Genomic DNA, 111,608 nt, shown 5'->3' with positions numbered 1-111,608 from the left:
TTCACGTTCACCTTCTCGTGCGGGAAGCCGAGTTCGTCCATGAAGCGCAGCGCCACGGCGGCGAAGGCCTCGTTGATCTCGACCAGGTCGATGTCCTGCGCCCGCAGGCCGGCCTTGGCCAGCGCCTTGCGGGTGGCGGGGGCCGGGCCGGTCAGCATGATGGTCGGCTCGGAGCCGGAGACGGCCGCGGAGACGATCCGGGCGCGCGGGCGCAGGCCGTAGCGCTCGCCGACCTCGCGCGAGCCGATCGCCACCAGCGAGGCGCCGTCCACGATGCCGGAGGAGTTGCCTGCGGTGTGCACGTGGTCGATCTGCTCGACCCAGTGGTACTTCTGCAGCGCGACGGCGTCGAAGCCGCCCTGGTCGCCGATCGTGGCGAAGGCGGGCTTGAGGCCGGCCAGCGTCTCCACCGTGGTGCTCGGGCGCAGGTACTCGTCGCGGCCCAGCACCACCAGGCCGTTGCGGTCCAGCACGGGGACGACCGAGCGGTCGAACAGCCCGTCGGCCTGCGCCTTGGCGGCGCGGGCCTGCGACTCGGCGGCGAAGCCGTCGACGTCGGCGCGGGAGTAGCCGCCGAGGGTGGCGATCAGGTCGGCGCCGATGCCCTGCGGCACGAAGTTCACCGCGTAGGAGGTCATCGGGTCCATCGCCCAGGCGCCGCCGTCGGAGCCCATCGGCACCCGGGACATCGACTCGACGCCGCCGGCCAGCACCAGGTCCTCCCAGCCCGAACGCACCTTGGCGGCGGCCAGGTTGACGGCCTCCAGGCCGGAGGCGCAGAAGCGGTTCTCCTGCACGCCGGCCACCGTGTCGGGCAGGCCGGCGGCGATCGCGGCGATCCGGGCGATGTCCGAGCCCTGGTCACCGTGCGGGCTGACCACGCCGAGCACGATGTCGTCGATCGCGGCCGGGTCCAGGCCGGGCAGCCGGGTCTGGATCTCCTTGATCAGGCCGACCACCAGGTCGATCGGCTTGGTGCCGTGCAGGGAGCCGCCTGCCTTGCCGCGTCCGCGCGGGGTGCGGATCGCCTCGTAGACGTACGCTTCGGTGCTCACGATGACCTCTCTGGATGGTCGGGTTGGTGCCGCGGTGCGAGCTGTGGGACTGCGAGCTGTGGGACTGCGAGCCGGGGGACGCCCCAGTCGCGGGCCACCTCGGCGGTGTCGGCGCCCGGGCGGGCCGGCGGGCGGCGCAGGGCTCCGGGCGTGGCGGAGAACCGCGGGGCGGGGGCGGGCTGGGTGACGCCGTGCCAGGTCGGGTAGGTGCCACGGGCCGTCAGGTGCGGGTCGGCCGCGGCCTGGCGCAGCGTCAGGACCTCGGTGACGCAGGCGTCGGTGCCGGCGAAGACGGCGCGCCACTCGGCGGTCGTGCGAGCAGCGAACCGTGTTGCGATCAGTGCTCGCAGTTCGGGCCACCGCTCCGCGTCGTACTGGGCGGGCGCGTCCGGCCCGAGCTCCAGCAGCCGGGCGAACTCGGCGTAGAACTGCGGCTCCAGCGCGCCGACCGCGAACTGGCCGCCGTCGCGCGCCGGGTAGACGGCGTAGCAGGGGGCGCCGCCGTCCAGCAGGTTGACGCCGCGCTGGTCCTGCCAGCTGCCCTGGGCGAGCAGGCCCCAGAACATGGTGGCCAGGTGGGCGGTGCCGTCGACGATCGCGGCGTCCACCACCTGCCCGGCGCCGGTGGCCCGGGCGTGGTGCAGGGCGGCGAGCAGGCCGACCACCAGGTAGAGCGAGCCGCCGGCGTAGTCGCCGAGCAGGTTGACCGGGATCGAGGGCGGGCCGTCGGCGGGACCGATCATGCCGAGCACGCCGGTCAGCGCGGTGTAGCCGATGTCGTGGCCGGCGGTGGCGGCCAGCGGGCCGCTCTGGCCCCAGCCGGTCATCCGGCCGTAGACCAGCGCGGGGTTGCGGGCCAGGCAGGCCCCGGGTCCGACGCCGAGCCGCTCGGCGACGCCCGGGCGGTAGCCCTCGATCAGCAGGTCGGCCCGCTCGACCAGGGCGAGCACCCGCTCGGGGCCGTCCGGCGCCTTGAGGTCGACCAGCACGGAGCGCTTGTTGCGGTTGGCCAGGTCGTGCACCGGCTCCTGCGCGAGCGGCGAGCCGGACGGCCGGTCCACCCGCACCACGTCGGCGCCGAGGTCGCCGAGCAGCATCCCGGCGAACGGTCCCGGCCCGATCCCGGCGAGCTCGACCACCCGCACGCCGGCCAGCGGGCCGCCCTCGGCTCGGGCACCCGCTCCGGCTCGGGCTCCGGCTCGGGCTCCGCCTCCGGTGGGGGCCGCACCGGCGCTGGCCTCGACCACGCGATCGCCTCCTCGCGAGCGTGACAGTAAAGCTGTAACACCCGGGATGGTATGCCGGTGACCCGCCAGTAACAAGGGCCGACGCCACGATCCACCAGCCCGATCGGGACGTCGGTCCCGGCGACTTCCGACGAACGTCCCTGGAACCGAACTCGTTTTCGGCGAACCGGAGTTTCCCCCGCACGGGCGTGCCACCATGAAGGGTCCACACGAGCCCACACCGGCAGCTCACCATCTCTCCACACCGTACGGATCCGATGTCTTCCTACCGCTTCAACCCGCCGCCCGGCTGGCCGCCGCCGCCCGCCGACTGGACCCCGCCCCCGGGCTGGCAGCCGGACCCGAGCTGGCCGCCCCCGCCGCCGGGGTGGCAGCTCTGGACGGCGGCCCCGGAGACCGCGCCGCGCCCGCAACAGCCGCTCTGGGCGCCGCTGCCGGTGCCCCCGCAGTGGAACCTGGAGGGGAAGGAAGGCAAGGACGCCAAGCGCTCCGGGCTGTTCGGCCGGGGCCGCGGCAAGGAGAACGAGGAACTCGCCCAGCTGCGCGCCTGGGTGACCGAGACCCAGGGGCTGGACGCGGCGCAGACCCTGGACGCCCTCGCCCGGGCCCGCGCCGAGGCCGCCGCGATCCGCGAGGAGGCCGGGGCGGACGCCCGCGAGACCCTCGCCGCCGCCGAGGCGGACGCCCGCGAGGCCCTCGCCGCCGCCGAGGCGCAGGCCCGCGAGACCCGGACGGCGGCCGAGGCGCAGGCCCGGGAGCTGCTGCGCGAGGCCAAGCAGGGCGCCAAGCGCGAGCAGGACGCCGCCAAGGAGGCCGAGCGGGCCGCCGATCGGGCGCGCAAGGGCCTGGAGGCCTGCCTGCGCGACACGGCCGCGGCACAGCTGCGGCTGACCGAGATCCAGGCGCGGACCGTCGTCACCGAGGAAGCCGTGATGCTCCAGGAGGTGGGCGTCTACCGCTACCACCACCCGCTCGACGACGCGATCGCCTACCGCACCCGCCTGGAGACCATCCAGGCCGACATCAAGCGGCTCGCGGGCAACGGCCAGGCGGTGCTGTCCATCACCAACTGGACCGTCAACGGCTCCTCCCGCCAGGGCACCAAGATGGTCAAGGACTTCTCGAAGCTGATGCTCCGGGCGTACAACGCGGAGGCGGACCAGGCCGTCCGGACCATGCGCCCGCACCGGATAGGCCCGCTGGTGGACCGGCTGTACAAGACCCGGGAGACGATCGCCAAGCTCGGCGCCACCATGCAGATCCGGATATCCGACGAGTACCACGACGCCCGCGTCCGGGAGCTGCACCTGACCGCCGACCACCTCCAGAAGAAGGAGGAGGAGAAGGAGCTGCAGCGCGAGCTGCGCGCCCGGCAGCGCGAGGAGGAGAAGGCCCAGCGGGAGTTCGAGCGCGAGCAGGCCAAGCTGGAGAAGGAGCGCGACCACGTGCAGTCGGCGATCGCGCGGCTGCGGGAGCGCGGCGACCTCCCGGCGGCCGACCGGATGCGGGCCAAGCTCGACGAGATCGAGGAGGCGCTGCGGGCCGTCGAGGCGCGGGCGGCGAACATCCGCACCGGCTACGTGTACGTGATCTCCAACGTCGGCGCGTTCGGCGACCGGATGGTGAAGATCGGGCTGACCCGGCGCCTCGAACCGCTGGACCGGATCAGCGAGCTGAGCGGCGCCTCGGTGCCGTTCCGCTACGACGTGCACGCACTGATCTTCAGCGAGGACGCGGTCAGCCTGGAGACCCGGCTGCACCAGCACTTCGCCGACCGGCGGGTCAACCGGGTCAACAGCCGGCGGGAGTTCTTCTACGTCACGCCGGGCGAAGTGCGCGACGCGCTGGCGGAGTTCGCCGGGCAGCACCTGGTGGAGTTCACCGACCAGGCGGAGGCGCTGGAGTGGCGGGCCAGCACCGGCGGGGCGGCGGCCTGACCCGGAGCCGCTGACGGGCCCTATGGTGTTCGCCCATGGGTGACCTGTTTGCGGGTGTGGGTGCGCTGTGGCGCGGGCAGCTGTGGGTGGCGCGGCGGCCGCGCCGCTGGTTCTTCGGGGTGGTGCCCGCGCTGATCGCCGCCGTGCTGGTCGGCGCGGCGCTCGGCGCGCTGGTGTGGTGGGCGGGCGACCTGGTGAACGCGGCGACGCCGTTCGCCGCGCACTGGAGCCAGGGCTGGCGGACGGCGTTCCGCGACCTGGCGACGGCGCTGCTGATCGGCCTCGGGGTGCTGGTCTCGGTGGTGGCGTTCACCGGGTTGACGCTGACGATCGGTCAGCCGTTCTACGAGCGGCTGGTGCGCGAGGTGGCGCCGCCGCCGCAGGGGGCGCCGGAGGTCGGCCTGCTCGACTCCCTGCTCGCGGGCCTGCGGATCGGGCTGCGCACGGCCGCCTGCGGCGTGGCGCTCTTCCTGCTCGGCTGCGTCCCGCTGCTCGGGCAGCTCGCGGCGCCGGTGCTCGGGGTCTGCGTGACCGGGTACTTCCTCACCGTCGAGCTCACCGGGCTCGCCTTCGACCTGCACGGGGTGCCGCCGACCGAGCGGCTGCGCGGGCGACGGATGCTGGCGGTCGGCTTCGGCGCGCCGCTGGTGCTGGCCTTCCTGGTGCCGCTGGCCACCGTGCTGCTGATGCCCGGCGCGGTGGTGGGGGCGGCGCTGCTGGTGGCGGACCAGCTGGCGGCCCGTCAGAAGCCGTTCCCCAGGAGTCCGTACTCCGGGAATCCGTACCAAGAGAACCCGTACCAGCAGCCGCCGGGCGTACAGTCGTACCGGTGAGCGACTCAGCGTTACTAGACCTCTACGACCGGCAGCTGCGCGGCTCGTTGGACAACCCGGGCACCGTGACCGAGCGGGACGGGCCGCTGCTCCGGGTCACCGGCGGGCGCCGGGGCTTCGTCTCCGGCCCGCCCGACCTCGGGGTGCGCGGCGCCGAGCTGGACCGGCTGATCCGGCGCCAGATCGACCACTTCGCGGCCCGCGGCGAGGCGCTGGAGTGGAAGGTCCGCGGGCACGACCGGCCGACCGAACTGCCCGAGCGGCTGCGGGCGGCCGGGTTGGCGGCGCAGCCCGGCAGCACCGTCCTGGTCCGGGAGGCGGCCGGCCTCGCCGACCACGGCGGGCCGCCGCCGGGGTTCGCCCTGCGCCGGACCGAGGACCCGGCGGACGCCGACCGGATCGCCGAGCTGTACTGCACCGTCTGGGACCAGGACCTCTCCTTCCTCGCCGGGGTGCTGCGGGCCCGGCTGGCGCACCGGCCGGAACGGACCGCGATCACCCTCGCCGAGGCGGCCGACGGCACCCTGGTCTGCGCCGGCTGGCTGGTGCTGCGGGACGGGGCCGACTTCGCCACCCTGCTCGGCGGCTCCACACACCCGCAGTGGCAGGGGCGGGGCGCCTACCGAGCGCTGGTCGCCCAGCGGGCCCGGATCGCCGCCGAGCACGGCCACCGCTACCTGCACGTGGACGCCTCGGCGCGGAGCGCGCCGATCCTGCGCCGGCTCGGCTTCCGGGCGCTCACCAGCTGCACGATCCACCTCTGGACCCCTCCCCCCAACGGGTGATGGGGGTATCAGCCGAACGTCTGACGCGCCGTCACGGCACGCCCCGTAGATTCGCCGTATGCGAAAGCTGACGGCTTCTCTGCTGGGGCGCACGGCCCGGGTGCGGTGGGTGCACCTGGTGCTGGGCGGCGCTCTGCTGATGCCGTTCTGGTTGCTGGGGTCGGTGCTGGCGGCCTTCATGCTCTCGCCGGGCGGGCAGCGGACCGATCCGGTGCGCTCGGTGCTGATCCAGCTGGTGGCGCTGGCCCTCGCCCTGCCGATGGCCTGGGTGGCGGCGCTGCTGCCGGTGGCCCGGGTGCTGCTGGTGGCGGCGGCGCGGGCCCTGGCCGGCGTGCGGGAGGGCGAGTTGGCGCACGGCCCGCCGGCCGGCTGGGCGGCCCAGCGGCGCACGGCGCACTGGTTCGCGCTGTACCTGCTGGTGGGCGGCGTGGTCAGCGGGCTCTCGCTGGCCACCCCGCCGGCCGCCGTGCTGCTGTGGGCGGTGGCGCTCCGGCTGACCGGCCCGACCACGCACCGGCAGGTGAGCGACCTGGTCGGCCGGTCCGCCCCGGTCACGGCGCTGGTGGGCCTCGGGCTGCTGGTCGCGCTGGTGCTGGTGGTCGCGGCGGCGGGGGCGCTGCTCGCCCGCTGTGCGCCGGCCCTGCTGGGGCCGACGGCCGAGGAGCGGCTGGCCGCCGCCGAGCGGCGCACCCTGGTGCTGGCCCAGCGCAACCGGCTGGCCCGGGAGTTGCACGATTCGGTGGGGCACGCGCTCAGCGCGGTGGCGATCCAGGCGAGCGCCGCCCGCCGGGTGTTGGAGCGGGATCCGGCCTTCGCGGCCGAGGCGCTGCGGGCGATCGAGGAGGTCGCCCGGGATGCGGTGGGCGAGCTGGACACGGTGCTCGGGGTGCTGCGCGAGGAGGTCGAGCCGGCGGAGGCCAACGGCCCCACTCTGGCGGCGCTCGACCTGCTGGTCCGTCAGCTCGCGCTGGCGGGGGTGGAGGTGACGGCCCGGGCCGCGCCGGAGGTGGCCGGGCTGTCCGAGCCGCTCTCCCGGGAGGCGTACCGGATCGTCCAGGAGGGCCTGACCAATGTGCTGCGGCACGCCGGGCCGGTGCCGGCGGAGCTGCGGCTCGACATCGAGGGAGGACGGCTGATGGTGGAACTGACCAACCCGATCGGGGCCGACCGGCCGAGCCGCCCCGGCGGCGGGCGGGGGCTGCGCGGGGTGGCCGAGCGGGCGGCCGCGCGCGGCGGCGGCTGCGAGAGCGGGCGCACGGCCGACGGCGGCCGGTGGCGGCTGGCGGTCTGGCTCCCGGTGGGGGCGGCATGAGCCGGGTCGAAGGGAGCGGCGCACCGGTCCGGGTGGTGATCGCGGACGACGAGCGGCTGGTCCGCCTCGGCCTGCGGGTGGTGCTGGAGAGCGAGCCCGACCTGACCGTGGTCGGCGAGGCGTCAGACGGCAGCGAGGTGCTGCCGCTGGTCCGCGAGACGGCGCCCGACGTGGTGCTGATGGACGTCCGCATGCGCCCCCAGCCTGGCGGCCGGGAGGTACCCCCACCACTGGACGGCATCCGTGCCACCGAGCTGATCCTGGCCGCCCTGCCCGAGCCGCCCCGGATCCTGGTGATCACCACCTTCGAGCACGACGACTACGTCTACCAGGCGCTGCGCGCCGGGGCCGCCGGGTTCATGCTGAAGCGCAGCAGCGCCGAGGAACTGCTGCAGGCGGTGCGGCTGGTGGCGCGCGGCGATTCGCTGCTCTACCCGGCGGCCATCCGCGAGCTGGCCGCCGGCCGGGCCCCGGGCACCGCCGGAGCGGCCGGGGACGCGGCGGCCGCCCGCTCGGTCGCCCGCCTCACCGACCGCGAGCAGCAGGTGCTGCGGCTGGTCGCCACCGGCCTGAGCAACAGTGAGATCGCCGGCGAGCTGGTGGTCAGCCCCGAGACGGTGAAGTCGCACGTCGCGGCGGTGCTGTCGAAGCTGGGTGCGCGCGACCGGACGCAGGCGGTGATCACGGCCTACGAGGCGGGCTTCGTCCTCCCGAAATCCGCTGCCCGGCGGTAGAGTACGGCCTCGCCCGCAGCCCACCCCCACCGCCGAACTGGTGATCACGATGCGCCCCTGGATCAGACCCGCATTCTGGTGGCGCCTGGCCATCGTCCTGTCGGCCGGGCTGGGGCTGGTCACCGGTGACGGCTCGTTGGTCTACTTCACCGTCGAGTCCAACGTGATGGTCCTCGGCTACTTCGCCGGGGCGCTGTACTGGATGGCCGCGCGCGACACGGCCGAGGGGCCGGCGCCCCGGCTGCGCGGGGCGGTCACGCTCTACATCCTGATCACCGGCCTGGTCGCGCACTTCCTGCTCAACCACGGGGCCGATCCGCTGCCGGGCCTGGTCTCCGGTCCGGACCGGCTGCAGAACTGGTCCACCTTCTTCCTGCACTACACCACGCCCGTCATGGTGCTGGCGGACTGGCTCTGCCTCGGGCCGCGCAACGCCTCCCGCTGGAAGGACCTGCCGCTCTGGCTGAGCTTCCCGCTCGGCTACGCGGCCGTGGTGATGGTCCGGGCGGCGCTCTTCCCCGGCTTCCCGAACAAGTACCCGTACTTCTTCTTCGACCCGAGCGGCCACGGCTACGGCTACGTCTGGCTGCAGATCGCCCAACTGACCGTGGAGTTCATCGTGCTGGCGAGCGCCGTGGTGGGCCTGGACCGCCTCGGCACCGCGGTGCGCGGGCGCCTGCGCCCCGCCACCGGCTGAGCACCCGTCAGCGACAGGCACACCGTCAGATCCGCCAGGCCCGGATCCGCTCCGCCGCCCCGAAGATGTCCGCCTTCGCCGCCGCCACGTCCCGGGCCAGCTCCACCAGCGCGCCGTACGGAGGGTCGATCCCCTCCTCGGCGGCGTGCATGTAGGCGGCCGTCGCCATGCAGGCGTAGAGGTTGTTGCGCACCGGCAGCGGCCGCAGCAGCACGATGGTGTGCATCAACGCCGCGGCGCACCAGGAGGGATCGGCGTCGTGCCCGAGCTGCGCGGTGTTCACCCGGTGCCGGGCCACCGCCGCCTGCAGCGCGGAGTAGTCCCGCACGCTCAGGTCTTCGGGCGAGGCCTGCTCCTGGACGTCGAGCAGCCAGCGGATGTCGACGTGCAGCATCATCAGGCCACGCTGCGCCGCGCCGTCGGCGCGTCCTCCGGGAAGGCGGCGTCGAACTCCTCCAGGTGCGCGTTCCAGAACGCCACCGCGTGGTTGACGAAGGTGCGGCGCTGCTGCTCGCGCACGCTCAGATCGTGCACGTACGCCTTGACGCTCTTGCCGTCGGCCGCCGCCGCCTCACGAATCGCGGCCAGTTCCGCCTCGGTGTACTCGATGTTGAGAGCTGGCATGCGGCTCAGGGTACCGGAGCGGTACCGGCCCTGACAGGCCGCCGGAACTTTCCGCATCCGCCCTGCAACAGGATCGCGGACCCACCGCGTTAGGCAGGCATGGACCACTCACCGACGACCGAACCGGCTGCTCCGGGGGCTCCGCCGACCTTCCTGGAGTTCGCCGCTGCGCGGAGCAGGCCGCTCTACCGGACGGCCTACCTGCTCACCGGCGGCGACGTCCATCTCGCCGAGGACCTCGTGCAGGAGGCCCTCAGCCGGATGTTCGTCCGATGGCGGCGGGTGTCCCGGCTGGAGAACCCGGCCGGGTACGCGCAGACCGTCCTGGTCAACACCTTCCTCTCGCTGCGGCGCCGCCGCAGCAGCACCGAGAAGGTCACCGGTGAGTTCCCCGAACTCGCCGTCACCGACGGCGACCCGGCCCTTCGCGTGACGCTGCTCCAGGCGTTGCAGCAGGTGTCGCGGCAGGACCGTGCGGTGCTGGTACTGCGGTTCTGGGAGGACCGCAGTGTCGAGGAGACCGCCGCCGCCCTGCAGTTGACCACCTCCGCTGTCCGCTCGCGCAGCCACCGCGCCCTGGGCCGGTTGCGGGCCCAGCTCGGCGACTCGTTCGCCGAGCGCTTCCCGCGCTGACCATCCTTCACCCAGTCCAGAAAGTGGTGCACCGAGTCATGTCCCACGAGCACGAGTACGAGGAGGAGTTCGGCGCCGCACTGCGCGCTGCCGTCGCCGGCTCCCCCGAACCGGCGGTCGAGCTGCTCGCCGCCGGCGCGCAGCGCCGCGGCCGCCGCAAGAAGCTGCGCCGCAACCTGGTGGCCGGCACCGCCGCGGCGGCGGTGGTGGCCGGTGCGGGCCTGGCCACCGCCCAGTTGCAGGGCGGTGCCCACGGCACCGCCCAGGCCGACAAGCACGCCACCGCCGTGGTGAGCACCCCGGGCTCCGCCGCCAGCGCCAGTGCGAGCGCCGGCGCCAGTGCCGGCCCCGCCCCGGCCCCGGTCACCGGCGAGCAGATGCTCGCCCTGCTCAAGCAGCGGGTGCCGGCCGGCTTCCAGCCGGGCACCTCGATCGTCCAGGGCGCCGTCAACAACCCCAACGTCAAGGCGGACGGGCCGTTCGCCCTGCTCAACGTGACCGACGGTCAGGGCCAGGGCGCCGTGTCGATCAACGTCCGGGTCTTCCCGAACCCGCTCGACCTCTCGCTGTCCGGCCTGACCTGCTCGACCACCCCGGACCCGAACACCGCCTGCACCAGGGTCCAGCTGGCCGACAACAGCTACCTGCGCACGATCAAGCGCACCAACGTCTTCGCCGGCGACACGATGCTGAACTGGTCGGCGGACCTGGAGCGTCCGGACGGCCTGGTGGTGACCGCCGCCTCGTCCAACGAGACCCCGAACGGTGCGAAGGCCGGCCGCCCCACCCCGCCGCTGAGCACCGACCAGCTCGCCGCGCTGGCCCAGGACCAGGTCTGGCAATCCGTCACCACGGGTGTGAAGTCGGGCCTGTCCGACATCGACCCGACGGCGGGCAGCTCCCGGCCCGTGCCGTTGCAGCAGATCCTGGGCACCGCCGCCGCGCTGCTGCCGAACGGCCTGACCGAGCTGACGCCCGGCGGCGAGGACTCCTTCGCCAGCTTCCAGGTGAACGACGGGCACGGGAAGAGCCTGGTGCGGGTCACCGTCGAGGACTGGAGCAGCTTCCAGCCGGGCCGGTTCAGCGGCGGGGACATCACCACCGAGTTCACCGGCGCCACCACCGAGCCCGACGGGACCAAGGTGCTGACCTCCCACGACGACCCGTTCGCCAACTACCGGGGCGTGGTCCGCAACGAGGCGAGGATCCTCACCCCGAACAAGCTGCTGATCGGCATCGAGTCCTTCAACAGCACCGACTTCAAGGGCGGCGTCACCCGCCCCCAGCCGCCCCTGACGGTGGACCAGCTGACGGCGATGGCCCTCAGCCCGAGCTGGCGCACCCCGGCCGGGTGAGCCCGCGCCGCGGTGCCGGTCCGCAGGGGGCGGACCAGCGCCGCGGCGTCGCCGGCTGACGAAGCGTCACATCAGGTGCCGCGCCCGTCACATCGGCCCGGCGTCCCGCACACCCGTCTCCGGGTCCACCCGCAGCCAGCGGGTGATGCCGAGCCGGCGCAGGAACTCCAGGTCGTGGCTGACCACGACGAAGGCACCCCGGTACGACTCCATCGCCTCGGTGAGCTGGCGCATGCTGGCCAGGTCGAGGTTGTTGGTCGGCTCGTCGAGCAGCAGCAACTGCGGGGCCGGGTCGGCCAGCAGCAGCGCGGCCAGCGTCGCGCGGAACCGCTCGCCGCCGGAGAGCGTGCCGGCCTGCTGGTCGGCCCGCCGCCCGCGGAACAGGAACCGGGCCAGCCGGGCCCGCACCAGGTTGTCGCCGATCCCGGGCGCCAGCGCCTTCACGTTGTCCACCACGCTGAGCGAGTCGTCCAGCAGGTCGAGCCGCTGCGGCAGGTGGCGGATCTCCCCGCGGGTGGTGATCTCCCCCTCCAGAGGCTTGATCTCACCGGCGATGGTGCGCAGCAGGGTGGTCTTGCCGGAGCCGTTGTCGCCGACCAGCGCGACCCGCTCTGGGCCGCGCAGCTCCAGCCGCTCGACCCGCCCGCCGTGCGGCAGGCGCACCCGCTCCATCGTCAGCACCGTGCGCCCGGGAGGCACTTCGGTGCGCGGCAGGTCGATCCGGATCTCCGCGTCCTCGCGGAACGCCTCCTCCGCGGCGACCAGCCGCTCCTTGGCCTCGGTGAGGCGCTCGGTGTGCATGCCGCGCACCCGGCCCGCGGTGTTCTCCGCCTTGCGCTTGAAGGCGCCGGCCAGGATCTTCGGGTCGTTGCGCTGCGCCGACTTCTTCTTGCCGTAGCTGGCGCTGCGGGCGAGCCGGACGTTGGCCTCGGCCAAGTCCCGCTGCTGGCGCTGGACATCGGCCTCGGCCACCCGGACCAGCCGCTCGGCCGCCTCCTGCTCGGCGGCCAGCGCCTTCTCGTAGTCGGCGTAGTTGCCGCCGTAGAAGGTGACCTCGCCGTCCCGCAGGTCGGCGATCTGGTCCACCAGGTTCAGCAGTTCGCGGTCGTGACTGACGATCACCAGCACACCGCCCCAGCCGGCCACGGTCTCGTAGAGCCGCTCGCGGGCGGTCCGGTCGAGGTTGTTGGTCGGCTCGTCGAGCAGCAGCACGTCCGGCCGCTCCAGCAGCAGCGCGGCCAGCCGAAGCAGCACCGCCTCGCCCCCGGAGAGCTCGCCGGTGGTGCGGTCCAGCCCGAGCGCACCGAGGCCGAGCCGGTCCAGGGTGGCCCGGGCCCGCTCCTCGACGTCCCAGTCGTCGCCGAGCACGGCGAAGTGCTCCTCGGCGACGTCGCCGGACTCGATCGCGTGCAGCGCCTCCCGGCGGGCCCGGATGCCGAGCGCCTCGTCGACCCGCAGCGAGGTGTCCAGGGTGAGGTCCTGCGGCAGGTAGCCGACCTCGCCGGCGATCCGCACGGTGCCGGCGGTCGGGGTGAGCTGCCCCGCGAGCAGCTTGAGCAGGGTGGACTTGCCGGCCCCGTTGAGGCCGATCAGACCGGTGCGGCCGGGGCCGACGGCGAGGTGGAACCCGTCCAGGACGGGCTTGCCGTCCGGCCACTCGAAGCCGAGGTCGGTGCAGAGGATCGCGGTGGTGGGTGTTGCCATGGGGGCCTCCTGGGGCTCACCTGGATGTGGACTGGCAGCACGGGAGACACCGCGAAGAGGGAGTGCACGGGGGAACGGAAGGCTCCACACCGAGATCACTGGCACGCTCAGGGAAACCGCGCGACGGAACCAGCGCGGTGAGCGGTGTCTCAGGACCTCAGTAGAGCAACGGCCTTCTCCAGTTCAGGATTTCCGGCGAACGAACGAGCACTACGGTACAAAGCCGGGCCGGGACGTGCAAAGGGTTTTCCCGGCGCGTCGGGCTGGCCGTTTAGGATCGGGGCATCATGAGCGCGACACTCGTCACCAAGGACCTCGCCGCCGGCCACGGCGAGCGCACCCTCTTCAGCGGCCTCGACCTGGTGGTCTCCCCCGGCGAGGTGACCGGCCTGGTCGGGGTGAACGGCGCCGGCAAGTCCACCCTGCTGCGCCTGCTGGCCGGCCTGGACCGGCCGGAGCACGGCAGCATCGCGCTCAGCCCGCCGAGCGCGACCGTCGGCCACCTGCCGCAGGAGCCGGAGCGCCGCCCGGGCGAGTCGGTGCGCGACTTCCTGGAGCGCCGCACCGGCGTGGCCGCCGCCCAGGCCGCGCTGGACGCGGCCACCGAGGGCCTGGTGGCCGGCACCCCGGGCGCCGACGACGAGTACGCCACCGCACTGGACCGCTGGCTGAACCTCGGCGGCGCCGACCTGGCCGAGCGGTCCGAGCAGGTGGCCGACTCGCTCGGCCTCACCATCAGCCTGGACCAGCCGATGACCTCGCTCTCCGGCGGCCAGGCCGCCCGGGCCGGCCTGGCCTCGCTGCTGCTCTCCCGCTACGACGTCTTCCTGCTCGACGAGCCCACCAACGACCTCGACCTGGACGGCCTGGACCGGCTGGAGGCCTTCGTCAAGGGCCTGCGCGCCGGCACCGTGCTGATCAGCCACGACCGCGAGTTCCTGGCCCGCACGGTCACCCGGGTGCTGGAGCTCGACCTGCACCAGCAGCAGGTCAACCTCTACGGCGGCGGCTACGAGTCCTACCTGGAGGAGCGCGCCCGGTCCCGCCGGCACGCCCGCGAGGAGTACGAGGAGTACGCCGACACCAAGGCCTCGCTGGAGGCCCGGTCCCGGATGCAGAAGGGCTGGGCGGACAAGGGCGTGCGCAACGCGCTGAAGAAGAGCCCGGACAGCGACAAGATGCGCAAGGCCGCGCAGACCTCCTCCTCGGAGAAGCAGGCCGCCAAGGCCAAGCAGACCCAGCGGATGATCGAGCGCCTGGAGGTGGTCGAGGAGCCCCGCAAGGAGTGGGAGCTGAAGATGGAGATCGCCGTCGCCCCGCGCTCCGGCTCGGTGGTGGCGACGCTGCGTCAGGCCGCCGTCCAGCGCGGCGAGTTCGCCTTCGGCCCGGTGGACCTGCAGATCGACTGGGCCGACCGGGTGGCGATCACCGGGGCGAACGGCGCCGGCAAGTCCACCCTGCTGGCCGCCCTGCTCGGCCGGCTGGAGCTGGACGCCGGGCAGGCCTCGCTCGGCTCCGGCGTGGTGGTCGGCGAGGTGGACCAGGCCCGCGGCCTGTTCTTCGGCCCGGAGCACCTGATGACCGCGTTCGGCGCGGCGGTGCCGGAGCTGTCCGACGCCGATGTCCGCACCCTGCTGGCCAAGTTCGGCCTGAAGGCGGTGCACGTGCTGCGCCCCGCCGAGACCCTCTCCCCCGGCGAGCGGACCCGGGCGGCGCTGGCCCTGCTGCAGGCCCGCGGCGTCAACCTGCTGGTGCTGGACGAGCCCACCAACCACCTGGACCTGCCGGCCATCGAGCAGCTGGAGCAGGCGCTCGCCTCCTACACCGGCACCCTGCTGCTGGTCACCCACGACCGGCGGATGCTGGAGTCGGTCGCGGTGAACCGCCGGATCACGGTGGCCGACGGGAAGCTGACGGAGCTCTAGGGCAGAGGTTTAGACCACCCCGGGGGCTCTCATACTCCGTCGTATGACGACGTCTCACCCCACCGTCCCGCTGCACCCGATGGCGGTCCCGGCCCACGAGGCCGCGGACCGCGCCCGGAGCTTCCACGAGGTGATGGCCCGGCGCCGCACCGTCCGCGACTACTCCCCCCGGCCGCTGCCCGAGGGCGTGCTGGAGTGGGCGGTGCGCACCGCCGCCACCGCGCCCAGCGGCGCCCACGTGCAGCCCTGGCGGTTCGTGGTGATCACCGACCCGGAGCGCAAGCGCCGGCTGCGCGAGGCGGCGGAGGCCGAGGAGCGGGAGTTCTACGACCACCGCGCCTCCGCCGAGTGGCTGGCCGCGCTGGAGCCGATCGGCACCGACTGGCACAAGCCCTTCCTGGAGGACGCGCCCGCGGTGATCGTGGTCTTCGAGGTGCACAAGGGGCCCGAGTCGCCGCGCCCCTACTACACCAAGGAGTCGGTCGGCATCGCGGTCGGCCTGCTGCTCGCCACCCTGCACCAGGCCGGGCTGGCCACCCTGACCCACACGCCGAGCCCGATGAAGTTCCTCAACGAGGTCTGCGAGCGCCCGGCCGAGGAGCGCGCCGCCTACGTGATCCCGGTCGGCTACCCGGCCGAGGACGCCCGGGTGCCGGATCTGCACCGCAAGGAGCTGGACCAGGTGCTGGTCCGCCTTTGACCGGGTACGTCTCTGACCGGGTACGCCTCTGACACCGAGGTATCGCCTGGTCGGGGGCACCGTGCTGCTGTCATCATGCTGAGCGTGAACCACACCGAGGACGTCACCGCCGGCTGCACCCGCCCCCCTGAGCTGCTGGACCTGCCCGACGGGTTCCTGTTGCGCCGCCGCACCCTGGCGGACGCGGACCCGGTGAACGCCGCCATCGTGCGCAACATCGACCACCTGCGGCCCTGGATGGTCTGGGCGGACACCGCGCCGACCCTGGCGCACACCCAGGAGATGACCCGGGTCGGCTGGCAGCTCTGGGAGGAGGGCTCGGACTACATGTACGTGCTGGGGCGGGCCGACCGGCCGGACAGCGTGCTCGGCATGTTCGGCCTGCACCGGCGGATCGGCCCGGGCGCCCTGGAGATCGGCTACTGGGTGGACCTGGGGCACACCGGTCGCTCGCTGGCCACCAACGGCGCCGCCGCGCTGACCGTCGCCGCGCTCGCCCTGCCCGACGTCGAGCGGGTCGAGATCCACTGCGACGAGGCCAACGCGGCCAGCGCGGCGGTGCCGCGCAAGCTCGGCTACCGGCTGGACCGGGTGGCCGAGCGGCCGGCCAGCGCCCCGGCCGAGACCGGCCGGAAGCTGATCTGGATCAAGGAGCGCTGACGTCCCGTCACCCCTGGGCGGGCACCGGGGCCGCGCGGGAGATCAGCGCCTCGGTGTCCACCCCGGTCGGCAGGGTGCCGAAGGCGGCGCCGTGGTCGCCGCCGAGCCGGGAGGCGCAGAACGCGTCGGCCACCGCCGGCTCGGCGTGCTTGACCAGCAGCGCGCCCTGCAGGGTGACCGCCATCGCCTCGACCACCCGGCGGGTGCGGTACTCGATCTCGGCCTGGTCGCCGAGCTGCTTCTGCAGCTCGGCGACGGCCGCGTCCAGCCGGCGGTCGGCGCCGGCCGCCCCGGACAGCTCGGCGAAGAAGGCCTCCACCGACTCGGGGCTGCGGGCCATCGCGCGCAGCGCGTCCAGCGCGGCGACGTTGCCCGAGCCCTCCCAGATCGAGACCAGCGGGGCCTCCCGGTAGAGCCGGGGCATGCCGGACTCCTCCACGTAGCCGTTGCCGCCCAGGCACTCCAGCGCCTCGGCCGCGTGCGCCGGGCCGCGCTTGCACACCCAGTACTTGGTCACGGCCAGCGCCAGGCGGCGGAACGCGCTCTCCTGCGCGTCCCCGCCCAGCGAGCGGTCGGTGGACTCGGCCAGCCGCAGCGCGACCGTGGTCGCCGCCTCCGACTCCAGCGCCAGGTCGGCGAGCACGTTGCGCATCAGCGGCTGGTGGATCAACTCGGTGCCGAAGGCCCGGCGGTGCTGGGCGTGCTGGATCGCCCGCTGGGCACCGAGCCGCATCCCGGCGGCGGCGCCCAGGGTGCAGTCCAGCCGGGTCATGTTGACCATCTCGATGATGGTCCGCACGCCCCGGCCCTCCTCGCCGACCAGCCAGCCGACCGCCTCCTCGTACTCCAGCTCGGCCGAGGCGTTGGAGCGGTTGCCCAGCTTGTCCTTGAGCCGCTGGATCCGCAGCGCGTTGCGGGTGCCGTCGGGCAGCACCCGGGGCAGCAGGAAGCAGCTCAGCCCGCCGGGCGCCTGAGCCAGCGTCAGGAAGACGTCGGACATCGGGGCCGAGGTGAACCACTTGTGGCCGGTCAGGTGGTAGGTGCCGTCGCCGGCCGGCAGCGCCACCGTGCTGTTGGCCCGCACGTCCGAGCCGCCCTGCTTCTCGGTCATCGACATGCCGGCGATCAGGCCGCGCTTGCCGTGCGGCTCGCGCAGGCCGAAGTCGTAGACCGGCGCGGCCAGCAGCGGCTCCAGCCGGTCGGCCAGTTCGGGGGTGGCGCGCAGCGCCGGCACGGCGGCGTAGGTCATCGAGATCGGGCAGCCGTGGCCGGCCTCCACCTGGCTCCACAGGTAGAACTTGGCGGCCCGGGCGGTGTGCGCGCCGGGCCGGGCGTCCTGCCAGGGCGCGGCGTGCAGGCCGTGCTCGACGGCGACGGTCATCAGCTGGTGCCAGGCCGGGTGGAACTCGACCTCGTCGATCCGGTGGCCGAACCGGTCGTGGGTGCGCAGCACCGGCTCGTTCTCGTTGGCCAGCCGGCCCCACTCGGCGGCCTGCTCGGTGCCGGCCAGCCGCCCGAGCCCGTGCAGCTCGGGCAGCACCCAGGCCGCCCCGGCGCGCCGCACCGCGGCGAGCATCGCCGGGTCCTCGGCGACGTCGTGCCCGTACGGCGGCGGAACCTGGTTGACGACCTCGTGGGTGTGCGGCACGGCCTGCTCCCTACTCGCGAGTAAGTATCAGGTCCAGGGTGCCGCATCACCCGGCGGTTGGGGAGTCCCGACGGGCCGTCATTCGGCGGACAGCACCAACCGGCGCTGCCCGTCCCGGTAGCCGGCCCGGCGGAAGGCGGCGGCCATCGGCAGGTTGCCCAGGTCGGTGTCGGCGCGGATCTCGGTGGCGCCGGCCTCGGCGACCAGGATCCGGGTGATCTCCCCCAGGAACTGCTCGGCATAGCCGTGGCCCCGGTGCTCCGGCAGCACGCCGAGGTAACCGACCACGTGCGCCCCGGGGTTGCGGGACGGAATCGCGAACCCGACCGTCTCCCCGGCCCCGTTGCGCGCCACCCGCCACCACGAGCGCTCGCCGAGCATCGTGTCGCGGTAGAACTCCAGATCCTCCCGGGCCTGCGCCTCGGCCCCCTGCCGCGCGGCCCCTGCCGTCGACCCGTGGTCCAGGCTCCCGGCGAGCACCCGGGCGAACAGCTCGGCGATCACGGCATCGTCCGGCTCGGCCGCGTAGCGCAGCCTGCGATCCGCCTCCGGCACCGCATCCCGCCCGGCCCGCCAGTCGAACCGCAGCCGCTCCAACTCGGCGGTCAGCCCGGCCGCCCGGGCCGCCCGCAGCCGCCAGTCCAGCGCGGCCCGGACCTCGGCCCGCTCGCGCCAGTCGGCGGGCAGGAAGACATGGAACTCGGGCGCCGTCCCGAACGCCGCGTGCGCGGTGCGCAGCAACTCGGCGGCCACCTCTTCGTCCCCTCCGAACACCCCGTCCAACGCCCGGGGTTCGCCGCTCCCCCACCAGACGGCGGCGGCCGCTACGCGGTCGTCCCGGTCAACGGCCAGCCAGGTGTGCTCCAGCCGGTACTGCCCGTCGGCGAGCTTGGCCCGGTAGTTCTCGGGCGTGACCGTCCCACTGCCCGGATCGGCGGCGAGCACGGGCAGGAGGGAGTCGAGGTCGTCCTCGGTGGCGGTACGAAAGATCATCCCGCTTGCATACTTCCCAGGACGGCCGACGCACAACGGCTTTTCGGCCGGCTGAACCGCCAGGCGCTACTCGCCGCAGAATCCCTTGTACTCATCGTTCATGAGGTCCCAGAAGGACCGGTAACGGGTCGCCCCGGGAAGCCAGTGGGCGAGGTACCACGCTTCCCACTCCCCGTCAGGCGTGACGACGTGCGGGTTGAGCAGGTAGACGTCGGTCGCGTCGTGGGTGTGGCTGATCTTCAGCGTGTCAGGAAGGTACTCGGCCCGCATCAGGCAGGGGTCCTGCTCGTCGCCGTAGACGAAGTACTCCTCGTCGGGCACCTCGAACGAGCCGGCGGACCCGACCCACGAGCTGACCAACTCCGGATCGATGTCCCCGGTCCAGCCGACCTCCCGAGTCGGCAGCAAGCGCTTGATCCCGCCGGTCGTGTCGAGCCATCCGTTGCTGGTCCGCAGGAACTGCCGGTAGCTGGGCGGGAGACGGACACCGAGCCGCTCTTCCAACTCGGCGATCTCGTCGCTGCCCGCACCCGCAGTGCCCAGCCAGCGGGCAGCACGGATGTCGGCAGGGAAAGGCTCAGGCCGCTCCTGCTCGCGCAGGACCGGGTCCAGCCACTCATCGCTCCACCGTTGCAACAACCCACGCCATGCGTAGGCGGGTGCGGGCATCGGATCAGTCGGGTTCGGCATGGCGGAAGACTAGGCGAACGGCCCGACAGCTCCGGTGGGCGAGGTCCACCATCACCCCAGCCAACGCATGAGCGTCAGTTCACGGAATCGGAGCGGCCGTGCTTCTACCTCACCCACGACAGGGTTGCTCTCGCGCCATGATGGTATCCAGTAGACAGGTGGACCTTGACGCCTTCTTCGTCAGGGTCCACCCGTCCACGTCCGTCACCCGTTACAGCTCGATCGGGAACTCGCCGCCCTTGACGGCACCGATGAATCCGCGCCAGGCCGCAGGCTCGATCCGGAGGACGGCACCGCGGCCGTTCTCCTTGCTGTCCCGAACGGCGATCAGGCCGTCGTACGAGACGCCCTGCTCGACGCAGTTCTCCTGCGGCGTGCCGCTGTAGCTGGACTTGTGCCAGCCGTCAGCCCCCTGCCGGGGGGTGTGACTGGTGGTGCGGTCGTGCATGGTCACCCTTCCTGCGATCACCCAACTCGCCTGTTACGAGCGGGCTTGCAGCAAGTATGACCGGGCGTCCTCCAGGCTTGTGGCACTGGCTTGGAGCTGCCGAAAAGCTGCGTCGTGACGGGCGATCAGAGCAATACTGTCCCCGAAACTGCGCGGGCCCTCGTGATACACCACCGAGTGATCCGCCGCCTTGCTGAACACGTAGTGCGTGAAGGCCCCGGACACGCCGAGGTGGTAGCCGACGTCGTCCCGCAAGATCTGGATCACAATGTTGCGGCGAGTGGAGAGTTCCAAGAGGTGGTCAATCTGCTTCCGCATCACCTCCGGTCCACCGACCCGCATACGGAAGGCACCTTCGCCGATGATGGCCCAGATCCTCGGCGGCTGATCACCCTCCAGGATCTGCGTCCGCCGCTGGCGACTCGCGACCTGGTCATCCAGCGGAAGCCCACCCGGTCCTCCGAGCGGCTCGCCCGTGCTCTTCGAGAGCAGCTCCAGGCGCTCGAACAGAGCCCTGGTGTACTCCGGTGTTTGGAACAACCCAGGGATGATCAACGGCTCCCACGTTCGAATCTCACCCGTGGGTGACGCGGCCACCAGGTTCTCCACAGCCACGATCTTCGCGTAGGGCCCGCCGAGCTGGTCGTACTCCGACCACCATCCCCGCTGCTTCGCCCGCCGGGCCAGCTGCTCCATGTACGCGGCGGTCTCGGCCGGCACCTTGAAGTGCGAGCACAGCAGGTGGACCTGCGGCACGGTGGCCTTGTTCTCCGCCGTCTCCAGTCGCGCTATCGCGTGGACGGAGACGTCCAGGACCTCCGCGACCTGCTCCCGGCTCGCGCCGTTCTCCTCGCGGATGTCGCGGAACTTCCTGCCGAGCAGGGTCCCGAGGAAGGTCGGGCCCGAGCCGTCGACAGGTGCGGTCGCACGTGTTCGTGACCTCTGTGCTGGTGCCATGTCGCCAACCCCTATCGGCTCAACTGACTATGCGTCAAGTCCCTTCATCCCCATCGTCCAGTCAACCAGAACGCGAGTTCTGACCTTCCGCGAATTCACGGATCTGGTCGGCTTGCATTTCTCTCCGGGCTACGAGAACGTGTTGCAGCACTCACTGACGGTGGCTGGGTCCGCACCTTCGGTGATCATCGCCGTGCTCTGGGGGTACCTTCATGCCCGAGTCACTGCGGCCTGCCCATGCAAGCGCCGCCCCGCCAACCCGCCTTCCGCACCGGCTCGTTCTGCACATCGAGCCCGACCTGCTGGACGCGCGGACCACCCGGCACCAGCTGCACACCTGTCTCAAGAGCTGGCCCATGGCCCTGCCCGAGGACCGGATCGCCGACGCGCTGCTGTGCGCGGCCGAGCTGCTGGCGAACGCAGTCGTCCACACCGCGAAGCCGGCGGTGCTCACCGCCACCTGGACCGGATCCGCCCTACAGCTCGCGGTCCACGACCAGAGTCATCAACTTCCGCTCAGACGGCCGCAGTTCGGATCGGCTGCCACCTCGGGCCAGGGCCTGAACCTGGTCCAGCACCTGGCCAACCGCTGGGGCGTCATCCCGCCGACCGGGCCCACCGGCAGCGGCAAGACGATCTGGTGCGAAATCGGCCCGGCCGCCCCGCCGGAGCCCAGTCAGACCGACTCACCAGGCCGGCCGTCCCGGCAGATCAACCCTCGCCATTCATGAGACGGAGGACTCCGTGCGCCCCCTCAACACCACTTCACCACGGCTCAACCCACCGCCCGGGAGCGCGATCCACCGGCACGTCCGCCGGAGCCGCCTCGTCGTCGCCACCCTGGGGCCGACCGGCACCGACGCCCACGCGGAGGCATCGCGGCGGTTCCGCGCCGTCCGACTCACCGACAGCTTCGAACAGGCCATGCAGGCGGCCGTGCGGGACGGCACACCCGCCGTGGTCGCCGCAGGCTTCGTGGAGCGCGACCACCCCACCGGCGAGGTCTCCGACCTGTGGGTGAACCTGCACTTCCGATACACCGGCAAGGCCGAGTTGGTGGAGGTCTGGCAGGCCCCGACCAAGCCGATCTGCCTGGCCACCGCGCCGACGGTCCGTCACCCCCGCACGATCGCGCTCCACCCTGCCACGGCCACCTTCGCCGATCGCACGGCTCCGGACGCCGAGCGCCGCTGGACGAACGCCAAGCCGCTCGCCGTCCGCGAAGTGATCGAGGGCCGGGCCGACGGCTGCGTCGCCTCGACCGACCTCGCCCGTCGAGCCGGCCTCACGGTCCTGGAGGAGTTCAGGCCGACCATGGTCTGGTGCCTCTACCAGGCCGTCAACGCGGATGGGCCGGTCAGCTCGGGCATTTCCGGATGAACGCCGCAATCCGCTGCTACGCTGCCCGCCGCATTCTCCAACTCAGCTGGAATCCAACCGACTTCGGAGGACATCCATGAAGGTCCTGATCACCGGCGGCGCCGGGTTCATCGGTTCCACCCTCGCCTCGGCCTGCCTCGACGAGGGCATCGAGCCGATCGTCGTGGACGACCTCTCGACCGGTCGGCCCGAGTTCGTCACCGGCCGTACCTTCTACCTGGGCGACATCGCCGACGGCCACCTGATCGACCGGGTGTTCGCGGACCACCCGGACATCCACGCCGCGATCGGGTGCGCGGCCAAGATCGTCGTCCCGGAATCGGTCGCCGACCCGCTCGGCTACTACGACACCAACGTCACCAAGAGCCTCGCGGTCGTTCGCCACCTGCTCCGCAACGGGTGCCACCGCCTGGTGTTCTCCGGTTCGGCGGCGATCTACGACTCCGGCGAGAACATCACCGAGGACGCGCCGCTGCGTCCGCTCTCCCCGTACGCCCGCACCAAGGCCGTCTTCGAGGGTGCCCTGGAGGACATCACCGGCGGCACGCCCCTGCGCGTCATCACCCTGCGCTACTTCAACCCGATCGGTGCCGACCCCAAGCAGCGCACCGGCCTGCAGACCACCACGCCCACCCACGCCCTCGGCGTGATGATCGACCGCTACCGGGCCGGTGAGCCCTACCCGGTGACCGGTGCCGACTGGCCGACGCGCGACGGCAGCGGTGTGCGCGACTACGTCCACGTCTGGGACCTGGCTGCCGCCCACCTCGCCGCCGTGCGCCGCTTCGACGAGGTCACGGCCGAGCCGGGTCCGCGCTACCTGCCCATCAACCTCGGCTCGGGCACCGGCAGCACGGTGTTCGAGCTCATCGCCGCCTTCGAGGAGGTCACCGGCGAGCCTCTGGCCCACCACATCACCGACGCCCGGCCCGGCGACGTGGCCGGTGCCTACCCGAACATCGACCGCGCCCGCACGCTGCTGGGCTGGTCCCCCACCCGCACGCTCCAGGACGGCATCGCCGACGCGCTGGCCTGGAACGCGAACCGCGCCACCGTACTGAGGGACGAGTGACCCGATGACACCTGCCGCACGGCGGGCACCACTTCCGGCGACGACCGTCGTCGTCGCCGGGTACGGGGTGATCACCGCAGGCATCCTGCCCCACCTGGCGGCGCTGCCCAGCCTCCGCGTCGCACTCACCAGCCGCCACCTCGACCGGGCCCCGCACGGGCAGGTCCCGTTGATCAGCCCCGACGACATTCCCGCTGGGCGCCCCCGAGTGATCGTCGGCTGCTTCGAGGACGACACGCGCAGCCGTGGGTTCTGGGGACACCCGAAGGTGGTCGCGGCCATCCGCGCCGAGCGGCCCGCGTGCATCGAACTCTCCACGATCACCCCCGACCAGGCGGTCCGGTGGCACCACGAGGTCACCGCGCTGGGCGGGGCGGCGTGGGAGTGCCCCGTCACGGGTTCCCGTCCTGCCGCCGAGGCCGGCACTCTGTCCGCCTTCCTGCACGCCTCGGGCCCGAGCACCGCTGCCGACGAAGTGTTGGCCGCGTTCACCCGCAACCGCTACGAGTTCGGGCGGCCCGGGAATCCGGCCCGTTTCAAGCTGGTCTTCAATGCCTGGGGCGCCTCGCTCCTGCACGCGGCCGCCGTCTTCGCCCGCTGCCTGCCCGACCTGCTCGGCCCCGACTACCCGACGGCCGCGAAGGTGGTCACTTCGGACGGCTGGATGGCCGCGCTCGCCGACCAGAAGCTCCACCGGATCGTCTCCCGCGCCTACGAGGACCCCGACTTCGCCGTCCACCACATGGTCAAGGACCTGCGGTACGCGCGAGCCCTGCTCGGCGACCTCCCGCCGCTGGCGGCAGCGCTCGACGCCTTCGTGGCCGCCGAGGAACTACACGGCCCCTACGCCGACTTCACCGCCGTAGCCGACCCCGGAAGGTGAACGTGAACTCGCTCGACCTGCCCCGCCTCCTCGCCCTGCTGCGCCTCGAACTCGCCGACGTCCCGGGCATGTCCGTGGCGCTGTCCGGCTCGCTCGCCCGGGGCGATCACCGCACCGGGGCGAACGGACGGATCGTCTCCGACCTCGACCTGATCCCGGTCGTCCCCACGGCCGCGCACGCCCCGACAGCACGCGCCGTCCTGCAGCCGGTCCTGAGCCGCCTCGCGCAGGCCCTGCGGATCGAGGCAACCGCCGCCATCACCACCCTGGACGCGTTCCACCGCGCCGCTCGCGCCCGCTACCGCACCAGCATGTGGCCGGAATGGCTCATCGACGGCCTGGGCCTGGGGCCCAACGCCTTCAACCAGCCCGCCCCGGACCACACGGCCGAGCTCCCGTGGGCGATCCAGCCGATCACCTACTACCTGGCCAAGGCCACCGACCGGGATCCGCGGACGAACCTCGCGAAGGCTAGGCGCGCCGCAAACCTGCTACTGGCAAAGGGTGTTGGCGAGGATCTACTCGGGGCCTCGGATGATTTGCCCCGGAGCCTGCGCAACCTCATCCACGAGCACCACCTCGACCCGCTCGCCTCGACCGCCGCGTTCCTCGACGCGCCGACCCGGCCCGACATCTCCAGGGCCGTACGCGACGCGGTCTTCCGGGAGAACCAGGGCCTGCCCTGCGCCGAGTCCGTCCTGGTCGTCCCCGCTCCCACCCTCCCGCACTGATCGGCGGAGAACCCGTGCCCACCCGTCACCATCTGGCGATCCTGCCCACCCATCCCCTGCGCGCCGGCTACGACCGCACGGTGGAGCCCGGATCGGTCGCCGACCGCTTCCAGCGCCGCCTGGAGCCCGACCGCTTCCACCCGGCCTACCTCCGCGACCTCACCAGTCGCATCGAGCGAGCCCTGGCCGCAGCACCCGACGACGAACTCAGCCGCTACCGGCTGGCGTTCGTCCTGCTCCAGAACAACGCGACGGCCGCCGACGTCGACCGCGCCGCCCGGCTGCTGACGGGAACCTCCCTGCCGCAGGGCAGACGGCTCACCCGGCTCATCGACGCCATCAGCCTCCGCACCGAGCAGCCCCGGGTCGGACGCCGCGTCACCCGGGTCAACTGGTCCATCACCAACCGCTGCCCGATGTCCTGCCAGGGGTGCTACAACCCGTTCGCCGCGGAGCAGATCAGCCTGGATCAGGCGAAGGGCATCGTCGACAAGCTCGCCGAACACGGCACCACCGACCTGGTGCTGGCCGGCGGCGACCCGCTGCTGTGGCCACCGATCCACCAGGTCGTCGATCACGCGACCGCTGCCGGGATCCGGGTCGCACTCGACACCACCGGCTACACGCTGACCGCCGACAAGCTCGCGCGGCTCTCGGCGCTGTCCTCGCTCCGGTTGCCGCTGGACGGCGTGACCGCCGAGGCCCAGCGCGCCTTCCGCCGCAGTCCCGACCGGAACCTGCACGCCGCACTCCTGGAATCCCTGAGGCTGTGCGACCAGGTGGGTTTCACACGCGTGCGCGTCCACACCGTGGCGAACGCCAAGAACCTCCATCAGCTCGACGCCATCGCCGAGGAGGTGTTCAGCCACCCCTCGGTCGCCCAGTGGGTGGTCTTCCAATGGTGGGGCCGACGCGCCTCACCGGCCACGGTGCGTGCGCTCGCCGTCGACCCGGCAGAGCTCCGCTCAGCGGTCCGGTCGATCCGGCAACGCCACCCGGATCGGGAGATCATCCTCGCCGAGGCCGCCGAACGGGAGCTGCTGAACTGGATGATCCAGTCCAGCGGACAGGTCGTCACCTTCGGCTCAGGCCCCGAGGAGGAGTTCATCCTCGGCAACCTGCTGACCGACAGCATCGAGACGATCCTGACCCGTCCGATCCTGGACTTCGACGCGATGGCGCGCGGGGTGCCGGTGACACCCCGATCGGCGCGGTCCGGTCCGCCTTCGACCTGATGGTTTCACTCGGCCGGCAGCGGCACCCCCGGCCGCAGCGGCGTCAGCTGCTCGATGTCCCAGCGGCGGCGCAGCTCGTCGACGGCGCCGGCCGGGGGCTCGCCGTCGGCCAGCAGCTCCAGCAGTTCCTCGAAGTAGCGCTCGTGGTCGGGGGGCGGGGCGGCCTGGAAGAGCATCCGGGCCGGGGTGTCGCCGGCGTTGGCGAAGCCGTGCGGCACGCCCGGCGGGATGTGGATCAGCGAGCCGGGGGTGCCCCGGCGCACCGTGTCGCCCTCCGCCGAGCGCCAGTGCTGCCAGCCGCCGGCCGTGCGCACCTCGGGCTCGAAGGCGAACATGTCGACCTCGCCCTCCAGCACGTAGAAGAACTCCTCGCTGCGGGTGTGCCGGTGGGCGCCGACGTCGAAGCCGACCGGCACCACCACCTCGAAGACCGAGCCGACCGTCGACCGTTCTCCGGTGATCTTGAAGGTGACGTGCTGGGCCGGCCCGACCAGCTTGCGCCCGCCGCCCGGCGGCAGTACCAGCCCGCTCACCAGCGCACCGGCAGGGCCCGTGGCCCCCGGATCAACTCGCCCTTGCGCCACTCCACTTCGGAGGGCGCGACGGCGAGCTCCAGGCCCGGCAGCCGGTCCAGCAGGCTGCGCAGCATCACCTGGGTCTCCATCCGGGCGAAGTTCGCGCCCACGCAGTAGTGCGGGCCGTGGCCGAAGGCCAGGTGCGGGTTGGGCTGCCGGTCGAAGTCCAGCTCGTGCGGGCGCTCGAAGACCGCCGGGTCGCGGTTGGCGGCCAGGTAGGAGGAGTGCACCGCCTCGCCGGCCTTGACCACCGCGCCGCCCAACTCCACCTCCTCGGTGGCGATCCGGGCCTGGCCGACAGCGTTGCGGTGCGGCAGCCAGCGCAGCAGCTCCTCGACGGCCTGCGGCAACAGCTCCGGCTCGGCCACCAGCCGCTGCCACAACTCCGGGCGGCTGAGCAGGATGTAGCCCATGGTGCCGCTGTTCAGCCGCACCGAGTTGACGCCGCTGATCTGCATCAGCACCGCGAAGGCGACCAGTTGGTCGCGGGTCAGCTCGCCCGCGCGCTCGCCCTCCAGCAGGTGGCTGATCAGGTCGTCGCGCGGCTCGACGAGCCGCTGCTCGGCCAACCCGTCGACGTAGGCGCCGATCTCGTGCTTGGCCCGCTCGCTGACCGCCGGGTCGTGCCGGGCGCTGATGATCTGCTTGGTCCACTCGGCGAACTGCTCGCGGTCCGCCTCCGGGATGCCCATCAGCTCGCTCATCCCGTGCAGCGCGAACCGGTCGTAGTAGTCGGCCATCAGCTCGCCGGGGGCGCCGCGCTCGACCATCGCGGTGATCAGCCGGTCGGCCAACTCCTCGGCGCGCGGGCGCCGTTCGTCGATCTTCTTGCCGGTGAAGGCGCGCGAGGCGGCCCGCCGCAGCCGGGTGTGCTCGGGCGGGTCGGCGAAGCCCACCGCGTCCGGCAGCGGGATCGGGTTGGGCGCCATCCGGGTGACGTCGTGCTCCAGCAGCAGCGCCCGGCTGAACCGCGGGTCCGAGGTGACCTTGGTGACGTCGGCGTACTTGCCGGCCAGCCAGGCCTCCCCCTCCCCGTGCGGCAGCCGGACCCGGCCGAGCGACTCGCGCCCCACCGCGTCCGCCATCACCGGGTCGAAGGCGAGCTCGTCCAGCTCGCCGACCGTCCAGAACACCGTTTCCCGATCAGTCATCTGACGAATCCTCAGCTGAGCCGCTCGCGGCGGCGGTCGGTCCAGGTGCCGAGCGCGACCTCGGCGGTGATGCCGGGGCCGAAGCCGGCCAGGATGCCCCGGTGCTCGTTGATCGCGGCGCCCTCCTCGAAGAGCCGGCCGAGCGCGTCCAGCACCACGGCGCTGGCGATGTTGCCGTACTCGGTGAGCGTGGCCCGGCTGTGCCGGAAGGCGTCGGCCGGCACCTGGAGGAACCGGCCGAGGTCGTCCAGGATCCGCGGCCCGCCGGCGTGGATCACGTAGAAGTCCAGGTTGGCGGCCTTCCAGTGGTGCTCCTCGGCCAGCGCCTCCAGCACCGGGGCGAGCGGCTCCATGGTGCCGGGCACCCGCTTGTCCAGCTGGAAGTGGAAGCCGGTGGAGCGCACCGCGTAGGAGATCCAGTCCTCGGTGTGCGGGATCAGGTAGGAGCCGTTGCGCTCCAGCCGCACCCCGTAGGCGTCGTCGTCGCCGCGCACCACGGCGGCCGCCACCGCGTCGCCGAACAGGCCGTTGGAGAGCAGCTGGCCGACCCCGAGGTCGGTCGGCTGGTAGCAGAGCGAGCAGAACTCGCAGGCCACCACCAGGGCGTTGCCCTGCGGGTAGGCGGTGCAGAAGTCGTGCGCCCGGTTGATCGCCGAGCCGCCGGCCGCGCAGCCGAGCTGGGCGATCGGCAGCTGCCGGGTCTGCGACTTGAAGCCCATCTCGTTGATCAGCCAGGCGGTCGGCGAGGGCATGCTGAAGCCGGTGCAGGAGACGAAGACGATCAGGTCGATCTGCTGCGCCGTCAGGCCGGCGTGGTCCAGCGCCTGCTGGACCACCTTCGGCACCCGCTTCTGGGCCTCCGTGAAGAACAGCTTGTTGCGGGTCTCGAAGCCCGGGTGCGCCAGGGTGCGCTCGATCGGCTGGACCAGGTGCCGCTTGCGCACGCCGGTGTGGCCGATCAGCCGCAGCACCAGCTCCAGGTCCGGGTGGTCGCGGTGCAGGTCGCGGGCGATCGCCAGGGTGTCGTCCATGGTGATGACGTGTTCCGGGACCTCGGTCGCCGGCCTGCAGAGCACTGCCACCTGTTCAGCCTCCTGGGACGCTCTCGGCCGGCCGTTGTTGACCTTCCGTTTACTGACGCATCATCAGTACCATACGCTGTGCATACGGTCCGTAGTCGTCCCGGCGCGCGGGACCGGCGTGCGAAACCGCCCGACTATGATCACGCGATGACCAGTAGCCCTGAGCTCGCCAGCCCGCCCGAGGACCGCTACCCGGCGCTGTTCGCGCCCCAGCGGTGGGAGTGGGGCGGCATGGACGCCCGGTTCGCGCTCGCCCTGCCGCCGGACGAGCTGATCACCAACATTCACCTGATCGGGTTCGCCGGGGACCGGGTGGTGCTCTGCGAGGACGACCGCGGCTTCTGGTTCCTGCCCGGCGGCACCCGCGAGCAGGACGAGCCGGTGCTCGACTGCCTGGTCCGCGAACTGGCCGAGGAGGCCGGCGCCCGGCTGGCCGGCGAGCCGGTCTGGATCGGCGCGCACCGCGCGGTGACCGACCGGGCCGAGCCCTACCGCCCGTGGCAGCCGCACCCCGAGAAGGCCTGGCTCTGGGGCTGGGCCGAGGTGGTGGTGGACGGCGCGCCGCTCAACCCGGTGGACGGGGAGCAGGTGGTGCAGGTGCGCGCGATGCCGGTCGAGGAGGCCGCCGAGCGGCTCGGCTACGAGCCCTGGCGGGCCGAACTGGTCCGGCTGGCCGCCGAACTGCGGGAGACCGCGGGGCCGCGGGGGGCGTGACCGGCACGCGCCCCCGCGGCCGCGGCCGCTACTTGCCGGTCAGGCCGGCCCGGCGCAGCGCGTCCGCCATCGCGCTGTTCACCACCGGCGCCGGGGCCGCGCCGCGGCGGTCCTGCCGGGGCGGGCGCGGCCCGCGGTCACGCTGACCGCCGCCGCCACCGCCGTTGCCTCCGCCGTTGCCACCGCTGTTGCCGCCGCCCCGCTGGCCGCCGCCGCGCTGGCCGCCGCCCCGGCCCTCGGCGGCGGGCTGCACCTCGTCGTCCAGCCGCAGCGTCAGGCCGATCCGCTTGCGCTGCACGTCCACCGAGACGACCTTGCAGGTCACCACGTCACCCGGCTTCACCACCTCGCGCGGGTCCTTGACGAACTTCGCGGACAGCGCCGACACGTGCACCAGGCCGTCCTGGTGCACGCCCACGTCGACGAAGGCGCCGAACGCGGCCACGTTGGTCACCACGCCCTCCAGCACCATGCCGACCTCCAGGTCGCCGATCTTGTCGACGCCCTCCTTGAAGGTCGCGGTGCGGAAGGCCGGGCGCGGGTCGCGGCCGGGCTTGTCCAGCTCGCCCAGGATGTCGGTGACGGTCGGGACGCCGAAGGTGTCGTCGGCGAACTCGCCCGGCCGCAGGCCGCGCAGCAGCTGCCCGTTGCCGATCAGCTCGCCCATCGTGCCGCCGGTCTTCGCCAGGATCCGGCGCACCACCGGGTAGGCCTCCGGGTGCACCGCCGAGGCGTCCAGCGGGTCGTCGCCGCCCGGGATCCGCAGGAAGCCCGCGCACTGCTCGAAGGCCTTCGGGCCCAGCCGGGCCACGTCCTTGAGCGACTTGCGGGTGCGGAACGGGCCGTTGGCGTCGCGGTGCGCCACGATGTTGTCGGCCAGCGTGGCGGTTACCCCGGAGACCCGGGTGAGCAGCGGGGCGGAGGCGGTGTTGACGTCCACGCCGACCGCGTTCACGCAGTCCTCGACCACCGCGTCCAGCGAGCGGGAGAGCTTCACCTCGCTCAGGTCGTGCTGGTACTGGCCGACGCCGATCGACTTGGGGTCGATCTTCACCAGCTCGGCCAGCGGGTCCTGGAGCCGGCGGGCGATCGAGACCGCGCCGCGGATCGAGACGTTGAGCTCCGGCAGCTCCTGGGAGGCGAAGGCGGAGGCCGAGTAGACCGAGGCGCCGGCCTCGGAGACCATCGCCTTGGTCAGCTTCAGCTCCGGGTGACGCCCGATCAGGTCCTCGGCGAGCTTGTCGGTCTCCCGGGAGGCGGTGCCGTTGCCGATCGCCACCAGCTCCACGTCGTGGGCCTGGGCCAACTTGGCCAGGGTGGCCAGCGCCGCGTCCCACTTGTTGGCGGGCTGGTGCGGGTAGATGGTGTCGTGCGCGACCACCTTTCCGGTGGCGTCCACCACCGCGACCTTGACGCCGGTGCGGAAGCCCGGGTCCAGGCCCATGGTGGCGCGGGTGCCGGCGGGGGCGGCGAGCAGCAGGTCGCGCAGGTTGGCGGCGAACACCTTGACGGCCTCGTCCTCGGCGTCCTGGCGCAGCCGGCCGCGCAGGTCCAGGCCGAGCCGGACCAGGATCCGGGTCCGCCAGGCCCAACGGACGGTGTCGCCGAGCCACTTGTCGGCCGGGCGGCCGTGGTCGGCCACGCCGAACCGGGCGGCGATCCGCTGCTCGTAGTCGCGCTCGTCCGGCAGGTCGCCCTCCTCGCCCTCGTACGGGGAGAGGTCGAGGTCGAGCACCTCCTCCTTCTCGCCGCGCAGCATCGCCAGGATCCGGTGCGAGGGGAGCTTGGTGTAGGGCTCGGCGAACTCGAAGTAGTCGGCGAACTTGGTGCCGTCCTGCTCCTTGCCGTCGCGGACCTTGGCGACCAGCCGGCCCCGGGTCCACATCCGCTCGCGCAGCGAGCCGATCAGGTCGGCGTCCTCGGCGAACCGCTCGACCAGGATCGAGCGGGCGCCGTCCAGCGCGGCGGCGGTGTCGGCCACCTGCTCGTTGGTGAAGGTCGCGGCCAGCGCGGCCGGGTCCTGCGAGGGGTCGGCCAGCAGGGTGTCGGCCAGCGGCTCCAGGCCGGCCTCCCGGGCCGCCTGCGCCTTGGTCCGCCGCTTGGGCTTGAAGGGCAGGTAGATGTCCTCCAGCCGGGCCTTGGAGTCGGCGCCCAGGATCTGGGCGCGCAGCGCGTCGTCCAGCTTGCCCTGCGTCTCGATCGACTCCAGCACCGCGGCCCGGCGCTCCTCCAGCTCGCGCAGGTAGCGCAGCCGCTCCTCCAGGGTGCGCAGCTGGGCGTCGTCCAGCTCCCCGGTGACCTCCTTGCGGTAGCGGGCGATGAACGGGACGGTCGAGCCGCCGTCCAGCAGCTCGACCGCCGCCCTCACCTGGCCCTCCCGGACCCCGAGTTCCTCGGCGATCCGTCGCCCGACTGCTTGTTCGGCTGGCGTGGTCACGAAGCCGGTCACCTTCTCCAGAGTTGCGCTGCGCGTACGCAGTGCATTCTGACAGCTGTACAGTCCGGCCATGCATGACGCGCTGCTGGAGCAGCTGGGCAACGGCAAGTACCTGCTGGTCACCTCGTACAAGAAGGACGGCACGCCGGTGCCGACCCCGGTCTGGGTGGTGCGCGACGGCGCCTCGCTCGGCGTCTGGACGGTGGCCGACAGCTGGAAGGCCAAGCGGATCCGCCGCCGGCCCGACGTCCTGGTCGGGCCGTGCGACGTCCGCGGGCAGGCCACCGGCGACCCGGTGCCGGCCACCGCCGAACTGGTGGACCCCGCGCCCTACCGCCGCCTGCTGGCCCGCAAGTACGGGCTGGTCGGCCGCCTGGTCATGCTGGGCAGCCGGCTGCGGCGCGGCGCCGACGGCATGGTCGGCATCCGCATCACGCTGACGGACTGACTACCCCTTCAACTCCGGGAACTGGTCGTCGCGCCACTCCTCGGTCAGCTCCGCGCCCTGCTGCTCGCGGGTGCGCAGCTCGACCCGGCGGATCTTGCCGGAGATGGTCTTCGGCAGCTCGTAGAACTCCAGTCGGCGCACCCGCAGGTAGGGGGCGAGGTTCTCCCGGGCGTGCCGCAGGATCGCCAGCGCGGTCTCCCGGTCCGGCGCCCAGCCCGCGGCCAGCGCCACGTAGGCCTTGGGCACCGCGAGCCGGGTCGGGTCGGGCGCGGGCACCACGGCCGCCTCGGCCACCGCCGGGTGCTCGATCAGCACGCTCTCCAGCTCGAACGGCGAGATCTTGTAGTCGGAGGCCTTGAACACGTCGTCGGTGCGGCCGATGTAGGTGATGTCGCCGTCGGCGTCCCGGCTGGCCACGTCGCCCGTGTGGTAGTAACCGCCGGCCATCGCCTCGGCGTTGCGTTGCTCGTCGTCGAGGTAACCGGTCATCAGGTTGAGCGGGCGGCGGGCGAGGTCGAGGCAGATCTCGCCCTCCTCGGCCGGCTCGCCGCTGACCGGGTCGACCAGTACCACCGGCACGCCGGGCAGCGGGCGGCCCATCGAGCCGGGCTTGATGGGCTCGCCGGGCAGGTTGCCGATCAGCAGGGTGGTCTCGGTCTGCCCGAAGCCGTCCCGGATGGTCAGGCCCCAGTGCCGCTCGACCTGGGCGATCACCTCGGGGTTGAGCGGCTCGCCGGCCGCGAACAGTTCGCGCAGCGCGGCCGGGCGCTCGCCCAGCTCGCTCTGGATGAGCATCCGCCAGACCGTGGGCGGCGCGCAGAAGGTGGTCACCTCGGCGCGGCGCAGCTCGGCGAGCAGCCGGGCCGGGTCGAACCGGGTGTAGTTGTGCACGAAGATCGTCGCCTCGGCGGCCCACGGCGCGAAGAAGCAGCTCCAGGCGTGCTTGGCCCAGCCGGGCGAGCTGATGTTGCAGTGCGTGTCGCCGGGCCGCAGGCCGGCCCAGCGCATGGTCGTCAGGTGGCCGACCGGGTAGGAGACCTGGGTGTGCTGGACCAGCTTGGGGCGGCTGGTGGTGCCGGAGGTGAAGTAGACCAGCAGCGGGTCGTCGGGGGCGGTGGCGGCGGCGAACGGCTCGGGGTCGGCGATCGCGTAGGCCTGCTCGAAGGCCGTCCAGCCCTCGGCCGCGCCGCCGACCACGATCCGGGTCACGTCCTCGCCGGCGCCCTCCCCGGTCACGAACTTGGCGGTGTCGGCGGCGTTGGCGATCACGTGCGCGGCCTTGCCGCGGGCGATCCGGTCGGCCAGGTCGGCGGGGCCGAGCGCGGTGGTGGCGGGCATGATCACCGCGCCGAGCTTCATCACCGCGAGCATCGCCTCCCAGAGCTCGACCTGGTTGCCGAGCATCAGCAGCACCCGGTCGCCCTTGCGCACGCCGAGCCCGGCCAGGAAGTGCGCCACCTGGTCGGAGCGGTGGGCCAGCGCGTCGAAGCTGTGCTGCTCCTCGCGGCCGTCCTCCTCGACGATCCACAGCGCGGTGCGCGCGTTGCCCCGGGCGATCGCGTCGAACCAGTCGACCGCCCAGTTGAAGCGCTCGCCCAGCTCGGGCCAGGCGAACCCGTCGTCACCGGAGCCGGCGGGCTGAGTCGACATCAGGTCCCTGGCGGCACGGTAGCGCTGGGTCGGGGTGCTGCTGGTCACGGCGACTCCTTGCGGGCGGTTTCCCGCCTTGGCGTGTTCACGTCGATTCAGCGCGCTTGATGGACGCGCGCTCGGCCACCAGTATCTGGACCGAGCCGCCGCAGCACAGCCCCCCACACCTTTTCGATCCGTGATTGCGAGCGTCATGAACCTTCGTAGGACCTCCCCCCACCGAGCGCTGGCCGCGCTCACCGCCGTCCTGGCCGTGGCCGCCGTGCCCGCCGCGCAGCTGTCCGCCGCCCCCACGGCGGTCGCCGCGCCGGTCGCCGCCGCCGCACCCGCCCACCCGACCGCGCACGTCTACAGCACCGCGAACCTGCACGGCACCCCCGCCCGCCACCGCCGCGGCTCGACCGACCAGATGCAGTACGGCGGCGGCCCGGTGCAGCACAACCCCGTGGTCTACCTGGACTTCTGGGGCAGCCAGTGGCACAGCGACACCAACGGGGTGCAGCAGTACCTGACCGACCTGTTCAACGGGCTCGGCACCAGCCAGGACACCTGGTCCACCGTCACCTCGCAGTACACCGACTCCTCCGGCTCCGGACCCACCTTCACCGGCCCGGTGTTCGGCGGCAGTTGGGTGGACGACGCGTCCCCCGCCCCCGCGTCCTCCGCCCAGTCCGACATCGCCGCCGAGGCCGACAACGCCGCGAGCCACTTCGGCGTGGCCGGCGACAACGACGCCCAGATCGTGGTGCTCAGCCCGAGCGGCACCTCGCCCGACGGCTGGCCCAACTCCGGGTTCTGCGCCTACCACGACTACACCGGCAGCGTCTCCTACACCAACATGCCCTACCAGCTCGACGCACCGGCCGGCAGCCGCTGCCCCAACAGCGCGCTGGGCGGCAAGCTGGACGCGTTCAGCATCGTCGAGGGCCACGAGTACGCCGAGTCGATCTCCGACCCGCAGCCGTCGAGCGGCTGGGTGGACCCCTCGGGGGAGGAGATCGGCGACCTGTGCGAGAGCAACTTCCAGAAGGTCACCCTGCCCACCGGCACCTTCGCGATGCAGCCGCTGTTCAGCAACCAGGACGGCGGCTGCGTGATCACGCCCGGCGGCACGCCCAGCTGACCCGGCGTCGGGCCGGCCGGGCAGCCGGGCGTCCCACGGACGGCGTCAGAGCAGCGGCTCGCCCTCGCCGCGGTGTCAGAGCAGCGGCTCGCCCTCGCCCCGGGCGGCCCCGGCCAGCACCTCGGCCAGCCGCTCGGGCATCGTGACCATCGGCAGGTGCCCGCTGGCCAGTTCGTAGTAGCGGTTCGCCCGGTTCGCCAGCCAGGCGAACCGCGGCGCCCCGCTCGCGTGCAGGCCGCGCGCCACGGCCAGGTCGGCCCCGCTCAGGGTGCAGAACACCCCGGTCATCGGGAGCTCCTTGACCGCTCCGGTGAGCGCGATCGGCTCGGTCATGCAGCGGGCCGGCCAGTGCGGGGTCCGCTCGGCCAGCCGCTCGGAGGTGCCGGCGGGCAGCTCGCCGCCGCTCATCCAGGGCACCGCGGGGTAGGGCACCAGCTCGCCGGTGACGGTCGCCCGCTGCTCGCAGGGCAGCAGGTCCACCAGGGCCTCGCCGTCCTCGGGCAGTGGCGCGTCGATCAGCACCGTGCGGGCCACCCGGTCGGGCCACCGGTCGGCCGCGCCGAGCATCGGGAAGCTGCCGTAGCTGTGGCCGACCAGCACCACCGGCTCGTCCGCGGCCGCCAGCACCTCGCCCACCTGCCGGGTGTGTTCGGTGAGCCCGTCGGTCGGGGCGGTGCCCAGGGTCACCGGGAGCACCCGGTGACCGCGCCGCTCCAGGTCCGTCGCCACCTGCTGCCAGACCTCGCCGTCGAGCCAGGCCCCGGGAATCAGTACGAATATGCTCATGAGGTGACCGTAGGAACTCCCCCAGGGGGAGAAACCAGTCTGACCGAAGCCAGTCTGACCATCGGCATGCTGGCCGAAGCGGGCGGGGTCAGCGTCAAGACGGTTCGCTACTACTCCGACCAGGGCCTGCTGCCGGGCGCCGGGCGCAGCACCGGCGGCCACCGGCGGTACGGGGCGGCCGACCTGGCCCGGCTGCGCGAGCTGCGCGGGCTGCGGGCGCTCGGGCTGTCGCTGCCGACCGCCGCCGAGGTGGCCCGGGGCGAGCTCCCGCTGGAGCGGGCGCTGGCCGCGGAGCGCGCCGAGGTGGCCCGCCAACTCGCCGAACTGCGCTGGCGGGAGGCCGCGCTGGCGGCCCTGGCGAAGGCGCCCGACCGGCTGCCGGTGCTCGGCGCGGCGCTCCAGGGCCCGCCCACCCTGGACCCCTTCGCCGCGTTCTGGCGCCGGGTGCTGCCGGTCCGGCTGCCGTCCGGGCTGAAGAGCGCGATCGTGGACGCCGTGCTGCCCGACCTGCCCACCGATCCGACGCCGGATCAGGTGCTCGCCTACGCCGAGCTGCACGCGCTCGCCAACGACCGGGCCCTGGCCGCGGCCGCCCGGACCCCGGCCGGGAAGGACCCCGCCCGGCTCGCCCTGGTCTACCAGGGGGCCGACGAGGCCTACCGGCTCGCCCTGGCCGAGCTGGCGCGCGGCGCCGAGCCGGCGCCCGGGCAGGCCCTGGACTGCTACGTCGCGGCCTTCGCCCGGGGCGCCGGCCGGACCGACGACGCCGCGTTCCGCCGCGAACTGACGGGCCTTCGGCTGACCCACCCGGCGGTGGACCGCTACTGGTCCCTGGTCGGCGTGCTGCACGACGGCCGGCCCACCATGGGGGACGCGCACGACTGGATCACCGCGGCGCTGCGCTCAGCGCGCTGACGCCACCGGGGCTGCGCTCAGTGCGCCGACGCCACCGGCGCCGCGGTGACCCAGTGCTCGCGCACCGCGTCGGTCGGGCGCTGCTCGCCGAGCGCGGGCAGGCCCCACGCGCCGAGCGCGTCCAGCACCGGGCGCAGCGCCAGGCCGCGCCCGGTCAGCTCGTAGACCACCACCTTGACCGGCCGCTCCAGCCGGCGCCGCTCCACCAGGCCCTCGGTCTCCAGCTGCTTCAGCCGGGCGGCCAGGATGTCGGTGGACACCCCGGGCAGGTCGGCGTGCAGGTCGGTGTAGCGGCGCGGCCCGCCGAGCAGCTCACGGACGATCAGGAGGCTCCAGCGCTCCCCCACCGCGTCCAGGGCCCGGGCGATCGCGCAGTACTGGTCGTAGCTTCGGCGTGACATGCCATCAGCATAGCCAAGAGGTTGGACTTTCCAAGTGCCCACTTGGTAAAACAAAGGGGCTGGTACGACAAGGCAACCAGGTTCGGCACCCAGGCCGGGAGGCACCAGATGGAGTTTCGGCAGTCCAGCAAGCTCGCGGGGGTCTGCTACGAGATCCGCGGACCGGTGGTCGACCAGGCCAACGCCCTGGAGGAGGCCGGGCACAGCGTGCTGCGGCTGAACACCGGCAACCCCGCGCCGTTCGGCTTCGAGGCGCCCGAGGAGATCCTCCAGGACATCATCCGCAACCTGCCGCAGGCGCACGGCTACAGCGACTCCCGGGGCATCCTGCCGGCCCGCCGCGCGGTGGTGCAGTACTACCAGCAGCGCGGGGTGGCGGGCGTGGACGTCAACGACGTCTTCCTGGGCAACGGCGCCTCCGAGCTGATCCAGATGGCCGTCCAGGCCCTGGTGGACGACGGCGACGAGGTGCTGGTGCCGGCCCCCGACTTCCCGCTCTGGACGGCCGTGGTCCGGCTGGCCGGCGGCAAGGCGGTGCACTACCTGTGCGACGAGGAGGCCGAGTGGTACCCGGACCTCGACGACATCGCCGCCAAGATCACCCAGCGCACCAAGGCGATCGTGGTGATCAACCCGAACAACCCGACCGGCGCGGTCTACCCGAGGGAACTCCTCACCGGCATCCTGGAACTGGCCCGCCGGCACGGCCTGATGGTGCTGGCCGACGAGATCTACGACAAGATCCTCTACGACGGCGTCGAGCACCACTGCCTGGCCGCGCTCGCCGACGACGTGGTCACCCTGACCTTCAACGGCCTCTCCAAGGCCTACCGGGTGGCCGGCTTCCGCAGCGGCTGGCTGGTGGTCTCCGGACCCAAGCAGCACGCCAAGGACTACCTGGAGGGGCTCACCATGCTGGCCGGCATGCGGCTGTGCCCCAACGTGCCGGCCCAGTTCGCGGTGCAGGCGGCGCTCGGCGGCCACCAGTCGATCCACGACCTGACCCTGCCGAACGGCCGGCTGACCGAGCAGCGCGACGTCACCTGGCGGGCGCTCAACGAGCTGCCCGGGGTGAGCTGCGTCAAGCCGAAGGGCGCGCTCTACGCCTTCGCCAAGCTGGACCCGGCGGTGCACCGGATCAAGGACGACGAGCAGTTCGTGCTGGACCTGCTGCTCCGGGAGAAGATCCACATCGTCCAGGGCACCGGCTTCAACTGGCCGCGCCCCGACCACTTCCGGTTCGTCACACTGCCGCGGGCGGACGACCTGGAGACCGCGATCAGCCGGATCGGGCGCTTCCTGGCGACCTACCGTCAGTAGCACCGCGACGCACCGGATCTGACGGGGATTCACTCGAAAGATCACGTGCGCCGGGATCCGCACGCCGGGTCCGCACTGCTGTGCGCGGCTTACCGGACGTCGATCTTCCGCCGAGACTGAGGAAGATCGACGTTCCGACTTTGTGGGGGGATCCCATGGCCCAGCAACCCTTCAAGCTCCCGGACTTCTACCTCCCGTACCCCGCGCGACTCAATCCCCACCTGGAGGGCGCGCGGGAGCACACGAGAGCGTGGGCCCGCGAGTTCGGCATGCTGGAGGGGTCCGGGGTCTGGGAGCTCGCCGACCTGGAGGCGCACGACTACGCGCTGCTCTGCGCCTACACCCACCCGGACTGCGGCGCCGAGGCGCTCGACCTGGTCACCGACTGGTACGTCTGGGTCTTCTTCTTCGACGACCACTTCCTGGAGACCTTCAAGCGCACCCCCGACGACCGGACCGGCGCCAAGGCCTACCTGGACCGGCTGCCCGCCTTCATGCCGATGGATCTGGCAGAAGGGTTCCCGGAGCCGACCAACCCGGTCGAGGCCGGCCTGGCCGACCTGTGGCAGCGCACCGTGCCGCACATGTCGCTGGACTGGCGGGCCCGGTTCCGGGAGTCCACCGAGCACCTGCTGAACGAGTCGATGTGGGAGCTCTCCAACATCAACAAGGGCCGGGTGGCCAACCCCGTCGAGTACATCGAGATGCGCCGCAAGGTCGGCGGCGCGCCCTGGTCGGCCGGGCTGGTGGAGTACGCCGCCAAGGCCGAGGTGCCCGCCCGGGTGGCCGGCAGCCGCCCGCTGCGGGTGCTCAAGGACACCTTCTCGGACGCCGTGCACCTGCGCAACGACCTGTTCTCCTACGAGCGCGAGGTCAGCCAGGAGGGCGAGCTCAGCAACGGCGTGCTGGTGCTGGAGCGGTTCCTCGACTACCCGACCCAGCAGGCCGCCGACGCGGTCAACGAGATGCTCAGCTCCCGGCTGCACCAGTTCGAGAACACCTTCTTCACCGAGTTGCCGCCGCTCTTCGCCGAGCACCGGCTGACCGTGCCGGAGATCAACCGGGTGCTGGCCTACGCCAAGGGCCTCCAGGACTGGCAGGCGGGCGGCCACGAGTGGCACATGCGGTCCAGCCGCTACATGAACGAGGGGCTGGTCGGCGGGAGCGGCTTCGCCGCCGGCCCGATGGGGCTGGGCACCTCCGCCGCCGACCTGCGCCGGTTCCTGCACCCCGAGGGCCTGCGGCAGTTCACCCACACCCCGTACTCGCCGGTGGTCGGCTACCGGGTGCCCGCGATGTACCAGCCGTTCCCGCCCGGCCGCAGCCCGCACCACGCGGCGGCCCGGGAGGCCTCGATCGAGTGGTCCCGGGCGCTGGGCATCACCGAGTTCCGGCCCGGTCTGCCCGACTCCGGCGCCTGGACCGAGGAGCAGCTGCGCGGCTTCGACCTCGCGCTCTGCTCGGCGGGCCTGGACCCGGACGCCACCCTGGACGAGCTCACCCTCTCCGCCGAGTGGCTCACCTGGGGCACCTACGGCGACGACTGGATCAGCTACGCCTTCGGGACCCCGGCCGACGTGGCCGGCGCCCGGGCCGCCACCGACCGGCTCGCCCGGTTCATGCCGCCGGCCGACCCGGCCGCCGTGCCCGCGGCCGAGTCCGTGCTGGAGGCCGGGCTGGCCGACCTCTGGGCGCGCACCGCCGGCCCGCTGCCCCCGCACCAGCGAGAAGCGTTCCGGGACGCCGTGGTGACGATGCTGGACAGCTGGGTCTGGGAGATCGCCAACCGCGCCGAGAACCGGATCCCCGACCCGGTGGACTACATCGAGATGCGCCGGCACACCTTCGGCTCCGAGCTGACCATGCTGCTCAGCCGGTTCGCCGCCCAGCGCACCGCACCCGACGGGGTCTTCGAGTCCGGCACCATGCGCGCGGTGGAGAACGCGGCGATGGACTACGGCTGGCTGATCAACGACCTCTACTCCTACCCCAAGGAGATCCAGTACGAGGGCGAGCTGCACAACGCCGTGCTGGTGGTGCGGAACTTCCTCAGCACCGACCAGGAGCACGCCGTCGCGGTGGTGGCGGACCTGCAGACCTCGCGGATGGAGCAGTTCGAGCACCTGACGGCCCATGAGGTGCCGCAGCTCTTCGACGACTTCCAGCTGACGGGCGAGCAGCGGGCCGAGGTGGAGGCCTACCTCCAGGACCTGCGGAACTGGATGAGCGGGATCGTGGTCTGGCACGAGGGCGTCACCCGCTACGGGCCGGAGCTGGAGTACCAGCCCGCCACCTACCGCGCCCGGCTGGCCGAGGCCGGAGCCGGAACCGAAGCACCGGCAGCTGACGTCCCGTCAGCACCCGTCGCCGCACCGGTCCCCGCGCCCGGCGCCTCGGCCGGGCTCACCCTGCTCCCGGGCATCCACGGCGTCCCGATCCCCGCCCTGCGGAAGGCGGCCGCCGCCGCGCTCCAGGAGGTCACCGCCGCCTCCGTCCAGGGTGACACCGCCGCCGAGTTCGACCCGGACCCGGCCGAGCCCGCGTTCCGTGCCCCGGCCCTCACCGGCCTGGGCACGGCCGCCGCCCGGCTCCTGGCCCCGCTCGCCGCCGCGGGCCGCTGACCGGAAGCCGGCGGGCGGGTCCGGGGGCCCGGACCCGCCCGCCGGCTCGGTCTAAACTCCCTGCTCATGACCGTCGCCCGCTCGATCGCCCTGTTCCTGCTCTCCGCCCTGTTCGAGATCGGCGGGGCGTGGCTGGTCTGGCAGGGCGTGCGGGAGCACCGCGGCTGGGTCTGGGCCGGGGCCGGCGTGCTGGCCCTCGGCACCTACGGCTTCGTGGCGACGCTGCAGCCGGACAGCCACTTCGGCCGGGTGCTCGCCGCCTACGGGGGCGTGTTCGTGGCCGGCTCGCTCGCCTGGGGCGTGGTGGCCGACGGCTTCCGCCCCACCCGCTACGACCTGATCGGCGCCGCGGTCTGCCTGGCCGGGGTGGCGGTGATCATGTACGGCCCGCGGCGCTGAGCACCCCCGCCACGGCCGCCGTCAGCCGCCGGGCCACCGCAACGGGGTCGCCCAGGGCGGCGCCCACCATCGCGCCGTCGCGCAGCAGCACCAGGTGCTCCGCCGTCGCCCGCGGGTCCGGCCAGCCCCCGCCGCGCAGCAGTTCGGTGAACAGGCCCAGCAGCCACGCCCGGTGCGCCGCGATCGCCACCGACACCGGGTGCGCCGGATCCGGGTACTCCGCCGCCGCGTTGATGAACGGGCAGCCGCGGAAGCCCTCGCGCCGCATCTTCGCGCCCAGCCGCTCCACCACCAGGAGCACGCCCTCCGCCCCCGTGGCCCCGCTCGCCAGCACCTTCGCCGCGCCCTCCCGCAAGGCCGCGTCCCGGCCCACCAGGTAACTGCGGATCAGCTCCTCCTTGCCCGGGAAGTGCCGGTAGAAGGTGGCCCGGGTGACCCCCGCCTCGGTGACGATCCGGTCCACGCCCACCGCGTGGATGCCCTCGGCGTAGAAGAGTCTGGATGCGGTCTCGAGAATCCGGTCGCGGGCGGGAGGAGGTGTGCTCACACCCGTGACCGTACTACCCCCGTGTGCCACCTGCACCGCTCCCTCCCGGCCAGCATCCGCGCAGCTCAGCGCCGGTCCCCCGACAGTGGCGGCGGGTCCCGGCAGTGGCCGGCGGTGTCCGTCGCCCTCTCCAGCACGAACGTTCGTCAGGCCCGGAAGGTTCGCCGGACGGCACTACACTGGGCCACCCGCGCAGCCCGCCCCACCGCCCTCCCCACGGCCCTCCCCCGGAAGCGAGCCCCTGATGGCCAAGTCCCCCGAAACCGGTTCCGCCGCCCCGGACTTCACGCTGCAGGGCGTGCTGCTGGACGACTCCGGGGCCACCCGCCACGAGTACCGCCTGGCCGAGGCGAAGGGCAGCCCGCTGGTGCTGGTCTTCTACCCGGGCGACAACACCCCGGTCTGCACCAAGCAGCTCTGCTCGTACACCTCGGAGTTGAGCCGGTTCAAGGACCTGGGCGCGACGGTCTGGGCGGTCAGCCCGCAGGGCCTGGAGAGCCACGAGGCCTTCGCCCGCCAGTACGACCTGCGCTTCCCGCTGCTGGCCGACCCGGAGCGCGAGGTGGCCCGGTCCTACGGCATCGCGGTGCCGGGCCTGGGCCTGCGCCGCTCGGTCTTCATCCTGGACGCCGAGGGTACGGTGCGCTGGCGCCACATCGCCCTGGCCGGGCTGACCTTCCAGCACACCGACACCCTCACCGCCCAGTTGGCCGCCCTCTGACGCAGCCGGCGAGCCGGCAAGCGAGGCGGCCGGCGGGCTCAGTGCCCGCGCGCGATCCACTCCGACAGGTGGGGCTGCTCCTCGCCGATCGTGGTGGTCGGGCCGTGCCCGGTGTGCACCACGGTCTCCGGCGGCAGGTCGAGCAGCCGGGTCTCGATCGAGCGGATGATGGTCGGGAAGTCGGAGAACGACCGCCCGGTCGCCCCGGGCCCGCCCTGGAAGAGCGTGTCACCGGTGAACACCGCGCCCAGCGCGGGCAGGTAGAGGCTCACCGAACCGGGGCTGTGGCCCGGGGTGTGCCGCACGTGCAGGTAGAGCCCGCCGACCACGATCTTCTGACCGTCCGACAGCTCCTCGTCCGGCTCGTCGCCGGGGTGGGTGAGCTTCCACAGCGGCAGGTCGTCGGGGTGCAGCAGGATCGGCGCACCGGTCAGCGCGGCCAGCTCGGGCGCCGCGTTGACGTGGTCGTTGTGCGCGTGGGTGCAGATGATCGCCGGCACCTGCCGGTCGCCGAGCGCCTCGGCGATCGCCCGGGCGTCGTGCGCCGGGTCGACCACCACGGCCTCGTGCTCGTTGCCGATGATCCAGACGTTGTTCTCCACCTCCCAGCTGCCGCCGTCCAGTTCGAAGACGCCGGAGGTGGTGAGCAGGGAGATCTCGGGTTCGGGGGGCGGCATCCGCATCAGAGCAGCACCACCGATCGCAGCACGTCGCCGCCGTGCATCTTCTCGAAGGCGGCCTCGACCTCGTCCAGTCCGATGGTCTCGGTGACGAAGGCGTCCAGGTCGAGCCGACCCTGGAGGTAGAGGTCGATCAGCATCGGGAAGTCCCGGGAGGGCAGGCAGTCGCCGTACCAGGAGGACTTCAGCGCGCCGCCCCGCCCGAAGACGTCGAGCAGCGGCAGCTCCAGGGTCATCTCCGGGGTCGGCACGCCGACCAGCACCACGGTGCCGGCCAGGTCCCGGGCGTAGAAGGCCTGCCGGTAGGTCTCGGGGCGGCCGACCGCCTCGATCACCACGTCGGCGCCGTGACCACCGGTCAGCTCGCGGATCGTCTCCACCACGTCGGCCGAGCCGGCGTCCACGGTGTGGGTGGCGCCCAGGCCCTTGGCCCGGTCCAGCTTGCGCGGGTCCAGGTCCACCGCGATGATCTTCGCCGCGCCGGCCAGCCGGGCGCCGAGCACGGCCGCGTTGCCGACCCCGCCGCAGCCGATCACCGCGACGCTGTCGCCCCGGCCCACCGCACCGGTGTTGACGGCGGCTCCGATGCCGGCCATCACCCCACAGCCGAGCAGGCCGGCGGCGGCCGGCGAGGCGGCCGGGTCGACCTTGGTGCACTGCCCGGCGGCCACCAGGGTCTTCTCCGCGAAGGCGCCGATCCCCAGCGCCGGCGAGAGCGCCGTGCCGTCCAGCAGCGTCATCGGCTGCTTGGCGTTGTGGGTGGCGAAGCAGTACTGCGGCCGGCCGCGCCGACAGGCCCGGCACTGCCCGCAGACCGCACGCCAGTTGAGGATCACGAAGTCGCCCGGCGCCACCTCGGTGACGCCCTCGCCGACCTGCTCGACGATGCCGGCCGCCTCGTGCCCGAGCAGGAACGGGAACTGGTCGTTGATCCCGCCCTCCCGGTAGTGCAGGTCGGTGTGGCAGACGCCGCAGGCCTGGACCCGGACCACCGCCTCGCCCGGCCCCGGATCGGGGACCACGATGGTCTCCACCCGCACCGGCTCACCCCTGCCCGCCGCGATGACTCCCTTGACCTGCTGTGACATTCGGCCCTGCCCTTCCGTACTTCCGTCCGGGACCGGAACGGCCCCTCGGAGGATTCTCCCCCGAGGGGCCGGGTGCGGTGCGCTCCGTCAGGTCGCGCCGCGGTCGGTGGGCCTAGGGGGTGCCTTACGGATCACGTCGGATAGCGGGCGTCGTTGGGGTGCGTGCATCGGCGGCGCCGAGGAAGGAGTCCATGCGGAGCATCGGCGACTGACGAGAAGCCGTCGAGGTGCGTGCCCCGGCGGCGACCGCCCGGCGTGATCCGTAAGACACCCCCTAGCTGTGCGTCAGCTCCAGCTGTTGTCGTCCGGCAGCTCGCGGCCCCAGCGGGGGTTCCACTGCGGCGCGCCCGCGGTGCGCAGGATCGTGTAGTGGTCGATCTGCTGGCCGGTCTCGGTCAGCGCGGTGACCTTCATCGAGGACTTCTTGCCGACGGCCGCCGGCGTGACCTCGACCTTGATGAACGAGTAGCCGAGGTAGCGCACCCGGGACCACTCGACCGTCTCGGGCACCTGCACCCCGCCCTTGGCGAAGTGGAAGGTCTTGACCTCGTCGACCCGGTTCTCGTGGCCCTCGTAGGTCTGCGGGGCGTCGAACGAGTAGAGGCTGCGGCCCGCGGCGCCGGCGGTGACGTAGACGACGCCGTCGGTGTGCGGCTCCACGCTCGCGCCGCTGGGCACGGCCTTGCTCACCTTGTTGCCGAGGATCGCGTCGGTGCGCTCGTAGACGTGGTTGTGACCGTTGATCACCAGGTCGACCCGGTGCTTCTCGAAGAGCGGCACCCAGGCTTCCCGGACCCCGCCCTCGGAGGCGTGCTGGTGGGTGGTGGAGAAGGCGCAGTGGTGGAAGAAGACCACGATGAAGTCGACCGTGTGGTCCTGGCGGAACGCCACCAGGGTCTTCTCCAGCCAGGCGGTCTGCTTGCCGGCGGTCAGGCCCAGGTTCGCCGGGATCTCGTAGGAGACGTCGTTGGCGTCCAGCGAGATGACGCCGACGTTGTTGTACTTGAACGAGTAGACGCCGGGGGCGTTGCGCGGGTCCGGGCCGTTCTGCGGCAGGAACCAGCGGGCGTCCTCGCCGCCGTAGCCGTTGTGCGAGTACCAGGCCTCCATGTCGTGGTTGCCGTAGGCGACCATCCACGGGATCTTCGAGGCGACCGGCTCGGTCTGCACCAGGAACGCGTCCCAGGTGCCGGCGTTGAAGGCGGACTTGTCGGCGTCCTGGCCCTGGCCCATCGGGTCGGCGTAGCAGATGTCGCCGGCGTGCAGGTGGAACTTCGGGTTCTGCGCCAGGATGACGTTGTCGTTGGCCGCCGCGTGGGTGGAGACGCCCTGGTCGCCGAAGGCGGTGAAGGTGAAGGGCTGGAACGGCTTGCCGCCCCGGTTGTCCCGGGCGGCGGCGGTGCGGAAGGTCCCCAGGGTGGAGATCTGCTGCTGCTTGGCCGGATCGAACCCGTGGTGGCCGACCCCGTAGTAGTAGGTGGTGTCGGGGCGCAGGTTCTCCAGCGAGACGTGCACGTAGTACTGGTCGACCGGGCTCTGGCCGGGCACCAGCGCCGGGGTGTGCAGCGAGCGGATCTCGCCCTCGACCTTGTGGCCCAGGTCCCAGGGGGTGCGGCCGAAGCGCAGGTAGGGCTTCTTCACCGGCACCGGGACCTGCCAGGAGATCCGCATCTGCGACTCGGGCTGGGCGCCGAACTGCAGGTGGCGGCCGACCGGGACGACCCGGGAACCGTCCACGGCGGAGGAGGCGTCGGCCGGCGCGGCCGAGGCGGTGCCGCTGCCCAGCGCGCCGCCGATCGCCAGGGTGCCGAGCGCGACCGCGCTGCCCCGCATCATCCGACGGCGGGACAGCTTGCCCCGCAGGTAGTCGTGCTGCTCCGCCATGCTCATCCGGGCGGCCAGCTGCTCCGGCACACCCATGTTCGGGATTTCGATCTCCATGCCCAGGACTCTTTCAGGAATGGCTACCCACTGGTCAAGCACCAGGTGAACTCGGGCAGAAAGTGATGTTTTCCAGCCATGTGCAGATTGTGTGGAATGTCGCTGACAGACACTCACGAATGTCCTGGTTCGTCCCGCGCCAAGGCAAAGAGCAGGTCTTGACGGCGGGTCAGCGGGCAGTTCGAGCGGCGGCTCAGGCAGCTGCTCCGACGGCGGCTCAGGCAGTGGCCGCCGCCGCGGCCCGGCCCGCCGCCCGGCCCGAGAACAGGCAGCCGCCCAGGAAGGTGCCCTCCAGCGAGCGGTAGCCGTGCACCCCGCCGCCGCCGAACCCGGCCACCTCGCCCGCCGCGTACAGCCCGTCCAGCACCGAGCCGTCGGCCCGCAGCACCCGGCCCGCGAGGTCGGTCTCCAGCCCGCCGAGCGACTTGCGGGTCAGCACGTGCAGCCGCACCGCGATCAGCGGACCGGCCTTCGGGTCCAGCAGCCGGTGCGGCGCGGCGGTGCGGACCAGCCGGTCGCCCAGGTAGCGGCGGGCCCCGTGGATCGCCGTCACCTGGAGGTCCTTGGCGAACGGGTTGGCCAGCTCGCGGTCCCGGGCCTCGATCTCCCGGCGCAGCTGCGCCTCGTCGATCAGCGGCTCACGAGTCTTCGCGTTCATCCCGGCCACCAGCTCGGGCAGCCGGTCGGCGACCACGAAGTCGGCGCCGTACTTCTTGAAGGCCTCCACCGGCCCGGGCGCGCCGGGCAGCGCCCGGCCCAGCACCTGGCCGATCCGACGGCCGGTCAGGTCCGGGTTCTGCTCCGAGCCGGAGAGCGCGAACTCCTTCTCGATGATCTTCTGGGTGAGCACGAACCAGGTGTGCTCGTGCCCGGTGCGCATGATGTGCTCCAGCGTGCCCAGGGTGTCGAAGCCGGGGAAGAGCGGCACCGGCAGCCGGCGCCCGGTGGCGTCCAGCCAGAGCGAGGACGGGCCGGGCAGGATCCGGATGCCGTGCCGGGCCCAGACCGGGTTCCAGTTCTCGATGCCCTCGGTGTAGTGCCACATCCGGTCGCCGTTGACCAGGTGGCCGCCGGCCGCCGCGGCCACCTGCTGCAGCAGCCCGTCCACGTGCGCCGGCACCCCGCTCAGCAGCTTCTCCGGCGCCGTGCCGAGCCGCTCGGGCCAGGCCGCGCGGACCAGCTCGTGGTTGCCGCCGATCCCGCCGGAGGCCACCAGCACGGCTTGGGCGCGCAGTTCGAAGGAGCCGGTGACGGCCCGTGAGCTGGCCTCGCCGCGGCGCACCCGGCTGGGTTCCAGCAGCTCGCCCCGCACGGTGTCCAGAGCGCCCGCACCGGCGGCCAGTTCGGTCACCCGGTGGCGGAACCGCAGCTCCACCCGCCCGCGTTCGACCGCCGCCCGCACCCGGCGGGCGAACGGCTCGACCAGCCCGGGGCCGGTGCCCCAGGTGATGTGGAACCGGGGCACCGAGTTGCCCGGCCCGTCGGCCAGCAGCCCGCCGCGCTCGGCCCAGCCGACCACCGGGAAGAACCGCACCCCCTGGCGGTGCAGCCAGGCCCGCTTCTCGCCGGCCGCGAAGTCCACGTAGGCCTCGGCCCAGGCCCGCGGCCAGCGGTCCTCGGGCCGGTCGAAGCCGGCCGTGCCCAGCCAGTCCTGCCAGGCGAGTTCGCGCGAGTCGCGGATCCGCATCCGGCGCTGCTCGGGCGAGTCCACCAGGAAGAGCCCGCCGAACGACCAGTGCGCCTGGCCGCCCAGCGAGGCCGCCGGCTCCTGGTCGAGCAGGATCACCTTCCGCCCGGCCTCGGCCAGTTCGGCGGTGGCGACCAGACCGGCCAGGCCGGCCCCGATCACGATCACGTCGGCGTCGAGTGCCATGCGGATCCTCTCCAAGGCTCGCGGGTGGCACCGATGATAGGTACTCCCACGCAGTCTGTGGACGGAGCCTGACAGCGGCTCACCCGGCGGTAGCGGCCGGAGCGTGCTACTCGGCCGCCTCCGGCAGGGCCTCCTTCGCCCGCAGCGCGGCCGACCACTTCTGCTCGACCTTGCCGAACTTCCAGAAGGCCAGCGCCCCGCCCCAGGTGAGCACGAACAGGCCGACGATCGCGAAGCCCACGTTGTTCAGGTCCAGCGCGGCGATCCAGCCGATCGGCCCGCCGGTGATGTCGAACTGGTCGGCCAGCAGGCCGATCAGCTCGATCAGGCCGATCACCAGCGCGACCACCACCGAGAGCCCGGTCACCGTGAGGTTGTAGAAGATCTTCCGGACCGGCTGGGAGAACGCCCACTCGTACGCGAAGTTCATGAACGAGCCGTCGATGGTGTCCAGCAGGCTCATGCCGGCGGCGAACAGCACCGGCAGCACCAGCAGCGCGTACCAGGGCAGCGAGAAGGCCGCCGCCCCGCCGGCCAGCACCAGCAGCGAGACCTCGGTGGCGGTGTCGAAGCCGAGGCCGAAGAGCAGGCCCACCGGGTACATGTGCCAGGGCTTGGTGACCGCCTTGGTGACCCGGCCGAGGATCCGGTTCAGGAAGCCGCGCTTGTCCAGCTGCTGCTCCAGCTCGGCCTCGTCGAACTCGCCGGTGCGCATCTTCCGGAAGACCCGCAGGATGCCGTTGAAGGCGCCCAGGTTGATCAGGCCGATCAGCAGCAGGAAGACGCCGGAGACGCTGGTGCCGATCAGCGTGGTGGTCTTGTGCAGCGAGGAGTCGTCGGCCTCCACCTGCCCGGCCAGCGAGCGGATGCCGAAGGCGAGCAGCGCGCAGAGCCCGAAGACCACCGAGGAGTGGCCGAGCGAGAACCAGAAGCCGACCGAGAGCGGGCGCTTGCCCTGGCCCATCAGCTTGCGGGTGGTGTTGTCGATGGCCGCGATGTGGTCGGCGTCGAAGGCGTGCCGCATGCCCAGGGTGTAGGCGGTCAGGCCCATGCCGGCCCCGAACACCTCGGTGCCGATCTTGTAGTGCTTGGGCGCGATCACGGCCAGCACCAGGAACCAGCCGATCACGTGCAGCGCCAGGACGAAGGCGCCCATGCCGGCCAGCCGGAGCCACTCCTGCCTGGTCAGGCGGATGGTCCTGCGCGGTGCGCTGCTCATCGGCGCGGTCCTCTGCTCTCTGCCCCTACCGGGCTGCTTGTGTTCGGGACCGGGTCATCCTTCCCTCCACCAGGTTGCTATTGCAAGTCATTCGCAACAATGAGCTCACGGTTCGTCAGGTAATGATGAGTTATGTCCGATATGGTCGTCTCACTGTCCGACCGCCCCGGAGAGAGGCCAGCCGTGCGCCACCCCGCCTCCTACCCCCACCAGGTCACCCGCGAGGACGTACGGATCCCGCTGCCCGACGGGGTGGAGCTGGCCGCCCGGCTCTGGCGCCCGACCACCGCCCACCCGGTGCCCGCCCTGCTGGAGTACCGCGCCGACCGGCTCGGCGACGCCAGCGCCGAACGGGACGCCGAACGCCACCCCTGGTACGCCGGCCACGGCTACGCCGCGCTGCGGGTGGACGCCCGGGGCTGGGGCGACTCCGGCGGTCTCGACCAGCCGGCCGGCTCGCTGGCCGCCGGCCCGCCCGCCGAGGCACTGCTCGCCGACGGCGCCGCCGTGCTGGACTGGCTGGCCGCCCAGAGCTGGTGCACCGGCCGGATCGGCCTGCTCGGCCTCGGCCCCGCCGCCGACGCCGCACTGCGGCTCGCCGCGCACCGGCCCGCCCCGGTGCGCGCCGTGGTCGCCGTGCACCCCGAGGGCGACCGCTTCACCGCGCACTACCCCGGCGGCGCCCTGCTCGCCGCCACCGTCCCCGCCCGGGCCACCGACCGGCTGGCCGAGGCCGCGCTGCCGCCCGACCCGGTGCACGCCGGCGACGACTGGCGCCGCCAGTGGCTGGACCGGCTGGCCGAACTCCAGCCCCCGCTGCACGGCGTGCTCTCCCACCAGACCCGCGACGGGCACTGGGCCGAGCCCGGTCTGGACGGCCTGACCGCGCCGGTGCTCGCCGTCGGCGGCTGGCAGCGGCCCAGCGCCGACGCCGTGCTGCGGCTCGCCGAGCGGCTGGCCACCCCGGTCCGGGCGGTGCTCGGCCCGTGGGGCGACGGCTACCCCGACCAGGCCGGCGGCGAGCGCGCGATCGGCTTCCTCCAGGAGACCCTGCGCTGGTGGGACCAGTGGCTGCGGGAGGCCGACACCGGCGCGCTCGCCGAACCGGTGCTGCGCAGCTGGCAGTCGGAGGGCGGCGAGCCCGGCCGGGGCCGCTGGATCGGCGAGGACCAGTGGCCCTCCGACGACGTCCGGGAGATCCACTACGACCTGACCGAGGCGCTGCGCACCGCCGGCACCCCGGCCGGCGAGCGCTTCGTGCCGGTCCGCTCCCCGCAGCAGACCGGCGCCGACGCGCCCGGCCCGGCCCCGGCCGACCCGGCCGGCGAGCAGCGCGCCGAGGACGGCCGCTCGGTCTGCTTCGACAGCTCCCCGCTGACCGAGCGCCTCGAACTGCTCGGCCGCCCGGCGCTGCGGCTGCGACTGCGGCTGCCCGCCGGCACCGCCCGGGGCCAGGTCACCGCCCGGCTCTGCGACGTCGCCCCGGACGGCGCCTCACGGCTCGTCAGCCACGGGGTGCTCAACCTGGCCGCGCGGCGCGGCACCGACCTGGCGCTCGACTGGGAGCCGGGCGCGGTGGAGGAGGTGGAGTTCGAACTCGGCGCCGCCGGGCACGCGGTGCCGACCGGCCACCGGATCCGGCTGGCGCTCTCCTCGGCCTACTGGCCGCAGTCCTGGCCGCAGCCGTCCGGCGAGGGCTTCCTGGTGGACCCGGGCCACAGCGTGCTCACCCTGCCGGTGCGCCACCTGGCCGCCGACGCCGGGCGGGCGCCGGTGCGGTTCGCCGAGCCCGAGCAGGCCGCCCCGCCGGTGGTGCGGCGGACCACCCCGACGGCCCCCGGGCCGCGCCGGGTGCTGCGGCGGCTGGACCCCGGCGGCCAGTGGCGGCTGGAGCTGGCGCCCGAGCAGGGCGCCTCGGTCACCCTGCCGGACGGGCTGGTGCGCTCGGTGGAGGCCACCGAGGAGTACACCGTGCGGCGCGGCGACCCGCTGTCCGCCGCCGTCCGCTGCGACCGCTCGATCCGGCTGGAGCGGCCCGAACTGGGCTGGGACGTCACCGTCCGGGTCGGCACCCGGCTCGACTGCGACGCCGCGGCGTTCACGGCGCGCAGCCGGCTCACCGCCTGGGAGGGCGGCGCGGTGCTGTTCGAGCGGGACTGGGAGCGGCGGGTGCCGCGCACCGCCGCGTGAGGTCGGCCGTCAGGGGGTGGGGTACTGACCCGGCGGCACGTCGCTGGTGGAGGCGTTGCCCTGGCCGAAGGAGGCCTTCAGCGTGATGGTCAGGGTCGAGTAGGTGGTGCTGGTGGTGGTGAAGTCGTTGCCCTGGTCGAACTTGGAGAAGTTGCAGTTCTGGGTGAACTGCTTGGTCCCGCTGTCCCAGTCCACGCCACCGGTGAAGAAGATGTCGTAGTGGCCGTCGCGGATGCCGTTCATCTTCGCGGTCTGGCCCTTGTCCACGTAGAACGAGTAGGCCGCCTGGCCGTTGCTGGCCAGGGTGATCACCGCGTCGCCGTCGCCGTTGGAGTTGTCGACGGTCATCTCGCCGTTGCCCGAGTTGTCGCCCTGGCGCACCGCGCTGCCGTTGCCCAGCGAACGCTGCTGCAGCTGGCCGGTGTTCGGCACGGTGAAGGTGGTCGAGTAGCCGTCGCCGGTGACCGCCTGCAGCGCCGTCTGGATGTCCTTCAGGCCCTGCATGCCGCCGGCCGCGGCCAGCGCGGAGGAGGTGGCGCAGTACTTGCTGCCGCTGATGTCCTGCTTCAGCGCGGTGATGTTGGAGCTCAGCGTCTGCAGCGCGACGTAGAGCTGCCGGTTGGCGTCCGAGACGTTGTCCGGCACCTTGGCCTGCATCAGGTCGTTCGAACCGGTCGAGGCGGCCGACGACAGGCCGTCGAGCGAGCTGTTCAGGTCGTCCAGGCTGCCGGCCTGCGGCAGCTTGGCGAGCGCGTCGTTGACCGGGCCGACATCGGTGCTGAGGTCCTCCCCGTAGGTCGGGGGTGTCGGGCTGGGCGTGACGACGGTGCCGATCGCGTCGCCCGAGCGCACCGGGTGCGGCTGCGCGGACGAACCGCAGGCGGTGACCAGCAGCACGCCGCCGAACAGCAGCGCCGCGGGCGGTAGTGAGCGGAAAGTGTGTGTACCGGGCAAAGCAGCCCCCCAAGGCTCCTCGCATAAACGTCGCGCTCAGGGTCCCGCAAGGCCGTCACACGGGTCAACACGGTTGGCCACGGGGCGGTAACAGTCTCTCCGCCGGCAGCGCATGAAGGTGGTCTGGAGAAGCCCTGGCCGTTGCCTGGGGGCGGCCGACGACGCTTGCGCAAGGTCAACTAGTATCGCCGGGTGCTCGCACTGACCGGAACCCCGCTGCAGATCATCACCTGTCTGCTCGCCGTGCTGGCCTTCGCCGCCACCATGTGGCTCTGGCCCAGGCTGGCCGGCAAGGGCTGGAAGGCCCTGCTCGGGCGGCTCGGCGCGTTCTTCGGCACCCAGGTGCTGGTGCTGGTCGCGATGGGGCTGGTGGCCAACTCCTACTTCGGCTTCTACACCTCCTGGACCGACCTGCTGGGCACCGCCGGCGGGCCGGGCACCGTGGTGGACCACAAGCCGGGCGACGCGCTCTCGGTGACCGGCGAGCAGAAGGTCTACAGCTCCCAGGGCTCGGCCCAGGACCGCTCGGGGCTGATCCAGAAGGTGCGGCTCACCGGCGGGCAGTCCGGGCTGACCAGCGACGCCTACGTCTACCTGCCGCCGCAGTACTTCCAGCCGGCCTACGCCGCGCAGCGGTTCCCGATGGCCCTGGTGCTTTCCGGCTACCCCGGCTCGGCCGAGAAGCTGATCTCGCTGATGCAGTGGCCGACCAGCACCCTCAACGCGATCGACGCCAAGCAGCTGCCGCCCACCGTGCTGGTGATGATGCGGCCCACCCTGGTCGGCAACCGCGACACCGAATGCGTGGACGTGCCGCACGGGCCGCAGGTGGAGACCTTCTTCACCGACGACCTGCCGAAGGCGATGGCCACCGGCTACCGGATCCTGCCCGACGCCGCCGCGCACGCCGCGATGGGCGACTCCACCGGCGGCTACTGCGCCCTCAAGTTCGCCCTGCGCAAGCCCGGTTCGTACGGCTCGGCGATCGCCCTGTCGGCCGACTACACCGCCGCCGAGGACCCCACCACCGGTGACCTGTTCGGCGGCAGCGCCCAGCTCAAGCAGGAGAACGACCTGCTCTGGCGGCTGCGCAACACCCCCGCCGCCCCGGTCTCGCTGCTGCTGGCCACCAGCTTCAACGAGGACAACTACAAGCCGACCCAGCAGATGATCGGCGCCTTCAAGGCCCCGACCAAGCTCTCCACCATCACCCTGGACAGCGGCGGCCACAACTTCCACACCTGGTCCCGGGAGATCCCCCCGGCCCTCGCCTGGCTCGGCAAGCAGCTCTCGGCCCCCTCGGCGGCCCAGGCCTCCTGACGTACCGTCAGAGCTGCTTCCCGCGCGGCGCGCGCAGATCACAGGCCGCTCACAGGCCCGCTTCACGGCCCTCTCAGACGCCTGACCGAGCGTAGCGGCCATGACCACGACCAGTTCCGCCCCCGAGAGCAGCGTCCCGTGGCCCGAGGCCCAGGACTACCCGCCGCCGACCGGTGCGGCCCGGCCGGTCGACCCGCTCTTCCCGCAGACCGCGCCGCCCGTCGCCGCGGGCGGCGGTATCCGTGACTGGCCGCGCCGGGTGTGGCGCGGGCGCTCCGACGACCCGGTGTGGGTGCGGCCGGCCTTCCTCGGCCTGCTGCTCGCCACCGCCGTCCTCTACTCCTGGAACCTCACCGCCTCCGGCTGGGCCAACTCCTTCTACTCCGCCGCCGTGCAGGCCGGCACCCAGAGCTGGAAGGCGTTCTTCTACGGCTCCTCCGACTCGGCCAACTTCATCACGGTCGACAAGCCGCCGATGTCGCTGTGGCCGATGGAGCTGTCCGCCCGGGTCTTCGGCCTGAGCTCGTTCAGCGTGCTGATGCCCGAGGTGCTGATGGGCGTGGCCACGGTCGGCGTGCTGTACGCCGCCGTGCGCCGCCGCTTCGGCCCGCTCGGCGGCCTGCTGGCCGGCGCGGTGCTCGCGCTCACCCCGGTGGCCGCGCTGATGTTCCGGTTCAACAACCCGGACGCGCTGCTCGCGCTGCTGATGACCGTCGCCGCCTATGCGGTGCTGCGGGCGGCCGAGACCGCGGGCACCAGGTGGGTGCTGCTGGCGGGCGTGGCGTTCGGCTTCGGCTTCCTGACCAAGACGCTGCAGGCCTTCCTGATCCTGCCGGCGCTCGCCCTGGTCTACCTGGTGGTCGCGCCCACCGGCTTCTGGCGCCGGGTGCGCCAACTGCTGCTGGCCGGGCTGGCGCTGGTGGCCTCGGCGGGCTGGTGGGTGGCCGTGGTGCAGCTGGTGCCCAAGGCCGACCGCCCGTACGTGGGCGGCTCGCAGGACGACAGCTTCCTCTCCCTCACCTTCGGCTACAACGGCTTCGGCCGGCTCACCGGCAACGAGACCGGCAGCGTCGGCGGCGGTGGTGGTGGCGGCGGCGCCCGGACCGGCGGGCTGCCCGGCGGTGCTCTGCCCGGCGGCGGGGGCGGCCGGGGCGGCGGCGGGGGCATGTGGGGCAGCACCGGGCTGACCCGGATGTTCGGCACCGACGTGGGCGGGCAGATCGCCTGGCTGCTGCCGGCCGCGCTGCTCCTGCTGCTGGTCGGCCTGTGGGCCACCCGGCGGGCCGCGCGCACCGACTCGGCCCGCACCGCGTTCCTGGTCTGGGGCGGCTGGCTGCTCAGCACCGCCCTGACGTTCAGTTACATGTCCGGCATCTTCCACCAGTACTACACGGTGGCGCTGGCCCCGGCGATCGCCGCCCTGGTCGGCATGGGTGCGGACGGGCTCTGGCGGGCCCGGCGCCGGCTGCCGTACGCGGCGGTGCTGGCCGTGGTGCTGGGCAGCACGGCGGTCTGGTCCTTCGTGCTGCTGGGGCGCGGCTCCGGCTTCGTGCCCTGGCTGCGCTGGGCGGTGCTGATCGGCGGGCTGGCCGCGGCGGCGGCGCTGCTGCTGGCCGGGCGGCTCACGGCGCGCCTGGCGGCCGTGGTGGGCGTGGTCGGCCTGGCCGCCGCGCTCGGTGGGCCGACGGCCTACGCGGTGGACACCGTCGGCACCGCGCACACCGGGTCGATCCCGACGGCCGGCCCGGCGGGCGGCGGCTTCCCGGGCGGCTTCGGCGGCGGCAAGGGGCGTGGCGCGGGCGGCGGGCTTCGCGGCGGCGCCAAGGGCACGGGCCGGGGCGGCTTCCGCTTCCCCGGCGGGGGCCAGGGCGGCGGCCAGTTCCCCGGGCGCGGCCAGTTCCCGGGCAGCGGCACCGGCGGCGGCCAGGGCGGCTTCCCCGGCTTCGGCGGCGGCCAGGGCGGCGAGCGCGCCGGCCGGGGCGGCTTCCCCGGCGGCGCGGCCGGCGGAGCCGGCGGCATGGGCGGCGGAGCCGGCGGCATGGGCGGCCTGATCGACGGCGCCAAGGTCAGCCCGGCCGCCGCCGACCTGCTGAAGACCGGCGCCTCCCACTACACCTGGGCCGCCGCGACCGTCGGCTCCCAGAACGCGGCCAGCTACCAGCTCGCCACCCGGGTCCCGATCATGTCGCTCGGCGGCTTCAACGGCTCCGACCCGTCCCTCTCGCTCGCCGGCTTCCAGCAGCTCGTCCAGCAGGGCAAGGTCCACTACTTCATCGGTGGCGGCGGCTTCGGCGCGAGCATGGGCGGCTCCTCGGACAGCTCCGCGATCGCCTCCTGGGTGAGCTCGCACTTCAAGGCGCAGACCGTTGGCGGCGCGACGGTCTACGACCTGACCCAGCCCACCTCCTGAACCCTCCCCCGGGGACAGGTCGGCCGTCTGACGATCCGTCAGGCGGCCGACCTGTCTCCCGCCGCCCGCCGCCGACGGGCCGGGTCGCCCAACGCCGGGTGCTTCCAGACGCCGTCCGGGTGGTACAGGTTCGTCCCGGGCGGCACGATCGCGTCGATCCGGTCCAACGCCGCGTCGTCCAGCACCAGCTCCGCCCCCTTCAGCGCCGCCGCCAGCTGCTCGGGCGTGCGCGGGCCGATGATCACCGAGGTGACGGCCGGGTGCGCGAGCGGGAACGCGAGCGCCAACTCCGGCAGCGTGCAGCCCAGTTCCCCGGCCAGCAGCACCAGCTCCTCGACCGCCGCCAACTTGCCCTGGTTCACCGCCAGTTCCGGGTCGAACCGGCCGGGGTGGAGCTTGGCCCGACCCTGCGTCAGGTCGATCGACTGCCCCTGCCGGTACTTGCCCGTCAGGAACCCGCTCGCCAGCGGACTCCACGTCAGCACGCCCATCCCGTACTGCCGGCAGACCGGCAGCACCGCGGACTCGATCCCGCGCGCCATCAGCGAGTACGGCGGCTGCTCGGTGCGGAACCGCTGCAACCCGCGCCGCTCGCTGACCCACTGCGCCTCGACGATCTGCTCGGCGGGGAAGGTCGAGTGCCCGAAGGCCCGGATCTTCCCGGCGCTCACCAGGTCTCCGAGCACCCCCAAGGTCTCCTCGACATCGGTGGTGTGGTCCGGCCGGTGCACCTGGTAGAGGTCGATCCACTCGGTGTCCAGGCGCCGCAGGCTGTCCTCCACCGCCTTGGTGATCCACCGCCGCGAGTTCCCGCTCCGGTTCGGCCCCTCTCCCCCCATCTGGAAGTGCACCTTGGTGGCCAGCACCACCTCGTCCCGCCGCCCCTTGAGCGCCTTCCCGACGATCTCCTCGGACTCCCCCGCCGAGTACATGTCGGCGGTGTCCACGAAGTTGATCCCGGCGTCCAGCGCCGTGTGCAGGATCCGTCCGCACTCCTCGTGGTCCGGGTTCCCGATGAACCCGAACATCATCGTCCCCAGGCAGTACGTGCTGACCTCGATGCCGGTCCTGCCCAAAGTGCGGTAACGCATGGTGGTGCCCCCTAGCCGGCCGTTCCGTTCGTTCGCCCCGGACTCTATGACCTTGAGTCGGCTCTAGATCAAGTAGCGGCTCAGCCGGCGGCCGCGAGCAGTTCCTCGGAGAGCTCCCACAGGCGGCGGGCACGTGCAGCGGTCCGCACCGGACGAACGACCCGGGACCGGCCGGCGAAGCTGCGCCTGGTCGCGGCGGGCCTCGGGCTGACCACCGTCCCGCCCGCGATGGCCCTCGCCTCGGCCGCCCGGGGTAGTGTCCTCCCGAGCCCGTGGTCCGCCGGACCGCCGCCCTGCGCGCCGCCGCCCTGGACGACGGCGCCCTGGACGACAGCCGCACCGGAACCGTAGCGGAGCCCCGTTGACCCCTTACTCGCTCGCCTTCTACCTGGACGTCGTCACCACCGGCACCGTGCTCGGCGCGCGCCCGACCGACTCCCCGGAGCGGGTCACCGCCCTGCTGGGGCCGGACTTCGCCGAGAACGTCCAGGGCGGGCGGACCATGTGGCGCGACTACGGGCTGACGGAGTTCCACTGGCACCGCGCCGACACCCGGCAGCCCTGGCGGGGCCACCACATCTCCCTCCAGGTGCACCGGCTCGCCCGCCGGGACCGGACCATCCCCGACCCGGCGCTGCGCGCCCGGTACGGCCGGTTCGCCCCGCGGCTGCGCTTCGACAAGCTGCACCGACTGCTGGCGCGGCGCGGGGTCCCGCTGCTGGAGGTGCCGCAGTCGCCGGCCAACGCGCCGCGCTACCGCAGCTACCGGCAGCCCGCCTCCGGGGTCCTGGTCACGGTGGCCGGCGGCGACGTGTACAGGATCGAGGCATCCGTTCCGTACTGACTATCCTCACCGGCATGGATCTGACGATCGGACAGGTGGCCGAACGCACCGGGCTCAGCGTGCACACCCTGCGCTTCTACGAGAAGGAGGGCGTGCTCGCCGAACCGCCGCGGCGGCTGCCGGGCGGGCGGCGGGTCTACACCGAGCACGACGTGAACTGGCTGCACCTGTGCATGGTGCTGCGCGGGTCCGGGATGCCGCTGCCGGAGATCCGCCGCTACACGGAGCTGGCCCGCGAGGGGGACGGCAACGAGGAGCAGCGGATCGAGCTGCTCCGGACCCACCAGGAGCGGGTCCGGGAGCAGCTCGGCGAGTTGGGCCGCAGCCTCGACCTGATCAGCTACAAGGTCCGCGTGTACGAGGACGTCCTGGACGCCCGGCAGGCGGCTACTGGTCCGTCGGACAGTGCGTGTTCGCGGCCGGCATCGTCCCGCTGACCAGGAAGGTGTCGACGGCGGTCTTGATGCAGGCGCTCTTGCCGTAGCCGGTGTGGCCGTCGCCGTCGCGGGTGAGCAGCACGGCGCCGGGCAGCGCGGCGGCGGCCTTCTGCGCCCACGGGTACGGCGTGGCGTCGTCGCCGGTGGAGCCGACCACCAGGATCGGGGCGGCGCCGGGGGCGCTGATCGGCTGCGGCGGGGTGCTCGGGTGGTACGGCCAGGCGCGGCAGTCCGGGTCGAACAGGTCGTCCTTGGTGAAGTGCTTGGTCAGGTAGGGCGACTTCTGCTGGTCGTCCTGGAGCGCCTGGTCGACCTGCGCGTCGGTGGGCATCACCGCCCCGTAGTCGGCGCAGGTGATCGCCGCGTAGGCGTCCTGCATGTTGCTGTAGTGGCCCTTGGCGTCCCGGCCGTTGTAGCCGTCGGCGAAGTCGAGCATGTAGTCGGGCTTGTTGCCCTGCATCGCCCAGCCCAGGCCCAGGCGCAGGTTGTCCCAGGACTTGCTGCTGCCGTAGAGCATGGAGAGCGTGCCGGTCCAGCCCTGGGAGGCGGTGAGCTGCCGGCCGTCCTTGGCGGTCATCGGGTTGGCGGCCAGGCCGTCCAGGAAGTCGGCGGCCTTCTTGGCGGCGGTGCCCGGGTCCTTGCCGAGCGGGCAGTCCGAGTGGGTCACGCAGTCGGCGGCCCAGCGCTCGAAGACGCCCTCGAAGCCGGCCATCTGCTGCACGTCGGAGTCGAGCAGGGTCTGCGAGGGGTCCATCACGCCGTCCAGCACCAGGTGGCCGGTGCGGTCGGGGAACTGCTCGGCGTAGCTGGTGCCGAGGTAGGTGCCGTAGGAGAAGCCGAGGTAGTCGAGCTTCTGGTCGCCGACCGCGCCGCGCAGCACGTCCAGGTCGCGGGCCACGTTGACGGTGCCGACGAAGGGCAGCAGCTTGCCGGAGTTCGCCTGGCAGCCGTCGGCCAGGGTCTTGCCCTTGTTCTGCGCCGGGTGGTCCTGGGTGTACCACTGGTCGTGGCCGGCGTCGTCCAGGCAGTGCACCGGGGAGGACTTGCCGACGCCGCGCGGGTCGAAGCCGATCAGGTCGAAGTGGTCGCTCAGGCCCTTGAACTCGGAGTCCGCGCCGTACAGCACCTCCTCGATGCCGGAGCCGCCGGGGCCGCCGGGGTTGACGAAGAGCGAGCCGACCCGCTGGTCCTTGCCGGTGGCCTGACGGCGCACCAGGGCCAGGTCGACGGTGTCGCCGGCCGGGTGCGTGTAGTCGAGCGGCACCTTGGCGGTGGCGCACTGGAACTTGCTGAGGTCGACGTTGGGGTAGGACCCGTCGTCGGTGCAGGCGCCCCAGGCGATCTGCTGGCCGTAGAAGGGCTTGAGCGCCGGGTCGTCGGCCCCGGTCGGGGTGGCGGTGGGGCTGGGCGAGGCGGTGGGCGAGGCGCTGGCCGCGACGGTCGGCGGGGCCGACTTCGCGTGTCCGGTCCCCCCGGACCCGCTGCAGCCGGCCAGCACGGTGGCCCCCAGCACGACGGGCAGGATGCGGCGCGTCAGGCGCGCGCGAGCGATGATCACCGGATGAGAGATATCACCAGGTCTTCACACGAACTCACACCGGGTCCCCACAGCGGAGCCTGACCCTCCGTCAACCGCCGATCGCCGACATCGGCCGCTCCGGGCGGGTGAAGCCGGCCGAGCCGATCTCGTGCCCGGGGCCCTTGCGGTCGATGGTGCGGCGCCAGGCGGTCTCGATCGCGTCGTCGTCCGCGCCGGAGCGCAGCAGCGCCCGCAGGTCCGACTCCTCGGTGGCGAACAGGCAGTTGCGCAGCTGCCCGTCGGCGGTCAGCCGGACCCGGTCGCAGGTGCCGCAGAACGGCCGGGTGACCGAGGCGATCACCCCGATCACCGTGCTCGTCCCGGCGATCCGGAACTCCTCGGCCGGCGGCCGCCCGCCGCCGGGCGCGGGTGCCGGCTCCAGCGGCACCAGCTCCCAGCGCGCGCCGAGCACCGCCAGCAGCTCGTCCGCGGTGATCATCGCCGACCGGTCCCAGGCGCCCTGGGCGTCCAGCGGCATCGACTCGATGAACCGCATCCGGTAGCCGTGCGCGGCGCAGAACTCCACCAGGTCGACGACCTCGTCCTCGTTCACCCCGCGCACCGGCACCGCGTTCACCTTGACCGGCTCCAGCCCGGCCGCCCGGGCCGCGGCCAGGCCGGCGAACACGTCGTCGATCCGGTCCCGGCGGGTGAGCTCCTGGTACCGGTCCCGGCGCAGCGTGTCCAGGCTGACGTTGACCCGGCGCAGCCCGGCCTCGCGCAGCGCCACCGCGGTGCGGGCCAGCCCGATCCCGTTGGTGGTCAGCGAGAGCTCCGGCCCGAGCGCGGCCAGCCGGCCCACCAGCTCGGGCAGCCCGCGCCGCAGCAGCGGCTCGCCGCCGGTCAGCCGCACCGAGGTGATCCCGAGCCGCCGCACCGCGATCCGCACCAGCCGGACGATCTCGTCGTCCGTCAGCACCTCGGCCCTGGGGAGCCAGTTCAGCCCCTCGGCGGGCATGCAGTAGGTGCAGCGCAGGTTGCAGCGGTCGGTCAGGGAGACCCGCAGATCGGTGTGGACCCGGCCGAAGCGGTCCGTCAGCGGGACGGGAACGGTGTGCATGACCGCAAGTAGAAGCCGACCGCCCGCAAAGATCCAGCGGCGGATGGACCGGGCCTCGTCCAAGGCCGGGGCGCCCGCCTTGGTGAATCGCACAAGGCGGCGGGGTGTCCGGAGACGGCAGAGTGGGTGCATGACCGAAGTCGAGCCGCCGACCGTGCCCGCCCTGGTGCTCGCCGCCGGCGGCGGCCGCCGGCTCGGCGGCCGGCCCAAGGCGCTGCTGCCGCTGCGCGGGCGCCCGCTGGTGGAGCACGCGGTGCGCACGGTGCGCGAGGGCGGCTGCGGCCCGGTGCTGGTGGTGCTCGGCGCCGAGCGCGAGCGGGTGCCGGCCGCCGCCGACCTGACCGGCTGCACGGTGCTGGCCAACCCCGACTGGGCCGAGGGCATGGGGTCCTCGCTGCGCACCGGGCTCGCCGCGCTGCCGCCGGACGCGCCCGCCGTGCTGGTCGCGCTGGTGGACACCCCGGGGGTCACCCCGGCCGCGGTCGCCCGGCTGCTGGCCGCGCACCGCGCGGGCGCCGAACTGGCCGCCGCGGGGTACGCGGGGCGGCGCGGGCACCCGGTGCTGATCGGCGCCCGGCACTTCGCCGAGGCCGCGGCCGGCGCCACGGGCGACGCGGGCGCACGCGCGCTGCTGGCGGCGCACCGCAGCGAGCTGCTGCTGGTCGAGTGCGGCGACGTGGCGGTGCCGGACGACCTGGACACCCCCGAGGACCTGGCCCGCTGGCAGCTGGGCTGACCCGTCGTCAGTTCGAGTGGTGCCGACCCGTCGACGGTCCGGCTCGCGGACCGTGACGGCTCCTCCCCCGCGCGTAATTGACCCTGATTTCGCCCTGATCATTCCCTTAATCGCCACCACCGCGCAGTCTGATCGGGGACGATGGGAGGCGTCCCGCCCTCCCCAGCCGATCGGACGGTGCGCGCCGTGACCGGACACCAACTGCCTGACGACTTCTCCGGCCCCGGCACGCCCCCCGACCTGCCCGAGGCGGCCACCAACCCGGCCGCCGCCCGGGCCATCCGCTGCCCGGCCTGCCGGCGCGAGCACGTCTACGAGCCGCCCACCTTCCCGTGCCCGTGCGGCGCGGCGCTGAAGGTGCCGCTGCTGCGCGGCGGGGTGCCGGTGCAGGTGCGGTTCCGCTCCTGGGAGGACTCCTGGCTGAGCATGCGCTGCCCACAGTGCGGGCGTTCCGACCAGTGGCCGCAGCCCGAGTTCACCTGCAACTGCGGTGCCACGGTGCGGCTTCCCGTGGACCGCGGATCGCGCGCCGGCGGGCCCGCGGCGCACGGCTCGCGCCCGCTGGGCAGCCGGCCGGCCCCCGCCGGCCCGGTCTACGCGGAGGGCGGCCAGCTGCCCGGCGCGCCGGCGCGGGCGGGCCAGCCGGGCGGGGCGCCCGGGGTCCCGGGCGGGCGGCGGCAGACCCGCCCGCCGTTCCGCCCGCACCCGATCCACAGCTCGCAGGACGCGGTGCTGGCCGCCGCCCGCTACCTCGAATGGCTGGGCTTCGGGGACGTGGAACTGACCGAGGGTCAGGAGCGCGAGGCGATCGGCCTGCTGGGCGACCGGCTGGTGGCCCAGGTGGACACCTGGCCCGAGCAGGCCGACCTGCGCACCGTCGAGTGCCTCTGGTTGCAGACCCTGCACACCGAGGAGGTGGCGGCCGCGATGTTCACCATGTCCGGCTACTCGCACCAGGCCACGGTCCGCGGCGAGCAGTTGCTGGTCGCCCTGTTCACCCTCGACCAGGGCGGCGTCCCGCACCCGGTGAACGGCGCGGCCGAGGCCCTGCTGGAGACCGGCTGGACCTCCTGACGCCGCTCCCCGTTACGCCCCGCTCCCACCCCTTCGCCGCGCCCCGCCCGCCGCCGTGCGCCGTCGTGCGCCCCCCTGTGCCGAAAATCCGTGGCGCTCGTGATCTGGTGCACAAGCTCGGGCCAGGTGTTCAATTGCGAGGCCACGGCCTCGCCGTGGCACACCGCAGCACCGTGGGACACGCACACAAGGAGGTGGCGTTGTCGGAGCACGGAACGGCCCCGCTGAGCGGGGGGACGCGCGGAAACGGCACCAGGGGGAACGGGCTAGGCGGGCCGCCCGGTGTGCCACCGCACGGCGGGGGACTGCATCCGGGCACGGGCGGCCACCTCGACGAGATCACCAGCGGCACGGTCTGGCGGCTGCGCTCCCGGGCCTGCTGGCAGGAGGCCGCCGACCAGTTGTCGCCGGCCGCCGAACGGGACCCGCGCACCGCCCTGTGCCGGGCCGAACTCCTCATCGAACAGTGCCTGTTCACCGCTGATCACTGGGCCGAGGCGGAGGCCGCGCTGCGCCTGGCCGAGGCCGCGGTGACCAGCACCGAACAGCGCGCGGAGGCCGCCTGCGCGCGCGGCTTCCTCGCCTACCTGGGCAGCGTGCTCGGACCGCGCGACCGGCTGGACGAGGCCCAGGCGGCGCTCGGCCGGACCTCCGCGCTGCTGGCACCGAACGCCGCCGCGCGCCCGTTGCTGGACTTCCGGCGCGGACTGGTCGCGGAGAACCTGCTGCGCGACCAGACCGCCGCCTGGATCGCCTACCGGCGGGCGCACGACGGCGCGTTGGCGCACGGCGACACCCTGCTCGCCTCCTCCACCTGGCGCCACCTGGCCGCGCTCGCGATGGCCGGCGGCGACCGGGTCAGGGCGCGCGAGGGGTTCGCCGCCTCGCTGCGGCTGCGCGAGGAGCTCGGGTTCATGGTGGGCGTGGCACCGGCGCTGGCCTCGCTCGCCGACGTCAGCGAACCCGAGGAGGCCGAGCGCCTGCGCGCCGAGGCCGGGCGGCTGGTGCAGTCGCTCGGCGGCGTGCCGGTGTGGCTGGTCGGCCGCCTCGGCGACAGCGCACCGAACGGCGGTCCGCCGGGCGCGCCCCGCGGGGTCCAGCCCAGACCCCGCCCGGGCATCCCCCGGCAGCGCTGACCGCGCCGCGGGTGGGCCCCTCCCCGGCCCGGGGAGGGGCCCACCCGCACGCCCCCACACCCCTGCGCACCCCGGCGTGCCCCCGCGCCCGGTCACGGCTCCCACCCGGACGGCTCCCACCCGGACGGGTCACGCGAACGGGAGGACCGACGCCCCGTCAGCTAAGGTGAGGCTAACCTGACCAGGTGAGCCGCACCGGGCCCGCGCGAGCACCCGGCCGAGATGCTGGGGGCACCACCCATGACCGTGCGCGGCGCGATCACCACCAGCCCCCACCCGTGCGCCGCCGCCTACCGCGCGTTCGGGCGCGTCTTCCCCGACCTGCGGATCCGCCTCACCGGCACGCGGCCCGGCGCCGGCTGGACCACCGCCCCCCGCCTGCTCGCCTCCCCCGCCCTGCGCGAGCGCCTGCTCGCCGCCGAGGCCCGCCGCACCGCCCGGCGGCACGGCGCCGCGCCCCGCCCGGACGTGGCCGCCGGCTTCTGGCTGCACCGGGTCGCCTGGCCGCTCGGCCTCTTCTTCACCCTGCCCTGGCTGCTCGACGCCCGGGTGCCGCTGCCCACCGCCGAGCAGCTCGCCCACCGGCACCCGGCGCGCGGCGGCCCGGCCGAGCTCGCCCTGCTCCCGGGCGGGCCGCTGCGCTTCGCCTGCCTGCCCGGCGACCCGGCCGCCGAGCACCCGGACGCCCTGGTGCTGCCCGACCGGCCCGCGCTCGACCTCGCCCTGCGCACCGCCTTCGCCGACCGGCTGGACCCGCTGTTCACCGCCTTCGGCCCCCAACTGCGGCGCGGTTCCCGCCCGTTGTGGGGCCTGGCGACCGACGAGCTGACCGAGGGGCTCTGGTTCGCGGCCGGCCTGCTCGGCGAGGAGGCGCGCGCGGTGGCCGCGCTGTCCGCGCTGCTCCCGGGCCGCACCGCGCCGTTCACCGGCGGCGCCGGCTTCCGCAGCACCCCCACCGGCCCCACCCGCACCCGGGTGAGCTGCTGCCTCTTCTACACCGTCAGCCCCACGGCCCCCTGCGCCGGCTGCCCTCGGGTCCGCAACTGACCCCGATTTCGGTCATACGATCTGCTGATATCGCTGACGAAACGTCAGTTCTTTCACTCCTCAGTGTATTTGCCCCGAAACCACCCGTCCGGAGTCCGGCGATCCGCCATGATGGGCCTCCTCCGGGCGGCGGCCGACGCCTCCGCCCCGTCCGCCGAGAGCGAGGCTGGTTCTGCGCCATGACAATGTCCGACATACCACTGGGCTGGGCCATCGCCGCGTTGGCCGTCATCCTGGCGGCCGCGGCACTGCTGGCCTACCTGCGCAACAAGGGGGCGGTCGCAGCCCGCTCCGGGGACAACTGGGAGCGCAGCGAGGAGCGGCGGCGCCGCAAGGAGTCGCTCTACGGCGGCGCCTCCTACGCCCTGCTGTTCGTCTGCGCCGGCGTGGCGGCCGCGCTCTCCTTCCACGGCCTGGTCGGCTTCGGCGTCCAGAACCTCGGCCTGAACGGCGGCTGGGAGTACCTGGTGCCGTTCGGCCTGGACGGCGCGGCGATGTTCTGCTCCGTGCTCGCCGTCCGCGAGGCCAGCCACGGTGACGCGGCGCTCGGCTCCCGGATGCTGGTCTGGCTCTTCGCCGGCGCCTCCGCGTGGTTCAACTGGGTGCACGCCCCGCGCGGCGGCGGCCACAACGGCGCCCCGCAGTTCTTCGCCGGCATGTCGCTGTCCGCGGCCGTGCTCTTCGACCGGGCGCTCAAGCAGACCCGCCGGGCCGCGCTGCGCGAGCAGGGCCTGGTGCCGCGCCCGCTGCCGCAGATCCGGATCGTCCGCTGGCTGCGCGCCCCGCGCGAGACCTTCGCCGCCTGGTCGCTGATGCTGCTGGAGAACGTGCGCAGCCTGGACGAGGCGGTGGAGGAGGTCCGCGACACCAAGCGCGAGGCCGCCCGCAGCCGCGAGCGCCAGCGCCTGGTCAGCCGCCGCGAGCGGGCCGAGCTGCGCGCGATCAGCCGTCAGCACGGCGGCTGGGGGCGGGCCAGGGCGGCCCGTCAGTTGGAGCCGGGCTCGACGGAGCCCGCGATACCGCCGCCACCCTCGCCACCCGTCGCTGAACCGGCCGCGAGCGCGGCCGCGCTGCCCGCCCGCCGGGCGGCCATCGACCTGACGCCGGACGACGACACCCTGACGCTGCCCCGCCTGGACTCCCTGGAGCAGAAGCTCAAGGACCTGGAGCAGCAGTTCGGTTGACCTCCCGCGGCGGCCTGACCCCGGCGGCCTGACCTAGGAGGTCAGGCCGCCTCACCGGCCGTCAGCTCGAACCACATCCGCTTCCCGGTCCCCCGGGGCTCCACGCCCCAGCCGTCCGCCAGCGCCTCCACCAGCATCAGCCCGCGCCCGGAGGAGGCCTGCTCGCCGGGCGTGCGCCGCTTCGGCCACAGGTCGGACTCGTCCTCGACCTCGATCCGCAGCCGGGGCTCGCGCCGGTCCTCCCGGTACAGCCGGGCGGTGAACATCGCGTCCCGGTCGGTGTGCCGGATCGCGTTGGTGACCAGCTCGGAGGTGAGCAGCTCGGCCGTGTCGATCAGCTCCGCGACGCCCCAGCGGCGCAGCGCGTCGCGCAGTTCGCCGCGCAGCTCGGCGACCCGGGCCAGGTCGGCCTGCCCGATCCGGCGGCGCAGCTGCTGGGCGGCGAGCCCGCCCTCGGGGCCGTCCCAGCGCAGCAGGAGCAGCGCTATGTCGTCCTCGCGCTCGGCCGAGTCGGCGGCCCGGGAGGTGATCCGGTCGGCCAGCGCCTCGATCGGGTCGCCGCCGCCGACGGGCTCCAACTCGCCCGCCACCGAGGCGCACAGCCGGCTCATCCCGGTGTCCAGGTCCATCGCGCGGGACTCGACCAGCCCGTCGGTGCAGAGCACCACGGTCTCGCCGGGGTCCAGGCTGAACCGGGTCACCTGGTACTCCTGGTCGGCGGAGATCCCGAGCGGCAGCCCGCCGACCACGTTCTGCACCGCGCTGCTGCCGTCGGCCCGGCGGACCACCGGGTCCAGGTGGCCGGCCCGGACGGCGTAGACCACGCCGTAGTCCACGTTCACCTCGGCGTAGGTGCAGGTGGCGAAGTGGTCGGTGTCCAGGTCGGCGAGGAAGCGGGAGGCCCGGGCCATCACGGCGGCCGGCGGGTGCCCCTCGGCGGCGTAGGCGCGCAGCGCGATCCGCAGCTGGCCCATGATGCCGGCCGCGTGCACGTCGTGGCCCTGCACGTCGCCGATCACCAGGCCGACGTGGCCGCCGGGCAGCGGCACCACGTCGTACCAGTCGCCGCCGATCTGCAGCCCGGAGCCGGCCGGCAGGTAGCGCACGGCGGTGGTCACGCCGGAGACCGCGGGCACGGTGCGCGGCAGCATCACCCGCTGCAGGCCGGCGGCGAGTTCGTGCTCGGCGTCGTGCAGCCGGGCCCGGGCCAGCGACTGGGCGACCAGGCCGCCGAGGGTGGAGAGCAGGGTGCGCTCGTCGGCGTCCAGCTCGCGGGCCTCGTCGAAGCTGACCACGCACAGGCCGATCGCCCGGCCGCTGGCCACCAGCGGCAGGAAGGCCCAGGCACTGCGGCCGGTGACCGAGGCCCGGGTCCAGGCCTGCGGGTAGCGCTCCTGGTACTCGGCGCGGCTGGCGAGGAAGACCGGCAGCCGGCTGCGGATCGCCTCGGCGGACGGCTGGTGCGACTCCAACGGGGCCCGGTCGTAGGGGCCGACGTCCTCGGCGGCGTAGCCGCTGGCGCCCAGGATCTGCAGCCGGCCGGTCTCGTAGGCGGCCAGGATCAGGCCGTCGGGCGGTAGGCCGGGCAGCGGCAGCTCGGTGAAGACCCGGGCCACGTCGCGCACCGTGACGGCCTCGGAGAGCGCCCGGGCCGCCTCCTTGATGAACCGTGAGCGGTCCTCGCGCAGTCGGGCGAGCCGCCCGGCGTCGGCGCGCTTGTGCAGTTCGGCGGTGGCGTCCCAGACGAAGCCGACCATCCGGGAGGGCCGGCCGAAGGCGTCCGCGAGCACCCGGCCGCGGAACCGCACGGCGTGCAGCGTGCCGTCGGGCAGCACGGTGCGGTAGTAGGCGCCGCACTGGCCCAGCTCGGCCACCGCGCGCTCGACCCGCCGGCGCACCACCGGCGCGTCCTCGGGGTGCAGCAGGGCGAGGAAGGCCTCGGAGCCGATGCTCAGGTTGCTCTCGCCGGCGCCGATGATGGCGGCGGCCCGCTGGTCGGCCTCGATCAGGTCGCGGCGGATGTCCCACTCGAAGGACCCGATGCCGTTGGCGGCCATCGCGGGTTCCAGCCACTCCGGGGTGGAGTCGCCGGATCTGTTGGGCTGGTGCGCGGGGGCGGGCAGCACGGCCGGCACGCTCACGCGGCCGCTCGCCAGGGTCGTGGCGCGCGGGCCCGATCGCCGACCGCCCTGGGCCGGCGGGCCGATCGGACGACGTGCGGGCCCCTGCGGCTCGGGCTCAGTCGCCATTGTTCTCCTGCCCCTACCAGGTCCGGACACACATTCTCACTATCCTGTCGAATGTTCGATCCCGGGGCAATGCCGCCACGGCGGACCAGCACGAACGCCGCGCGGTCAGCCCTGGAGCTCGAACCAGGTGACCTTTCCGTCGGCGCGCAGCCGCACGCCCCAGCGGTCGGCCAGCGCCTCGACCAGCAGCAGGCCCCGGCCGTTGGTCGCGTCCGCGTCGGCGGGGCGCGGGCGGGGCAGGCCGGTGCCCTCGTCGCGGACCTCGACCAGCAGGCGGCGCTCGGCGGTGACCACGGCGTCCAGCCGGGCGCCGGTGCCGGCGTGTTGCAGGGCGTTGGTGACCAGCTCGCTGGCCAGCAGCTCGGCGGTGTCGGCCAGCGCGGCCAGGCCCCAGTCGGTCAGTGCGGCGCGCAGCCGGGCGCGCAGCGGGGCCAGCGCGGCCAGGTCGGCGGGCGCGAGCACGCAGTGCAGGGCGCACTCGGTGCGCGGGGTGTCGAACTTCTGCTGACTCTCCATCAGGCCCGCCCCCCAGCTGTGCCCGGTTCGTTCCGATCCATCCTGCGGGCGCCCGGCACCGGCCCGCAACGGGGTGCGCGGGGGCTCGCGAGGCACTCACTGCTGACACTCTGTCAACTACGCCCCCGCGCGATCTCCGCCGCGCCGCCCCGGGGCCGCACTGACCGGTATGGCGCCCACTGCGGCGCGCCACCCGCCGGATCCCGGCCCGGCGGGCAAGGCTGGACACGGCTCCCCGTTCCGGGTTCAATGGCCAGCAACCAGTTTGAACGCCGTTCTAAACCTCAGCGAGGCACCGTGCGACTCACCCCCACCGAACGGGACCGGCTGCTGATCTTCACAGCCGCCGAACTGGCCCGCGCGCGCCGGGCCCGCGGCCTTCGGCTCAACGTGCCGGAGGCCACCGCCCTGATCGCCGACACCGTCTGCGAGGCCGCCCGCGACGGCAAGCGGCTGGCCGAGGCGGTCGAGGCCGGCCGCACCGTGCTCGGCGCCGACGACGTGCTGCCCGGTGTGCCGGACGTGGTCACCGTCATCCAGGTCGAGGCCGTGTTCGACGACGGCACCCGGCTCGCCGTCGTCAACGACCCGTTCCGCGGCGCCGGTTCGCTCGGCGAGGACGGCCCCGGCGCCGCCCTGCCCGGCACCGGCGAGGGCTACGACCCGGTCGAGGAGACCGTCCTGCTGCCGGTGCACAACACCTCCGCCGTGCCGATCTCGGTCACCTCGCACTACCACTTCTTCGAGGCCAACCCCCGCCTCGCCTTCGACCGGGCCGCCGCCTACGGCACCCGGCTCGCCGTGCCGGCCGGCTCCTCGGTGCGGTTCGAACCCGGCGCGGTGGTCGAGGTCGGCCTGCTCCCGATCGGCGGCGAGCGGGTCGCGATCGGCTTCGCCGGCCTGGTCGACGGCCCGCTGGACGCCCCCGGCGCCCGCGAGGCCGCCCTCGCCAAGGCCCGCGCCACCGGCTACCTGGTCACCTTCGACGACGCGGAGAGCGAAGAGGCATGACAGCGATCACCCCGCACGACTACATCTCCGTGCACGGCCCGCGCGCGGGCGACCGGATCCGGCTCGGCGACTCCGGCCTGATCATCCGGGTGGAGGCCGACTCCCAGCAGCCCGGCGACGAGTTCCTGGCCGGCTTCGGCAAGACCGCCCGGGACGGCCTGCACCTCAAGGCCGCCGCCGTCCGCGACACCTGCGACGTGGTGATCAGCAACGTGCTGGTGATCGACGCGGTCCAGGGCATCGTGAAGACCTCGATCGGGCTGGTCAACGGCCGGATCGCGGCGATCGGCCGGGCCGGCAACCCGGACACCATGAGCGGCGTCGAGGTGGTGGTCGGCACCGGGACGACGATCGTCTCCGGCGAGGGCCTGATCGCCACCGCCGGCGCCATCGACACCCACGTGCACCTGCTCTCGCCGCGGATCATGGAGGCCTCGCTCGCCTCCGGGGTCACCACGATCATCGGCCAGGAGTTCGGCCCGGTCTGGGGCGTGGGCGTCAACTCGCCCTGGGCGCTGCGGCACGCGTTCAACGCCTTCGACGCCTGGCCGGTCAACATCGGCTTCCTCGGCCGCGGCTCCTCCTCCGACCCGGCCCCGCTGGTCGAGGCCCTGGTCGAGGGCGGCGCCAGCGGCTTCAAGGTGCACGAGGACATGGGCGCCCACACCCGCGCGCTGGACACCGCGCTGCGGGTCGCCGAGGAGCACGACGTGCAGGTCGCCCTGCACACCGACGGCCTCAACGAGTGCCTCTCCGTCGAGGACACCCTCGCCGTGCTGGAGGGCCGCACCATCCACGCCTTCCACATCGAGGGCTGCGGCGGCGGCCACGTGCCCAACGTGCTCAAGATGGCCGGCGTCGCCAACGTGATCGGCTCCTCCACCAACCCCACCCTGCCGTTCGGCCGGGACGCGCTGGCCGAGGCGGCCGGCATGATCGTCTCCGCCCACGACCTCAAGATCGACCTGCCCGGCGACGCCGCGATGGCCCGCGAGCGGGTCCGGGCCGGCACCATGGGCGCCGAGGGCGTGCTGCACGACCTCGGCCTGATCGGCATCACCTCCTCCGACGCCCAGGGCATGGGCCGGGCCGGCGAGACGGTGCGCCGCACCTTCGCCATGGCCGGCCGGATGAAGGAGCTGCTCGGCCCGCTGGACGGGCCGGACGGTGGCTACGGCACCCGGGAGAGCGGCGACGACAACCAGCGGGTGCTGCGCTACGTCGCCAAGCTCACCATCAACCCGGCCATCGCGCACGGCCTCTCGCACGAGGTCGGCTCGATCGAGGTCGGCAAGCTCGGCGACATCGTGCTCTGGCGGCCCGACCACTTCGGCGCCAAGCCGCAGCTGGTGCTGAAGGCCGGCTTCCCCGCCTACGGCGTGGTCGGCGACCCGAACGCCTCCACCGACCGCTGCGAACCCCTGGTGCTCGGGCCGCAGTTCGGCGCGCACGGCGCCACCGCCGCCGACATCTCGGTGGCCTTCGTCGCCCAGGCCGCCGCCGACGGCGCCTACCTGGACCGGGCCGGCGACCAACTCCCCACCCGCCGGCGCCGGGTGGGCGTGCGCGGCACCCGCGGCATCGGCCCCGGCTCGCTGGTCCGCAACGCCCGCACCGGACAGGTCGCGGTGGACGCCACCACCGGCCTGGTCTCCCTCGACGGCGACCCGCTGCGCGCCGAGCCCGCCGAGCGGGTCTCGCTCAGCCGCCTCTACTTCCTCTGACTCCCCCTGATCGCTTAGGACTTCACGACATGACCACCCCCGCCGAGCTCGGCTACCGGATGCCCGCCGAATGGCACCCGCACCAGCGCACCTGGATGGCCTTCCCCACCACCAACCAGACCTTCGACACCGAGGAGCGGCTGCACACCGGCCGCCTCGCCTGGGCCCGGGTCGCCGACACCATCGCCCGTTACGAGCCGGTCACCCTGGTGGTCAACCTGGGCGAGACCGCGGTGGCCCGCCAGTACGTCGCCGCCGACGTCGAGATCGTCGAACGGCCGCTGGACGACGCCTGGATGCGCGACATCGGCCCCACCTTCCTGCTCGGCCCCGACGGGCGGCTCGGCGCCGCCGACTGGATCTTCAACGGCTGGGGCGCCCAGTCCTGGGCCAGTTGGGAGCAGGACCAGCACATCGCCGAGCACGTCAGCGAACTGACCGGGGCCCAGCGCTTCGCCTCCCGGCTGATCAACGAGGGCGGCGGCATCCACGTGGACGGCGAGGGCACCGTCCTGGTCACCGAGACCGTCCAGCTCGGCGAGGGCCGCAACGCCGACTGGACCAAGGCGGAGGTGGAGGCCGAGCTGCACGCCCACCTCGGCACCACCAAGGCGATCTGGCTGCCGCGCGGACTCACCCGCGACTACGACGAGTTCGGCACCCGCGGCCACATCGACATCGTCGCCTCGTTCGCCGCCCCCGGCGTCGTGCTGGCCCACGTCCAGCCCGACCCGGCCCACCCCGACCACGAGGTCTGCCAGGAGCTGGTGGCGATCCTGCGCGCCGCCACCGACGCCCAGGGCCGCCCGCTGGAGGTCATCGAGGTGCCGGCCCCCACCGTGCTGCACGACGAGGACGGCGAGCCGGTCGACTACTCCTACATCAACCACTACGTCGCCAACGGCGCCGTCGTGCTCTGCGCCTTCGACGACCCGCGCGACGACGAGGCCGCCGCCATCCTCGGCCGGGCCTACCCCGGCCGCACCGTCGAACTCGTGGACGCCCGCGAGATCTTCGCCAACGGTGGCGGCATCCACTGCATCACCCAGCAGCAGCCGAAGGCCTGACGGAGCGGCGGCCGGCCGGGGTGCGCCCCGTCCGGCCGCCGCGGGTCAGGAGACCGGCCGCTGCCAGGTCGCGTTCCAGGTCTGCTGGCCGACGATCCCGTCGACCGTCAGCGGCCAGCCGTGCGCGGAGGAATCCTGCTGGAACTGCTCGCAGACCGACTTGGACTGCGGGCCGTACCAGCCGTCCACCGTGATCGGCCAGCCCCGGTCGTGGATCCGCTGCTGCCAGGTGCGCACGTTCGCGTCGTGCAGCAGCGGCTGACGCAGGCTCAGGTCCTCGCCCGGCCAGGCCGGCCCGGTGGGCGGGGCGGGCTGCGCGGGCGGGGCGAACCCGAGGGCCCAGGAGCGGAGCGCGTCGGTGCTGCCGAGGTTGCAGTAGTCCTGGTCCATGTCGCCGGAGTCCGAGTACTGGTGGAACAGCCAGTTCGCGGAGATCCCCGGCTGGCCGGCCGGTCGGCCCGAGGTGGCGATCCACAGGAAGTCCTGCACGTAGCCGGTGGTGTCGACGTTGTTCCAGTAGTCGGTGTTGCAGTACAGCCCCACCGGGTTGTGCGGCAGTCTGCCCTTCACGTACCGCAGCCAGTTCTGCTTGTAGCCCAGCTGGTCCGCGTGGCTGACGCCCTCGTTCGCCGTGTCGTACCCCTCCCAGTCCAGGCAGACCAGCTCGCCGGCCTGCGGCTGCGCCAGCGAGAGGAAACGATCCGCCTCCTGCTGCCAGGAGTTGGCCATCTCCGGGTAGTGGTAGTAGCCGACCACCAGGCCGGCCGCCCGGGCGTGGTCGCGCTGCGCCGTCCACTCCGGGTTGGTGTAGGTCAGCCCCTGGCTGACCTTGATGAACGCGAAGCTCAGCCCCGTGGTGTCCGGGGTGGCCGACTGGTAGCTGGCCCAGTCCTGTCCGTAAACGCCCATCAGGCGGGTCTCCTTCGGTGCGGGTGGTGGTACTGGCTGTCCGTCAGCTGGTCGGCCGCTGCCAGGCCGCGTTCCAGGTCTGCTCCCCCACGATCCCATCCACGGTCAACGGCCAACCGTGCGCGGACGAATCCTGTTGGAACCGCTCACAAACGGACTGCGACTGCGCCCCGTACCAGCCGTCCACGGTCAGTGCCCAGCCGCGGTCCGCCATCCGCTGCTGCCAGAGCCGCACGTTCTCGTCGTGCAGCATCGGCTGACGCAGGCTCAGGTACTCCCCCGGCCACACCGGCCCGACCGCCACCCGGTGCCCGCCGCCCGGCCTGGGCGCCCCGCGCTGCACCCAGGCGTACAGCGGGTCCCCCGGGCACTCGGTCGGGTAGCCGTCCCGGTGCCCCTTCACCTCCGACCCGGCCCCGCCCTCCCGGCGCAGCCAGTCGATCGCGTCGCACAGGCCGTCGAGCAGCGCGTCGTTCGGCTCGGTGAGCCCGGAGTCGCCGATCATCGCGCACACCGCGTAGTGCGCGAGGTTGAGCGGCTGGTTGCCGTTGGCGCCGTTCTCGTGGTGCGCGCCACGGCCTTCGAAGACGAATCCGTGGCAGCAGGTCAGGGCGCTGTACGCGATGTCGATCCACCCCTGCGTCGGGTCGGCCAGGTGCATCGCCTGGATCGCCCGCACCCGCCCCGCGCACAGCTCGTGATGGTCCACCAGGTCCGCCGGGACCTCCGTGCCCTCGTAGTGGATCTTGACGCCCTGCGCGCCGGCCACGTACGTCCACGGCTGTTTGGGCGGCAGCGCACCCCATTCGGCTCGACTGACGAACTTCATCCACCCTCCTCCGTACGGGAATTGCGAGACCCTTATACCCAGGGCGCACCGGTCGACTCCCCGGAAATGTGCGGGATGCGAGTTCGAATGCCGCCGACCGGGATTGCCGGGCACAATTCGCTTTTCCGGCGGCCCAGTTCCGCCACACCTGCCGTGCTGGTCAGCCCGGGGGGCGGAGCCCGGTCGACCGGTTCACCGGTACCAATAGCGGCTGCCATTCCACCCATTCGCTGGTCCGCTCGAACAGCGGCCGGCCGGGGATATCGGAGGCCCGCAGAACCCGCCGCAACCCGGAAGTCGAGCTCTCCGACTTTCTCCGCCCCGCTATCGTGTTCCCACCACGGCTCACCCCACCCCGAGGAGTCCCCCCATGACCTCGCCACGTTCGCGGAAGCCCGCGCGACCCCGGGAGGAGGTGCTGGCGGTGGCGATGGCGGCGATCGCGGAGCACGGGCTGGCGAAGCTGACCATGGCGGGGCTGGGGCAGCAGCTGGGGATGAGCGCGGGCCACCTGCTCTACTACTTCGGCAGCAAGGACCAGTTGCTGCTGGAGACGCTGCGCTGGAGCGAGGAGCAGCTCGGGGTGCGGCGCCGGGCGGTGCTGGAGCGGGCCGGGGCGTCGGCGTGGGAGCGGTTCGGGGAGTACGCGGAGCTGTACCTCGCGGACGGGCCAGGGGACCCGCGGTGGATCCTCTGGGTGGAGGTGTGGGGGCGCTCGCCGGCCAGCGCCGAACTGCGGGCGGGCCAGCTGGAGATCGAGGCGCCCTGGCAGACGGACCTGCGGGCGCTGATCGAACAGGGCGTGGCGGCCGGGGAGTTCCGGCCGGGCTCGGCGGCCGAGCGGGCGGGCCAGTTGCGGGCGCTGCTGGACGGGTTCTCGGTGCCGCTGGCGATCGGGCTGCCGGAGGTGGCGCGGGCGCACTCGCTCGCCCAGGTCCGGGCGGTGGCGGCGGCCCTGCTGGGGGCGCCGGCCTGACAGTGGGTCAGCCGGTCCAGAGCGCGATCGCCGTGCGGTCGTCGGCGTGGCCCTTGGCCCGCACCTGGACCTGGCGCAGGAAGTCGACCGTGCCGGGCGGGTGCGGGTTGGACCAGTGGGTGGCGAGGAAGTGGCCGACGGCGGCCTCCTCGGCGACCGGCTCGGCGAACCCGGGCGAGGCCAGCAGCAGTATGTCGCCGGCGGTGGCGGGGACCATCCGGAACCGGAACGGGCGCGGCTCGCGCGGCTCGGTCCCGGCGTCCTCGGCCTCGGCCCCGTCGCCCTGGTAGAGCATCCGGGCCGCGTAGGCGTCGATCCAGTGGCCGGAGCGGAGCAGGTAGAGGCCGCCGGGGCCGGTGCCGAACGCGGCGCGGTGGGTGGCCTCCGGGTCGAGCGGGATCAGCAGGCAGTGCAGCGAGCCGCCCCCGGCGGCGCTCGCGCGCAGCGCGGCGCCGGCGCCGGCGGTCAGGCGCTGGAGTCCGTAGCGCAGGCGGTCGCGGGCACCGGCGCGCAGGTCCGCGGAGAGTTCGGCGCGGCTGCGGCCGATCGCCTCGGCCAGCTGGACGCAGGCCTTGCCGATGGCGTCGCCGGGCACCAGGTCCGGCAGGGTGTGGCCGGCCCGCGGGTCGTTGGCGGCGCGGGCCCGGCTGCCGAGCACGGCGAGCAGCAGGCCGTCGGGGGCCTCGCCGAACCGGGTGAGCAGCAGCGCGTCGGTGCGGGGCTCGCCGCGGTAGCGGGCGGAGTCGCCGCGGACGGAGGCGGCGCGCAGGGTGAGCCCGGGGTACTGGGCGCCGTCGAGCGCGGTGTCGGGCACGAGGGCGGCGAGCCGCTCGGGGCGGGCGGCGGGCAGCAGGGTCGGCTCGGGGCTGTAGGTGGGCGGGCGGGTGCCGACGTGCGGGGTGGGCTCGACCTCGACCCGCTGGGGCGGCACCCGGGTCGGCTTCACCAGCGAGACCTTGGGCAGCGCCTGCGCGACCTCCGGCACCGGCGCCACGGCCACTGGTGCCGGCACCGGCACCGGCACCGGCTCCTGCCGTCGCGGGGTCACCAGCCCCATCACCGCGGCGATCGAGTCGAACCACTCGTCCACGCTCTCGTCCCCGCCCCCGGCCCCGGGGGTGTCGGGCAGCCGGCCGGCCGGTCCCTCGTAGACCCGGCTCCACCAGGCGTCCGCCGAGTCGCTCGGCGCGGGCACGCCCTGGTCGGTCATGGTGGCGACTCCTGTCGGTTCCTGTCGGATCCCGCCGGTCCGGTCGACGGGGCGTGCTCGGGCGGGCATCGGGCGGGCAGGGGTCGAGCCGCGTCGTCATTCTCCCTACCGGTGGGCCCGCTGTCCGGGGTTTCGGGATGATCGCGAACGGACTACGGCGGGATCAAGCCGCCGTCCGGGGCCGCCGCCGACCCTCGATTAATCCCAAAGTAGGCGCCCAACAGGGGGACCATTTCACCCATTCGGCTGACTAATATGTGCGCATGACCGCGCCGGGACCTGTCCGACCCACGCCGGGGAGCGCCGCGTCCGCGAGCCGCCCGGCCGGTCCGACGTCCTCGCAGGCCGCGCCCGCGGCCGCCCGCCCGGTGTCCTGGAGCGTAGCGCTGGTCGGCCTGCTGCTCGCCCTGCTCATCGCCCTCCCGTGCGCGGGTGCCGCGCACGCGGTGGACGCGCCGGCGGCGGCCCCGGTCGCCGCGGCCGCACACACCGCCCACGCCGGCCACCCGGCCGCCCCGGCGGTGCCGGGCGTGCTGGCGCCGGTGGAGCGGACCCTGTGCGTCGCGGACGTGCCGCGGCCGGGCTCCGGCCACGGCTGCTCCAGCAGCCCGTGGTGCGTCGAGCAGGCGCAGCTCCCGAACGCTCCCCCGCAGCCCGGCCCCGCCGCGCTGCCGCTGCTGGTGCCGCCCTGCCCGGCCCCCGTGCAGGTGCCGCTGACGGCGGTCTCCTGGCCGGCGCCGACCCCTGATCTCCACCTGCTCCAGGTCAACCGGCCCTGAGCGGAACCCGCCCGGTGTCCCGCCGCCGCACGTCCTGACGGACGCTCGGACGGCGCTTCCCCGTGGTCTCCCCCTCTCCCGTTACACCTCATGCCGCCGTGCGCGCCCGCGCCCGGCGGGGACAAGGACGATCTCCGTGGGTTCCGCTTCCAAGCAGACCAACCAGTCGAACGCCAACAAGCCCAAGGGCGGCAGCAAGCAGGCCACCGCCGACCGCCGCGAGCGGATCGCCAAGCTGCGGGCCGAGGAGCAGCGCCGCGAGAAGCGCACCAAGATCATCGCCTTCTCGGTGGCCGGCGTGCTGGTGGCGGCCACCATCGCGGGTGCCTCGTACATCGTGCTGGACGCCCAGCACAAGGCGGACCAGAAGGCCGCGGCGGCCAAGGCGCCGATCCCGGGTGTGAAGACCTGGAACAACCTCTCCCGCAACCACGTGACCACCCCGGTCAACTACCCGATGACCCCGCCGGTCGGCGGTGACCACAACCCGGTCTGGCAGACCTGCATGGGCAACGTCTACGACCAGCCGGTGCACAACGAGAACGCGGTGCACTCGCTGGAGCACGGCGCGGTCTGGGTGACGTACAACGGCAAGGCCACCGCCGACGACATCAAGACCCTCTCGGACAAGGTCAAGGCGACCCCGTACACCCTGATGAGCCCGTACCCGACCGAGTCGGGCACCATCACGCTGAGCGCCTGGGGCACCCAGCTGGTCGTGGACAGCGCCACCGACCCCCGGGTGAACGAGTTCTTCACCAAGTACGTGCAGGGCCCGCAGACCCAGGAGCCGGGCGCCTCCTGCAGCTCCGGGCAGATGTGATGGCCGCCGTCGAGGAGCCGGACCCGACTCCGGCGGACGACGTGGCCGACCTGGCCGACGAGGACGTGGAGTTCGGCTACGACAAGACCGGGATGCACCCGCCCAAGCGGCGGCGGCGCACCGTCTGGTGGCCGGCCGCGCTGGCCGCCGCGGTGGCGCTCTGCCTGGGCGTGCCGGCCCTGGTGGCCAGCGGCTCCTCGGCCTCCGGGACCTCGGCCTCGGTGCCCGCCGACAGTTCGCCGGAGGCCGGGTTCGCCCGTGACATGGCGACCCATCACCAGCAGGCGATCGACCTGTCGTTCATCGTCCGGGACCGGACGACCAACGACGAGGTGCGCAACCTGGCCTTCGACGTGATCAACACCCAGGCCAACCAGCGCGGCATGATGATGGGCTGGCTGGACCAGTGGGGGCTGACCCAGCAATCGCCGACCCCGCCGATGACCTGGATGCACATGAGCTACCAGGCGCACGACGGCTCGCTGATGCCGGGCATGGCGACCAACGCGGACCTGGCGAAGCTGCAGACGCTCAGCGGCAAGGACGCCGAGATCTACTACCTGCAGCTGATGATCCAGCACCACAAGGGCGGGGTCGAGATGGCCCAGGGCTACGTGGACGTGGCGCAGAACGCGGCGGAGAAGCGGCTCGCGCAGTCGATGGTGACGGCGCAGAGTTCCGAGATCACGCTGATGACCAGCATGCTCGCGGAGCGGGGCGCCCAGCCGTTGGACTCCTGACCGGGCGGCCGGTGAAATTCTGAGACGGGGTCTCAGCTGACGAAACGTCTGCTGAGACCCCGTCTGACTTCCGGTTACGCTGTCCGGCATGTCAGCCGCGTCCAGCTCCGATTCCGCCCAGTCCGTCGCCGCGCCCGCCGAGCCGTGCGCCGACCCCGCCGCGGCGGACCCGTTCGAGCCCGCCCAGCGCCTGACCGACGTGGTGACCCGGCTGCGCCGGGCGCTGCGCAGCAGCATCCGCACCGACTACCCGTGGGAGTCGCTGCCGATGGCGCAGGTGGAGCTGCTGCAGACGCTGGCTGCGGCGCCGCTGCGGGTCGGTGAGCTGGCGGCGCGTCAGCGGCTGGCGCCGAACACGGTGAGCGGCCTGGTCAGCAAGCTGCTGGAGGCCGGGTTCGTGGACCGCCAGGCCGACCCGGGCGACCGGCGCACGGCCCGGATCGCCCTCACCCCGGCGGGCCACCAGCAGTTGGAGGACTGGCAGCGCGCCCACGAGCGGCGGATAGCGACCGCACTGGCCACCCTCACCCCGGTCGACCACGCCGCCGTGATGGCCGCGCTGCCGGGGCTGGAGCACCTGGCCACCGCGCTGGCGGGGCCGAAGGAAGCCTAGGAGGCCAGCGCCCACAGGTGGTGCACGGCGTAGGAGCGCCAGGGCGCCCAGGCGCGCGCGGCCTCGGCGGCCGCCTTCGGGTCGGCGGGCGCGGCGAGCCGGGTCAGGCCGTGCCGGATGCCGATGTCGGTGGGCAGGAAGACGTCGGGGTCGCCGAGCGCCCGCATCCGCAGGTAGCCGACCGTCCAGGGGCCGATGCCGCGCAGCGCGAGCAGCTGCGCGCCGGCCTCCTCGCGGTCCACGCCCGCGTCCAGGCGCACCGTCCCGTCCGCGAGCGCCGCGCACAGCCCGCGCAGCGCGTTCTGCCGGGAGACCGGCATCGCCAGGTCGGCCGACTCGGCCCCGGCGAGCGCGGCGGCGGTCGGGAAGAGCACGGTCAGGCCGCCGCTCGGCGCGGGCAGCGGGGTGCCGTAGCGCGCGGCGAGCCGGCCGGCCAGGGTGCGGGCGGCGGCGACGGTGACCTGCTGGCCGAGCACCGCGCGGACGGCGAGCTCGTGCGGGTCCACGTGCCCGGGTGAGCGCAGGCCCGGCCGGGCGGTGACGGCGGGTCCGAGCAGCGGGTCGGCGCCGAGCTGTTCGGCGACGGTGTGCGGGTCGGCGTCCAGGTCGAAGAGCGCGCGCAGCCGGTGCACGGCGGTGGTGAGGTCGCGCAGGTCGGTGAGGTGGAGGCGGCAGTCGAGCCAGCCGCGGTCGGCGGGTGCGCCGGCGGGCAGTCCGTCGACCTCGGCGACGGCCGGGCCGTTCGGCAGGGCCAGCGTGCGGCGGTAGGTGCGCGGGCCGGGTGCCGCGCCCACCACCTCCTCGACGCCGGGGACGGCGCGCAGCGCGAGGAAGTCCAGCAGGTGCGCGGTGTCGATCGGCCCCCGGTAGGCCAGGCGCAGCGCGATCGACCCGGCGGTGGCGGCGGTGGTCGAGCGCTTGGCCCCGGCCTCGGCGCGCAGGCCGCTCGGGGTGCGGTCGTAGACCTCGCGCACGGTGTCGTTGAACTGCCGCACGGACGCGAACCCGGCGGCGAACGCGACCTCGGTGACCGGCAGGTCGGTGGTCTGCAGCAGCAGTCGGGCGGCCTGCGCGCGCTGGGCCCGGGCGAGCGCGATCGGCCCGGCGCCGAGCTCGGCGGTGAGCTGGCGCTGCACCTGGCGCGCGCTGTAGCCGAGCCGGGTGGCCAGGCCGGCGACGCCCTCGCGGTCCACCACGCCGTCGCCGATCAGCCGCATCGCGCGGCCGACCAGGTCGGCGCGGTGGTTCCACTCCGGCGAGCCGGGCACCGAGTCCGGCCGGCAGCGGCGGCAGGCCCGGAAGCCGGCGCCCTGGGCCGCCGCGGCGGTGGGGTAGAAGGTGCAGTTCACCCGCTTCGGCGTCACCGCCGGGCAGCTCGGCCGGCAGTAGATGCCGGTCGTGGTGACGGCGGTGAAGAACACTCCGTCGAACCTGGCGTCCCGGCTGTCCACGGCGCGGTAGCGCGTCTCGTCATCGATCACGCTGTCCAGTCTGCGCCCGTGGACACCGGTCTCCTAGCGGAAATCGGACGTGGCCGTCGGCGGGGCGCCGGGTCAGCGCGGGTTGCGGGAGCCGTGCCAGGGACGGATGTTGCCGCGGGCGTCCTTGGTGCGCTGCTTCCACAGGCGTTCGCGGTCCGCGGCGACCCGGGCGTCCGAGCGGGAGGCGATCCACTCGTTCTCGCGCTGGAGCTTGAGGTAGCTCTCCCAGCGGCGCTGGGCCAGCGTGCCGTCGGCCAGCGCGGCGCGGACGGCGCAACCGGGCTCCGTGCCGTGCGCGCAGTCGGGGAAGCGGCAGCGGTCGGCCAGCTCCTCGATCTCGCCGAACGCGCGCTGCAGCCCCTCGCCGCCGTAGAGGCCGACGCTGCGCAGGCCGGGGGTGTCGATCAGCACGCCGCCGCCGGGGAGCGCGAACAGCTCCCGGGTGGTCGTGGTGTGCCGGCCCTTCTGGTCGCTGTCGCGGGTCTGCTGGACGACCATCACCTGATCACCCGTCAGCGCGTTGGTGAGCGTGGACTTCCCGGCCCCGGACTGGCCGATCAGCACGCTGGTGCGGCCCATGCAGGCGCGCAGCACGTCCAGGCCGGTGCCGGCCTCGGCGCTGACCACCAGCACCGGGATGCCGGGGGCGACCCGCTCGACGTCCTCGCGGACGAACTCGGCGTCGCCGGCCAGGTCGGCCTTGGTCAGCACGACGACCGGGGCGGCCCCGCTCTCGTGGGCGAGCGCGAGGAAGCGCTCGATCCGGCCGAGGTCGGGGTCGGTGGCGAGGGAGACCGCGATCAGCACGGTGTCCACGTTGGCGGCCAGCGCCTGGCCTTCGGAGTTCTTGCTCGCGCCCTTGCGGACGATCGCGGTGCGCCGCTCCAGGACGGCGGCGACGGCGGCCATCGGTTCGGCATGGGGGTACCCCCGGCCGGAGGCTGGGGGAAGGTCGACGGCGACCCAGTCGCCGGTGCACGGGCCGTCCACCAGCCTGGTGTCGGCCCGGACCACGCGCGGGTCGGGATCGGCGAGCACCACGTCGGCCCGGCCCCGGTCGACCCGGGTGATCCGGCCGGCCTGCAGGCCGGCTTCGGCGAGCGGTGCGAATTCTTCGTCGAGCTCGGCGGTCCAGCCGTACGCGACGAGGGGGTGTGCGAACAACGCGGTGGTGCCCTTCGGGAGGAAGTGGTCCCGGGGGCGGGCTGACCGATCGTCAGCCGGCGTCCGGGAGGGTGGAGAACGTCATGCGGTCACGAAGCTCGACGACAGTCATGGCTTCCACCTCCTGCTTCCTCGTCCGGGCCGACTCGTACGGGTCGGCTCCTACTGCTCCCAGCCTAGGACGGCCGCCCGGCCCGGGTCACCCGGTTTTTCACCGGTCCCCTTCCCACCTGTCCCCTTCTCACCGTTCCTCCCAGGGCGGGCGCGGCGGCTGGGCGGGCAGCGCGGAGTCCACCGGCCCGAGCTCGCCCGGGTAGCGCCCGTCCGAGCCCCACGGCTCGGCCGGCCGCTCCACCACCGGCGGCGGGCCGGGCGGCGCGGGCGGCACCCGGTGCACGGGCGGCTGCGGAGCGCTCGGGCGGTCGCTGTCCGGCGGGGGCGGCGGCACCCGGCGCCCGGGCCGGCGGCCGAGCAGCCGCCCGCGCAGGTTGCCGGGCGGCAGCACCGCGGCCCAGCGCTCCGGGTACTCGCTGGGCACCTCGTCGTCGTCCTCGTCCTCCTCGCCGAGCTCCTCCTCGTAGCCGTCGGCCAGGCCGAGCACCCGGGCCAGTTCGGCCCGTTCGGCGGCCCGCCGGGCGCCGGCCTCGCGGACGTAGGCGGCCGCGGCGGCCTCGCCGGCCCGCTCGTTCTCGGCGCGCCCCTCGGCGGTCTCCACGCTCGGCCAGCGCCGGTCTATGGCCGCGTTCATCGCGGCGCCGATCAGCACCGCGAGCGCCACCACGAAGATCCACAGCAGTACGGCGACCGGCGCGGCCAGCGAGCCGTAGACGGTCGGGCCCTCGACCGAGTGCACCAGGTAGAGCCGCAGCGCCACGCTGCAGATCACCAGCACGCCGAGCGCCACCAGGGCGCCCGGGATGTCCTCGCGCCAGGGCGTGTTGGCCGGCACGGCGAGGTGGTAGAGCGTGGTGAGGAAGACGATCAGCAGCAGGATCGCGACCGGCCAGTAGAGCGCGGAGACCACCCCGGCGATGGTCGGCACGGCGGCCACCACCAGTCCCGGTCCGGCCACCAGCAGCGGCAGCACCAGCGAGCCGATCACCAGCGCGCCCATGTAGAGGCCGAGCGAGAGCGCCCGGGTCTTCACGATGCCGCGCTTGCCGTCCAGGCCGTACATCACGGTGATGGTGTCGATGAAGATGTAGAGCGCCCGCGAGCCGGACCAGAGCGAGAGCAGGAAGCCGATCGAGATCAGGTCGGGGCGGCCGTTGGCGAAGACGCTGTTGAGCAGCGGCTGGACGATCTGGTGGATGGAGGACGGCGAGAGCACGGTGCCGGCCGCGGTGAGGATGTCCTGCTGGAGCTTCTGGATGGTGCCGGCGCCGAGCAGGTCGTCGAGGTAGCCGAGGGTGCCGGCCAGGCAGAGCAGCAGCGGCGGGATGGAGAGCAGGGTGAAGAACGCCGCCTCGGCGGCGAGTCCGGTCACCCGGTACTCGACGCAGGTGTTGGTGGTGTCCTTGATCAGCGCCCAGACGGTGTCCCGCCGGTTCGACCGGCGGGCGGCCCGCCGACTGCCCTTGCCCCGTCGCCGGGAGGGCCCGCCCGTTCTGCTGGTCTCGCCTGGTGAGTGCACGCTCATACGGTATCGGGCGGCACCAAACCCGTGCGGTCGCGGCACTCCGCCAGACCGGGTCCCAGCATTCGGAACTCAGAAGTCCGGAATGTGGACGCTAGTGGACCGGGGATAGTTCGGCATGCGAGTCTCTTGCCATGTCTAGCGCCGGAACCACCTTGGTTGGTCGACTCCACGTCGATCTCCTTCGCGTGTCCAGCGCCATCTGTCCGGTGATCTGAGCTACACCCCCGAGCTGCCGTACCACCGCCCGCGCCACCCGCGCCCACAGCATCCCGTCGCGGACCCGCCGGCTCCCGGTGCCCTCGATCGCCATCCCCCTGCCTGCCGGAATCGTCGCAGGTGGCAGCGGGTGCGGCAGGTCAGTGCCAGTGGAGCGGGCGCAGCACCCGCAGTCAGAGCCACTTGCCCGTAAGGACGTTCACATGGCCACCACTCCCGACCAGGTCGAGGCCCAGCCGGCCGCGGCGCCGCCGCGCGCCGCCGCCGCTGCCCGCAAGACCCGCCACCGTGGCGAGGGTCAGTGGGGCATGGGTCACCACACCCCGCTGAACGCCAACGAGCAGTTCAAGAAGGACGACGACGGTCTCAACGTGCGGACACGCATTGAGACGATCTACGCGCACCGGGGCTTCGACTCGATCGACCCGACCGACCTGCGCGGCCGGATGCGCTGGTGGGGGCTGTACACCCAGCGCAAGGAGGGCATCGACGGCGGCAAGACCGCGATCCTGGAGCCGCACGAGCTCGACGCCGAGTTCTTCATGCTCCGGGTCCGGATCGACGGCGGCCGGCTGACGGTGGCCCAGCTGCAGGCGATCGCCGAGGTCTCCCAGCGCTTCGCGCGCGGCACGGCGGACCTGACCGACCGCCAGAACATCCAGTTCCACTGGATCCGGATCGAGGACGTGCCGGCGGTCTGGCAGATCCTGGAGGCCGTCGGCCTGTCCACCACCGAGGCCTGCGGCGACACCCCGCGCACCGTCCTCGGCTCGCCGGTGGCCGGCGTCGCCGAGGACGAGATCATCGACGGCACCCCCGCGATCGAGGAGATCCACCGCCGGTACATCGGCGACCCCTCCTTCTCCAACCTGCCGCGCAAGTTCAAGACCGCGGTCTCCGGCTCCCCGCTGCTCGACGTCGCGCACGAGATCAACGACATCGCCTTCGTCGGCGTGGTCCACCCCGAGCACGGCCCGGGCTTCGACCTGTGGGTCGGCGGCGGCCTGTCCACCAACCCCAAGCTCGGTGTCCGGCTGGGCGCCTGGGTGCCGCTGCACGAGGTGGCCGACGTCTGGGCCGGCGTCTGCGGCGTCTTCCGCGACTACGGCTACCGCCGGCTGCGCAACCGCGCCCGGTTGAAGTTCCTGCTGGCCGACTGGGGCGCCGAGAAGTTCCGCCAGGTGCTGCAGGACGAGTACCTGAAGTACCAGCTGATCGACGGTCCGGCCCCGGAGCAGCCGAGCGGCGTCTGGCGCGACCACGTCGGCGTGCACAAGCAGAACGACGGCAACTTCTACGTCGGCTTCGCCCCCCGGGTCGGCCGGGTGGACGGCGCGCTGCTCGGCAAGATCGCCGAGCTGGCCGCCGAGCACGGTTCGGACCGGCTGCGCACCACCGCCGAGCAGAAGATGCTCGTGCTCGACGTGCCCGAGGAGCGGGTCGAGTCGCTGGTGGCCGGCCTGGAGGCGCTCGACCTGCGGGTCAACCCCTCCCCGTTCCGCCGCGGCACCATGGCCTGCACCGGCATCGAGTACTGCAAGCTCGCCATCGTCGAGACCAAGGAGAAGGGCCGCTCGCTGATCGACGAGCTGGAGGCCCGGCTGCCCGAGTTCGACGAGCCGCTGACCATCAACATCAACGGCTGCCCGAACTCCTGCGCCCGCATCCAGGTCGCCGACATCGGCCTCAAGGGCCAGCTGGTGACGGACGAGAACGGCGAGCAGGTCGAGGGCTACCAGGTGCACCTGGGCGGCGCGCTCGGCCTGGAGGCCGGCTTCGGCCGCAAGGTCCGCGGCCTGAAGGTCACCAAGGACGGGCTGGCCGACTACGTCGAGCGCCTGCTCACCCGCTACCAGGCCGAGCGGACCGAGGGCGAGCGTTTCGCCCAGTGGACCGCCCGGGTCGGCGAGGAGCAGCTGTCGTGAGTGAGCGTGCCGCACCGTTCCACTGCCCTTACTGCGGCGACGAGGACCTGCGCCCGTCCGAGCAGGGCGGGCACGGCGCCTGGGAGTGCGCGAGCTGCCGCCGCGCGTTCCAACTGAAGTTCCTCGGCCTGCTGTCACCTTCCAACGGGGGAGCGATAGATGAGCACCGCCACTGACCTGGAGGCGCTGGCCACCGCGGCCGCGCGCGAGCTGGAGGAGGCCCCGGCGCAGGAGATCATGCGCTGGGCGGCCGACACCTTCGGCAGCAAGTTCTGCGTGACCTCCTCGATGGAGGACGCGGTGGTCGCCCACCTGGCGTCCACGGCGCTGCCCGGCGTGGACGTGGTCTTCCTGGACACCGGCTACCACTTCCCGGAGACCATCGGCACCCGGGACGCGGTCGCCGCGACCATGCCGGTCAACGTGATCACCCTGACCCCGCGTCAGTCGGTGGCCGAGCAGGACGCCGAGTACGGCCCGGCCCTGCACGACCGCGACCCCGACCTGTGCTGCTCGCTGCGCAAGGTCGAGCCCCTGCAGCGCGGCCTGATGGCCTACGACGCCTGGGCCACCGGCCTGCGCCGCGACGAGTCGCCGAGCCGGGCCAACACCCCGGTGGTGGCCTGGGACGCCAAGCGCCGCAAGGTGAAGATCGCCCCGATCGCCCGCTGGACCCAGGACGACGTGGACGCCTACGTCCAGGCCAACGGGGTGCTGCTCAACCCGCTGCTCTGGGAGGGCTACACCTCGGTGGGCTGCTCCCCGCTCTCCTGCACCCGCAAGCCGGGCGAGGGCGAGGACGCCCGGGCGGGGCGCTGGGCGGGCTCCGGCAAGACCGAGTGCGGCATTCACCTCTGACGGTTCGTCGACCGTCAGCCGCTTTTCTTTCTCTTACTTAATTTTGGAGTGAAACGTGACCACAGCCGACACCCTGGCCGCCGCGGCGGCGGCCACCGAGGCCGCTCCCCGCGAGCGCGGCGCCACGGTGTGGCTGACCGGCCTGCCCAGCGCCGGCAAGACCACCCTGGCCTTCGCACTCGCCGAGAAGCTGCGCGCCGAGGGCCACAAGGTCGAGGTGCTGGACGGCGACGAGATCCGCGAGTTCCTCTCCAAGGGCCTCGGCTTCACCGAGGAGGACCGGCACACCAACGTGACCCGGATCGGCTTCGTCGCCGAGAAGCTGGCCCGCAACGGCGTCAAGGTGCTGGCCCCGGTGATCGCGCCCTACGCCCGCTCCCGGGCCGCCGTCCGCGCGCGGCACGCCGAGCAGGGCGCCGAGTTCATCGAGGTGCACGTGGCCACTCCCGTCGAGCTCTGCTCGGAGCGCGACGTGAAGGGCCTGTACGCGAAGCAGGCCGCCGGCGAGATCTCCGGGCTCACCGGCGTGGACGACCCCTACGAGGCCCCCGAGTCCCCGGAGCTGCGGCTGCAGACCCAGGGCCGCTCGGTGACCGAGTCCGCCGCCGAACTGCACGCTTTCCTTTCCGAGAGGGGCCTGGCATGACGACCGCGACCGCCAGCGCGATCGAGCGCAGTGACAACCCTTACGCGCTCTCCCACCTGGACGCCCTCGAAGCCGAGGCCGTGCACATCTTCCGCGAGGTGGCGGGCGAGTTCGAGCGGCCGGTGATCCTCTTCTCCGGCGGCAAGGACTCGATCCTGATGCTGCACCTGGCGCTGAAGGCGTTCGCGCCGGCGCCGGTGCCGTTCGCCCTGCTGCACGTGGACACCGGCCACAACTTCCCCGAGGTGCTGGCCTACCGCGACCGGGTGGTGGCCGAGCACGGTCTGCGCCTGCACGTCGCCTCCGTCCAGCAGTTCATCGACGAGGGCCGGCTGCGCGAGCGCCCGGACGGCACCCGCAACCCGTTGCAGACGGTGCCGCTGCTGGACGCCATCGAGTCCAACAAGTTCGACGCGGTCTTCGGCGGCGGCCGCCGGGACGAGGAGAAGGCCCGCGCCAAGGAGCGCGTCTTCTCGCTGCGCGACGAGTTCGGCGCCTGGGACCCGCGCCGCCAGCGCCCCGAGCTGTGGTCGCTGTACAACGGCCGGCACGCCCCGGGCGAGCACGTGCGGGTGTTCCCGATCTCCAACTGGACCGAGCTGGACGTCTGGCAGTACATCGAGCGCGAGCGGATCGCGCTGCCGGAGATCTACTTCGCCCACCAGCGCGAGGTGTTCAAGCGCGACGGCATGTGGCTGACCGCCGGCGAGTGGGGCGGCCCGAAGGAGAGCGAGACCACCGAGCTGCGGCAGGTCCGCTACCGCACGGTCGGCGACATGTCCTGCACCGGCGCCGTCGACTCCGACGCCGCCACCATCGAGCAGGTGATCACCGAGATCGCCGCCAGCCGGCTGACCGAACGCGGGGCCACCCGGGCCGACGACAAGCTGTCCGAGGCCGCCATGGAGGACCGCAAGCGCGAGGGGTACTTCTAAGCATGTCCAGCACCATCGACGAACTGACCGCCACCTCGCTGCTGCGCTTCGCCACCGCCGGGTCGGTGGACGACGGCAAGTCCACCCTGGTCGGCCGCCTGCTGCACGACTCCAAGTCGGTGCTGGCCGACCAGTTGGAGGCCGTCGAGCACGCCTCCCGCCGGCGCGGCCAGGCGGCCCCCGACCTGGCGCTGCTCACCGACGGCCTGCGGGCCGAGCGCGAGCAGGGCATCACCATCGACGTGGCCTACCGCTACTTCGCCACCGCCCGGCGCCGGTTCATCCTGGCCGACACCCCCGGGCACGTGCAGTACACCCGCAACATGGTGACCGGCGCCTCCACCGCCGAGCTGGCCGTGGTGCTGGTGGACGCCCGCAACGGCGTGGTCGAGCAGACCCGCCGCCACGCGGCCGTCGCCGCCCTGCTGCGGGTGCCGCACGTGGTGCTGGCCGTCAACAAGATGGACCTGGTCGACTACGCCGAGCCCGTCTTCGCCGCCATCGCCGCGGAGTTCACCGCCTACGCCGACTCGCTGGGCGTGACCGACGTGGTCGCGGTGCCGATCTCGGCGCTGGCCGGGGACAACGTGGTCGAGCCCTCGGCCAACATGGACTGGTACGGCGGCCCGACCCTGCTGGAGCACCTGGAGACGGTGCCGGTCGGCTCCGACCCGTCCAGCGAGCCGGCCCGCTTCCCGGTGCAGTACGTGATCCGCCCGCAGAGCGCCGAGCACCCCGACTACCGCGGCTACGCCGGGCAGTTGGCCTCCGGCGTGCTGCGCAAGGGCGACACCGTCACGGTGCTGCCCGCCGGGCGCACCACCACGGTCGCCGGGATCGACGTGCTGGGCACCGAGACCGACATCGCCTGGGCCCCCCAGTCGATCACGGTCCGGCTCGCCGAGGACATCGACGTCTCGCGCGGCGACCTGATCGCGGCCGGCCCGGTGCCCGAGCCGGTGAAGGACGTCGAGGCGACGGTCTGCCACCTGCACGAGCGCCCGCTGAAGGCCGGCGACAAGGTGCTGCTCAAGCACACCACCCGCACGGTGCGCGCGCTGGTCAAGGAGATCGGCTACCGGGTCGACATCGACACCCTGCAGCCGTCCCCGGCGGGCGAGTTGAACGTGAACGAGATCGGCCGGGTGGTGCTGCGCACCGCCGAGCCGCTGGCCCTGGACGCGTACGCGGACAACCGGCGCACCGGCTCGTTCCTGCTGATCGATCCGGCCGACGGCGCCACCCTGACCGCCGGCATGGCCGGCGAGGCGTTCGGCGGGGCGCTCGCCGCCCCGGCCGGCGAACCCGAAGAGGAGGACTGGGTCTGATGTCCGGCGAGGCGTTCTCCGGAATGGACAAGGAAGGCGGCCGCATCGGCAGCGGCGTCCGCGGCAGTGGCCAGGGCGGCATCGGCCGATGTGGATCCGGACGGGTCTGACCACCCGTCACCGGGAGCAACAGCCGTCTTCCGCAGTCCAGTCGACGGCACCCGGCGTGCCCTGCACCACTGCTTCCCTTACCGCTCCATCCGAAGGACTCCTCAGATGACTGGCACCCAGATCCATTCCGCCGCCCGCCCGAACGCCGGTCGGGTGAGACGGCCGGCCGTGGCCGCGCTGGCCGGCCTGACCGTGGTCGCCCTGCTCTCCGCCTGCTCCTACGGTTCCAAGGCGCCCAAGGACAGCGCCGCGCCGGCCCCGGCGGCCAGCGGCCGTCCGAAGCTCTCCGCGAGCACCGTGAAGATCGGCTACTTCGCCAACCTGACCCACGGCACCCCGCTGGTCGGCCTCCAGGAGGGGCTGTTCCAGAAGGAGTTGGGCGCCACCCAGGTGAAGACCCAGGTCTTCAACGCCGGCCCCTCGGAGATCGAGGCGCTGAACGCGGGCTCGATCGACATCGGCTGGATCGGCCCCTCCCCGGCGATCAACGGCTACGTCCAGTCGAACAGCTCCAACCTGCGGATCATCGGCGGCTCCGCCTCCGGCGGCGTCGAGCTGGTGGTGAACCCGAACAAGATCAAGACCCTGGACGACCTCAAGGGCAAGAAGATCGCCACCCCGCAGCTGGGCAACACCCAGGACGTGGCGCTGCTCAACTACCTGGCCACCAAGGGCTACAAGGAGGACCCGCAGTCCGGCGCGGGTGACGTCTCGGTGGTGCGCACCGACAACAAGGTCACCCCGGACGCGTACGCCTCCGGCGCGATCGACGGCGCCTGGGTGCCCGAGCCGACCGCCTCCACCCTGGTCGCCAAGGGCGCGAAGGTGCTGCTCGACGAGAAGAGCCTGTGGCCCAACGGGCAGTTCGTGATCACCAACATCATCGTGTCGCAGAAGTTCCTCAAGGAGCACCCCGACGTGGTGGAGGCCGTGCTGCGCGGCTCGGTGAAGACCAACGCCTTCATCAAGGCCAACCCGGCCAAGGCGGAGCAGGACGCCAACGACGCGATCAAGGCGGCGGGCGGCAACTCGCTGCCGGCGAGCATCCTCGACCCGGCCTGGAAGAGCATCGACTTCCTGGACGACCCGCTGGCCTCCACCCTCCAGGCCGAGGCCGACCACGCCGTCACCGCCGGCCTGTTGAAGAAGCCGAACATCTCCGGGATCTACGACCTGACGCTGCTCGACAAGGTGCTCCAGGAGCAGGGTCAGCCCGCCGTGGCCGACGCCGGCCTCGGCACCCACTGAGCCCGGCGCCTCCTCGGATCCCGTTCCAGGTAGCTCCGGCGTCCGTCCTCCGCCCCGGCCCAGTCGATGCCCGTCACCGGGCCGGGGCGGGGGCCGGGCACCGGCCCCCGCAAGCTTCCCCGCACTGCTCGCCACACTCACGCCAGGAGGTGCCGCCCATGGGCACGGCACTCACCACCCCCGACCAGGCCGCCGGCACGACCGGAACGACCACTGCCGTGCGGCTCAGCGGCGTGCACAAGACCTTCGGCCGCCCCGGCAGCGGCACCCACGTGCTGGACGACATCACCCTGGACGTGCCGGCCGGGCAGTTCCTCTGCCTGCTCGGCGCCTCCGGCTGCGGCAAGTCCACCCTGCTCAACCTGGTGGCCGGCCTGGACCAGCCGACCGCCGGCACCATCGAGGTGCCGGCCGGCCGGCCCGCGCTGATGTTCCAGGAGCACGCGCTCTTCCCGTGGCTGACCGCCGGCAAGAACATCGAGCTGGCCCTGCGGCTCAACGGCACCCCGCGCGCCGAGCGCCAGGAGCGGGCCGAGGAGTTGCTGGAGCTGGTCCGGCTCGGCGGCTCCTACCGCAAGCGGGTGCACGAGCTGTCCGGCGGCATGCGCCAGCGGGTCGCGATGGCCCGTGCGCTCGCCCAGGGCAGCAAGGTGCTGCTGATGGACGAGCCGTTCGCCGCGCTGGACGCGATCACCCGCGACCTGCTGCACGAGGAGATCGTCCGGATCTGGCAGGAACGGCAGCTGACCGTGCTGTTCGTCACCCACAACGTGCGCGAGGCGGTCCGCCTCGCGCAGCAGGTGGTGCTGCTCTCCTCCCGCCCGGGCCGGATCGCCCGCCAGTGGCAGATCGACCTGCCGCAGCCCCGCCGCATCGAGTCCGCCTCGGTCGCGGACCTGTCCGTCGAGATCACCGAACACCTGCGTGGGGAGATCCGCCGCCATGGCCAGCACTGAAACCGCCACCACCCCGGTCGAGGAGGCCGCGGACGACCTGCACGGCGTCGAGGCCGGCCTGGACGCGCTGGACGCCGTGCAGGTGCAGCGCACCCCGATCACCCAGGTGCTGCGCGAGAAGGCGCTGCCGCCGCTGCTCGGCGTGCTGCTGGTGCTCGCCGTCTGGCAGATCCTCTACAGCGCGCACGTCACCCCGTCGTACAAACTGCCCAGCCCGCTGGACGTCTGGCACTCGCTGACCGACCTCTGGTACGAGGGCACGCTCTTCTCCATCATCTGGACCAGCGTCTGGCGCGGCATCAGCGGCTTCGTCCTGGCGGTGGTGATCGGCACGCCGATCGGGCTGGTGGTGGCCCGGGTGAAGTTCGTCCGGGCGGCCGTCGGGCCGGTGCTCTCCGGCCTCCAGGCGCTGCCCTCGGTCGCCTGGGTGCCGGCCGCGGTGATCTGGCTCGGCATCAACGACCAGGCGATGTACGCCGTCATCCTGCTCGGCGCGGTGCCCTCGATCGCCAACGGCCTGATCTCCGGCATCGACCAGGTGCCGCCGCTCTTCCTGCGGGCCGGCCGCACCCTGGGCGCCACCGGGCTGAGCGGCGCGCGGCACATCCTGCTGCCGGCCGCGCTGCCCGGCTACCTGGCGGGCCTCAAGCAGGGCTGGGCCTTCTCCTGGCGCTCGCTGATGGCCGCCGAGCTGATCGCCTCCTCCCCCGACCTGGGCATCGGCCTCGGCCGCTACCTGGAGAACCAGCGCGACGCCTCCGACATGTCCGGCGTGCTGCTCGGCATCATCCTGATCCTGGTCGTCGGCGTGGCGATCGACCTGCTGGTCTTCACCCCCATCGAGCGCTACGTGCTGCGCTCGCGCGGCCTGCTCCAGAACACCCGCTGACGCTGCGGACCACCGGCTGAAACGGAGTCACACCATGGCGGCCACCTCCCCCACCCTGCTGCTCATCGCCCACGGCAGCCGCGACCCGCGGCACGCCGCGACGGTGGACGCGCTGGTGCGGGAGGTCCGCGCCCAGCGGCCGGGCCTGCCGGTGGCCACCGCCTACCTGGACCACTGCGCGCCGCGGATCGCCCAGCTGGCCCCGCGGCTCGCCGGGCGGGCGGTCGCCGTGCCGCTGCTGCTCAACCGCGCCTTCCACGCCAAGCACGACATCCCGGCGGCGCTGCGCTCGGCGGGGGCCGGGGCGGGCGCGCTGCCGGTGGCGGACGTGCTCGGGCCCTCGCCGCTGCTGCTGGACGCGCTGGAGCGGCGCCTCGTGGAGGCGGGCGTCGACCTGGCCGACGCTGCGGACACCGGTGTGGTGCTCGCCGCGGCCGGCTCCTCCGACCCGGCCGCCGACGCGGCCACCCGGGCGCTCGCCGCCACCTGGCAGCGCCGCCGGGGCTGGGGCGCGGTCACCGTCGCCTACGCCTCGGCCGGCGGACCCCGGGTGCCCGAGGCCCTGGCCGCCCTTCGCGCGCAGGGCGTCACCCGCACCGCCGTCGCGCCCTACCTGCTCGCGCCGGGCCTGCTGCCGGACCGGATCGCCGAAGCGGCGGTGGAGTCGGCGGCGGACCACCTGGCGCCGGTGCTCGGCGCCGCGCCGGAGCTGGCCCGGCTGCTGCTCGAACGGTACGACGCGGCACGCGTGCCGCTCGCGGTCGCGGCGACCACGGCGGCCACGGCGGCCTGACGCTCCGTCCGCCCGTCACTCCGGGGACTTGCCGCCGGCCCCACGGTCCATCAGGACCGGCATGAAGACCATCGGCAGGCCGAACACCGTGGACATCAGCAGACTGGCCGAGTCCGACCCCGTGCCGCGGTGGTGGTTGTGCGCCCACTGGACGACCGCCATGACGGCCACCGTCCCCACCACCAAGGTCATCAGCAGCATGAACGCGGCCGTCGTCCGTCCGACGTCGCGGGCCAGCAGCAGGAACAGGCCCGCGCCGTAGGCGACGAAGAGCCCGGTCACGCCCAGCCAGTCGGTGCGCGGGTAGACGAACCAGAGGGCCACCAGGAAGAGCGCGTTGCAGAGCACCGAGAGCGCACAGACCGCCGGACCCAGCCGCCTCGGGGGTTCGGGATCCGACACAGGGGCGCGCCCGTCGAACAGCCAGCACGATGCCCACGCCGACCCCGTTTCGCGGACCTCCAGGTACTCGCTCGGCCACTGCGCCTCGGCCGCCCACCGTGCCTGATCGGTCGTCAGCGCGGGGTACTTCACCCGCGGCACGCTCAGGAACCGGCCGCGACTGAGGGGCACGACCACGGCGAGCTCGGCCGTCAGCTCCGCGAGCTGCTGCTCCTGCGGCAACTCGGCGCGCCGGCGCCGGAACGTACTGGCCCTGCTCTTGCGCACCTGGCCCCACAGGCCGCCGAGGACCAGGAAGGCCAGCACCAGGTACACCACGACGACGCCGAACTCCTTCACGGCGCTCCTCCCACCCTCAGCCGAACGCCTGCCGGATCCGGTCCTCGACTCCGGCCGGGAGCTGCGCCACCGGCCGCTCCCGCACCGCCGTGAGCGGGTCGCGGAACGACAGCCCCCGCAACGCGGCGCCCATCACCACCGCCCAGTCCGACCAGTGCTCCAGGTACTCGGTGCTCAGCACCACCCGGACCAGGTGCACCCCGTCCGGGTGCGCGATCGCCGCCTCGATCTGCCGGAACCGGCTCTCGCTCGCCTGCTCCAGGCCGTACAGCTGCCCGGGCACCGTCACGGTCCTGTCCTCGGTGGCGACCACCGCGCGCCCGCAGGGCAGGTCGAGCACGCCGATCTCGGCCGCCGGCCGGGCGGCGGCCCACTGCTCGGCGGTGCGGGCGGCGAAGGTCAGCGGGCCGCCGGTCTCGGCCGGGGCGACGGAGACGGCGAACACCGCGTGCATCACCTCGCCGCCGTCCGTGCGGTAGAAGCAGTTCGCCAGGTGCACCAGGCCCTGCTCCAGCTGGGCCTGGAGCAGGAGTTCGGCGTTGACGGCCGTGCCGAGCCGCTGTTCCGGGGAGACGTCGGCTCCGATGGCGTCGAAGGCCTCCCACAGCCGGTCGAGCCGCTGGTCGGCCGTCCCGTCGAGCGGCACCTCGACGAAGCCGACCGGGCCGGCGAACCAGAGCAGCGGTGCCGTGTCCGTGTGAGTGACCGTCATGGTCGTCGCCGTGGTCGCGGTCGCGGTCGTGGTCGTGGTCGTGGTCGTGGTCGTCATGGTCGTCAACTCCCGTTCAGGGACCAGCCGAAGCCGAACGCTCCGGCGACCAGTCCGAGGGTGCCGAAGACGGTCCCGGCCTTGCCGCTGCCCTCGCCGTGGACGAAGCCGAGGCTGTTCACCGCGTTGCCACCCGCCGTCGTGCCGTTCACCAGGTTGTTGTCGCTGGTGTCGAAGAGCGACGCGGCCGTGGGCTCCGTCAGACCGGCCATCACCGCGCCCTGAACCCCCTTGGCGGAGTTGTCCGCCACCGAGGTGCTGACCGTGACGCCCTTCTTCTCCAGCCAGTCGACCGTCGCCTTCCGCGCCGCGTCGGTCACCGGGTTCAGCGCGTCCGCACCCTTCAGGCCGGCCTGGGTCGTCTCGTACCCCGCCTTGACCGAGGCGCCGAGGCCCTTGGCCGCCCGCGCGGCGGTCACGCCCTCCTTGATCTCGCTCACGCCGGGGATCACGCCCAGCGCGTCGCCGCCGACGGTCAGCCAGTTGCCCATGTTCTTCGAGCTCGGCGGGAAGAACGCCTTCCACCCCTGCTGGCTCGCGTAGGTCGCCACGTGCGCGATCAGGGCGGCCGCGCTGAGCGCGATCGCCAGCAGCGCGACGCCCGGGACGAAGAGCGCGACGATGCCCGCGACGGACGCGGCCACGGTCAGGAAGTCGGCGCCGTGGTCCAGGATCCAGTCCCAGATGCCCGGCTTGTGCGGGGCCTGGTCGTCGGCCGCCTTGCGGATCGCGTCGGCCCGGCCGTTCGCGTAGCCGAGGTAGTCGCTGTAGAGCTGGGAGGCCTGCCCCTGGACCCGCCAGAGGTCCGCCTGGGTGTTGCTCACCTTGGTGGCCGCATCGTCCAGCGCGGACTTCGCCGCGTTGTACTTGTCCTGCGCGGCCTGCTGCTGGGTGGCGTCCGCGAAGGTCTGGCCGAGCAGCTTCAGGTCACCGTTGGCGGCGGCCTCGTCGTGCTCGGTCTTCGCCGTCTTCAGGCTCGCCTGCAAGGTCTCGGCCTGCTGCTCGAAGGCCGTGGCCTTCGGCTGGTTGGTGGTGATCTCCTGCCACCACTTGTCCAGCTCCTGGCGCGCCGTGTCGACGGAGTCGGCGGCGTGCTTGAGCGCGTCCGGCAGCTTCGTCAGCTGGTCGGAGAACGCCTTCTGCGCGTCCCCGGTCCAAGTGCCGCCGGGCTGGCCGAGCTTGGTGATGGTGTCGTGGACGCCCTGGAGGTGCTGGGCGGCCAGGGCCAGGGTCTTCGACAGCGTCTCGACGGCGGTCGGGTCGCCGGGCACGGGGTCGAAGCCCAGCCCGGACCACGCGTCCGCAGCAGGCGCCGCCCCGGTCGAGGCGCTCACTGTCCCGCGCCCGGGGCCGGACTGCCCTGGAGGCCGGCGGCGAGGTCGGCCTCGGTCTTGCCGTAGTTCTTCAGCACGTTCTGCAGGCCTTCGTGCAGGGCCTGCGCGTCCTTGCCGAGTTGGCCCAGGCCGTAGCTCCACCGGCTCTGGAAGTGCTGGCACGCATCGGTCAACGCCTGGATCCCGAGGCCACCGAGGTTGGCCGAGCCCATCGCCTTGAGCGCGGTGTCGAGCTCGCTCTTCGCGTCGTCCAGGCCCTTGGCCAGCCGCTCCAGATCCGGCAGATCGACGACGAACCGGTCGTCCCCCACGCCCCCGCACCTCCTGCTTTGTCTACTGACTACCAGTCAGGTTCCGACCCTAGGGCAGTGGTCGGCGCCGCCACGCCGCCCGGACATCAAGGCTTCGTCAATCCTGGATTCGGCGGCCGTTCAGTGACACGCCAACCAACGCGGGCGCCGGCGGCCGCCACGCCGCCAGCGCCGGTCAGTCCTGACGCACCTTCACTTGCGCTTCCGCGCCAGCCCGTCCCGCCGCTGCCGGGAGCGCAGCATCGGCAGGCAGCGCGGACAGCTGCACGGCGGCCACTCGCCGCCGATCGGGCCGCGCCAGTAGGACTCGCCGCGCCAGACGGCCCGCTTCGCGAGCTCGACCACCGCGCCGTCGGCGGCGATCCGGTAGATCCGCAGCGTCATGGTGCTGCCCTCGTCCTCGTCCTCGCCGCCGTCCTCGAAGTGCGGGACGGGGGCGTACGTGGGGTCGTGCATGGGTCGCTCATTTCCTCGCGCACACCGGACAGTTCGGCCACCCCAACGGGCACGGCCGGGGCCCGGCAGGCGCGCTCAGTGCCTTCGCCAGTACCGACAAGAGCGGCCGCCACCACAGCGGCCGCCCACCCTCAACCCCCCAGCGCCGCACGAGCCGCCAACGCCTCGCGCAGCAACTCCGCGATCCCCCGCACCACATCCGGCCGCGCCCGCCCGAGCTCCACCAGCACCGTCCCGCTGAACGACCCCTCCCAGTCCTCCCCGAGGGAGGGCAATTGCAGCCCCGCGAGAGCGAGCACGGCGCGCAACTCGGCAATCGCCTCCCGCGCCTCCTTCCGCGCCTCCACCGTGAACTGCCGGATGCGAGCGGAACCCTGTTGGTTCGTCATCGGTCGACTTCCTTTCGTCGCTTTCCGCTAACAAGCATCGGCGCTCCGTAGTACCTTGGCGAGTCCAAAGGACTGACATTCATTTCTCGGCACGGGAGCAGGTGGGAACCGTGGTGGTTCGGGATTCCTCGGGGGAGATCGTCCGCAAGTTGACGCCGCAGGCGTTCGGCTGGCTGATGCGTGATCTTCGCGTAGCAGCTGGTATGAAAATCGCGCAACTCGCGCGCCAAGTTCCCTGTGACAGTTCTCTGTTGTCACGGTTCGAGTCGGCGGAGCGTCAACCGAAACTGACGATGGCTCAGCGCATCGACTTCCTGCTCGGGACGGACGGGCGACTGGAACGGGCGTGGCACAGTACGGATTGGCACCAGGAAGTCGAGCATCCGGATTGGTTCCGGGAGTTCGTCAGGATCGAGGCCCTGGCCACATGTCTCAGCGAATACACTGTCTCGCGCTTCCCTGGTCTGCTTCAGACTCCCGATTACGCCCGAGCGGCGCTCAAAAGGGCCTTCCAGCAACAGGATGGTCCGTCCCTGGATCAGCGAGTCGCTGCCCGAATGAGTCGCCGGGTAAGGTTTCTGACAGAGGATGGACCTCAGCTATTCTTCATCCTGGACGAGGGCGTCCTCCGCCGCATGGTGGGAGGCCACTTGGTGATGTGCGGCCAACTTGCCCACACGCTCTCGGTGATCGAGCGCTATCCGCAGATCGTGGTGCAGATCGCTCCGGAGGAGCTGGGCGAGCGCGTGGCCGCAGCCACCGGGTTCACGCTGGTCAAGGTTCCGAACGGCAAGGACCTGATCTACTCGGAGAGCGTGAACCGTGGCCACTTCTCGCGCGATCCAGAGGCAGTCCGGCGGCTCTCGCGGGCCTATGATCGGCTTCGAGCGGACGCCCTCTCGGCGTCCGAGTCAGCCGACGTGATCCGCCGCCGCTTGGAAGGACTGCTGAACGTGTCCATTGAACTCCCGCTCAATCTCTCCTGGTTCAAGTCCAGCTACAGCGGTGACAATGGCGGCCAGTGCATCGAGACCTCGCACGACCTGCGCCCCGCCGGCCTCATGCCGATCCGTGACTCCAAGGACCCTGACGGCCCGGCCCTCGTCTTCCCGTCCACTTCCTTCACCGCCTTCGTCAACGGCGCCAAGGACGACGGTTTCGGCAGGGCCTGACTCTGGAAGGTTCCGGGACATGAAGCAGCTCACCTGGTTCAAGTCCACCCACAGCGGCGAGAACGGCGGTCAGTGCGTCGAGGCCTCACGAGACCTCCTGCCCGCCGGCCTCGTCCCGCTGCGCGACTCCAAGAACCCCGACGGCCCCGCCCTCACCTTCCCGAGCACCTCCTTCACCGCCTTCCTCACCGCCGTCAAGGCGGATGCCCTGCACCGCACCTGACGTCACCCCAGTGCCGCAGCGGGCCGCCATGCCAGCGCAGCCCCTCCGGACACGGCTACCTCAGTCGAATGGTGGCGCCCGCGACGACGGCGACGGTCGCTGTCAGCAGACCAGTCATGACGGCGAGGCCGATCGCCACACCATTCCAGACTGACGGCACATCGAAGCTCCGGTGGTACGCGGCGACTTGGGAAGGTCACCGCGTTCAACCGGAGCTTCGATGCGTTCGTGGGGGGCCTGGTCCGCGCGCACCCCCGCGACCTACGGACTCACCTGATCACTACGACCTTGAAGCGCCCCTGCCGCCCGCCCACGAAGCCGGCTTCATGGCAGCCGAAGGTGCGCGGCCCCAGGCCGTCGTCTCCGCGTTTCGCGCTGGACGCTGGTCGACGGCGTGGGACGACGGCCCAGACCGGGTCAGGCGACGAAAGTGACGCCGGTCAGCACGCTGTTGAAGGTGGGCTGATCGCTCTCCTGGCCGGGATCGATCAAGTACGGGCCGAACTGCTCGCCGGTCTTGACGTCGTGCCACGTCACCTCGACGTAGTAGGAGCCGGCGTAGACGGCGTCGTACCAGTCGTTGACGTTGAGGTAGTTCCCGGACTCGCCGTCCCAGTTGAAGCACTGCCACGACGCGCCGATCCTGATCTTCAGGCTGTAATCGGTGGGGGAGCAGACCGAGTTCTTGGTGACGGTGGCAGACGCGGACGACGCGGCGGTGACGGTCATACCGCCGGCGAGGGCGAGGGTTGCCGCCGCCATCGCGATGGTGCGGCGGGTGTTCCCGAGCTTGAGCATGCTGATCTCCTTCAGGTTGTGGTGCCGCTCGGCCCAGCTCTCTTGGTCGAAGCGGCCTGACCAGACTGCGTGGGGCGGCCGGTGCGGCCCGTAGCTTCGGGCCGCGAGGTTCCTGTGTTCTCAGTTCGGGTCATCAACACGGTGCTGCGATCCGGGCACCACGATTTCCCCGCAGGCCTCCGGCACACCTCCGACGAGCCGTTCAGCTGCGCGCTCAACCCCCCTGGGCATCGCTTGACCAGCGCACTCCCAAGATCACGGGACGTTGCAACGGCCATGGTGCACTGCGCAGACTTCGCGGCTCGGACACAACTATCGTGGCGCTCCGTGCGCGTGTCATTGACATGGAGTGCAATGCTCTTTGCATCATGTGCACAACAGACCGGGGGGCGCGGTGGGCTGGGCTGAGTTACAGACGACGGACGTGCCGAAGGCGGAGAGGTTCGACCGGTGGCTCGACCTGCTGTCGCAGGATCTCGCGCCCACACACATCGCCAGTGAGCACCGCGGTGACTTCCGGGCATCGACCGCTGCGTTGGAACTCGGGCCCGTCAACGTGTCGGTCCTGTCCTTCCCGACGCTGACTTCGGTTCGCACCCCGCAGTTGATCCGGCGGTCGGATCCCGAGTTGTGGGAGCTGGGCTACATGGCCCGCGGGACCGTGGTGGTGGAACAGGCGCGTAACCAGGCTCAGATCAGACCGGGCGACTTTCTGCTTTACGACACGTCGCAGCCGACACAGATGTGGGTGACCGAGGGCGGCCGGATCATCATATCCTCGGTTGCGTCCAGGGAAGTGGTGTACGGGTTCCACCCGTTCCGGGGGTTTCGTCCCGGTAGTGGGTGTCGCCTGAGAACGTGAAACGGCCACCGGCTGATCCTTCGAGAACGACCAAGCTCTTGAAGGAGATCTGCACGATGACCGCACCTGACAGTGTGCCCTTTGCTGCCCTGCTGGAGGAGAACCTGGCCTCGGCGAGTCCGGACTTGTTGCGGGCGATGGTGAAGACCTTCGCGGAGGCGATGATGTCCGCGGACGTGGACCGGGCCTGCGGCGGCGAATACGGCCGCCCGAGCGAGGAGCGTGTCAACTCCCGCAACGGGTACCGCAACCGGGACTGGGACACCCGTGTCGGGACCGTCGACCTGGCGATCCCGCGGGTGCGGTCGGGCTCGTACTTCCCGAGCTGGCTGCTGGAGCGTCGGCGCCGGGCCGAGCAGGCCCTGATCTCCGTGGTCGCCACGTGCTACCTGCTCGGCGTGAGCACTCGCCGGGTTGAGAAGCTCGCCGAGTCCATGGGCGTCACCCAGCTGTCGAAGTCACAAGTGTCCGAGATGGCGAAGCACTTGGACGAGCGGGTCGCCGAGTTCCGCAACCGACCCCTCGACCAGGGGCCCTACACGTTCGTGTGGGTCGACGCGCTCACCCAGAAGGTTCGCGAGGGCGGCCGCGTGGTCAACGTCCACTGCCTGGTCGCGGTCGGTGTCAACAACGAGGGCCAGCGCGAGGTGCTGGGCCTGGACGTGGCCACGAGCGAGGACGGCGCCGGCTGGCTGGCCTTCCTGAGGTCGTTGGTCGCCCGCGGCCTGGGCGGGGTCCAGCTCGTCGTGAGCGACGCGCATGCAGGGCTGGTGGACGCGATCGGCGCGACCCTGCCCGGGGCGGCGTGGCAGAGATGCCGCACGCACTACGCGCGAAACCTGCTCTCGCAGGTCCCGAAGTCCGCCCAGCCGTGGGTGGCGACCCTGCTGCGGACTGTCTTCGAACAGCCCGACGCGAAGGCCGTGCGCCAGCAGATGGCCACCGTGATCGCGGCCTTGGACGAGCGATTCCCCAAGGCCGCAGAGCACTTGGAGCATGCTCGCGAGGACCTGCTGGCCTTCGCCGCGTTCCCGCGAACGGTCTGGAAGTCGATCTGGTCGAACAATCCGCAGGAGCGGCTGAACAAGGAAATCCGGCGCCGCACCGACGTCGTCGGGATCTTCCCCGACCGCGGCTCGATCGTCCGCCTGATCGGCGCGGTCCTGGCCGAGCAGAGCGACGAATGGGCCGAACAGCGACGCTACATCGGCTCCGAAATCCTCGGCCGCTGCCACCTCCACCCGATCGAGGGAGAAAGCACCGAAGAAGCCAGCACGACCGCACTCACCGCATAGCCTGAAACTGGATCACCGAGTGGCCAGCGTTACACCACTCCAGCGGACGTGACCTCATCCTCCGCCTGCCCAAGCCCGCGGTGCCGCTTCCGGACCGGTCAGTGCAGGATCTTCTGTCGCGCCGGCTTCCCGCACACGGCAGCGGTGCCCTGCTCGCGGGGTTCCTCCAAGGACTGGCAGGCGACCAGTGGAACGGGCTGGAGGCTGAGCGACTCGGAGCGGCCGCGGTCCAGCTCGCCTCCGCGTTCCTCGGGGGCCTGGCGGACCAGTGCGGTTCATTGCCGCCGGAGACCCGGCAGGCGGCGCTCCTGCGCGCTGCCAAGGCTTTCATCGAGGCACACCTCATGGACCATCACTTGTCGCCGCAGACAGTCGCGGACGCCCATGGCATCTCGGTGCGCTACCTGCACCACCTGTTCCGCGGGGAGAAACAGACGGTGAGCACCTTCATCCGGGAACTGCGGCTCGGCCGGTGCCGGACCGACCTGGGTCAGCCGGGCCTCGCGAAGCACCCTGTCGGGGCGATAGGAGCGCGGTGGGGGTTCGCGGACGCCGCAGTGTTCAGCCGGGCGTTCAAAGCGGCCTTCGGGACGCCCCCTGGGGAGTACCGCAATCAGTTGGGAGCGCGCAGAGCGGGCAGCGACTCCTGACCCTCGCCGGAGGCCTGACGCACCCCTCGAAGGAAGCAGCGCGGCCCCGTCGTCCCACCCCGCCGCTCCCCCTCCTACGCGAACGGCTGCTGGTCCGGCGCGCACACCGTCCCCCTCGCGGGGAGCCGGCCGTCCACCAGGTACCGCGCCTCGTCCTCGGCGGCGCAACTGCTCGGGTTGCCGAGGACGGTGTGGCCGTAGCCGTCGACGGTGAGCAGGCGGCCCCGCGCGAGGGTGTCGGCCATGGCCCGCGAGCCCTCGTAGGGCCATGCGGGGTCACCGGTGTTGGCCACCACCAGGATCGGCGCGGAGGTCGGGCGGTTCCACGGGCCGGTGTAGCGGTCCCGGCCCGCGTCGGCGGGCCAGCCGGCGCAGCGCTGCGTCTGCCAGACCCAGAACGGGCCGACGGCGCCGGACCTGGCCTCGGCCTGGTCGGCCAGCGCTGAATAGTCAGCCCCCGCAGACGGGTTGGCGGTGTCGGCGCACACCACGCCGAGCACCTGCTCCTGCTTCGGCGCGCCGCCGGTCGGCGACGGGCCCGACGGTGCGTCAGGCGCCGTCCACAGCACCTGCAACAGCTGCCCCAGCGCCGGCCACCCGGTGCCCGGCACACCCGGCACCGGCGCCACCGCGTAGAGCAGGGACGCGGCGGCGGACACCGTCGCCGCGTAGCCGATCGGCGCGGCGCCCAACTCGACCGGCCCGCTGCGCAACCGATTGAGCAACCCGTCGAACTTGGCGCGGGTCGCCTCCGCACTGCCCGCCGAGAAGGCGCACCGATCGGTGGTCACGGCACCGCACCGGTCGAGGAAGGCGTCGAGCGTGCGGGCCGAGGCGAGGTCGCTGCCGGTGCGCAGGAACGGCGGCAGCGCGGCGTCCTGCGGGTCCCGGCCGGTGGACCAGGCGACCGGGTCGATGGCGCTGTCCAGCACCATCGCGCGGATCCGCCCGGGGAACAGGTTGGCGTAGGTGGCGCCCAGGTACGAGCCGTACGAGGTCCCCAGGTACGTGAGCCGCCGCTCGCCGAGCGCCTGCCGCAGCACGTCCATGTCCCGGGCCACGTCGGCCGTGGACAGGTGCGCCGCCAACCCGGCCGGCGAACCGTCGGCGCACTGGCGGCCGAACTGCTCGTAGGCATCCGCCCACGCCGACTGCTGAGCCGCGCCCACCGGGAACCCCGCCGGGATGCGGGCCAACAGGCTCTGCTCGGCGGCGGCGTCGGGGAAGCACTGGAGCGTGGTGGACTCCCCCACCCCGCGCGGATCGAAGCTGACGATGTCGAACCGCTCCCGCACCTCCTCGGGAAACATGCCGTACACCGTGGGCAGCGCCTCGGTCCCGGCAGCGGCCGGACCCCCCGGATTGAACACCAACGACCCGATCCGGTGCGCCTGGTCGGTGGCGGGATGACGGATCAGCGCCAACTGGATCGACCGGCCTCGCGGGTCGCGGTAGTCCAACGGCACGGCGGCCGTCGCACATTCGAACCCGGCTGCGCACCCCTTCGTCCCCCACCCGAGCTCGGGCACGGGCACAGTCACTGCGGCTGCGGCCACCGGTGCGAGGCCGACCAGCAACAAGGACGCGGTCACGGCGGCACCGAGACGGACGGCAGCGGTGAGGCGTGGACGGGTCATGGGCGGCTCCCTCGGCTCTGATTCATGATCGTTCGTCACCGAGTCTTCTGCGCCCCGCCGTCATCCCACTGCCGGACCACTGTCATCCCACTGACGGCTGGAAATGAGACACCGTCAGCCCTCCCCCGCCCAGTCGCGCGCTCGCGGCGGGGCTCGGCTGTCGGACCGGTAGGGAAGACTGGGGTTCGTGTGGCCCACGGTGTGCGCGGGTCCACCGCAATCACCACCAACTGCAAGGGGGCGGGCATGAGGCCGGGGGCGATCCAGGGAGCCGTCGAGGACTTCTGGTTCAAGCGGAACGACCAGCGGGAGAAGCTGGACGACAAGGGCAAGTCCGGGGGCACGGCGCGGGCCAACAAGCACATGGGCGGGTTCGAGGGCCTGGTCAAGCAGGTGTTCGTCGACTGCGGCCTCGACGAGAGCTGCGTGCTGACCGGCAAGCCCTACCTCCCCGGTTTCTACCGCGTGCGCAAGCAGTGGGACCTGGTCGTGCTGTACGACGGGATCCTGGTGGCGGCGCTGGAGTTCAAGTCGCAGGTCGGCAGCGTCTCCAGGAACATCAACAACCGCTTCGAGGAGGCCCTCGGCACCGCGACCGACACGGCGGCCGCGCAGAACCGGAACGGCGCCTTCGGCGACGTCCCGCCCTGGCTCGGCTACGTCCTGGTCCTTCGGGAGGACGAGGAGACGGAGCAGCCGGACCGCGACGTCAGCGCGCTGTTCGAGACCGACCCGGTGTTCAAGGGCCACTCCTACAACCAGCGCTACCAGGAGATGATCAGGCGCCTCATCGGGGAGAAGGTCTACGACGCCGGCTGGTTCCTCACGACCACCTCCACGGCCGACGGAGTCGCGTACAAGGAGCCGCTCGACACGGCGACGGGCGCAACGCTCCGGGTCGCCATCGAGGGGCGGGTCAACTTCGTCAAGGCGGTCGTCGAGGCCCGCAGGTCGAAGTAGGGCGCACGGGCGGGGCACGGGGCTGGCCACCCGCCCCGGCTCCCGTCCAGCGTGACCTGCCGCGAAGGGGTGCCCCTGTAGGGTCGCCCTGTGCCGAACCTCGCCCCCCTCACCGATCACCGAACCCCGTCCGACCTGCCTGCGGAGGCGATCGAACACGGTGAGGTGTTCACCCGGCGCTGGATGGTCGACCTCATCCTCGACCTGCTCGGCTACACCGCCGACCTCGACCTCCTGGGGCTGACGGTCGTCGAGCCCGCCTGCGGCACCGGTGCCTTCCTGAAGGGGATCGCTTCCCGCGTCAGCGCTTCGTGCCGGATCCACGGCCGCCGGATCGTCGAGGCGAGCGACACGGTCAAGGCGTTCGACCTGCTGGAGCGCAACGTGGGCGCGAGCCGGACGGTGGTCGAGGAACAGCTCATCGCCGACGGGTGGGACCGCCAGGACGCCCGGCTCGTCGCGCGCAGCTGGGTCACCAGGAGTGACTACCTGCTGCAACCGGCGCCGCTCCGGGCCGACTTCGTCGTCGGCAACCCGCCGTACATCCGGCTGGAGGACGTGCCGGACGACCGGATGGACGCCTACCGCGCGGCGTGCTCCACCATGGGTGGCCGCGCCGACGTCTACGTGGGCTTCTACGAGGTGGCGCTCCGCAGCCTCAAGCCCGGGGGACGGCTCGGCTTCATCTGCGCCGACCGCTGGATGCGCAACCAGTACGGCCGGAAGCTGCGCCGGCTGGTCACCCGCGACTTCAGCATCGACCTCGCCATGGCGATGCACGACGTGGACGCGTTCGAGGAGCAGGTCTCCGCGTACCCGGCGGTCACGATCATCACCAACCGGGGCGGCCGCCAGGGGAGCGCGGTCGCCGCCGACACCACGCGTGCGTTCGGAGCGGCCGAGGCCGAGGAGTTCCTCGCCTGGTACGGGAGCGACGACCCCGCGCCGGTCGCGACCCCGGCCTACCAGGCCGCGCGGATGGAGCACTGGTTCCCGGAGGAGGACTCGTGGCCGACCGGCTCCCCGGCGAGGCTCGCGGCCCTGGAGGACCTCAGCGAGCGGTTCCGGCTGCTGGAGGACGAGACGACGGGGACGCGGGTCGGGATCGGCATCGCCACCGGCGCCGACAAGGTCTTCATCACCGATGACGCCGGGCTGGTCGAGCAGGACCGGCTGCTTCCCCTGGCCATGGTCCGCGACACCACCAGCGGCACCCTGAGATGGAACGGCTCCTTCCTGGTGAACCCCTGGACCGCCGACGGCGAGTTGGTGGACCTGGCCGACCATCCACGGCTGTCCACCTACTTCCGGCGGCACAGCGAGGTGCTCAGGAAGCGCTACGTCGCGGTCAAGCAGCCGAGCCGCTGGTACAAGACGATCGACAAGGTCGACCACAAGCTCCGGGCCAGACCCAAACTCCTCTTCCCCGACATGAAGTTGACGATCCATCCGGTGCTGGACGAGGGCGGCCCCGAAGGGCTGTACCCCCACCACAACCTGTACTTCATCGTCTCCGACAGCTGGGACATGCGGGTGCTCGGCGGACTGCTGCTCTCCAAGGTCGCCGGGGCGTTCGTGGAGGCGTACGCGGTCAGGATGCGCGGCGGCACCCTGCGCTTCCAGGCCCAGTACCTCCGCAAGATCCGCGTGCCCGCCCCGGAGGCCATCGACGAGCAGGACCGCGCCGCCCTGCGGGCCGCCTTCGACGCACGCGACGTCGACGCGGCGACCGAGGCCGCGCTGCGCGTCTACGGGCTGGCCGAACTGCCCGACTAGGGACAGCCCGGCGACAACACCAGCTCGACCGGCCCGACCACCGGCACCTCGGCCCGGAAGACCACGGCCGCGTCGCCGCTGATCGACACCGACGGCCGGCCGTCACCGTCCGGCTCCACGCTCACCTGCACCTCGCCCGGGCGGCCCATCGCCACGCCCTGCCGCCCGGTGAAGGCGAGCCGGCCGCCGGGGGCCGGGGCCAGGCCGTGGCGGACCAGGTAGGCGCCGAGCGGGCCGTGCCCGTTGCCGGTGACCGGGTCCTCCGGGATGCCGATGGCCGGGGCGAACATCCGGGACCAGGTGAGCGGACCAGAGTCACCGCCAGTCAGGGCGAAGACGAAGAACCCGTTGCTGCCGACCTCCCGGCCGACCTCCACCAGCGCGGCCGGGTCCGGCCGCAGGGCGTCCACGGCAGCGGGGTCCCGCAGCCCGACCAGCACCTTGGAGTGCCCGGTGGACACGACCTGCACCGGCCCGCCCCCGGCCAGGTCTGCGGGCGCGGCCCCGAGCGCCCGCAGCACCCGGCCGACCTGGGCCCGGTCGAGTTCCGGGCCGAACTCGGCGGGCCCCTGGTGCATGCCGATCCGCACCCGGTCGCCCTCGACGCGAACATCCACGCGCTGCAGCAGCCCACCGCCGGTCTTCTGGACCAGCGTGCAGGGCGCCAGGCCGTGCTCCACCGCGCGGGCGTAGTGCGCGGCGACGGTCGCGTGCCCGCAGGTCGGCACCTCGGTGGTGGGCGTGAAGAAGCGCACCCGCACGTCGTGGTCCGGGCCGTCGGCGGGGAGCACGAAGGCCGTCTCAGAATTGTTCAACTCACGTGCCACCAGCTGCATCTGAGTGTCCGTCAGACCGTCTGCGGCCAGCACCACGCCAGCCGGGTTGCCGGTGAACGGCGTCGTGGTGAAGGCGTCGACCTGGTAGAGGGTCCTCATCACACGCTCCCCTCGGCCAGCTCCCGCGCCAACTGCACCAGGGTCCGGACCGCCGCACCGGTGCCGCCGGCGGGCGTATAGCCGTGCGCGGCGCCCTCGTTGAAGGCGGGGCCGGCGATGTCCAGGTGGGCCCAGCGGGTGCCCGCCGGCACGAACTCCTTGAGGAACAGGCCCGCCGCCAGCCCGCCGCCCATCCGCTCCCCGCTGTTGGCGAGGTCGGCCACCTGCGACCGCAGGCCGTCGAGCAGTTCGGGCGGCAGCGGCATCGGCCAGGCCTGCTCGCCACCGGCCCGCGCGGCCGCCACGACCCGGTCGCGGAAGGCGTCGTCGTCGGACAGCACGGCGAACAGCCGGTTGCCGAGCGCGATCCGCATGGCCCCGGTCAGGGTCGCCACGTCGACGATGGCATCCGGCCGCTCCTCCCCCGCGCGCACGAGCGCATCCGCCAGCACCAGGCGGCCCTCGGCATCGGTGTTGACCACCTCGACGGTCCGGCCGCCGTACATCCGCAGCACGTCGCCCGGCCGCAGGGCCGAGCCCGACGGCATGTTCTCCGCCATCGCCAGCCAGCCGGTGATGTTGACCGGCAGGCCCAGCCGGGCGGCAGCCACCACGGCGGCGAGCACGGCGGCAGCGCCGGACATGTCGCGCTTCATGATCTCGTTGAACCCCACCGGCTTCAGCGAGATGCCGCCGGAGTCGTAGGTGATGCCCTTGCCGACGAGGGCCAGGGTCACCGTCGCCGCCGGGTGCTCGTAGGCGATCCGCACCAGCCGCGGCGGGCGGGCCGACCCCTGCCCGACCCCCAGGATGCCGCCGAAGCCGCCTGCGGCGAGGGCGGGTTCGTCGAGCACCTGGACGGCGAGCCCGTGCTCGGCGCCGACCTTCTCGACGATCCCGGCGAAGCTCTCCGGGTACAGGTCGTTGGCCGGCGTGTTGACCAGGTCGCGGCACCGGTTCAGCTCCTGGGCGATCACCGTGCCCCGCTGCGCCCCGGCGGCCGCCCGCGCCTGCCGGTCCGCAGGCACCGCCAGCACCAACTCGCGCACCGGCGGCCGGTGTTCCCGACCGGTCCGGTAGACGCCGAAGTCGTAGGCACCGAGCAGAGCACCGAGCGCCACTGCCTCCGCCTGGGTGGCACCGTCAACCGGCAGCGCCAGCACGGCCGTTCCCGTTCCGGCCAGCGCCCGGGCCGCCGCGCCGGCGGCCCGGCGCAGCGCCTCGGCGCCGACCAGCCCGTCCGACCCGGCCGGGCCGAGTCCGACCACCCGCACCACCCGCGCGGCGCAGCCCGCCGGGGCGGGCAGCGCGACCACCTCGCCCTCGGCCCCGGTCATGCCCAAGTCACCTAGCATCGACGCCAGTTCACCACAGAAGGCAGCCTCGACAGCCGCCCCGCCGGGCGCCGGGACCGGCCCGTCCGGGCCCCGCACGGCACCGATCACCACACAGTCGGCCGGCAGCGCCGACGCGTCGGCGCCGACTACTCTCAACTCGGTCATCCCACAGCTCCCTTCACGACTACCACGGTTCCCTTCCACCGGGTCAGCGCGACCCCGCCGAGCACGACCACCATCCCCAGCGCGACCCGCGCGCTGACCGGCTCGGCCAGCAGCACCGCGCCCAGCGCCACCGAGACCACCGGCAGCAGGTAGCTGACCGTCGCGGCGTTGGTCGCGCCCTCGTGCGCGATCATCCGGTAGGTGAGGTGGAAGGTGACCCCGGTGGCGAGCACGCCCAGGACCACCATGGCGATCAGGCCCTTCGCCTCCGGGTGGACCGGCGTCAGCCCGCCGACCGGCAGGGTCAGCGCGGTCAACGCGGTGGCGGCGAGGAGCTGCGCGGCGGACAGGCTGATCGTCGCAACGCCCTTGCCGACCAACCTGCGGCCCATGTAGGCGAATCCGACGGCGTAGCTCACCGCCGCCCCGACGATCGCCAACGCTCCCCAGCCGACCTGCCCCGTGCGCTGCCACGGCGCGAAGATCAGCACGACGCCGCCGAACCCGAGCAGCAGTCCACCGAGGCGGGCCCGGCGCAGCGCCGGCTCCGCCCCCAGCGCGGCGCCGAGCAGCAGCGACCAGAGCGGCGTCGTCGCGTTCAGCACCCCGGCCACACCGGAGTCGACGGTCTGCTCCCCGAGGCTGAACAGGGCGAACGGCAGCGCGTTGCAGAAGAACGCCGCGATCAGGATCCGCCCCCAGAGCGCCGCACCGCGCGGCAGCCGGCGCCCCGTACCCAGGCACGCCGCCGTCAGCACGGCCGCCCCCAACAGGCAGCGGGCGAAGGTGACCTGTACCGGCGTCAGCACCGTCAGGCTCAGTTTGATCCACAGGAAGGTCGATCCCCAGAGCAGGGCCAGCACGGCCACCCGCGCCGACGCCCTCGTCACACCCACAGTCGTTCCTCCCGATCGCCGGTCTCCCGCTGAACGATGCCGGGCCGACCTGGAAGGACAAGCGAAGAAAACTGCACAAGCATTAAGCTCAACTTCATGCTTGATGTGAGACGGATGCTGGTGCTGCGGGCCGTGGTGAGCAGCGGATCCATGACGGCGGCGGCGGAACAGCTCGGGTACACGCCCTCCGCCGTCAGCCAACAGGTCGCGGTCCTGGAGAAGGAGGCGGGGATCGCCCTGCTCGAACGCCTCGGCCGCGGCGTCCGGCCGACCGAG

General features: G+C 72.9%; 106 protein-coding genes and 2 pseudogenes (2 of these 108 only partly in view). 62 read left to right on the top strand and 46 right to left on the bottom strand.

Going from position 1 to position 111,608, the window contains the following annotated elements; genetic code table 11:
• Together FHX73_RS22695 and FHX73_RS22690 are read right to left on the bottom strand one after the other, a co-directional pair.
• Positions 1 to 1,055 carry the 5' portion of an acetyl-CoA C-acetyltransferase gene (locus FHX73_RS22695; protein WP_145906758.1) on the bottom strand. Its footprint begins 160 nt before the window's first position, so only the first 1,055 of its 1,215 coding nucleotides appear in the window; its start codon is at positions 1,053 to 1,055; its stop codon lies beyond the left edge, outside the window.
• Positions 1,052 to 2,200, bottom strand: a complete 1,149-nt coding sequence (locus FHX73_RS22690) for a CaiB/BaiF CoA transferase family protein (RefSeq protein ID WP_425461447.1) — start codon at positions 2,198 to 2,200, stop codon at positions 1,052 to 1,054. Before FHX73_RS22690 ends, FHX73_RS22695 begins: the two co-directional genes overlap by 4 nt.
• Before the next feature lie 359 nt (positions 2,201 to 2,559).
• On the opposite strand from FHX73_RS22690, the gene FHX73_RS22680 reads away from it, so the two are divergent.
• The 6 genes from FHX73_RS22680 to FHX73_RS22655 are packed head-to-tail and all read left to right on the top strand — an operon-like array spanning position 2,560 to position 8,600.
• Positions 2,560 to 4,239: an SNIPE associated domain-containing protein gene (locus FHX73_RS22680; protein ID WP_211786237.1), complete on the top strand. Its 1,680-nt coding sequence runs from the start codon at positions 2,560 to 2,562 to the stop codon at positions 4,237 to 4,239.
• Between the two features lie 35 nt (positions 4,240 to 4,274).
• On the top strand, positions 4,275 to 5,072 hold the full coding sequence (locus FHX73_RS22675; protein WP_145906756.1) for an EI24 domain-containing protein: 798 nt from the start codon (positions 4,275 to 4,277) through the stop codon (positions 5,070 to 5,072).
• A complete protein-coding gene (locus tag FHX73_RS22670) occupies positions 5,069 to 5,857 on the top strand; it encodes a GNAT family N-acetyltransferase (protein WP_145906755.1) in 789 nt (262 codons plus the stop codon). Before FHX73_RS22675 ends, FHX73_RS22670 begins: the two co-directional genes overlap by 4 nt.
• Positions 5,858 to 5,915: 58 nt before the next feature.
• Positions 5,916 to 7,169: a sensor histidine kinase gene (locus FHX73_RS22665; RefSeq protein WP_145906754.1), complete on the top strand. Its 1,254-nt coding sequence runs from the start codon at positions 5,916 to 5,918 to the stop codon at positions 7,167 to 7,169.
• Positions 7,166 to 7,903 carry a response regulator transcription factor gene (locus FHX73_RS22660; protein WP_145906753.1) on the top strand — a complete coding sequence of 246 codons (738 nt, stop codon included), beginning with the start codon at positions 7,166 to 7,168 and terminating at the stop codon, positions 7,901 to 7,903. The genes FHX73_RS22665 and FHX73_RS22660 overlap by 4 nt, the downstream gene beginning before the upstream one ends.
• A gap of 49 nt (positions 7,904 to 7,952) precedes the next feature.
• Entirely contained in the window at positions 7,953 to 8,600 is a 648-nt protein-coding gene (locus FHX73_RS22655; RefSeq protein ID WP_145906752.1) for a Pr6Pr family membrane protein, read from the top strand.
• A 25-nt stretch (positions 8,601 to 8,625) separates the two neighbouring features.
• On the opposite strand, the gene FHX73_RS22650 is transcribed toward FHX73_RS22655, so the two are convergent.
• Together FHX73_RS22650 and FHX73_RS22645 are read right to left on the bottom strand one after the other, a co-directional pair.
• Complete coding sequence (locus tag FHX73_RS22650) at positions 8,626 to 8,997, bottom strand: toxin Doc (RefSeq protein ID WP_145906751.1); 372 nt, start codon at positions 8,995 to 8,997, stop codon at positions 8,626 to 8,628.
• Complete coding sequence (locus tag FHX73_RS22645; RefSeq protein ID WP_145906750.1) at positions 8,997 to 9,224, bottom strand: hypothetical protein; 228 nt, start codon at positions 9,222 to 9,224, stop codon at positions 8,997 to 8,999. Before FHX73_RS22645 ends, FHX73_RS22650 begins: the two co-directional genes overlap by 1 nt.
• A gap of 99 nt (positions 9,225 to 9,323) precedes the next feature.
• Between FHX73_RS22645 and FHX73_RS22640 the strand changes: the two genes are divergently transcribed.
• Positions 9,324 to 9,857: a SigE family RNA polymerase sigma factor gene (locus tag FHX73_RS22640; RefSeq protein WP_145906749.1), complete on the top strand. Its 534-nt coding sequence runs from the start codon at positions 9,324 to 9,326 to the stop codon at positions 9,855 to 9,857.
• A gap of 38 nt (positions 9,858 to 9,895) precedes the next feature.
• Positions 9,896 to 11,212 (top strand): hypothetical protein, encoded by a 1,317-nt coding sequence (locus FHX73_RS22635; protein ID WP_145906748.1) that lies wholly within the window; start codon positions 9,896 to 9,898, stop codon positions 11,210 to 11,212.
• Positions 11,213 to 11,299: 87 nt separating this feature from the next.
• On the opposite strand, the gene FHX73_RS22630 is transcribed toward FHX73_RS22635, so the two are convergent.
• Positions 11,300 to 12,916 (bottom strand): ABC-F family ATP-binding cassette domain-containing protein, encoded by a 1,617-nt coding sequence (locus FHX73_RS22630; protein WP_145906747.1) that lies wholly within the window; start codon positions 12,914 to 12,916, stop codon positions 11,300 to 11,302.
• 287 nt (positions 12,917 to 13,203) lie between these two features.
• Here FHX73_RS22630 and FHX73_RS22625 point away from each other — a divergent pair, with 287 nt between their 5' ends.
• The 3 genes from FHX73_RS22625 to FHX73_RS22615 all read left to right on the top strand — a co-directional run bounded on the left by FHX73_RS22625 (position 13,204) and on the right by FHX73_RS22615 (position 16,201).
• Positions 13,204 to 14,841, top strand: a complete 1,638-nt coding sequence (locus FHX73_RS22625) for an ABC-F family ATP-binding cassette domain-containing protein (protein ID WP_145906746.1) — start codon at positions 13,204 to 13,206, stop codon at positions 14,839 to 14,841.
• Between the two features lie 43 nt (positions 14,842 to 14,884).
• The gene (locus FHX73_RS22620) at positions 14,885 to 15,541 is read left to right on the top strand and encodes a nitroreductase family protein (RefSeq protein WP_145906745.1); all 657 of its coding nucleotides are present in this window, start codon (positions 14,885 to 14,887) and stop codon (positions 15,539 to 15,541) included.
• Positions 15,542 to 15,625: 84 nt separating this feature from the next.
• Positions 15,626 to 16,201 carry a GNAT family N-acetyltransferase gene (locus tag FHX73_RS22615; RefSeq protein ID WP_170305000.1) on the top strand — a complete coding sequence of 192 codons (576 nt, stop codon included), beginning with the start codon at positions 15,626 to 15,628 and terminating at the stop codon, positions 16,199 to 16,201.
• 7 nt (positions 16,202 to 16,208) lie between these two features.
• On the opposite strand, the gene FHX73_RS22610 is transcribed toward FHX73_RS22615, so the two are convergent.
• The 5 genes from FHX73_RS22610 to FHX73_RS22590 form a co-directional block, all read right to left on the bottom strand.
• A complete protein-coding gene (locus tag FHX73_RS22610; protein ID WP_145906743.1) occupies positions 16,209 to 17,849 on the bottom strand; it encodes an isovaleryl-CoA dehydrogenase in 1,641 nt (546 codons plus the stop codon).
• 78 nt (positions 17,850 to 17,927) lie between these two features.
• Positions 17,928 to 18,842, bottom strand: coding sequence for a GNAT family N-acetyltransferase (locus tag FHX73_RS22605; protein WP_145906742.1), 915 nt, complete (start codon positions 18,840 to 18,842; stop codon positions 17,928 to 17,930).
• A 66-nt stretch (positions 18,843 to 18,908) separates the two neighbouring features.
• The gene (locus tag FHX73_RS22600) at positions 18,909 to 19,532 is read right to left on the bottom strand and encodes an SMI1/KNR4 family protein (protein WP_145906741.1); all 624 of its coding nucleotides are present in this window, start codon (positions 19,530 to 19,532) and stop codon (positions 18,909 to 18,911) included.
• Between the two features lie 211 nt (positions 19,533 to 19,743).
• Positions 19,744 to 19,980 carry a DUF397 domain-containing protein gene (locus FHX73_RS22595; protein ID WP_145906740.1) on the bottom strand — a complete coding sequence of 79 codons (237 nt, stop codon included), beginning with the start codon at positions 19,978 to 19,980 and terminating at the stop codon, positions 19,744 to 19,746.
• Between the two features lie 33 nt (positions 19,981 to 20,013).
• Complete coding sequence (locus tag FHX73_RS22590; protein WP_145906739.1) at positions 20,014 to 20,937, bottom strand: helix-turn-helix domain-containing protein; 924 nt, start codon at positions 20,935 to 20,937, stop codon at positions 20,014 to 20,016.
• Between the two features lie 212 nt (positions 20,938 to 21,149).
• On the opposite strand from FHX73_RS22590, the gene FHX73_RS22585 reads away from it, so the two are divergent.
• The 6 genes from FHX73_RS22585 to FHX73_RS22560 all read left to right on the top strand — a co-directional run bounded on the left by FHX73_RS22585 (position 21,150) and on the right by FHX73_RS22560 (position 26,238).
• Positions 21,150 to 21,668, top strand: a complete 519-nt coding sequence (locus tag FHX73_RS22585) for an ATP-binding protein (protein ID WP_145906738.1) — start codon at positions 21,150 to 21,152, stop codon at positions 21,666 to 21,668.
• Positions 21,669 to 21,681: 13 nt separating this feature from the next.
• Positions 21,682 to 22,317, top strand: a complete 636-nt coding sequence (locus FHX73_RS22580) for a hypothetical protein (protein WP_145906737.1) — start codon at positions 21,682 to 21,684, stop codon at positions 22,315 to 22,317.
• 76 nt (positions 22,318 to 22,393) lie between these two features.
• Positions 22,394 to 23,389, top strand: coding sequence for a UDP-glucose 4-epimerase GalE (galE, locus tag FHX73_RS22575; RefSeq protein ID WP_145906736.1), 996 nt, complete (start codon positions 22,394 to 22,396; stop codon positions 23,387 to 23,389).
• Between the two features lie 4 nt (positions 23,390 to 23,393).
• On the top strand, positions 23,394 to 24,272 hold the full coding sequence (locus tag FHX73_RS22570; protein WP_145906735.1) for an NAD(P)-binding domain-containing protein: 879 nt from the start codon (positions 23,394 to 23,396) through the stop codon (positions 24,270 to 24,272).
• A 2-nt stretch (positions 24,273 to 24,274) separates the two neighbouring features.
• Complete coding sequence (locus FHX73_RS22565) at positions 24,275 to 25,003, top strand: hypothetical protein (protein WP_145906734.1); 729 nt, start codon at positions 24,275 to 24,277, stop codon at positions 25,001 to 25,003.
• A gap of 14 nt (positions 25,004 to 25,017) precedes the next feature.
• Complete coding sequence (locus tag FHX73_RS22560; RefSeq protein WP_145906733.1) at positions 25,018 to 26,238, top strand: radical SAM protein; 1,221 nt, start codon at positions 25,018 to 25,020, stop codon at positions 26,236 to 26,238.
• Positions 26,239 to 26,243: 5 nt separating this feature from the next.
• On the opposite strand, the gene FHX73_RS22555 is transcribed toward FHX73_RS22560, so the two are convergent.
• From FHX73_RS22555 to FHX73_RS22545, 3 genes and pseudogenes are all read right to left on the bottom strand, one after another.
• On the bottom strand, positions 26,244 to 26,771 hold the full coding sequence (locus FHX73_RS22555) for a cupin domain-containing protein (protein WP_246213662.1): 528 nt from the start codon (positions 26,769 to 26,771) through the stop codon (positions 26,244 to 26,246).
• The gene (locus FHX73_RS22550; RefSeq protein ID WP_145906732.1) at positions 26,768 to 27,964 is read right to left on the bottom strand and encodes a cytochrome P450; all 1,197 of its coding nucleotides are present in this window, start codon (positions 27,962 to 27,964) and stop codon (positions 26,768 to 26,770) included. The genes FHX73_RS22555 and FHX73_RS22550 overlap by 4 nt, the downstream gene beginning before the upstream one ends.
• Before the next feature lie 11 nt (positions 27,965 to 27,975).
• A pseudogene (locus tag FHX73_RS22545) lies at positions 27,976 to 29,058 on the bottom strand (type III polyketide synthase); the annotation flags it as partial.
• Positions 29,059 to 29,193: 135 nt separating this feature from the next.
• Here FHX73_RS22545 and FHX73_RS22540 point away from each other — a divergent pair.
• Complete coding sequence (locus tag FHX73_RS22540; RefSeq protein WP_246213661.1) at positions 29,194 to 29,760, top strand: NUDIX hydrolase; 567 nt, start codon at positions 29,194 to 29,196, stop codon at positions 29,758 to 29,760.
• Positions 29,761 to 29,788: 28 nt separating this feature from the next.
• On the opposite strand, the gene FHX73_RS22535 is transcribed toward FHX73_RS22540, so the two are convergent.
• A complete protein-coding gene (locus FHX73_RS22535; RefSeq protein WP_246213660.1) occupies positions 29,789 to 32,197 on the bottom strand; it encodes a Tex family protein in 2,409 nt (802 codons plus the stop codon).
• Between the two features lie 70 nt (positions 32,198 to 32,267).
• On the opposite strand from FHX73_RS22535, the gene FHX73_RS22530 reads away from it, so the two are divergent.
• The gene (locus tag FHX73_RS22530; RefSeq protein WP_145906729.1) at positions 32,268 to 32,645 is read left to right on the top strand and encodes a PPOX class F420-dependent oxidoreductase; all 378 of its coding nucleotides are present in this window, start codon (positions 32,268 to 32,270) and stop codon (positions 32,643 to 32,645) included.
• On the opposite strand, the gene FHX73_RS22525 is transcribed toward FHX73_RS22530, so the two are convergent.
• Positions 32,646 to 34,343, bottom strand: a complete 1,698-nt coding sequence (locus tag FHX73_RS22525; protein WP_425461413.1) for an AMP-binding protein — start codon at positions 34,341 to 34,343, stop codon at positions 32,646 to 32,648.
• Between the two features lie 145 nt (positions 34,344 to 34,488).
• On the opposite strand from FHX73_RS22525, the gene FHX73_RS22520 reads away from it, so the two are divergent.
• On the top strand, positions 34,489 to 35,418 hold the full coding sequence (locus FHX73_RS22520; protein WP_145906728.1) for a hypothetical protein: 930 nt from the start codon (positions 34,489 to 34,491) through the stop codon (positions 35,416 to 35,418).
• A gap of 75 nt (positions 35,419 to 35,493) precedes the next feature.
• Here the strand turns inward: FHX73_RS22520 and FHX73_RS22515 are convergent, their stop codons facing one another.
• Complete coding sequence (locus FHX73_RS22515; RefSeq protein ID WP_145906727.1) at positions 35,494 to 36,204, bottom strand: alpha/beta fold hydrolase; 711 nt, start codon at positions 36,202 to 36,204, stop codon at positions 35,494 to 35,496.
• A gap of 3 nt (positions 36,205 to 36,207) precedes the next feature.
• On the opposite strand from FHX73_RS22515, the gene FHX73_RS22510 reads away from it, so the two are divergent.
• Positions 36,208 to 37,119 (top strand): helix-turn-helix domain-containing protein, encoded by a 912-nt coding sequence (locus tag FHX73_RS22510; RefSeq protein ID WP_145906726.1) that lies wholly within the window; start codon positions 36,208 to 36,210, stop codon positions 37,117 to 37,119.
• Positions 37,120 to 37,169: 50 nt separating this feature from the next.
• Here the strand turns inward: FHX73_RS22510 and FHX73_RS22505 are convergent.
• Positions 37,170 to 37,520: pseudogene (locus FHX73_RS22505) on the bottom strand (winged helix-turn-helix transcriptional regulator); the annotation flags it as partial.
• Between the two features lie 108 nt (positions 37,521 to 37,628).
• On the opposite strand from FHX73_RS22505, the gene FHX73_RS22500 reads away from it, so the two are divergent.
• From FHX73_RS22500 to FHX73_RS22490, 3 genes are all read left to right on the top strand, one after another.
• Positions 37,629 to 38,840 carry a pyridoxal phosphate-dependent aminotransferase gene (locus FHX73_RS22500; RefSeq protein WP_145906724.1) on the top strand — a complete coding sequence of 404 codons (1,212 nt, stop codon included), beginning with the start codon at positions 37,629 to 37,631 and terminating at the stop codon, positions 38,838 to 38,840.
• Positions 38,841 to 38,995: 155 nt separating this feature from the next.
• Positions 38,996 to 41,461: a terpene synthase family protein gene (locus tag FHX73_RS22495; RefSeq protein ID WP_145906723.1), complete on the top strand. Its 2,466-nt coding sequence runs from the start codon at positions 38,996 to 38,998 to the stop codon at positions 41,459 to 41,461.
• A gap of 66 nt (positions 41,462 to 41,527) precedes the next feature.
• Positions 41,528 to 41,860 (top strand): YnfA family protein, encoded by a 333-nt coding sequence (locus FHX73_RS22490; RefSeq protein ID WP_145906722.1) that lies wholly within the window; start codon positions 41,528 to 41,530, stop codon positions 41,858 to 41,860.
• Here FHX73_RS22490 and FHX73_RS22485 read toward each other — a convergent pair.
• Complete coding sequence (locus FHX73_RS22485) at positions 41,838 to 42,407, bottom strand: TetR/AcrR family transcriptional regulator (RefSeq protein WP_246213659.1); 570 nt, start codon at positions 42,405 to 42,407, stop codon at positions 41,838 to 41,840. The two genes, FHX73_RS22490 and FHX73_RS22485, sit on opposite strands and share 23 nt — an antisense overlap.
• A 244-nt stretch (positions 42,408 to 42,651) precedes the next feature.
• Between FHX73_RS22485 and FHX73_RS22480 the strand changes: the two genes are divergently transcribed.
• The gene (locus tag FHX73_RS22480; RefSeq protein ID WP_145906720.1) at positions 42,652 to 43,128 is read left to right on the top strand and encodes a peroxiredoxin family protein; all 477 of its coding nucleotides are present in this window, start codon (positions 42,652 to 42,654) and stop codon (positions 43,126 to 43,128) included.
• 38 nt (positions 43,129 to 43,166) lie between these two features.
• Here the strand turns inward: FHX73_RS22480 and FHX73_RS22475 are convergent, their stop codons facing one another.
• The 5 genes from FHX73_RS22475 to nicT all read right to left on the bottom strand — a co-directional run bounded on the left by FHX73_RS22475 (position 43,167) and on the right by nicT (position 49,929).
• Positions 43,167 to 43,811, bottom strand: coding sequence for an MBL fold metallo-hydrolase (locus FHX73_RS22475; RefSeq protein WP_246213658.1), 645 nt, complete (start codon positions 43,809 to 43,811; stop codon positions 43,167 to 43,169).
• Positions 43,811 to 44,896: an S-(hydroxymethyl)mycothiol dehydrogenase gene (locus FHX73_RS22470; RefSeq protein WP_145906719.1), complete on the bottom strand. Its 1,086-nt coding sequence runs from the start codon at positions 44,894 to 44,896 to the stop codon at positions 43,811 to 43,813. The genes FHX73_RS22475 and FHX73_RS22470 overlap by 1 nt, the downstream gene beginning before the upstream one ends.
• A gap of 285 nt (positions 44,897 to 45,181) precedes the next feature.
• Complete coding sequence (locus FHX73_RS22465) at positions 45,182 to 46,816, bottom strand: purple acid phosphatase family protein (RefSeq protein ID WP_145908452.1); 1,635 nt, start codon at positions 46,814 to 46,816, stop codon at positions 45,182 to 45,184.
• Positions 46,817 to 47,054: 238 nt separating this feature from the next.
• Complete coding sequence (locus tag FHX73_RS22460) at positions 47,055 to 48,710, bottom strand: FAD-binding dehydrogenase (RefSeq protein WP_145906718.1); 1,656 nt, start codon at positions 48,708 to 48,710, stop codon at positions 47,055 to 47,057.
• Positions 48,711 to 48,816: 106 nt separating this feature from the next.
• The gene (gene nicT, locus FHX73_RS22455) at positions 48,817 to 49,929 is read right to left on the bottom strand and encodes a Nickel transporter NicT (protein ID WP_145906717.1); all 1,113 of its coding nucleotides are present in this window, start codon (positions 49,927 to 49,929) and stop codon (positions 48,817 to 48,819) included.
• Positions 49,930 to 50,112: 183 nt separating this feature from the next.
• On the opposite strand from nicT, the gene FHX73_RS22450 reads away from it, so the two are divergent.
• A complete protein-coding gene (locus tag FHX73_RS22450; protein ID WP_246213657.1) occupies positions 50,113 to 52,119 on the top strand; it encodes a CocE/NonD family hydrolase in 2,007 nt (668 codons plus the stop codon).
• Between the two features lie 9 nt (positions 52,120 to 52,128).
• On the opposite strand, the gene FHX73_RS22445 is transcribed toward FHX73_RS22450, so the two are convergent.
• Positions 52,129 to 53,073, bottom strand: a complete 945-nt coding sequence (locus FHX73_RS22445) for a hypothetical protein (protein WP_145906715.1) — start codon at positions 53,071 to 53,073, stop codon at positions 52,129 to 52,131.
• A gap of 192 nt (positions 53,074 to 53,265) precedes the next feature.
• On the opposite strand from FHX73_RS22445, the gene FHX73_RS22440 reads away from it, so the two are divergent.
• Both FHX73_RS22440 and FHX73_RS22435 read left to right on the top strand, forming a co-directional pair.
• A complete protein-coding gene (locus FHX73_RS22440; RefSeq protein ID WP_246213656.1) occupies positions 53,266 to 54,393 on the top strand; it encodes an alpha/beta hydrolase in 1,128 nt (375 codons plus the stop codon).
• Positions 54,394 to 54,493: 100 nt separating this feature from the next.
• Positions 54,494 to 56,803 (top strand): ArnT family glycosyltransferase, encoded by a 2,310-nt coding sequence (locus tag FHX73_RS22435; protein ID WP_145906714.1) that lies wholly within the window; start codon positions 54,494 to 54,496, stop codon positions 56,801 to 56,803.
• Positions 56,804 to 56,841: 38 nt separating this feature from the next.
• Here FHX73_RS22435 and FHX73_RS22430 read toward each other — a convergent pair whose 3' ends face one another.
• Complete coding sequence (locus FHX73_RS22430; protein WP_145906713.1) at positions 56,842 to 57,894, bottom strand: aldo/keto reductase; 1,053 nt, start codon at positions 57,892 to 57,894, stop codon at positions 56,842 to 56,844.
• 361 nt (positions 57,895 to 58,255) lie between these two features.
• Between FHX73_RS22430 and FHX73_RS22420 the strand changes: the two genes are divergently transcribed.
• Together FHX73_RS22420 and FHX73_RS22415 are read left to right on the top strand one after the other, a co-directional pair.
• Complete coding sequence (locus FHX73_RS22420; protein WP_246213655.1) at positions 58,256 to 58,738, top strand: hypothetical protein; 483 nt, start codon at positions 58,256 to 58,258, stop codon at positions 58,736 to 58,738.
• A gap of 14 nt (positions 58,739 to 58,752) precedes the next feature.
• The gene (locus tag FHX73_RS22415) at positions 58,753 to 59,175 is read left to right on the top strand and encodes a MerR family transcriptional regulator (protein ID WP_145906712.1); all 423 of its coding nucleotides are present in this window, start codon (positions 58,753 to 58,755) and stop codon (positions 59,173 to 59,175) included.
• On the opposite strand, the gene FHX73_RS22410 is transcribed toward FHX73_RS22415, so the two are convergent.
• Positions 59,126 to 60,733, bottom strand: a complete 1,608-nt coding sequence (locus FHX73_RS22410; protein WP_145906711.1) for an alpha/beta hydrolase — start codon at positions 60,731 to 60,733, stop codon at positions 59,126 to 59,128. The genes FHX73_RS22415 and FHX73_RS22410 overlap by 50 nt on opposite strands.
• A gap of 70 nt (positions 60,734 to 60,803) precedes the next feature.
• The gene (gene moaA / locus FHX73_RS22405; protein ID WP_145906710.1) at positions 60,804 to 61,814 is read right to left on the bottom strand and encodes a GTP 3',8-cyclase MoaA; all 1,011 of its coding nucleotides are present in this window, start codon (positions 61,812 to 61,814) and stop codon (positions 60,804 to 60,806) included.
• A gap of 130 nt (positions 61,815 to 61,944) precedes the next feature.
• On the opposite strand from moaA, the gene FHX73_RS22400 reads away from it, so the two are divergent.
• From FHX73_RS22400 to FHX73_RS22380, 5 genes are all read left to right on the top strand, one after another.
• Entirely contained in the window at positions 61,945 to 62,550 is a 606-nt protein-coding gene (locus FHX73_RS22400) for a nucleotidyltransferase family protein (protein WP_145906709.1), read from the top strand.
• A gap of 186 nt (positions 62,551 to 62,736) precedes the next feature.
• A complete protein-coding gene (locus FHX73_RS22395; RefSeq protein ID WP_246213654.1) occupies positions 62,737 to 63,624 on the top strand; it encodes a hypothetical protein in 888 nt (295 codons plus the stop codon).
• 284 nt (positions 63,625 to 63,908) lie between these two features.
• The gene (locus tag FHX73_RS22390) at positions 63,909 to 64,760 is read left to right on the top strand and encodes a hypothetical protein (protein WP_425461412.1); all 852 of its coding nucleotides are present in this window, start codon (positions 63,909 to 63,911) and stop codon (positions 64,758 to 64,760) included.
• Between the two features lie 240 nt (positions 64,761 to 65,000).
• Positions 65,001 to 65,807 carry an iron-sulfur protein gene (locus FHX73_RS22385; protein ID WP_145906708.1) on the top strand — a complete coding sequence of 269 codons (807 nt, stop codon included), beginning with the start codon at positions 65,001 to 65,003 and terminating at the stop codon, positions 65,805 to 65,807.
• Positions 65,808 to 65,986: 179 nt separating this feature from the next.
• Complete coding sequence (locus tag FHX73_RS22380) at positions 65,987 to 66,991, top strand: DUF2637 domain-containing protein (RefSeq protein ID WP_145906707.1); 1,005 nt, start codon at positions 65,987 to 65,989, stop codon at positions 66,989 to 66,991.
• A 41-nt stretch (positions 66,992 to 67,032) separates the two neighbouring features.
• Here the strand turns inward: FHX73_RS22380 and FHX73_RS22375 are convergent, their stop codons facing one another.
• Together FHX73_RS22375 and FHX73_RS22370 are read right to left on the bottom strand one after the other, a co-directional pair.
• A complete protein-coding gene (locus FHX73_RS22375; protein ID WP_145906706.1) occupies positions 67,033 to 69,240 on the bottom strand; it encodes an ATP-binding SpoIIE family protein phosphatase in 2,208 nt (735 codons plus the stop codon).
• A gap of 105 nt (positions 69,241 to 69,345) precedes the next feature.
• Positions 69,346 to 69,756: an ATP-binding protein gene (locus tag FHX73_RS22370; protein ID WP_145906705.1), complete on the bottom strand. Its 411-nt coding sequence runs from the start codon at positions 69,754 to 69,756 to the stop codon at positions 69,346 to 69,348.
• A 297-nt stretch (positions 69,757 to 70,053) separates the two neighbouring features.
• Here FHX73_RS22370 and FHX73_RS22365 point away from each other — a divergent pair, with 297 nt between their 5' ends.
• Genes FHX73_RS22365 through FHX73_RS22355 form a run of 3 tightly spaced genes read left to right on the top strand, consistent with a single transcriptional unit; the run spans position 70,054 to position 73,558 of the window.
• The gene (locus FHX73_RS22365; RefSeq protein WP_145906704.1) at positions 70,054 to 70,767 is read left to right on the top strand and encodes an urease subunit gamma; all 714 of its coding nucleotides are present in this window, start codon (positions 70,054 to 70,056) and stop codon (positions 70,765 to 70,767) included.
• Positions 70,764 to 72,491, top strand: coding sequence for an urease subunit alpha (locus FHX73_RS22360; protein WP_145906703.1), 1,728 nt, complete (start codon positions 70,764 to 70,766; stop codon positions 72,489 to 72,491). The genes FHX73_RS22365 and FHX73_RS22360 overlap by 4 nt, the downstream gene beginning before the upstream one ends.
• A 29-nt stretch (positions 72,492 to 72,520) precedes the next feature.
• Positions 72,521 to 73,558, top strand: a complete 1,038-nt coding sequence (locus tag FHX73_RS22355) for an agmatine deiminase family protein (protein WP_145906702.1) — start codon at positions 72,521 to 72,523, stop codon at positions 73,556 to 73,558.
• A gap of 45 nt (positions 73,559 to 73,603) precedes the next feature.
• On the opposite strand, the gene FHX73_RS22350 is transcribed toward FHX73_RS22355, so the two are convergent.
• Positions 73,604 to 74,467, bottom strand: a complete 864-nt coding sequence (locus tag FHX73_RS22350; RefSeq protein ID WP_211786236.1) for a GH25 family lysozyme — start codon at positions 74,465 to 74,467, stop codon at positions 73,604 to 73,606.
• A gap of 43 nt (positions 74,468 to 74,510) precedes the next feature.
• Complete coding sequence (locus FHX73_RS22345) at positions 74,511 to 75,296, bottom strand: peptidoglycan recognition protein family protein (protein ID WP_145906701.1); 786 nt, start codon at positions 75,294 to 75,296, stop codon at positions 74,511 to 74,513.
• A 370-nt stretch (positions 75,297 to 75,666) separates the two neighbouring features.
• On the opposite strand from FHX73_RS22345, the gene FHX73_RS22340 reads away from it, so the two are divergent.
• Positions 75,667 to 76,272 (top strand): TetR/AcrR family transcriptional regulator, encoded by a 606-nt coding sequence (locus tag FHX73_RS22340; RefSeq protein WP_145906700.1) that lies wholly within the window; start codon positions 75,667 to 75,669, stop codon positions 76,270 to 76,272.
• Positions 76,273 to 76,279: 7 nt separating this feature from the next.
• Here FHX73_RS22340 and FHX73_RS22335 read toward each other — a convergent pair whose 3' ends face one another.
• Complete coding sequence (locus FHX73_RS22335) at positions 76,280 to 77,482, bottom strand: hypothetical protein (RefSeq protein ID WP_145906699.1); 1,203 nt, start codon at positions 77,480 to 77,482, stop codon at positions 76,280 to 76,282.
• A gap of 263 nt (positions 77,483 to 77,745) precedes the next feature.
• Here FHX73_RS22335 and FHX73_RS22330 point away from each other — a divergent pair, with 263 nt between their 5' ends.
• The 4 genes from FHX73_RS22330 to FHX73_RS22315 all read left to right on the top strand — a co-directional run bounded on the left by FHX73_RS22330 (position 77,746) and on the right by FHX73_RS22315 (position 80,437).
• Entirely contained in the window at positions 77,746 to 78,261 is a 516-nt protein-coding gene (locus FHX73_RS22330) for a hypothetical protein (RefSeq protein ID WP_145906698.1), read from the top strand.
• A 136-nt stretch (positions 78,262 to 78,397) separates the two neighbouring features.
• Complete coding sequence (locus FHX73_RS22325; RefSeq protein WP_145906697.1) at positions 78,398 to 79,084, top strand: thioredoxin-like domain-containing protein; 687 nt, start codon at positions 78,398 to 78,400, stop codon at positions 79,082 to 79,084.
• The gene (locus FHX73_RS22320) at positions 79,084 to 79,824 is read left to right on the top strand and encodes a DUF305 domain-containing protein (RefSeq protein WP_246213653.1); all 741 of its coding nucleotides are present in this window, start codon (positions 79,084 to 79,086) and stop codon (positions 79,822 to 79,824) included. The genes FHX73_RS22325 and FHX73_RS22320 overlap by 1 nt, the downstream gene beginning before the upstream one ends.
• 88 nt (positions 79,825 to 79,912) lie before the next feature.
• Entirely contained in the window at positions 79,913 to 80,437 is a 525-nt protein-coding gene (locus tag FHX73_RS22315; RefSeq protein ID WP_145906696.1) for a MarR family winged helix-turn-helix transcriptional regulator, read from the top strand.
• Here FHX73_RS22315 and FHX73_RS22310 read toward each other — a convergent pair.
• The 3 genes from FHX73_RS22310 to FHX73_RS22300 all read right to left on the bottom strand — a co-directional run bounded on the left by FHX73_RS22310 (position 80,434) and on the right by FHX73_RS22300 (position 84,721).
• A complete protein-coding gene (locus FHX73_RS22310) occupies positions 80,434 to 81,915 on the bottom strand; it encodes an AlkA N-terminal domain-containing protein (protein WP_425461446.1) in 1,482 nt (493 codons plus the stop codon). The two genes, FHX73_RS22315 and FHX73_RS22310, sit on opposite strands and share 4 nt — an antisense overlap.
• 75 nt (positions 81,916 to 81,990) lie before the next feature.
• The gene (rsgA, locus tag FHX73_RS22305; protein WP_145906694.1) at positions 81,991 to 83,082 is read right to left on the bottom strand and encodes a ribosome small subunit-dependent GTPase A; all 1,092 of its coding nucleotides are present in this window, start codon (positions 83,080 to 83,082) and stop codon (positions 81,991 to 81,993) included.
• Positions 83,083 to 83,323: 241 nt separating this feature from the next.
• Positions 83,324 to 84,721, bottom strand: a complete 1,398-nt coding sequence (locus tag FHX73_RS22300) for a YihY/virulence factor BrkB family protein (RefSeq protein ID WP_145906693.1) — start codon at positions 84,719 to 84,721, stop codon at positions 83,324 to 83,326.
• A 131-nt stretch (positions 84,722 to 84,852) separates the two neighbouring features.
• Between FHX73_RS22300 and FHX73_RS47670 the strand changes: the two genes are divergently transcribed.
• The 11 genes from FHX73_RS47670 to FHX73_RS22250 all read left to right on the top strand — a co-directional run bounded on the left by FHX73_RS47670 (position 84,853) and on the right by FHX73_RS22250 (position 94,626).
• A complete protein-coding gene (locus FHX73_RS47670) occupies positions 84,853 to 84,936 on the top strand; it encodes a putative leader peptide (RefSeq protein ID WP_317621159.1) in 84 nt (27 codons plus the stop codon).
• A 204-nt stretch (positions 84,937 to 85,140) separates the two neighbouring features.
• Positions 85,141 to 86,862: a nitrite/sulfite reductase gene (locus FHX73_RS22295; RefSeq protein ID WP_145906692.1), complete on the top strand. Its 1,722-nt coding sequence runs from the start codon at positions 85,141 to 85,143 to the stop codon at positions 86,860 to 86,862.
• On the top strand, positions 86,859 to 87,038 hold the full coding sequence (locus FHX73_RS22290; RefSeq protein WP_145906691.1) for a hypothetical protein: 180 nt from the start codon (positions 86,859 to 86,861) through the stop codon (positions 87,036 to 87,038). Before FHX73_RS22295 ends, FHX73_RS22290 begins: the two co-directional genes overlap by 4 nt.
• Positions 87,022 to 87,720 (top strand): phosphoadenylyl-sulfate reductase, encoded by a 699-nt coding sequence (locus FHX73_RS22285; protein ID WP_145906690.1) that lies wholly within the window; start codon positions 87,022 to 87,024, stop codon positions 87,718 to 87,720. The genes FHX73_RS22290 and FHX73_RS22285 overlap by 17 nt, the downstream gene beginning before the upstream one ends.
• A gap of 55 nt (positions 87,721 to 87,775) precedes the next feature.
• Positions 87,776 to 88,366, top strand: a complete 591-nt coding sequence (gene cysC / locus FHX73_RS22280; RefSeq protein WP_425461411.1) for an adenylyl-sulfate kinase — start codon at positions 87,776 to 87,778, stop codon at positions 88,364 to 88,366.
• Positions 88,363 to 89,301, top strand: coding sequence for a sulfate adenylyltransferase subunit CysD (cysD, locus tag FHX73_RS22275; protein WP_145906689.1), 939 nt, complete (start codon positions 88,363 to 88,365; stop codon positions 89,299 to 89,301). The genes cysC and cysD overlap by 4 nt, the downstream gene beginning before the upstream one ends.
• A 2-nt stretch (positions 89,302 to 89,303) precedes the next feature.
• A complete protein-coding gene (locus FHX73_RS22270; RefSeq protein WP_145906688.1) occupies positions 89,304 to 90,629 on the top strand; it encodes a sulfate adenylyltransferase subunit 1 in 1,326 nt (441 codons plus the stop codon).
• A gap of 216 nt (positions 90,630 to 90,845) precedes the next feature.
• Positions 90,846 to 91,988, top strand: coding sequence for an aliphatic sulfonate ABC transporter substrate-binding protein (locus FHX73_RS22265; protein ID WP_145906687.1), 1,143 nt, complete (start codon positions 90,846 to 90,848; stop codon positions 91,986 to 91,988).
• Positions 91,989 to 92,146: 158 nt separating this feature from the next.
• Complete coding sequence (locus FHX73_RS22260; protein WP_145906686.1) at positions 92,147 to 92,944, top strand: ABC transporter ATP-binding protein; 798 nt, start codon at positions 92,147 to 92,149, stop codon at positions 92,942 to 92,944.
• Positions 92,931 to 93,833 (top strand): ABC transporter permease, encoded by a 903-nt coding sequence (locus FHX73_RS22255; RefSeq protein WP_145906685.1) that lies wholly within the window; start codon positions 92,931 to 92,933, stop codon positions 93,831 to 93,833. The genes FHX73_RS22260 and FHX73_RS22255 overlap by 14 nt, the downstream gene beginning before the upstream one ends.
• Positions 93,834 to 93,867: 34 nt before the next feature.
• A complete protein-coding gene (locus tag FHX73_RS22250) occupies positions 93,868 to 94,626 on the top strand; it encodes a sirohydrochlorin chelatase (RefSeq protein WP_145906684.1) in 759 nt (252 codons plus the stop codon).
• A gap of 15 nt (positions 94,627 to 94,641) precedes the next feature.
• Here FHX73_RS22250 and FHX73_RS22245 read toward each other — a convergent pair whose 3' ends face one another.
• From FHX73_RS22245 to FHX73_RS22220, 6 genes are all read right to left on the bottom strand, one after another.
• A complete protein-coding gene (locus FHX73_RS22245) occupies positions 94,642 to 95,367 on the bottom strand; it encodes a hypothetical protein (protein ID WP_145906683.1) in 726 nt (241 codons plus the stop codon).
• 16 nt (positions 95,368 to 95,383) lie between these two features.
• On the bottom strand, positions 95,384 to 96,136 hold the full coding sequence (locus FHX73_RS22240) for a hypothetical protein (protein WP_145906682.1): 753 nt from the start codon (positions 96,134 to 96,136) through the stop codon (positions 95,384 to 95,386).
• A gap of 5 nt (positions 96,137 to 96,141) precedes the next feature.
• Entirely contained in the window at positions 96,142 to 97,470 is a 1,329-nt protein-coding gene (locus tag FHX73_RS44850; RefSeq protein WP_170304998.1) for a WXG100 family type VII secretion target, read from the bottom strand.
• Positions 97,467 to 97,781, bottom strand: coding sequence for a hypothetical protein (locus FHX73_RS22230; RefSeq protein ID WP_145906681.1), 315 nt, complete (start codon positions 97,779 to 97,781; stop codon positions 97,467 to 97,469). Before FHX73_RS22230 ends, FHX73_RS44850 begins: the two co-directional genes overlap by 4 nt.
• A gap of 192 nt (positions 97,782 to 97,973) precedes the next feature.
• Positions 97,974 to 98,237, bottom strand: a complete 264-nt coding sequence (locus FHX73_RS22225; protein WP_145906680.1) for a hypothetical protein — start codon at positions 98,235 to 98,237, stop codon at positions 97,974 to 97,976.
• 131 nt (positions 98,238 to 98,368) lie between these two features.
• Complete coding sequence (locus tag FHX73_RS22220) at positions 98,369 to 98,626, bottom strand: hypothetical protein (protein WP_246213904.1); 258 nt, start codon at positions 98,624 to 98,626, stop codon at positions 98,369 to 98,371.
• 101 nt (positions 98,627 to 98,727) lie between these two features.
• On the opposite strand from FHX73_RS22220, the gene FHX73_RS22215 reads away from it, so the two are divergent.
• Both FHX73_RS22215 and FHX73_RS22210 read left to right on the top strand, forming a co-directional pair.
• Entirely contained in the window at positions 98,728 to 99,798 is a 1,071-nt protein-coding gene (locus tag FHX73_RS22215; RefSeq protein ID WP_145906679.1) for a Scr1 family TA system antitoxin-like transcriptional regulator, read from the top strand.
• A gap of 19 nt (positions 99,799 to 99,817) precedes the next feature.
• Complete coding sequence (locus FHX73_RS22210) at positions 99,818 to 100,021, top strand: DUF397 domain-containing protein (RefSeq protein WP_145906678.1); 204 nt, start codon at positions 99,818 to 99,820, stop codon at positions 100,019 to 100,021.
• A gap of 417 nt (positions 100,022 to 100,438) precedes the next feature.
• Here the strand turns inward: FHX73_RS22210 and FHX73_RS22205 are convergent, their stop codons facing one another.
• Positions 100,439 to 100,819 (bottom strand): hypothetical protein, encoded by a 381-nt coding sequence (locus tag FHX73_RS22205; RefSeq protein WP_145906677.1) that lies wholly within the window; start codon positions 100,817 to 100,819, stop codon positions 100,439 to 100,441.
• 424 nt (positions 100,820 to 101,243) lie between these two features.
• Between FHX73_RS22205 and FHX73_RS22200 the strand changes: the two genes are divergently transcribed.
• The 3 genes from FHX73_RS22200 (at position 101,244) to FHX73_RS22190 (ending at position 103,626) form a co-directional block, all read left to right on the top strand.
• On the top strand, positions 101,244 to 101,681 hold the full coding sequence (locus FHX73_RS22200) for an AraC-like ligand-binding domain-containing protein (RefSeq protein ID WP_246213652.1): 438 nt from the start codon (positions 101,244 to 101,246) through the stop codon (positions 101,679 to 101,681).
• 56 nt (positions 101,682 to 101,737) lie between these two features.
• On the top strand, positions 101,738 to 102,976 hold the full coding sequence (locus tag FHX73_RS22195) for an IS256 family transposase (RefSeq protein WP_145905480.1): 1,239 nt from the start codon (positions 101,738 to 101,740) through the stop codon (positions 102,974 to 102,976).
• A 101-nt stretch (positions 102,977 to 103,077) separates the two neighbouring features.
• The gene (locus FHX73_RS22190; RefSeq protein ID WP_246213651.1) at positions 103,078 to 103,626 is read left to right on the top strand and encodes a helix-turn-helix domain-containing protein; all 549 of its coding nucleotides are present in this window, start codon (positions 103,078 to 103,080) and stop codon (positions 103,624 to 103,626) included.
• Between the two features lie 74 nt (positions 103,627 to 103,700).
• On the opposite strand, the gene FHX73_RS22185 is transcribed toward FHX73_RS22190, so the two are convergent.
• Complete coding sequence (locus FHX73_RS22185) at positions 103,701 to 105,092, bottom strand: alpha/beta hydrolase (protein ID WP_170304997.1); 1,392 nt, start codon at positions 105,090 to 105,092, stop codon at positions 103,701 to 103,703.
• Between the two features lie 417 nt (positions 105,093 to 105,509).
• Between FHX73_RS22185 and FHX73_RS22180 the strand changes: the two genes are divergently transcribed.
• Together FHX73_RS22180 and FHX73_RS22175 are read left to right on the top strand one after the other, a co-directional pair.
• Positions 105,510 to 106,223: a PaeR7I family type II restriction endonuclease gene (locus FHX73_RS22180; protein ID WP_170304996.1), complete on the top strand. Its 714-nt coding sequence runs from the start codon at positions 105,510 to 105,512 to the stop codon at positions 106,221 to 106,223.
• A gap of 90 nt (positions 106,224 to 106,313) precedes the next feature.
• Positions 106,314 to 107,999: an Eco57I restriction-modification methylase domain-containing protein gene (locus tag FHX73_RS22175; RefSeq protein WP_246213650.1), complete on the top strand. Its 1,686-nt coding sequence runs from the start codon at positions 106,314 to 106,316 to the stop codon at positions 107,997 to 107,999.
• On the opposite strand, the gene FHX73_RS22170 is transcribed toward FHX73_RS22175, so the two are convergent.
• Genes FHX73_RS22170 through FHX73_RS22160 form a run of 3 tightly spaced genes read right to left on the bottom strand, consistent with a single transcriptional unit; the run spans position 107,996 to position 111,326 of the window.
• Positions 107,996 to 108,934 (bottom strand): PhzF family phenazine biosynthesis isomerase, encoded by a 939-nt coding sequence (locus FHX73_RS22170; protein WP_246213649.1) that lies wholly within the window; start codon positions 108,932 to 108,934, stop codon positions 107,996 to 107,998. The genes FHX73_RS22175 and FHX73_RS22170 overlap by 4 nt on opposite strands.
• Positions 108,934 to 110,436, bottom strand: a complete 1,503-nt coding sequence (locus FHX73_RS22165) for a leucyl aminopeptidase (protein WP_145906671.1) — start codon at positions 110,434 to 110,436, stop codon at positions 108,934 to 108,936. The genes FHX73_RS22170 and FHX73_RS22165 overlap by 1 nt, the downstream gene beginning before the upstream one ends.
• A complete protein-coding gene (locus FHX73_RS22160; RefSeq protein WP_246213648.1) occupies positions 110,433 to 111,326 on the bottom strand; it encodes a DMT family transporter in 894 nt (297 codons plus the stop codon). The genes FHX73_RS22165 and FHX73_RS22160 overlap by 4 nt, the downstream gene beginning before the upstream one ends.
• Before the next feature lie 102 nt (positions 111,327 to 111,428).
• On the opposite strand from FHX73_RS22160, the gene FHX73_RS22155 reads away from it, so the two are divergent.
• Positions 111,429 to 111,608: the 5' portion of a LysR family transcriptional regulator gene (locus tag FHX73_RS22155; protein WP_246213647.1), read on the top strand. Its footprint extends 720 nt past the window's final position; only the first 180 of its 900 coding nucleotides appear in the window; it begins with the start codon at positions 111,429 to 111,431; its stop codon lies off the right edge, out of view.

Origin of the sequence: Kitasatospora viridis (genome assembly GCF_007829815.1) — a bacterium.
In the GTDB taxonomy this organism is placed as follows: Bacteria; Actinomycetota; Actinomycetes; order Streptomycetales; family Streptomycetaceae; genus Kitasatospora; species Kitasatospora viridis.
This window is presented reverse-complemented; position numbering and strand designations above follow the sequence as displayed.

Bases quoted from the DNA above. Each gene is read 5' to 3' on its own strand.
- FHX73_RS22680 (WP_211786237.1), top strand. From the start codon at position 2,560: ATGTCTTCCTACCGCTTCAACCCGCCGCCCGGCTGGCCGCCGCCGCCC.
- FHX73_RS22675 (WP_145906756.1), top strand. From the start codon at position 4,275: ATGGGTGACCTGTTTGCGGGTGTGGGTGCGCTGTGGCGCGGGCAGCTG.
- FHX73_RS22665 (WP_145906754.1), top strand. From the start codon at position 5,916: ATGCGAAAGCTGACGGCTTCTCTGCTGGGGCGCACGGCCCGGGTGCGG.
- FHX73_RS22660 (WP_145906753.1), top strand. From the start codon at position 7,166: ATGAGCCGGGTCGAAGGGAGCGGCGCACCGGTCCGGGTGGTGATCGCG.
- FHX73_RS22655 (WP_145906752.1), top strand. From the start codon at position 7,953: ATGCGCCCCTGGATCAGACCCGCATTCTGGTGGCGCCTGGCCATCGTC.
- FHX73_RS22650 (WP_145906751.1), bottom strand. From the start codon at position 8,997: ATGATGCTGCACGTCGACATCCGCTGGCTGCTCGACGTCCAGGAGCAG.
- FHX73_RS22645 (WP_145906750.1), bottom strand. From the start codon at position 9,224: ATGCCAGCTCTCAACATCGAGTACACCGAGGCGGAACTGGCCGCGATT.
- FHX73_RS22640 (WP_145906749.1), top strand. From the start codon at position 9,324: ATGGACCACTCACCGACGACCGAACCGGCTGCTCCGGGGGCTCCGCCG.
- FHX73_RS22635 (WP_145906748.1), top strand. From the start codon at position 9,896: ATGTCCCACGAGCACGAGTACGAGGAGGAGTTCGGCGCCGCACTGCGC.
- FHX73_RS22630 (WP_145906747.1), bottom strand. From the start codon at position 12,916: ATGGCAACACCCACCACCGCGATCCTCTGCACCGACCTCGGCTTCGAG.
- FHX73_RS22625 (WP_145906746.1), top strand. From the start codon at position 13,204: ATGAGCGCGACACTCGTCACCAAGGACCTCGCCGCCGGCCACGGCGAG.
- FHX73_RS22620 (WP_145906745.1), top strand. From the start codon at position 14,885: ATGACGACGTCTCACCCCACCGTCCCGCTGCACCCGATGGCGGTCCCG.
- FHX73_RS22605 (WP_145906742.1), bottom strand. From the start codon at position 18,842: ATGATCTTTCGTACCGCCACCGAGGACGACCTCGACTCCCTCCTGCCC.
- FHX73_RS22600 (WP_145906741.1), bottom strand. From the start codon at position 19,532: ATGCCGAACCCGACTGATCCGATGCCCGCACCCGCCTACGCATGGCGT.
- FHX73_RS22595 (WP_145906740.1), bottom strand. From the start codon at position 19,980: ATGCACGACCGCACCACCAGTCACACCCCCCGGCAGGGGGCTGACGGC.
- FHX73_RS22590 (WP_145906739.1), bottom strand. From the start codon at position 20,937: ATGGCACCAGCACAGAGGTCACGAACACGTGCGACCGCACCTGTCGAC.
- FHX73_RS22585 (WP_145906738.1), top strand. From the start codon at position 21,150: ATGCCCGAGTCACTGCGGCCTGCCCATGCAAGCGCCGCCCCGCCAACC.
- galE (WP_145906736.1), top strand. From the start codon at position 22,394: ATGAAGGTCCTGATCACCGGCGGCGCCGGGTTCATCGGTTCCACCCTC.
- FHX73_RS22570 (WP_145906735.1), top strand. From the start codon at position 23,394: ATGACACCTGCCGCACGGCGGGCACCACTTCCGGCGACGACCGTCGTC.
- FHX73_RS22550 (WP_145906732.1), bottom strand. From the start codon at position 27,964: ATGACTGATCGGGAAACGGTGTTCTGGACGGTCGGCGAGCTGGACGAG.
- FHX73_RS22540 (WP_246213661.1), top strand. From the start codon at position 29,194: ATGACCAGTAGCCCTGAGCTCGCCAGCCCGCCCGAGGACCGCTACCCG.
- FHX73_RS22530 (WP_145906729.1), top strand. From the start codon at position 32,268: ATGCATGACGCGCTGCTGGAGCAGCTGGGCAACGGCAAGTACCTGCTG.
- FHX73_RS22520 (WP_145906728.1), top strand. From the start codon at position 34,489: ATGAACCTTCGTAGGACCTCCCCCCACCGAGCGCTGGCCGCGCTCACC.
- FHX73_RS22515 (WP_145906727.1), bottom strand. From the start codon at position 36,204: ATGAGCATATTCGTACTGATTCCCGGGGCCTGGCTCGACGGCGAGGTC.
- FHX73_RS22500 (WP_145906724.1), top strand. From the start codon at position 37,629: ATGGAGTTTCGGCAGTCCAGCAAGCTCGCGGGGGTCTGCTACGAGATC.
- FHX73_RS22495 (WP_145906723.1), top strand. From the start codon at position 38,996: ATGGCCCAGCAACCCTTCAAGCTCCCGGACTTCTACCTCCCGTACCCC.
- FHX73_RS22490 (WP_145906722.1), top strand. From the start codon at position 41,528: ATGACCGTCGCCCGCTCGATCGCCCTGTTCCTGCTCTCCGCCCTGTTC.
- FHX73_RS22480 (WP_145906720.1), top strand. From the start codon at position 42,652: ATGGCCAAGTCCCCCGAAACCGGTTCCGCCGCCCCGGACTTCACGCTG.
- FHX73_RS22475 (WP_246213658.1), bottom strand. From the start codon at position 43,811: ATGCGGATGCCGCCCCCCGAACCCGAGATCTCCCTGCTCACCACCTCC.
- FHX73_RS22470 (WP_145906719.1), bottom strand. From the start codon at position 44,896: ATGTCACAGCAGGTCAAGGGAGTCATCGCGGCGGGCAGGGGTGAGCCG.
- FHX73_RS22465 (WP_145908452.1), bottom strand. From the start codon at position 46,816: ATGGGTGTGCCGGAGCAGCTGGCCGCCCGGATGAGCATGGCGGAGCAG.
- FHX73_RS22460 (WP_145906718.1), bottom strand. From the start codon at position 48,710: ATGGCACTCGACGCCGACGTGATCGTGATCGGGGCCGGCCTGGCCGGT.
- nicT (WP_145906717.1), bottom strand. From the start codon at position 49,929: ATGAGCAGCGCACCGCGCAGGACCATCCGCCTGACCAGGCAGGAGTGG.
- FHX73_RS22435 (WP_145906714.1), top strand. From the start codon at position 54,494: ATGACCACGACCAGTTCCGCCCCCGAGAGCAGCGTCCCGTGGCCCGAG.
- FHX73_RS22430 (WP_145906713.1), bottom strand. From the start codon at position 57,894: ATGCGTTACCGCACTTTGGGCAGGACCGGCATCGAGGTCAGCACGTAC.
- FHX73_RS22415 (WP_145906712.1), top strand. From the start codon at position 58,753: ATGGATCTGACGATCGGACAGGTGGCCGAACGCACCGGGCTCAGCGTG.
- moaA (WP_145906710.1), bottom strand. From the start codon at position 61,814: ATGCACACCGTTCCCGTCCCGCTGACGGACCGCTTCGGCCGGGTCCAC.
- FHX73_RS22400 (WP_145906709.1), top strand. From the start codon at position 61,945: ATGACCGAAGTCGAGCCGCCGACCGTGCCCGCCCTGGTGCTCGCCGCC.
- FHX73_RS22385 (WP_145906708.1), top strand. From the start codon at position 65,001: ATGACCGTGCGCGGCGCGATCACCACCAGCCCCCACCCGTGCGCCGCC.
- FHX73_RS22380 (WP_145906707.1), top strand. From the start codon at position 65,987: ATGACAATGTCCGACATACCACTGGGCTGGGCCATCGCCGCGTTGGCC.
- FHX73_RS22375 (WP_145906706.1), bottom strand. From the start codon at position 69,240: ATGGCGACTGAGCCCGAGCCGCAGGGGCCCGCACGTCGTCCGATCGGC.
- FHX73_RS22370 (WP_145906705.1), bottom strand. From the start codon at position 69,756: ATGGAGAGTCAGCAGAAGTTCGACACCCCGCGCACCGAGTGCGCCCTG.
- FHX73_RS22360 (WP_145906703.1), top strand. From the start codon at position 70,764: ATGACAGCGATCACCCCGCACGACTACATCTCCGTGCACGGCCCGCGC.
- FHX73_RS22355 (WP_145906702.1), top strand. From the start codon at position 72,521: ATGACCACCCCCGCCGAGCTCGGCTACCGGATGCCCGCCGAATGGCAC.
- FHX73_RS22350 (WP_211786236.1), bottom strand. From the start codon at position 74,467: ATGGGCGTTTACGGACAGGACTGGGCCAGCTACCAGTCGGCCACCCCG.
- FHX73_RS22345 (WP_145906701.1), bottom strand. From the start codon at position 75,296: ATGAAGTTCGTCAGTCGAGCCGAATGGGGTGCGCTGCCGCCCAAACAG.
- FHX73_RS22340 (WP_145906700.1), top strand. From the start codon at position 75,667: ATGACCTCGCCACGTTCGCGGAAGCCCGCGCGACCCCGGGAGGAGGTG.
- FHX73_RS22335 (WP_145906699.1), bottom strand. From the start codon at position 77,482: ATGACCGACCAGGGCGTGCCCGCGCCGAGCGACTCGGCGGACGCCTGG.
- FHX73_RS22330 (WP_145906698.1), top strand. From the start codon at position 77,746: ATGACCGCGCCGGGACCTGTCCGACCCACGCCGGGGAGCGCCGCGTCC.
- FHX73_RS22320 (WP_246213653.1), top strand. From the start codon at position 79,084: ATGGCCGCCGTCGAGGAGCCGGACCCGACTCCGGCGGACGACGTGGCC.
- FHX73_RS22315 (WP_145906696.1), top strand. From the start codon at position 79,913: ATGTCAGCCGCGTCCAGCTCCGATTCCGCCCAGTCCGTCGCCGCGCCC.
- FHX73_RS22300 (WP_145906693.1), bottom strand. From the start codon at position 84,721: ATGAGCGTGCACTCACCAGGCGAGACCAGCAGAACGGGCGGGCCCTCC.
- FHX73_RS47670 (WP_317621159.1), top strand. From the start codon at position 84,853: ATGTCTAGCGCCGGAACCACCTTGGTTGGTCGACTCCACGTCGATCTC.
- FHX73_RS22295 (WP_145906692.1), top strand. From the start codon at position 85,141: ATGGCCACCACTCCCGACCAGGTCGAGGCCCAGCCGGCCGCGGCGCCG.
- FHX73_RS22285 (WP_145906690.1), top strand. From the start codon at position 87,022: ATGAGCACCGCCACTGACCTGGAGGCGCTGGCCACCGCGGCCGCGCGC.
- cysD (WP_145906689.1), top strand. From the start codon at position 88,363: ATGACGACCGCGACCGCCAGCGCGATCGAGCGCAGTGACAACCCTTAC.
- FHX73_RS22270 (WP_145906688.1), top strand. From the start codon at position 89,304: ATGTCCAGCACCATCGACGAACTGACCGCCACCTCGCTGCTGCGCTTC.
- FHX73_RS22265 (WP_145906687.1), top strand. From the start codon at position 90,846: ATGACTGGCACCCAGATCCATTCCGCCGCCCGCCCGAACGCCGGTCGG.
- FHX73_RS22260 (WP_145906686.1), top strand. From the start codon at position 92,147: ATGGGCACGGCACTCACCACCCCCGACCAGGCCGCCGGCACGACCGGA.
- FHX73_RS22255 (WP_145906685.1), top strand. From the start codon at position 92,931: ATGGCCAGCACTGAAACCGCCACCACCCCGGTCGAGGAGGCCGCGGAC.
- FHX73_RS22250 (WP_145906684.1), top strand. From the start codon at position 93,868: ATGGCGGCCACCTCCCCCACCCTGCTGCTCATCGCCCACGGCAGCCGC.
- FHX73_RS22240 (WP_145906682.1), bottom strand. From the start codon at position 96,136: ATGACGACCACGACCACGACCACGACCACGACCGCGACCGCGACCACG.
- FHX73_RS22225 (WP_145906680.1), bottom strand. From the start codon at position 98,237: ATGCACGACCCCACGTACGCCCCCGTCCCGCACTTCGAGGACGGCGGC.
- FHX73_RS22220 (WP_246213904.1), bottom strand. From the start codon at position 98,626: ATGACGAACCAACAGGGTTCCGCTCGCATCCGGCAGTTCACGGTGGAG.
- FHX73_RS22210 (WP_145906678.1), top strand. From the start codon at position 99,818: ATGAAGCAGCTCACCTGGTTCAAGTCCACCCACAGCGGCGAGAACGGC.
- FHX73_RS22205 (WP_145906677.1), bottom strand. From the start codon at position 100,819: ATGCTCAAGCTCGGGAACACCCGCCGCACCATCGCGATGGCGGCGGCA.
- FHX73_RS22195 (WP_145905480.1), top strand. From the start codon at position 101,738: ATGACCGCACCTGACAGTGTGCCCTTTGCTGCCCTGCTGGAGGAGAAC.
- FHX73_RS22180 (WP_170304996.1), top strand. From the start codon at position 105,510: ATGAGGCCGGGGGCGATCCAGGGAGCCGTCGAGGACTTCTGGTTCAAG.
- FHX73_RS22170 (WP_246213649.1), bottom strand. From the start codon at position 108,934: ATGAGGACCCTCTACCAGGTCGACGCCTTCACCACGACGCCGTTCACC.
- FHX73_RS22165 (WP_145906671.1), bottom strand. From the start codon at position 110,436: ATGACCGAGTTGAGAGTAGTCGGCGCCGACGCGTCGGCGCTGCCGGCC.